105 protein-coding genes, 1 other RNA gene, 8 pseudogenes and 2 riboswitches (2 of these 116 running past the window's edge) are annotated in these 111552 nt (G+C 70.4%); of the genes and pseudogenes, 63 read left to right on the forward strand and 51 right to left on the reverse strand.

The window, feature by feature from the left end; all coding sequences use genetic code 11:
- Nucleotides 1-526 (forward strand): annotated as a pseudogene (locus ACFV7R_RS12505) (NB-ARC domain-containing protein); its annotated part reaches 65 nt to the left of the window's first position; the annotation flags it as partial.
- Nucleotides 527-600: 74 nt separating this feature from the next.
- Here the strand turns inward: ACFV7R_RS12505 and ACFV7R_RS12510 are convergent.
- Nucleotides 601-1317, reverse strand: a complete 717-nt coding sequence (locus ACFV7R_RS12510; RefSeq protein ID WP_385262953.1) for an acetate uptake transporter family protein — start codon at nt 1315-1317, stop codon at nt 601-603.
- A 211-nt stretch (nt 1318-1528) separates the two neighbouring features.
- The gene (locus ACFV7R_RS12515) at nt 1529-2104 is read right to left on the reverse strand and encodes a Dps family protein (RefSeq protein WP_385262955.1); all 576 of its coding nucleotides are present in this window, start codon (nt 2102-2104) and stop codon (nt 1529-1531) included.
- 231 nt (nt 2105-2335) lie between these two features.
- On the opposite strand from ACFV7R_RS12515, the gene ACFV7R_RS12520 reads away from it, so the two are divergent.
- Nucleotides 2336-2830, forward strand: a complete 495-nt coding sequence (locus ACFV7R_RS12520) for an FAD-dependent oxidoreductase (RefSeq protein WP_385262958.1) — start codon at nt 2336-2338, stop codon at nt 2828-2830.
- On the opposite strand, the pseudogene ACFV7R_RS12525 reads toward ACFV7R_RS12520, so the two are convergent.
- Both ACFV7R_RS12525 and ACFV7R_RS12530 read right to left on the reverse strand, forming a co-directional pair.
- Nucleotides 2769-2900 (reverse strand): annotated as a pseudogene (locus ACFV7R_RS12525) (alpha/beta hydrolase); the annotation flags it as partial. The gene ACFV7R_RS12520 and the pseudogene ACFV7R_RS12525 sit on opposite strands and share 62 nt — an antisense overlap.
- 20 nt (nt 2901-2920) lie before the next feature.
- Nucleotides 2921-3892 carry an alpha/beta hydrolase gene (locus ACFV7R_RS12530; protein ID WP_385262960.1) on the reverse strand — a complete coding sequence of 324 codons (972 nt, stop codon included), beginning with the start codon at nt 3890-3892 and terminating at the stop codon, nt 2921-2923.
- Between the two features lie 449 nt (nt 3893-4341).
- Here ACFV7R_RS12530 and ACFV7R_RS12535 point away from each other — a divergent pair, with 449 nt between their 5' ends.
- From ACFV7R_RS12535 to ACFV7R_RS12575, 9 genes and pseudogenes are all read left to right on the forward strand, one after another.
- Nucleotides 4342-6231 (forward strand): amidohydrolase, encoded by a 1890-nt coding sequence (locus tag ACFV7R_RS12535; protein WP_385262962.1) that lies wholly within the window; start codon nt 4342-4344, stop codon nt 6229-6231.
- A 131-nt stretch (nt 6232-6362) separates the two neighbouring features.
- Entirely contained in the window at nt 6363-7025 is a 663-nt protein-coding gene (locus tag ACFV7R_RS12540) for a hydrolase (RefSeq protein ID WP_385262965.1), read from the forward strand.
- A 43-nt stretch (nt 7026-7068) separates the two neighbouring features.
- Nucleotides 7069-7593: a DoxX family protein gene (locus ACFV7R_RS12545; RefSeq protein ID WP_385262967.1), complete on the forward strand. Its 525-nt coding sequence runs from the start codon at nt 7069-7071 to the stop codon at nt 7591-7593.
- Entirely contained in the window at nt 7574-8311 is a 738-nt protein-coding gene (locus ACFV7R_RS12550) for a YoaK family protein (protein ID WP_385262968.1), read from the forward strand. The genes ACFV7R_RS12545 and ACFV7R_RS12550 overlap by 20 nt, the downstream gene beginning before the upstream one ends.
- Before the next feature lie 167 nt (nt 8312-8478).
- Nucleotides 8479-9291 (forward strand): MFS transporter, encoded by an 813-nt coding sequence (locus tag ACFV7R_RS12555; RefSeq protein WP_385262970.1) that lies wholly within the window; start codon nt 8479-8481, stop codon nt 9289-9291.
- Nucleotides 9236-9470, forward strand: a pseudogene (locus tag ACFV7R_RS12560) (pirin family protein); the annotation flags it as partial. The gene ACFV7R_RS12555 and the pseudogene ACFV7R_RS12560, both read left to right, overlap by 56 nt.
- Nucleotides 9471-9494: 24 nt before the next feature.
- Nucleotides 9495-9831 (forward strand): annotated as a pseudogene (locus ACFV7R_RS12565) (GNAT family N-acetyltransferase).
- A gap of 672 nt (nt 9832-10503) precedes the next feature.
- A complete protein-coding gene (locus ACFV7R_RS12570) occupies nt 10504-11541 on the forward strand; it encodes a helix-turn-helix domain-containing protein (RefSeq protein WP_385263359.1) in 1038 nt (345 codons plus the stop codon).
- A gap of 219 nt (nt 11542-11760) precedes the next feature.
- On the forward strand, nt 11761-12693 hold the full coding sequence (locus ACFV7R_RS12575; protein WP_385262972.1) for an alpha/beta hydrolase: 933 nt from the start codon (nt 11761-11763) through the stop codon (nt 12691-12693).
- Between the two features lie 357 nt (nt 12694-13050).
- Here the strand turns inward: ACFV7R_RS12575 and ACFV7R_RS12580 are convergent, their stop codons facing one another.
- The 4 genes from ACFV7R_RS12580 to ACFV7R_RS12595 form a co-directional block, all read right to left on the reverse strand.
- Nucleotides 13051-15306 (reverse strand): helix-turn-helix domain-containing protein, encoded by a 2256-nt coding sequence (locus ACFV7R_RS12580; protein WP_385262974.1) that lies wholly within the window; start codon nt 15304-15306, stop codon nt 13051-13053.
- A gap of 823 nt (nt 15307-16129) precedes the next feature.
- The gene (locus ACFV7R_RS12585) at nt 16130-16744 is read right to left on the reverse strand and encodes an FMN reductase (protein WP_385262976.1); all 615 of its coding nucleotides are present in this window, start codon (nt 16742-16744) and stop codon (nt 16130-16132) included.
- On the reverse strand, nt 16741-17826 hold the full coding sequence (locus ACFV7R_RS12590; RefSeq protein ID WP_385262979.1) for an LLM class flavin-dependent oxidoreductase: 1086 nt from the start codon (nt 17824-17826) through the stop codon (nt 16741-16743). Before ACFV7R_RS12590 ends, ACFV7R_RS12585 begins: the two co-directional genes overlap by 4 nt.
- Nucleotides 17827-18489: 663 nt before the next feature.
- Nucleotides 18490-19326: an alpha/beta fold hydrolase gene (locus ACFV7R_RS12595; protein ID WP_385262980.1), complete on the reverse strand. Its 837-nt coding sequence runs from the start codon at nt 19324-19326 to the stop codon at nt 18490-18492.
- Nucleotides 19327-20610: 1284 nt separating this feature from the next.
- Here ACFV7R_RS12595 and ACFV7R_RS12600 point away from each other — a divergent pair.
- On the forward strand, nt 20611-21618 hold the full coding sequence (locus ACFV7R_RS12600; protein WP_385262983.1) for a helix-turn-helix domain-containing protein: 1008 nt from the start codon (nt 20611-20613) through the stop codon (nt 21616-21618).
- A gap of 315 nt (nt 21619-21933) precedes the next feature.
- On the opposite strand, the gene ACFV7R_RS12605 is transcribed toward ACFV7R_RS12600, so the two are convergent.
- From ACFV7R_RS12605 to ACFV7R_RS12625, 5 genes and pseudogenes are all read right to left on the reverse strand, one after another.
- On the reverse strand, nt 21934-22377 hold the full coding sequence (locus tag ACFV7R_RS12605; RefSeq protein WP_385262985.1) for a peptidoglycan-binding protein: 444 nt from the start codon (nt 22375-22377) through the stop codon (nt 21934-21936).
- A 646-nt stretch (nt 22378-23023) separates the two neighbouring features.
- Nucleotides 23024-23429: RNase P RNA component class A (gene rnpB, locus ACFV7R_RS12610), an RNA gene on the reverse strand.
- Between the two features lie 115 nt (nt 23430-23544).
- Nucleotides 23545-23868, reverse strand: a pseudogene (locus tag ACFV7R_RS12615) (EamA family transporter); the annotation flags it as partial.
- Nucleotides 23869-23971: 103 nt separating this feature from the next.
- Nucleotides 23972-24325: pseudogene (locus ACFV7R_RS12620) on the reverse strand (EamA family transporter); the annotation flags it as partial.
- A gap of 19 nt (nt 24326-24344) precedes the next feature.
- Nucleotides 24345-25172 (reverse strand): AraC family transcriptional regulator, encoded by an 828-nt coding sequence (locus tag ACFV7R_RS12625; RefSeq protein WP_385262987.1) that lies wholly within the window; start codon nt 25170-25172, stop codon nt 24345-24347.
- A gap of 251 nt (nt 25173-25423) precedes the next feature.
- Between ACFV7R_RS12625 and ACFV7R_RS12630 the strand changes: the two genes are divergently transcribed.
- The gene (locus ACFV7R_RS12630; protein WP_385262990.1) at nt 25424-26176 is read left to right on the forward strand and encodes a MerR family transcriptional regulator; all 753 of its coding nucleotides are present in this window, start codon (nt 25424-25426) and stop codon (nt 26174-26176) included.
- A complete protein-coding gene (locus ACFV7R_RS12635; RefSeq protein WP_385262993.1) occupies nt 26173-26775 on the forward strand; it encodes a hypothetical protein in 603 nt (200 codons plus the stop codon). The genes ACFV7R_RS12630 and ACFV7R_RS12635 overlap by 4 nt, the downstream gene beginning before the upstream one ends.
- On the opposite strand, the gene ACFV7R_RS12640 is transcribed toward ACFV7R_RS12635, so the two are convergent.
- A complete protein-coding gene (locus tag ACFV7R_RS12640; RefSeq protein ID WP_385262996.1) occupies nt 26726-28159 on the reverse strand; it encodes an RNB domain-containing ribonuclease in 1434 nt (477 codons plus the stop codon). The genes ACFV7R_RS12635 and ACFV7R_RS12640 overlap by 50 nt on opposite strands.
- A gap of 75 nt (nt 28160-28234) precedes the next feature.
- On the opposite strand from ACFV7R_RS12640, the gene yaaA reads away from it, so the two are divergent.
- Together yaaA and eda are read left to right on the forward strand one after the other, a co-directional pair.
- Nucleotides 28235-29017, forward strand: a complete 783-nt coding sequence (gene yaaA / locus ACFV7R_RS12645; protein ID WP_385262999.1) for a peroxide stress protein YaaA — start codon at nt 28235-28237, stop codon at nt 29015-29017.
- Between the two features lie 53 nt (nt 29018-29070).
- Nucleotides 29071-29715, forward strand: coding sequence for a bifunctional 4-hydroxy-2-oxoglutarate aldolase/2-dehydro-3-deoxy-phosphogluconate aldolase (eda, locus tag ACFV7R_RS12650; RefSeq protein ID WP_385263361.1), 645 nt, complete (start codon nt 29071-29073; stop codon nt 29713-29715).
- Here the strand turns inward: eda and ACFV7R_RS12655 are convergent.
- Genes ACFV7R_RS12655 through ACFV7R_RS12665 form a run of 3 tightly spaced genes read right to left on the reverse strand, consistent with a single transcriptional unit; the run spans nt 29690 to nt 32556 of the window.
- A complete protein-coding gene (locus ACFV7R_RS12655; RefSeq protein ID WP_385263002.1) occupies nt 29690-30952 on the reverse strand; it encodes a bifunctional RNase H/acid phosphatase in 1263 nt (420 codons plus the stop codon). The genes eda and ACFV7R_RS12655 overlap by 26 nt on opposite strands.
- A gap of 12 nt (nt 30953-30964) precedes the next feature.
- Nucleotides 30965-31708 carry a zinc ribbon domain-containing protein gene (locus ACFV7R_RS12660; protein ID WP_385263362.1) on the reverse strand — a complete coding sequence of 248 codons (744 nt, stop codon included), beginning with the start codon at nt 31706-31708 and terminating at the stop codon, nt 30965-30967.
- Nucleotides 31705-32556, reverse strand: coding sequence for a Nif3-like dinuclear metal center hexameric protein (locus ACFV7R_RS12665; protein ID WP_385263005.1), 852 nt, complete (start codon nt 32554-32556; stop codon nt 31705-31707). The genes ACFV7R_RS12660 and ACFV7R_RS12665 overlap by 4 nt, the downstream gene beginning before the upstream one ends.
- A gap of 184 nt (nt 32557-32740) precedes the next feature.
- On the opposite strand from ACFV7R_RS12665, the gene ACFV7R_RS12670 reads away from it, so the two are divergent.
- Both ACFV7R_RS12670 and ACFV7R_RS12675 read left to right on the forward strand, forming a co-directional pair.
- A complete protein-coding gene (locus ACFV7R_RS12670) occupies nt 32741-33940 on the forward strand; it encodes a hypothetical protein (RefSeq protein WP_385263007.1) in 1200 nt (399 codons plus the stop codon).
- 104 nt (nt 33941-34044) lie between these two features.
- Nucleotides 34045-34203 (forward strand): hypothetical protein, encoded by a 159-nt coding sequence (locus tag ACFV7R_RS12675; RefSeq protein WP_385263008.1) that lies wholly within the window; start codon nt 34045-34047, stop codon nt 34201-34203.
- A gap of 38 nt (nt 34204-34241) precedes the next feature.
- Here the strand turns inward: ACFV7R_RS12675 and ACFV7R_RS12680 are convergent, their stop codons facing one another.
- The 4 genes from ACFV7R_RS12680 to ACFV7R_RS12695 form a co-directional block, all read right to left on the reverse strand.
- On the reverse strand, nt 34242-35201 hold the full coding sequence (locus ACFV7R_RS12680) for a 3-oxoacyl-ACP reductase (protein WP_385263010.1): 960 nt from the start codon (nt 35199-35201) through the stop codon (nt 34242-34244).
- 25 nt (nt 35202-35226) lie between these two features.
- Complete coding sequence (locus ACFV7R_RS12685; RefSeq protein WP_385263012.1) at nt 35227-36303, reverse strand: Zn-dependent alcohol dehydrogenase; 1077 nt, start codon at nt 36301-36303, stop codon at nt 35227-35229.
- Between the two features lie 38 nt (nt 36304-36341).
- The gene (locus tag ACFV7R_RS12690) at nt 36342-37199 is read right to left on the reverse strand and encodes a MaoC/PaaZ C-terminal domain-containing protein (protein ID WP_385263014.1); all 858 of its coding nucleotides are present in this window, start codon (nt 37197-37199) and stop codon (nt 36342-36344) included.
- 148 nt (nt 37200-37347) lie between these two features.
- On the reverse strand, nt 37348-38790 hold the full coding sequence (locus ACFV7R_RS12695) for a DHA2 family efflux MFS transporter permease subunit (protein ID WP_385263015.1): 1443 nt from the start codon (nt 38788-38790) through the stop codon (nt 37348-37350).
- A 137-nt stretch (nt 38791-38927) separates the two neighbouring features.
- Between ACFV7R_RS12695 and ACFV7R_RS12700 the strand changes: the two genes are divergently transcribed.
- From ACFV7R_RS12700 to ACFV7R_RS12740, 9 genes are all read left to right on the forward strand, one after another.
- A complete protein-coding gene (locus ACFV7R_RS12700) occupies nt 38928-40673 on the forward strand; it encodes an MFS transporter (RefSeq protein ID WP_385263017.1) in 1746 nt (581 codons plus the stop codon).
- Between the two features lie 112 nt (nt 40674-40785).
- The gene (locus tag ACFV7R_RS12705) at nt 40786-41664 is read left to right on the forward strand and encodes a helix-turn-helix domain-containing protein (RefSeq protein ID WP_385263019.1); all 879 of its coding nucleotides are present in this window, start codon (nt 40786-40788) and stop codon (nt 41662-41664) included.
- A 119-nt stretch (nt 41665-41783) separates the two neighbouring features.
- Nucleotides 41784-42272: an RICIN domain-containing protein gene (locus ACFV7R_RS12710; protein WP_385263021.1), complete on the forward strand. Its 489-nt coding sequence runs from the start codon at nt 41784-41786 to the stop codon at nt 42270-42272.
- A 38-nt stretch (nt 42273-42310) separates the two neighbouring features.
- The gene (locus ACFV7R_RS12715; RefSeq protein WP_385263023.1) at nt 42311-42856 is read left to right on the forward strand and encodes an RICIN domain-containing protein; all 546 of its coding nucleotides are present in this window, start codon (nt 42311-42313) and stop codon (nt 42854-42856) included.
- Nucleotides 42844-43992 (forward strand): sialidase family protein, encoded by a 1149-nt coding sequence (locus ACFV7R_RS12720; protein WP_385263025.1) that lies wholly within the window; start codon nt 42844-42846, stop codon nt 43990-43992. Before ACFV7R_RS12715 ends, ACFV7R_RS12720 begins: the two co-directional genes overlap by 13 nt.
- 94 nt (nt 43993-44086) lie before the next feature.
- Nucleotides 44087-44737: a class I SAM-dependent methyltransferase gene (locus tag ACFV7R_RS12725; protein WP_385263026.1), complete on the forward strand. Its 651-nt coding sequence runs from the start codon at nt 44087-44089 to the stop codon at nt 44735-44737.
- 102 nt (nt 44738-44839) lie between these two features.
- Complete coding sequence (locus ACFV7R_RS12730; protein ID WP_385263028.1) at nt 44840-45784, forward strand: N-acetylmuramoyl-L-alanine amidase; 945 nt, start codon at nt 44840-44842, stop codon at nt 45782-45784.
- Nucleotides 45785-45942: 158 nt separating this feature from the next.
- The gene (locus ACFV7R_RS12735) at nt 45943-46761 is read left to right on the forward strand and encodes a hypothetical protein (protein WP_385263030.1); all 819 of its coding nucleotides are present in this window, start codon (nt 45943-45945) and stop codon (nt 46759-46761) included.
- 98 nt (nt 46762-46859) lie between these two features.
- Entirely contained in the window at nt 46860-47870 is a 1011-nt protein-coding gene (locus ACFV7R_RS12740) for an LLM class F420-dependent oxidoreductase (protein ID WP_385263031.1), read from the forward strand.
- 4 nt (nt 47871-47874) lie between these two features.
- Here ACFV7R_RS12740 and ACFV7R_RS12745 read toward each other — a convergent pair whose 3' ends face one another.
- From ACFV7R_RS12745 to ACFV7R_RS12755, 3 genes are read right to left on the reverse strand one after another with little or no spacing between them, the layout of a single operon-like run.
- Nucleotides 47875-48627, reverse strand: coding sequence for a hypothetical protein (locus ACFV7R_RS12745; RefSeq protein ID WP_385263033.1), 753 nt, complete (start codon nt 48625-48627; stop codon nt 47875-47877).
- Nucleotides 48614-50188: a substrate-binding domain-containing protein gene (locus ACFV7R_RS12750; protein WP_385263035.1), complete on the reverse strand. Its 1575-nt coding sequence runs from the start codon at nt 50186-50188 to the stop codon at nt 48614-48616. The genes ACFV7R_RS12745 and ACFV7R_RS12750 overlap by 14 nt, the downstream gene beginning before the upstream one ends.
- Nucleotides 50185-51465: a hypothetical protein gene (locus tag ACFV7R_RS12755; RefSeq protein WP_385263037.1), complete on the reverse strand. Its 1281-nt coding sequence runs from the start codon at nt 51463-51465 to the stop codon at nt 50185-50187. Before ACFV7R_RS12755 ends, ACFV7R_RS12750 begins: the two co-directional genes overlap by 4 nt.
- A gap of 158 nt (nt 51466-51623) precedes the next feature.
- Here ACFV7R_RS12755 and ACFV7R_RS12760 point away from each other — a divergent pair, with 158 nt between their 5' ends.
- On the forward strand, nt 51624-51920 hold the full coding sequence (locus tag ACFV7R_RS12760; protein WP_385263038.1) for a hypothetical protein: 297 nt from the start codon (nt 51624-51626) through the stop codon (nt 51918-51920).
- A gap of 4 nt (nt 51921-51924) precedes the next feature.
- Here the strand turns inward: ACFV7R_RS12760 and ACFV7R_RS12765 are convergent, their stop codons facing one another.
- Genes ACFV7R_RS12765 through ACFV7R_RS12775 form a run of 3 tightly spaced genes read right to left on the reverse strand, consistent with a single transcriptional unit; the run spans nt 51925 to nt 55147 of the window.
- Nucleotides 51925-52995, reverse strand: coding sequence for a prenyltransferase/squalene oxidase repeat-containing protein (locus ACFV7R_RS12765; RefSeq protein ID WP_385263040.1), 1071 nt, complete (start codon nt 52993-52995; stop codon nt 51925-51927).
- Nucleotides 52992-53726, reverse strand: a complete 735-nt coding sequence (locus ACFV7R_RS12770) for a class I SAM-dependent methyltransferase (RefSeq protein ID WP_129800810.1) — start codon at nt 53724-53726, stop codon at nt 52992-52994. The genes ACFV7R_RS12765 and ACFV7R_RS12770 overlap by 4 nt, the downstream gene beginning before the upstream one ends.
- A complete protein-coding gene (locus ACFV7R_RS12775) occupies nt 53720-55147 on the reverse strand; it encodes a glycosyltransferase family 4 protein (protein WP_385263042.1) in 1428 nt (475 codons plus the stop codon). The genes ACFV7R_RS12770 and ACFV7R_RS12775 overlap by 7 nt, the downstream gene beginning before the upstream one ends.
- Before the next feature lie 221 nt (nt 55148-55368).
- On the opposite strand from ACFV7R_RS12775, the gene ACFV7R_RS12780 reads away from it, so the two are divergent.
- Nucleotides 55369-56010, forward strand: coding sequence for a TetR family transcriptional regulator (locus ACFV7R_RS12780; RefSeq protein WP_129800812.1), 642 nt, complete (start codon nt 55369-55371; stop codon nt 56008-56010).
- 9 nt (nt 56011-56019) lie between these two features.
- A riboswitch (TPP riboswitch) is annotated at nt 56020-56195 on the reverse strand.
- 98 nt (nt 56196-56293) lie between these two features.
- Here the strand turns inward: ACFV7R_RS12780 and ACFV7R_RS12785 are convergent.
- Together ACFV7R_RS12785 and ACFV7R_RS12790 are read right to left on the reverse strand one after the other, a co-directional pair.
- Nucleotides 56294-56527 carry a ferredoxin gene (locus ACFV7R_RS12785; protein WP_129800813.1) on the reverse strand — a complete coding sequence of 78 codons (234 nt, stop codon included), beginning with the start codon at nt 56525-56527 and terminating at the stop codon, nt 56294-56296.
- 3 nt (nt 56528-56530) lie between these two features.
- Nucleotides 56531-57988 (reverse strand): aldehyde dehydrogenase, encoded by a 1458-nt coding sequence (locus ACFV7R_RS12790; RefSeq protein WP_385263044.1) that lies wholly within the window; start codon nt 57986-57988, stop codon nt 56531-56533.
- Nucleotides 57989-58177: 189 nt separating this feature from the next.
- Between ACFV7R_RS12790 and ACFV7R_RS12795 the strand changes: the two genes are divergently transcribed.
- From ACFV7R_RS12795 to ACFV7R_RS12835, 9 genes are all read left to right on the forward strand, one after another.
- The gene (locus ACFV7R_RS12795; protein ID WP_385263045.1) at nt 58178-59203 is read left to right on the forward strand and encodes an MBL fold metallo-hydrolase; all 1026 of its coding nucleotides are present in this window, start codon (nt 58178-58180) and stop codon (nt 59201-59203) included.
- Nucleotides 59204-59305: 102 nt separating this feature from the next.
- A riboswitch (cobalamin riboswitch) is annotated at nt 59306-59383 on the forward strand.
- Between the two features lie 132 nt (nt 59384-59515).
- Nucleotides 59516-60736, forward strand: coding sequence for a prenyltransferase/squalene oxidase repeat-containing protein (locus tag ACFV7R_RS12800; RefSeq protein WP_385263047.1), 1221 nt, complete (start codon nt 59516-59518; stop codon nt 60734-60736).
- 2 nt (nt 60737-60738) lie between these two features.
- A complete protein-coding gene (locus tag ACFV7R_RS12805) occupies nt 60739-61386 on the forward strand; it encodes an SCO2322 family protein (protein WP_385263049.1) in 648 nt (215 codons plus the stop codon).
- Entirely contained in the window at nt 61379-62593 is a 1215-nt protein-coding gene (locus ACFV7R_RS12810; protein ID WP_385263051.1) for an energy-coupling factor transporter transmembrane component T, read from the forward strand. Before ACFV7R_RS12805 ends, ACFV7R_RS12810 begins: the two co-directional genes overlap by 8 nt.
- Nucleotides 62590-64269: an ABC transporter ATP-binding protein gene (locus ACFV7R_RS12815; protein ID WP_385263053.1), complete on the forward strand. Its 1680-nt coding sequence runs from the start codon at nt 62590-62592 to the stop codon at nt 64267-64269. Before ACFV7R_RS12810 ends, ACFV7R_RS12815 begins: the two co-directional genes overlap by 4 nt.
- 72 nt (nt 64270-64341) lie before the next feature.
- Nucleotides 64342-65181: an ECF transporter S component gene (locus ACFV7R_RS12820; protein ID WP_385263055.1), complete on the forward strand. Its 840-nt coding sequence runs from the start codon at nt 64342-64344 to the stop codon at nt 65179-65181.
- 337 nt (nt 65182-65518) lie between these two features.
- Nucleotides 65519-65932, forward strand: coding sequence for a transglycosylase SLT domain-containing protein (locus tag ACFV7R_RS12825; protein ID WP_385263056.1), 414 nt, complete (start codon nt 65519-65521; stop codon nt 65930-65932).
- Nucleotides 65933-66155: 223 nt separating this feature from the next.
- A complete protein-coding gene (locus ACFV7R_RS12830) occupies nt 66156-66536 on the forward strand; it encodes a type II toxin-antitoxin system RelE/ParE family toxin (protein WP_385263058.1) in 381 nt (126 codons plus the stop codon).
- Between the two features lie 92 nt (nt 66537-66628).
- The gene (locus ACFV7R_RS12835; protein ID WP_385263060.1) at nt 66629-66856 is read left to right on the forward strand and encodes a helix-turn-helix domain-containing protein; all 228 of its coding nucleotides are present in this window, start codon (nt 66629-66631) and stop codon (nt 66854-66856) included.
- Between the two features lie 192 nt (nt 66857-67048).
- Here ACFV7R_RS12835 and ACFV7R_RS12840 read toward each other — a convergent pair whose 3' ends face one another.
- A complete protein-coding gene (locus ACFV7R_RS12840; RefSeq protein WP_385263061.1) occupies nt 67049-68284 on the reverse strand; it encodes a cytochrome P450 in 1236 nt (411 codons plus the stop codon).
- A gap of 247 nt (nt 68285-68531) precedes the next feature.
- On the opposite strand from ACFV7R_RS12840, the gene ACFV7R_RS12845 reads away from it, so the two are divergent.
- Nucleotides 68532-69701 carry a steroid 3-ketoacyl-CoA thiolase gene (locus ACFV7R_RS12845; protein WP_385263063.1) on the forward strand — a complete coding sequence of 390 codons (1170 nt, stop codon included), beginning with the start codon at nt 68532-68534 and terminating at the stop codon, nt 69699-69701.
- Here ACFV7R_RS12845 and ACFV7R_RS12850 read toward each other — a convergent pair.
- A complete protein-coding gene (locus ACFV7R_RS12850; RefSeq protein ID WP_385263064.1) occupies nt 69685-69966 on the reverse strand; it encodes a DUF397 domain-containing protein in 282 nt (93 codons plus the stop codon). The two genes, ACFV7R_RS12845 and ACFV7R_RS12850, sit on opposite strands and share 17 nt — an antisense overlap.
- Nucleotides 69926-70774, reverse strand: a complete 849-nt coding sequence (locus ACFV7R_RS12855; RefSeq protein WP_385263065.1) for a helix-turn-helix domain-containing protein — start codon at nt 70772-70774, stop codon at nt 69926-69928. The genes ACFV7R_RS12850 and ACFV7R_RS12855 overlap by 41 nt, the downstream gene beginning before the upstream one ends.
- A gap of 92 nt (nt 70775-70866) precedes the next feature.
- Between ACFV7R_RS12855 and ACFV7R_RS12860 the strand changes: the two genes are divergently transcribed.
- A complete protein-coding gene (locus tag ACFV7R_RS12860) occupies nt 70867-71322 on the forward strand; it encodes an ATP-binding protein (protein WP_385263067.1) in 456 nt (151 codons plus the stop codon).
- Nucleotides 71323-71396: 74 nt separating this feature from the next.
- Nucleotides 71397-73535 (forward strand): P-loop NTPase fold protein, encoded by a 2139-nt coding sequence (locus ACFV7R_RS12865; protein ID WP_385263068.1) that lies wholly within the window; start codon nt 71397-71399, stop codon nt 73533-73535.
- A gap of 38 nt (nt 73536-73573) precedes the next feature.
- Here ACFV7R_RS12865 and ACFV7R_RS12870 read toward each other — a convergent pair whose 3' ends face one another.
- The gene (locus ACFV7R_RS12870; protein WP_385263070.1) at nt 73574-75649 is read right to left on the reverse strand and encodes a bifunctional glycosyltransferase 87/phosphatase PAP2 family protein; all 2076 of its coding nucleotides are present in this window, start codon (nt 75647-75649) and stop codon (nt 73574-73576) included.
- A 385-nt stretch (nt 75650-76034) separates the two neighbouring features.
- Here ACFV7R_RS12870 and proP point away from each other — a divergent pair, with 385 nt between their 5' ends.
- Both proP and ACFV7R_RS12880 read left to right on the forward strand, forming a co-directional pair.
- Complete coding sequence (proP, locus tag ACFV7R_RS12875) at nt 76035-77420, forward strand: glycine betaine/L-proline transporter ProP (RefSeq protein ID WP_385263071.1); 1386 nt, start codon at nt 76035-76037, stop codon at nt 77418-77420.
- Nucleotides 77421-77751: 331 nt separating this feature from the next.
- A complete protein-coding gene (locus tag ACFV7R_RS12880; protein WP_385263073.1) occupies nt 77752-78423 on the forward strand; it encodes an O-methyltransferase in 672 nt (223 codons plus the stop codon).
- Between the two features lie 14 nt (nt 78424-78437).
- On the opposite strand, the gene ACFV7R_RS12885 is transcribed toward ACFV7R_RS12880, so the two are convergent.
- Entirely contained in the window at nt 78438-78830 is a 393-nt protein-coding gene (locus ACFV7R_RS12885) for a hypothetical protein (protein ID WP_385263075.1), read from the reverse strand.
- A gap of 119 nt (nt 78831-78949) precedes the next feature.
- Here ACFV7R_RS12885 and ACFV7R_RS12890 point away from each other — a divergent pair, with 119 nt between their 5' ends.
- Nucleotides 78950-79360 carry a DUF1992 domain-containing protein gene (locus ACFV7R_RS12890; RefSeq protein WP_129800834.1) on the forward strand — a complete coding sequence of 137 codons (411 nt, stop codon included), beginning with the start codon at nt 78950-78952 and terminating at the stop codon, nt 79358-79360.
- A 25-nt stretch (nt 79361-79385) separates the two neighbouring features.
- Here ACFV7R_RS12890 and ACFV7R_RS12895 read toward each other — a convergent pair whose 3' ends face one another.
- Nucleotides 79386-79874, reverse strand: coding sequence for a hypothetical protein (locus tag ACFV7R_RS12895; protein WP_385263077.1), 489 nt, complete (start codon nt 79872-79874; stop codon nt 79386-79388).
- A 3-nt stretch (nt 79875-79877) separates the two neighbouring features.
- Nucleotides 79878-80567: a hypothetical protein gene (locus ACFV7R_RS12900; RefSeq protein WP_385263078.1), complete on the reverse strand. Its 690-nt coding sequence runs from the start codon at nt 80565-80567 to the stop codon at nt 79878-79880.
- 163 nt (nt 80568-80730) lie between these two features.
- Here ACFV7R_RS12900 and ACFV7R_RS12905 point away from each other — a divergent pair, with 163 nt between their 5' ends.
- Nucleotides 80731-81234 carry a GNAT family N-acetyltransferase gene (locus ACFV7R_RS12905; RefSeq protein ID WP_385263080.1) on the forward strand — a complete coding sequence of 168 codons (504 nt, stop codon included), beginning with the start codon at nt 80731-80733 and terminating at the stop codon, nt 81232-81234.
- Here the strand turns inward: ACFV7R_RS12905 and ACFV7R_RS12910 are convergent.
- On the reverse strand, nt 81218-83269 hold the full coding sequence (locus ACFV7R_RS12910) for a DHA2 family efflux MFS transporter permease subunit (RefSeq protein WP_385263081.1): 2052 nt from the start codon (nt 83267-83269) through the stop codon (nt 81218-81220). The genes ACFV7R_RS12905 and ACFV7R_RS12910 overlap by 17 nt on opposite strands.
- A gap of 187 nt (nt 83270-83456) precedes the next feature.
- Between ACFV7R_RS12910 and ACFV7R_RS12915 the strand changes: the two genes are divergently transcribed.
- On the forward strand, nt 83457-84395 hold the full coding sequence (locus ACFV7R_RS12915; protein WP_385263083.1) for a peptidoglycan-binding protein: 939 nt from the start codon (nt 83457-83459) through the stop codon (nt 84393-84395).
- Between the two features lie 200 nt (nt 84396-84595).
- Here the strand turns inward: ACFV7R_RS12915 and ACFV7R_RS12920 are convergent, their stop codons facing one another.
- Nucleotides 84596-85255 carry an HAD-IA family hydrolase gene (locus ACFV7R_RS12920; protein ID WP_385263084.1) on the reverse strand — a complete coding sequence of 220 codons (660 nt, stop codon included), beginning with the start codon at nt 85253-85255 and terminating at the stop codon, nt 84596-84598.
- Nucleotides 85256-85458: 203 nt separating this feature from the next.
- Entirely contained in the window at nt 85459-86040 is a 582-nt protein-coding gene (locus ACFV7R_RS12925) for a TMEM165/GDT1 family protein (RefSeq protein ID WP_385263085.1), read from the reverse strand.
- Nucleotides 86041-86430: 390 nt separating this feature from the next.
- Here ACFV7R_RS12925 and ACFV7R_RS12930 point away from each other — a divergent pair, with 390 nt between their 5' ends.
- From ACFV7R_RS12930 to ACFV7R_RS12950, 5 genes are all read left to right on the forward strand, one after another.
- Nucleotides 86431-87075 carry an HNH endonuclease family protein gene (locus ACFV7R_RS12930; RefSeq protein WP_385263087.1) on the forward strand — a complete coding sequence of 215 codons (645 nt, stop codon included), beginning with the start codon at nt 86431-86433 and terminating at the stop codon, nt 87073-87075.
- A gap of 87 nt (nt 87076-87162) precedes the next feature.
- Nucleotides 87163-88803 carry an alkaline phosphatase D family protein gene (locus tag ACFV7R_RS12935; RefSeq protein ID WP_385263089.1) on the forward strand — a complete coding sequence of 547 codons (1641 nt, stop codon included), beginning with the start codon at nt 87163-87165 and terminating at the stop codon, nt 88801-88803.
- Between the two features lie 125 nt (nt 88804-88928).
- On the forward strand, nt 88929-90839 hold the full coding sequence (locus ACFV7R_RS12940) for an FAD/NAD(P)-binding protein (protein WP_385263090.1): 1911 nt from the start codon (nt 88929-88931) through the stop codon (nt 90837-90839).
- An 82-nt stretch (nt 90840-90921) separates the two neighbouring features.
- The gene (locus ACFV7R_RS12945; RefSeq protein ID WP_385263092.1) at nt 90922-91374 is read left to right on the forward strand and encodes a DoxX family protein; all 453 of its coding nucleotides are present in this window, start codon (nt 90922-90924) and stop codon (nt 91372-91374) included.
- A 152-nt stretch (nt 91375-91526) separates the two neighbouring features.
- A complete protein-coding gene (locus tag ACFV7R_RS12950) occupies nt 91527-92153 on the forward strand; it encodes a DedA family protein (RefSeq protein WP_385263093.1) in 627 nt (208 codons plus the stop codon).
- Nucleotides 92154-92169: 16 nt separating this feature from the next.
- Here ACFV7R_RS12950 and ACFV7R_RS12955 read toward each other — a convergent pair whose 3' ends face one another.
- Nucleotides 92170-92400 (reverse strand): DUF2277 domain-containing protein, encoded by a 231-nt coding sequence (locus ACFV7R_RS12955; RefSeq protein WP_385263095.1) that lies wholly within the window; start codon nt 92398-92400, stop codon nt 92170-92172.
- 228 nt (nt 92401-92628) lie between these two features.
- On the opposite strand from ACFV7R_RS12955, the gene ACFV7R_RS12960 reads away from it, so the two are divergent.
- Nucleotides 92629-93531, forward strand: coding sequence for a ketopantoate reductase family protein (locus ACFV7R_RS12960; protein WP_385263097.1), 903 nt, complete (start codon nt 92629-92631; stop codon nt 93529-93531).
- A gap of 54 nt (nt 93532-93585) precedes the next feature.
- Here the strand turns inward: ACFV7R_RS12960 and ACFV7R_RS12965 are convergent, their stop codons facing one another.
- Together ACFV7R_RS12965 and ACFV7R_RS12970 are read right to left on the reverse strand one after the other, a co-directional pair.
- Entirely contained in the window at nt 93586-94650 is a 1065-nt protein-coding gene (locus ACFV7R_RS12965) for a PP2C family protein-serine/threonine phosphatase (protein ID WP_385263099.1), read from the reverse strand.
- Between the two features lie 186 nt (nt 94651-94836).
- The gene (locus ACFV7R_RS12970) at nt 94837-95307 is read right to left on the reverse strand and encodes a DUF3592 domain-containing protein (RefSeq protein WP_385263100.1); all 471 of its coding nucleotides are present in this window, start codon (nt 95305-95307) and stop codon (nt 94837-94839) included.
- A gap of 253 nt (nt 95308-95560) precedes the next feature.
- On the opposite strand from ACFV7R_RS12970, the gene ACFV7R_RS12975 reads away from it, so the two are divergent.
- The 5 genes from ACFV7R_RS12975 (at nt 95561) to ACFV7R_RS12995 (ending at nt 99357) form a co-directional block, all read left to right on the forward strand.
- Nucleotides 95561-95914 carry a hypothetical protein gene (locus ACFV7R_RS12975; protein WP_385263102.1) on the forward strand — a complete coding sequence of 118 codons (354 nt, stop codon included), beginning with the start codon at nt 95561-95563 and terminating at the stop codon, nt 95912-95914.
- Nucleotides 95915-96104: 190 nt separating this feature from the next.
- On the forward strand, nt 96105-96515 hold the full coding sequence (locus ACFV7R_RS12980) for an Imm10 family immunity protein (protein ID WP_385263104.1): 411 nt from the start codon (nt 96105-96107) through the stop codon (nt 96513-96515).
- Between the two features lie 168 nt (nt 96516-96683).
- The gene (locus ACFV7R_RS12985) at nt 96684-97424 is read left to right on the forward strand and encodes a DUF6879 family protein (protein ID WP_385263106.1); all 741 of its coding nucleotides are present in this window, start codon (nt 96684-96686) and stop codon (nt 97422-97424) included.
- Nucleotides 97421-98269: a helix-turn-helix domain-containing protein gene (locus ACFV7R_RS12990; protein WP_385263107.1), complete on the forward strand. Its 849-nt coding sequence runs from the start codon at nt 97421-97423 to the stop codon at nt 98267-98269. Before ACFV7R_RS12985 ends, ACFV7R_RS12990 begins: the two co-directional genes overlap by 4 nt.
- A gap of 497 nt (nt 98270-98766) precedes the next feature.
- On the forward strand, nt 98767-99357 hold the full coding sequence (locus ACFV7R_RS12995) for a hypothetical protein (RefSeq protein ID WP_385263108.1): 591 nt from the start codon (nt 98767-98769) through the stop codon (nt 99355-99357).
- An 86-nt stretch (nt 99358-99443) separates the two neighbouring features.
- Here ACFV7R_RS12995 and ACFV7R_RS13000 read toward each other — a convergent pair whose 3' ends face one another.
- The 3 genes from ACFV7R_RS13000 to ACFV7R_RS13010 all read right to left on the reverse strand — a co-directional run bounded on the left by ACFV7R_RS13000 (nt 99444) and on the right by ACFV7R_RS13010 (nt 102843).
- The gene (locus tag ACFV7R_RS13000) at nt 99444-99674 is read right to left on the reverse strand and encodes a response regulator transcription factor (protein ID WP_385263110.1); all 231 of its coding nucleotides are present in this window, start codon (nt 99672-99674) and stop codon (nt 99444-99446) included.
- A 325-nt stretch (nt 99675-99999) separates the two neighbouring features.
- On the reverse strand, nt 100000-100299 hold the full coding sequence (locus tag ACFV7R_RS13005; RefSeq protein ID WP_385263112.1) for a hypothetical protein: 300 nt from the start codon (nt 100297-100299) through the stop codon (nt 100000-100002).
- A gap of 75 nt (nt 100300-100374) precedes the next feature.
- Entirely contained in the window at nt 100375-102843 is a 2469-nt protein-coding gene (locus ACFV7R_RS13010; protein WP_385263113.1) for a SpoIIE family protein phosphatase, read from the reverse strand.
- 375 nt (nt 102844-103218) lie between these two features.
- Between ACFV7R_RS13010 and ACFV7R_RS13015 the strand changes: the two genes are divergently transcribed.
- Nucleotides 103219-103623 carry a DUF6879 family protein gene (locus ACFV7R_RS13015; RefSeq protein ID WP_385263115.1) on the forward strand — a complete coding sequence of 135 codons (405 nt, stop codon included), beginning with the start codon at nt 103219-103221 and terminating at the stop codon, nt 103621-103623.
- Nucleotides 103620-103739 (forward strand): annotated as a pseudogene (locus ACFV7R_RS13020) (helix-turn-helix domain-containing protein); the annotation flags it as partial. The gene ACFV7R_RS13015 and the pseudogene ACFV7R_RS13020, both read left to right, overlap by 4 nt.
- Before the next feature lie 254 nt (nt 103740-103993).
- On the opposite strand, the gene ACFV7R_RS13025 reads toward ACFV7R_RS13020, so the two are convergent.
- The 5 genes and pseudogenes from ACFV7R_RS13025 to ACFV7R_RS13045 all read right to left on the reverse strand — a co-directional run bounded on the left by ACFV7R_RS13025 (nt 103994) and on the right by ACFV7R_RS13045 (nt 107948).
- Nucleotides 103994-104869 (reverse strand): hypothetical protein, encoded by an 876-nt coding sequence (locus ACFV7R_RS13025; RefSeq protein ID WP_385263116.1) that lies wholly within the window; start codon nt 104867-104869, stop codon nt 103994-103996.
- Nucleotides 104870-106037: 1168 nt separating this feature from the next.
- Nucleotides 106038-106499: an HIT family protein gene (locus ACFV7R_RS13030; protein ID WP_385263118.1), complete on the reverse strand. Its 462-nt coding sequence runs from the start codon at nt 106497-106499 to the stop codon at nt 106038-106040.
- A 182-nt stretch (nt 106500-106681) separates the two neighbouring features.
- Complete coding sequence (locus tag ACFV7R_RS13035; protein ID WP_385263119.1) at nt 106682-106996, reverse strand: hypothetical protein; 315 nt, start codon at nt 106994-106996, stop codon at nt 106682-106684.
- A 319-nt stretch (nt 106997-107315) separates the two neighbouring features.
- Entirely contained in the window at nt 107316-107636 is a 321-nt protein-coding gene (locus ACFV7R_RS13040; protein ID WP_385263121.1) for a GYD domain-containing protein, read from the reverse strand.
- 226 nt (nt 107637-107862) lie between these two features.
- Nucleotides 107863-107948 (reverse strand): annotated as a pseudogene (locus tag ACFV7R_RS13045).
- Between the two features lie 92 nt (nt 107949-108040).
- Between ACFV7R_RS13045 and ACFV7R_RS13050 the strand changes: the two are divergent.
- Complete coding sequence (locus ACFV7R_RS13050) at nt 108041-108970, forward strand: aminoglycoside phosphotransferase family protein (RefSeq protein WP_385263122.1); 930 nt, start codon at nt 108041-108043, stop codon at nt 108968-108970.
- A 17-nt stretch (nt 108971-108987) separates the two neighbouring features.
- Here ACFV7R_RS13050 and ACFV7R_RS13055 read toward each other — a convergent pair whose 3' ends face one another.
- On the reverse strand, nt 108988-110235 hold the full coding sequence (locus ACFV7R_RS13055) for a hypothetical protein (RefSeq protein ID WP_385263364.1): 1248 nt from the start codon (nt 110233-110235) through the stop codon (nt 108988-108990).
- A 413-nt stretch (nt 110236-110648) separates the two neighbouring features.
- Here ACFV7R_RS13055 and ACFV7R_RS13060 point away from each other — a divergent pair, with 413 nt between their 5' ends.
- The 3 genes in view from ACFV7R_RS13060 to ACFV7R_RS13070 are tightly spaced (at most 4 nt apart) and all read left to right on the forward strand, a layout consistent with a single transcriptional unit that may run on beyond the window.
- Nucleotides 110649-111200 carry a bifunctional DNA primase/polymerase gene (locus ACFV7R_RS13060; protein ID WP_385263366.1) on the forward strand — a complete coding sequence of 184 codons (552 nt, stop codon included), beginning with the start codon at nt 110649-110651 and terminating at the stop codon, nt 111198-111200.
- The gene (locus ACFV7R_RS13065; RefSeq protein WP_385263123.1) at nt 111190-111501 is read left to right on the forward strand and encodes a hypothetical protein; all 312 of its coding nucleotides are present in this window, start codon (nt 111190-111192) and stop codon (nt 111499-111501) included. Before ACFV7R_RS13060 ends, ACFV7R_RS13065 begins: the two co-directional genes overlap by 11 nt.
- A gap of 4 nt (nt 111502-111505) precedes the next feature.
- Nucleotides 111506-111552: the beginning of a hypothetical protein gene (locus ACFV7R_RS13070; RefSeq protein WP_385263124.1), read on the forward strand. 262 nt of this gene lie beyond the right edge of the window; only the first 47 of its 309 coding nucleotides appear in the window; its start codon is at nt 111506-111508; its stop codon lies off the right edge, out of view.

A 111552-nucleotide genomic window follows, 5' to 3' on the forward strand; every position in this document is an offset into this window, starting at 1 on the left:
GGCCCAGGAAGCACGACAGGCCGGCTGGTTCGACGGCGAGATACAGGTGACGGTCGGCAACCAGCCGACCGAGCGCTACGACTCTCTGCATGCTCTGAACCAGGTACTGCGCATGCTGGACCCGGAGGACCCGCCGTCTCCGCCATTCCGTGAGCCGGACGAAGCGCGGGCCCGCTACCTGGCCCGGCTCGGCCGTCGGAGGGTCCTGGTGGTCGTGGACGGCGCCACCCATGCCGACCAGATCGCCCGGCTCGTCCCGCCGTCCCCTGGCCGCCTCGTCGTCACCAGCTGCGTCAAGCTGACCGGCCTGGAGCCCGCGCCACGGCATCTCGGACTCGGCCCGCTGCCGCCGGAGGACGCCGTCGCCTTGCTGTCGGCGGTGCTCGGCACCTCCTCCGGGGCACGCGACGACCGGACAGCCAGTGACCGGGCGGTGGCGGCTGAGGTCGCCGAGCTGTGCGACAGGCTGCCGTTCGCACTGACGGTGGCCGCCCAGATGCTCGTCGCGCGGGACAGCATGACCGATTTGTGGGCCAAAACCTGCCCGGTTGAGGGTTGGCGGTCGACCATCGCGTCCCCGCAGTCCATCCGCTGGGCGGATCACAAGGTGCGCCGTACGCCCGCCTGGCGTTCGAGGTTGCGCAGTTGCACAGCCAGATCCCCTTCCACGGCGTCGTGCGCCGGGCCCCTGCGTCCGACGGGCAGGACCTCCTCGCCCCTCATGTCCTCCAGCATGAGCGCGAACGCGGCATACATCGCCACACCCGCGAGGAGCAGTCCCAGGGCCCCGGACACGTAGCCGAGCCAGGCGGCACCAGTGAGGTTGAAGAGCGACGCCACCGCGAAGCGTGGCACGGCCACGATCAGAACGAACCACATCGCGCGTTTGCGGTGCGCGACGGTGGCCATCAGCAGGGCGAAGAAGGCGAACACGAGGTTGAGCACGCCGAGCACCTCAGTGCCCGCCGGCGGATCGAGGGCCAGCACCAGGGAACTCGCCAGCCAGGTTCCGGAGAAACACGCCATGAGCGTCGCCGCGAGCACGTCTCGTGCCCCGAACGCCAGGATGCTGACAATGAGTTGCAGGATGAAGGCCGGGAGGATCGTAAGAGAGACCGCCCGATGGGCGTCGTCACCCAAGAAGCCCAGTTGCAGGCTTCCGACGATGACGGAGGCGATCGCCACCGCGAAGAAGCCGACCGGCATCGGGGAGGCGATGGGATGGAGATTTATACGGGTCATCGGCCGCAGGTCCGGTTCGAAATGCCTGCCTGCCGGCTCGGTCCGCTCCGCGGGCGATTCGGGACTACTTCTCATGGTGAACTCTCCTGTGAGTCGTCTTGCAGGGCGACGGGGTGTGATCATTGCGACGGGCGGCACCAGACGCTCGGCGAACTTCGTTCGGCGGCACCGCAACCTGGTGCGTGGTGCGGTCGAGGAGGGGCCGGTGCCCGGTTAGGGCTCAACGGCACGACGCGGTGTTGCTCGCGCCGAGCCGCCGCCGCGACCACCGGCGGCTCACACCCGTTCAGGCACGGACCAGGGGGGTGTCGACCAGATGCTCGGCCAGGAACCACGCCTGGAGTTCGCCGGTCCTGATCACCTGTGAGACCAGCAGGTCGTTGGTGCCGTCATCGCCCAACTCCGCGACGCGGGCCGCCGCGTCGTGGGCCTCGGTCAAGATGGTCTCGTGTGCCTCCAGCAACCGGGACAGCATGGCGGGCACCTCCTCCACACCGTCCGGAGGACGCGGGATCGAGGTGATCTCGGCGACGTGCCGGGGGTCCCCCACCGCGACACCGCCCAGGGTCTGGACCCGCTCGGCGAGGGCGTCGACGAGGTCGAGCTGTTCCCCCGCGTGCTTGTCCAGCACCAGGTGCAGCTGGTAGAAGGTCGCCCCGCGCATCAGCCAGTGGTGCTTCTTGTACAGGCCGTAGAGGATCTGCGTGTCGGCCAGGACCTTGTTGAGCCGCTGGCAGGAGTACATACGGGCTTCGTAGGACAGGCCGAGCGGGAACTGCTTGACGGTCCCGAACTCCTGGATGATCTCGCCCTTCTGATGCAGCCGTGGCTGGCTGCTCACGTGCTGCGAGCTGATGGTCATGATCCGCCTCCTGCGGTCTGCTCTGTGTTTGCACAGGTGACGCTAGGTGCCCGCGCGGCGGACTCGTTGCCCAGGAGCGCATGTGAAGGTGCTCGGCAGCGCACGGGTCGACGGCTCTGTGCCCCGTGTTCGTTCTCGAGCAAGTCTCCGTGCGCCGGCGGGCACCGCCCGGTGCCTCGCCGCCTCTAGCCTCTCGCGGACGGCGGGAGCCGACGAGCACCAAGGAGAGGCATGAGTGTGAGCGAGCAGGACGACGTGGTCGTCCTTGGCCTGGGACCTGGAGGCGAGTACGTCGCGGGGGCGCTGGCAGAAGCCGGGCTGGATGTGGTGGGGATCGAGGCGGAGCTGGTCGGGGGCGAATGCACGTACTGGGGATGCGTGCCCAGCAAGTTGATGATCCGGGCCGGGAACCTGCTCGCCGAGGCAGGCCGCGTGCCCTTCCTTGCCGGTGAAGTGAAGGTGACTCCCGACTGGAGCCGCGTTGCCGGACGTATCCGGGGCGAGGCCACCGACGACTGGGACGACCAGGTGGCCGCCGAACGTCTCGCGGCGAAGGGCGGGCGACTCGTACGCGGAAGGAGGCGGCTCACCGGGCCTCGCCAGGTGACGGTTGGCGAGCGTACGTTCCAGGCCCGACAGGGTGTGGTCCTGGCCACCGGCACCGGCCCCGGATCCCCGCGGTGCCGGGCCTCGCGGGGATGCCGTGGCTCTGGAGTTCGGCGATGACCCCGGACCAGCTGGCCGCGTCGGCGAACGCGCCGTGGATGAGGACGACGGTGGGAATGGAAATGGTCATGGAGGCGTGTCTCCTCGCTGTCAGGAGCCGTGAAGGGCGGTACGCAGGGTGTCGGCGGCCATCGTGATGGCGGCTTCGGCCGCGTGGGCCTCGCGCAGGGCGTTGAGCATCACGAAGTCGTGGATGATGCCCTGGAAGCGCACGGCGGTGACCGGGACGCCCGCCTCGCGCAGCTTGTTGGCGTACGCCTCGCCCTCGTCCCGCAGCACGTCCGCCTCGCCGGTGATGACCAGGGCCGGGGGCACGCCGGTGAGTTGCTCCGTGGTGGCGCGCAGCGGGGAGGCGGTGATCTGCGCGCGCTCGGCCTCATCGGTCGTGTACTGGTCCCAGAACCACTGCATGCCGTCGCGGCGCAGGAAGTAGCCTTCTGCGAACTGGTGGTACGAACCGGTGTCGAAGCTCGCGTCGGTGACCGGGTAGAACAGCACCTGCTGCACCAGCGGGACGTCACCGCGCTCCTTGGCCATCAGGGTCAGCGCGGCGGTCATGTTGCCGCCGACGGAGTCACCGGCGACGGCCAGCCGGGAGCCGTCGAGCCCCTTGCTCGCACCCTGCCGGACGACCCACTGGGCGACGGCGTAGTTCTGCTCGATGGCGACGGGGTAGCGGGCCTCGGGAGAGAGGTCGTACTCGGGGAAGACCACGGCGGCGCCGGCGCCGACGGCGAGTTCCCGGACCAGGCGGTCATGGGTGTGGGCGTTGCCGAACACCCAGCCCGCACCGTGGATGTAGAGGATCACCGGGAGGGTGTCCGCGGCGCCGGCGGGCTTGACGATGCGGGCCCGCACGCTGCCCGCCGGACCGCCCGGGACGGTGATCCACTCCTCGTCGGTCTCCGGCTTCTCGACCGGGCCGGACTGCACCTCGTCGACGGCCTCCCGCCCCTCCGCCGGAGGCAGGTCGAACAGGTACGGCGGGTTGGCTGTGGCCTCCGCGAAGGCGGCTGCCGCGGGTTCCAGCACCGGCTGGACCGGCTCTGCGGCACCGGACATATGAATCTCCCGGGGTGTTCATGGGACGCCGGTCCTTCCGGCATTTACGGCCCGCGAAGAGCGTCCGGAGTCACTTCCCGCCACGCTAAAGCCGCCGAGCGCGCGGCAATTGCCCACGGACGCACCACTGCTGTCCTTACGGTGCACGGCTACACAGGGCCTCCGCCAGACGATTCAGAGCAGAGATGAGTCAGTGCGCGGTGAGGCAAAGTCCTGTGCACTGGAGGGACATGGGGGCGCGTCCGTCGTGTCTATCGTGATGGCGAAGCAACCGCGGCCCCTCACGCACAGGGCCTGCCCTCGTACTCAGGGCACGACTAGTGTCGGTGGAATTCACTCGATTCGATTTGAGTAATTGGGTATCCGAGCGTGACTGAATCGCCAAGGTCCGCCCGCTACCGGCCCATGACTTGGATCGAATTCGTTTTCCCAGAGGGGGTTTTCCAGAGATGTCAACAATGCCCGTCGGCGGGCTGGTTCCGCACGCCATCGACGACGCCGCGGACCTCGTCGTCCGCAACGCGAAGATCCACACCGGGGATCCGGGCCGTCCGCATGCGGAAGCGCTCGCCATCCGTGATGGCGTGATCACGGTCGTCGGTGACGACAAGGACGTGGCTCCCCACGTCGGCGCAGGCACGAAGGTGGTCGACGCGCTCGGGCGACGGGTGATCCCCGGCCTCAACGACGCCCACCTGCACGTGATCCGCGGGGGCCTCAACTACGTACTCGAACTGCGCTGGGACGGCGTGCGCAGCCTGCGCCAGGGCCTGGCGATGCTGCGTGAGCAGGCCGCTCGTACCCCGAAGGGCCAGTGGGTGCGGGTGGTAGGGGGCTGGTCGGCCGAGCAGTTCGCCGAACGGCGGCTGCCGACCGTCGCCGAACTGAACGCCGCCGCCCCTGACACTCCGGTGTTCGTCCTGCACCTGTACCAGTCGGCCGTGCTGAACCGGGCGGCGCTCAAGGCCGCGGGTTTCACCAGGGACACACCCGACCCCAAGGGCGGCCAGATCGTGCGGGGCCGGGACGGGGAACCGACCGGCATGCTGCTGGCCGCTCCCAGCGCCCTCATTCTCTATTCGACCCTGGCCAAGGCGCCGGTCTTGGAGGGCGAGGACAAGAAGACCTCCACCCGCCATTTCCTGCGGGAGTTGAACAGGTTCGGCCTGACCTCGGCGATCGACGCCGCAGGCGGTTTCCAGAACTTCCCCGACAACTACGCCACCGTCATCGAACTGGCCAAGGCCGGACAGCTGTCGTTGCGTATCGCCTACCATCTTTTCCCGCAGACTCCCGGTCAGGAGATCGCCGATCTCGCCCGCTGGATCGAGATGGCCCGCCCCGAGGACGGGGACGAATGGCTGCGGCTGAACGGCGCGGGTGAGAATCTCACCTGGGCGGCGGCCGATTTCGAGAACTTCACCCAGCCGCGTCCGGAACTCGCCCCGGAATACGAGGCGGAGTTCGAGAAGGCGGTGCGCCTGCTCATGGAGAACGGGTGGGGATTCCGGCTGCACGCCACGTACGACGAGACCATCCGTCGTGATCTCGCGGTGTTCGAGAAGCTCGCCGCGGAAGGGCTTTTCCCGGCCGGAAACCGGTGGCTGTTCGACCACGCGGAGACCGTCTCGGCGGACAGCCTCGACCGTATCGCCGCGCTCGGCGGGGCGATGTCCGTGCAGAACCGGCTGTCCTTCCAGGGCGAGGCGTTCGTACGGCGCTATGGCCCCGGCGCCGCCGCGGACGCCCCGCCGATCCGGGCCATGCTGGACCGCGGGCTGACCGTGGGCGCCGGCACCGATGCCACCCGGGTCTCCACGTACAACCCCTGGGTCGCCTTGCACTGGCTCATCAGCGGTCGCTCGGTCGGCGATCTGGCGCTGCGCCCGCCGGCAAACCGCGTCGACCGGCAGACCGCGCTGGCGATGTTCACGCGCGCCGGCGCCGCACTGACCGGCGAGGAAGAGGTCAAGGGCGTGCTGCGGCCGGGGTGCTACGCGGACCTGGCGGTCCTGTCCGAGGACTACTTCGCCGTGCCCGAGCCGGACATCGCCCACATCGAGTCCCTGCTGACGGTGACCGGCGGCCGGATCGTCTACGCCGCCGCCGAGTACGAGGGCCTCGACGAGGAACTTCCCCCCGTCAGCCCGGCCTGGAGCCCGGTGGCGCACTTCGGCGGCTACCAGGCGTCCCGCCGGGCGGCTCTTGCCGGCGCCCGCCAGGCGGAGTTGCTCGGCCAGGCCGTCACCGAGTCGGAGCAGCACCGCCAGTGGCGCGTGGCGCGCGGCCTCGCCCCGGACGCCGCGAGCACCCCCTTCGATCCCTGCTTCGACCTCTGAACTCCCAGAAGCCGCCCGGCCCTTGGGCCTCACCTTCCGGGACACCCACCAGCTCCGTCCGACCCGGACGGTTCCTTGCACGGCACGGACAGCAGTCCGCGCCACCGCTTACCGAGAAAGGCTCCACTCTCATGGTCAACATCTCCGAGGTCACCGCCGCCCCCAGCCCCGACCTGCTCACCCCGGACAACTGCGCGGTGCTGTTCGTGGACCACCAGCCGCAGATGTTCTTCGGCACCGGCAGCGGCGACCGCACCGCCATCATCAACTCCACCGTGGGCCTGGCGAAGTCCGCGAAGGTGTTCGACGTGCCGGTCGTGCTGAGCACCGTGGCCGCCGAGTCGTTCTCCGGCCCGATCATGCCGCAGCTGGCCGAGGTCTTCCCTGAGCAGAAGATCATCGACCGCAGCACGATGAACGCGTGGGAGGACCTCGCCTTCGTCGAGGCGGTCAAGGCCACCGGCCGCAAGAAGCTCGTCCTCGCCGGCCTGTGGACCGAGGTCTGCGTCGTCCTGCCCGCACTGTCCGCGATCGCCCAGGGCTACGAGGTCTACGTGGTCACCGACGCGTCCGGCGGTGTCAGCCCGCAGGCCCACGAGCACGCGATCCAGCGCATGGTGCAGGGCGGGGCCGTCCCGGTGACCTGGGTGCAGGTGCTCCTGGAGCTCCAGCGCGACTGGGCCCGTACCGAGACGTACGCCGCCGTGGGCGACGTGGTCAAGGAGCACGGCGGTGCCTACGGCCTCGGGATGGTCTACGCGCAGGCCGTCATCGGCGCCCACGCCGCCGGCTGATCCCCGCGCCGGAACAAGAACGCCAGGAACAGGCAGGAACACGATGGACGCTGGACTGCTGGTCCTCCGGCTGGTGGTGGGGTTGCTCATCGCCGGGCACGGGGTGCAGAAGGTGAGTCACCTCCTCGGAGGCAACGGATTGGCGGGCGGGACCGAGGAGTTCCGCCGCGACGGCTTCCGCGGCGGCCGGCTGACCGCCCTCGTCGCGGGAGCCAGTCAGATCGGTTCCGGCCTCTTCCTGGCGGTCGGCCTGCTCACGCCCCTGGCGGCGATGGCCTCCATGGGCGTGATGACGGTCGCGGGCACCGTGAAGTGGCCCAAGGGGCTGTGGGTCCAGAACGACGGCTACGAATACCCCCTCGTCCTTGTCGTCGTCTCCGCCGGCCTGGCCCTCACCGGGCCCGGACGGTGGTCCGCGGACCAGGCGCTGAGCCTCGATCCCTGGCCGGTGTGGGTCACCGTCCCCGCGATCCTCCTGGGGCCGGCGAGCGGGCTGCTCACCCGCCTGGTGCTGCACCGGCCACCCACCGCAACGGAAGGGACGAGGTATGCGCAGGCTGCTGAGTGACGCGTTCCGCACCCTGGTACCGCGCGGAGAGGAACGTCACGGCCCGCTGCCTCCCCTGATGCTGGTCCTGACGGTGGTCACCGGGCTGGTCGACGCCGTGAGCTATCTGGCGCTCGGGCACGTGTTCGTCGCCAACATGACCGGCAACGTGGTCTTCCTCGGGTTCGCCCTGGCGGGCGACGAGAGCCTGTCCGCGCTCGCGTCCGTCGTCGCGATGGGCTCGTTCCTCCTCGGCGCGCTCGTAGGGGGCAGGCTCGGCACGCGGTTCGCCCTGCACCGCGGGCACCTGCTGCGCACGTCGACGGCCGTGCAGACGATCCTGGTCGCGGTCACCGTGGTGGTCGCCGCCGTATCGGACGGCCGGGTCACCCCCGGCGTCCAGTACACCCTGATCGTTTTCCTGGGACTCGCCATGGGCCTGCAGAATGCGGTCGCCCGGCGCCTGGGCGTTCCCGACCTCACCACGACCGTCCTGACCCTGACCCTGACGGGCCTGGCAGCGGACTCCACCCCGGCCGGCGGCGAAGCGCCACGCCCCGGCCGCCGGATCCTCTCCGTGCTCGCCATGTTCCTCGGCGCCCTCGTCGGAGCCCAGCTCGTCCTGCACGGCCATCTCGCCCTCACCCTGGGCCTGACGCTGGTGCTGCTCGCGGTCACCTCCGTGATCATCCATCGCCTCTCGACCGCTGATGCCGCCTGGCTCCAGCCTCCGCTCTGAACAACGCACCGGCCCACCGGTGGCACCGCGCCGAGGGAACACACCCTGTGCGCTGACGGTCGACAACGACCGGTGGGCCGGTCCTGGTTTCCACACGACAACAGCCGCTTGGCATACGCGACACCTGCCGGAGTCAACGCGTCCGCACCCCCCCCGTATGGACTGCCATGAGCACCGCACCATCCTCCACACCCACGCAGTCCCCGAAGCCGGATTCGGCATGGGCGCCGCTCGCAGCGCGCGTCTTCCGGGCGCTGTGGATCGCCCAGTTGGTCTCCAACATCGGCAGCTGGATGCAGATGGTGGGCGCCCAGTGGCTGCTGATCGGGCACGACGCGGCACTGGTGACGCTCGTCCAGACGGCTTCCAGCCTGCCCGTCGTACTCCTGGCTCTGCCCTCGGGCGTGGTCGCCGACCGCTACGACCGTCGCAGGGTGCTCCTGGCCGCGCAGTTGGCCATGCTCGTGGTCTCCGGCGCGCTGACCGCGCTGGCCCGCGCCCTCGGGCCCGCCGTGGGCGGAGTGGTCGTGGCAGCGGCAGGCGCGGGGTGGGTGTTCGCCTTCAACGCCGCCTCCTATCTCGGCATCGCCGCCGTCCTGCTGCTCTGGCGGCCTCCCCGGACGGTTGTGCCCGCCCCCAGCGGCGAGAAGCTGCTGACCGCCCTCGACGCAGGCCGTCGCTACGTGTGGTACGCACCCGGCATCCGCCGGGTCCTCCTGCGCATGATCCTGTTCATCCCTGGTGGCGCCGCCCTGTGGGCGCTGCTGCCGCTCGTCGCGAGCCGCTCCCTGCACCTGGGCTCGGGCGGCTACGGGCTGCTGCTGGGCGCGGTCGGCGTCGGAGCGGTCGCGGGCGCGTTCGTGCTGCCCCGCAGCAACCGGGTGCTCGGCGCCAACGGCACCCTGGGCAGCGGGTGCCCGAACCGGTGTCGACCCCGGCTTCGAGCACGGCCTTCTCGTCGACACCGGACCTGTCCGTAGGGCCGACACGCTGCTGCATCCGGCGGAGTTGGGATACGCCGACACCGGAAACGACACCTTGGCGCCAGAACGCGTCCGCACGATTCGGCACGGTCGAGGGCTACGGCGGCGACCGCCTCCCCGCACCGGCCCTGCCGAACGCCGTCATCGCACCGCGTGGAAACCCACCGCGCCGCTGACCCGCCCCAACCGAAAGAATCCCCATGCCCAAGCCGTCCGCCACTCCGACCATCGAACGGGTGGAAAGACAGCACCGTTACGAAATCCTCGTCGACGGAAAGCGCGTCGGTCTGACCACCTACTGTGACCGTGGTGAGCAGCGGGTCTTCTTCCACACGGAAGTAGACAACGCCTTCGCCGGCCAGGGCCTGGCCGCGCAGCTGGTCCATGAGGCGCTCACCGATGTGCGAGCTACAGGCAAGCGCATCGTGCCGGTCTGTCCTATGTGGCCAAGTACCTGACCAGGCATGAAGAGTTCAGCGATATCACCGACCCGGTGACCCCGGAGGTCTCCAGTGGCTGGACACGGAGCTGGGCTGACCGCCGGGTTGATCCGCTGGCATCCGCACAGGCGGTCCCGTGCCTGTCGTCTTTCGACCACACCGCTCTCCCCGTCGCAAGGGCGGAACGTTGACACCGCCCGGAGTGCCTCTTCTCGGGCGTGAACCTTCGGCGGGGCGATGTAGAGCGAGCGGCTCGAGTCCGTTGAACAGGACGGCAGACAGGTGGTTCTCCCGCCCCAGCGAGTACGCCATGTCCGACTCCTCCGAAATACGCGATCGTTCACAGAAGGCGATCACGTCTCCGCCGACGTTGGCCTCACTCCTGCGCACCGGTCGGGGCGCGGTTTCGGCGCCTGACGCCATGTCAACGGTACTTCGGTGGGTGGCTGGCTTCTTTCCTCACGGCGCCCTGTGCTGTGCCGGTACTGCACAGCACAGGACGTGCCCGTCCGCTCCCGCGATTTCTGCCTACTTTTCTGCCTGGAGATGGAAGAGGTCCGCTGCTTGGCTGTTCGGTGCGGGCGGGAAACCCGGGCCTCGCCGAAGCGGTCCGGTTGCGTTCCAGCGAGGTCGCTGCCCGTACGACGAGCCGTCCGGCCCTGCCGGGCACCGGTCGCAGCCTTCCGGGGAGGTGGTGCGGCCGTCCGTCCTGTTCCCGTTCGTTCCAGCCCCGGAGTCAGTTCCTGTGGGGGAGAGCACCTTGAGCTTGATGTTGACGACCGCCTCCGTGCCGGACCTGGACAAGGTCGCATACTGGAACAACGCGGTGAGCAGGACGCTGGTGCCGATGACGGTCGCACCGCGGGGCGACGGCCCGTTCGACGGCCGGATCGCCACCGACCGCCTCGGGTGCCTGCGGGTCTCCACCATGGAGGCCGACGCGGAGCGGGTCAGCCGCACTCCGGCACTGATCGCCCGATCGTCCGAGGCGCTGGTGGCGGTCGGTGTCCAGGTATCGGGCACGGCCACCTTCATCCAGGACGGCCGACGAGCCGAGGTGGGCGAGGGCGACCTCGTGGTGTACGACACGACCCGGCCGTACTCCTTCGACTACCCGGAGCGGTTCACCACGCACGTCTTCCAACTGCCCCGCCACATGCTGGGCGTGCCGGACAGCGACATCCTTGAGGTCTCCGGCACCGTCATCGGCCCCACGGACGGCTTCGGAGCGGTGCTGCAGCCCTTCCTGAGCACGCTGGCCACCTCGGCACACTCGTACTCCCCCGCCGTCGGAGGCAAGCTGGCCAACAGTGTCATCGACCTCTTGGCCACGCTGGTGGCGGAGCGGACCCGGCAGGTACCCGCGGATGCGGATACAGCCGGAAGCCACTTCGTGCTGCGCATCCGCAACCACATCGACCGAAAGCTGGGCGACCCGGCTCTGTCCCCGGAGGCCATAGCGAAGGCGCACCACATCTCCGTCCGTTACCTGCACCGGCTCTTCGAGGGTGAGGGGATCACCGTCGGCCGGCTCATCCAGCAGCGCCGCCTTGAGGAGTGCGCACGTGAACTGGCCCGCCGCGGCAGGACGGCCCCCACCGTGTCGGCGGTGGCTCAGCGATGGGGCTTCGTCAGCCCCGCTCACTTCAGCCGCGCCTTCCGCGCCGCCTACGGCGTCTCCCCCCGCGAATGGCGCACCCTGCGCACCGCCCAGGACGACGTCGGGCGGTCCCCGGGGGGCGCGCCGACGCCGTCGTGCACGGTGGCCGACCGACCGGGAGCTGGCCTCCCGCCGTCCAGCTCGTAAGGTGCCAGCTCGGAACCGTGCGCGCGGCCCTGTGCCTGCGGCGGCAGTGCCCCGGCCCGGCAGCCGCAGCATCGCGTTCCGCCTCTCGGCCAGACGCCCGGTGCACCGAACAATCCTTTCGCTTCAAGTTCCCTTAGCCCTCTCGGCAGGAGACCTGTGACCGACCTCTCCCCCTCGTTCGTCCGACACCCGCTCTTGGACCACCCCACCAGAGCGTTCGTGGACAGGCACACCTGCCCACCGTCGACGCACGAACCGGACCTGGAACAGGCCCGGCTGGACCTGGCCCGTCTCCAGGGGAAGGACGACCCCGACCCCCTCGACAAGGAGGACACCTCCACGGAGTGGTTCGCACTGCCGGGCGGGCCGACCGGTCACGTACGGGTGAAGGTGGTCAGGCCCGCCGACAGCGTCGGCGAGATCCCCGTCGTGCTGTTCCTGCACGGGCTGGGCTGGGTCCTGGGCGACGCCGGCACCCATGAGCGGCTGGTACGCGCGTTCGCCCTGGGCACGGACGCGGCCGTGGTCTTCGTCGACTACGAGCGTGCCCCCGAGGCGCAGTACCCGGTCGCCGTCGAGCAGTGCTACGCGGTCGCGAAGTGGATCCGCGAGCGAGGCGGCGAGATCGGTCTGGACGGAAGCCGGATGGCCGCGGTGGGCGACTCGGCGGGCGGCAACCTGGTGGCGGCGCTGACCCTGCTCGCCAAGGAGCGCGGAGGGGTGCGGCTGCTGCAGCAGGTGCTGCTCTGCCCGGTCACCGACGCGGACTTCGACACCCCCTCGTACCGGGAGTTCGCCAAAGGCTACTTCCTCGGCCGCGAGACCATGCGCTGGTTCTGGGACCAGTACCTCCCCGACGTACGGCAGCGCAGCGAGGCCACCGCGTCACCGCTGCAGGCTTCCCTCGAGCAGCTCACCGGACTCCCCCCGGCGCTGGTGATCACCAGCGAGGCCGACGTGGTACGCGACGAGGGCGAGGCCTACGCGGCGAAGCTCCGTGCGGCCGGCGTCGCGGTGGTCTCCATGCGCTACCACGGGACAATTCACAGCTTCATGGTGCTCGATCTGCTACGCGACACGGACGCCGCCCGCGCCGCCCTCATGCAGGCCCTCGACACCGTACACGTGGCCCTGCACCGGCATCGCGGCTGATTCCTTCCGCCTTCCGCTCCGGGCAGGTGCACGAAGGGGCGCCCAGGCCACATCCCCCGTGCGCGAGCAGGCAGGTACCGCCGCCCGTACCGGGGTGGCTTCGGGGTGCGGCCGCGCGACGGAGAACGGACCGGTACGAGCCGCAGAACACGCCCGAGAGACGAGGAAGACCACTGTGGAACCCTTCAAGATCGTGGCTGTTTCGGCCGCCTCAGCCAGCCCTCGTCGACACGCCTGCTGGCCGACCGGCTCGCCGAGGCGACCCGACAGTCGCCCGAGGACCGGTCGCCCCGCCCGCCCCGTTCGACGTCCAAGTCGTCGAGTTGCGCGAGCTGACCGCGCGGCGGCAGGCGTTGCTCACTCGGCGGGCAGCGAGTCCAGGAGCTGCTGTGCGGTCTCCAAGTCTTTGCTGTCGGCCGCGTCGCCGAGGGCGAGGGCCTGACGGAGGCAGGAGCGGGCTTCCTCGGTTTCTCCCAGTTCGATCAGGGCCTCTCCCAGATGCAGTAGCACGCTGCCCTTCATGTGGGGAATGCCGATGCGGTTGGTCTGGGCTACAGCATTGCGATAGTGGCCGGCGGCCTCGCGCCACCGCCGCAGGGCGGCGTAGTCACGACCGAGTGAGTGGGCCACCGTTGCACGGGTGATGTCGGCAACGTGCCCGCGCACCGGGGACTCGGGTGCATCAAGGAAGGCGATGATGCGCTCATGCTGGTACAGGGCTTCCTCGGCACGGCCGAGCATGCGCAGGGAGACTCCGTAGGTCAGCATGGCGTTCAGCCAGGTCCCGTGATCACCGACGCCGTCCAACAGGTCGATGGCGGCGAGAGACTTGTCGGCGGCCGCCTGGGCCTCGTCGAGGTGCCTGTGCGCGATTGCCGCATGCGCCAGTGCTGAGGCTTGCTGGGAAGCGTCGTGGGCGCGGCGCGCGTATTCCAGCGCTTCGTCGGCCCGTTCGATGGCCTCACGGGGCCGGGAATCGTAGGAGAGGGCCCAGGAGCACATGTTGAGGTGGAAGGCCTGCATGTACGGGTCGTCAAGTGCGGCAGCGGCCTCGCTGGCCAAGCGAAAGACCTCGGGCCAGTGTCCCCAGAAGACCCACAGGTCGCAGAACCATTCCATGGCATAGGCGGTCTCCACGACCCGGGTGTGCTCACCCCTGTGGGCGGCGCTGCGCAGCGCGGCGAGCCAGGCGGGGGCTTCGCCCTGGAGCCAGGTCCGGGCCTCCTCGGCGCTCTCCAGCGGGACCAGGCCCTGCCAGGAGGACGGCGGCGCCCCGTACTTGGGCTTGTACCAGCGGCCGGCGACCAGGGCGGTGTCCAACAGCCACGTTCGCAGCCGGTCCTCGGCCGCTTCCCGCTCGCCGGGATCCTCCTCGCGGGACAGCCGGGCACGGGCGAACAGCCGCAGCAAGTCGTGCAGCTGGTAGCGGCTGGTGAAGGCGGTCTGCAGCAGTCCGGCCTCGACCAGCTCCTCCATCACATCCTCGGCCTCGAAGACGCCGGTCGCGGTCAACGCGGCGCCGTAGGCGGCGGTCATGTCCGGCCCCGGAACCAGGCTCAGCAGGCGCAGCATCCGGGCGGCCTGGCCGGTCAGCTGCCGATAGGACAGCTCGAACGCCGCCTCCACCCGCACATCACCGGCAGCAAGCGCACCCAGGCGGCGCTCCTCGTCGGCCAGACGGCGAACCAGGTGGGCCACGCTCCATCCAGAGCGGACCGTCAGCCAGTTCGCAGCCACCCGCAAAGCCAACGGCAGACGCCCGCACAGCTCCGCCACCTGCGCCACAGCCTCGGCTTCCGCATTCGCCCGCTCCGCGCCGAGGATCCGGCGCAGCAGCTCGACCGCCTCCGCCTGTGCCATCTCCGACAGCGCCAGCCGTTCGACATCCTCCAACCCCGACAGGGGCCGCCGGCTGGTGACCAGCACCAGACTCCTCCCGCCCGCGGGCAGCAACGGACGGACCTGCCCCTCGTCGCGGGCGTTGTCCAACACCACCAGGCACCGGCGCTCACCCAGCAGCGCCCGCAGCAACCCCGCACGACCCTGCGCATCCTCCTGCGCCAGTCGGCGGTCCGACACCCCGAGGGCCTTCAGCAGCTTCAGCAGCGCCTCGCCCGGGTCCACAGGGCCTTCCACCCCGTGCAGGTCCACCACAAAGCACCCGTCAGGGAACTCCTCCGCCAGATCCGCTGCCGCCTTCAGCGCCAGCGTCGTCTTCCCGCACCCCGGAGGACCCGAGACGACCGACACCGACACCCCCACGCCGGCGCGGGCCCGTTCCGCCGCCTCCCGCAAAAGCGCCAACTCCGGGCCACGCCCCGTGAAGTCCCCCACCGATCGCGGCGGCACAGCCGTCCCCGCCACCCTCACCGCACGCGTCGGACGCCCCGCCCGAGCAGCGGCCAGCAGCGCCTCCCGATCCGCCTCCGCAAGCCCCAGCCCGTCCGCCAGCGCCACCACCGTACGCCGCTGCGGAACCCGGCTGCGCCCCCGCTCCATGTCGCCGATCGCCCGGACACTCACCCCCGACGCCTCAGCCAACTCCTCCATCGTCAAACGGCCCCGATGCCGCAGACCACGCAGAACAACCCCGAACGACTTCTCCCCGGACATGACCCCACCCCGTTCTCCCCGACGGAAGAATACGGCGTGCTTCTCCAGGCCCAGCCTCAGGGCGGCGGCAGCAGCCGCCCCCGCGACCCCGTCACCACTGAACCGCCGACGCCCCCCTCTCCTGGGGCCTGGTCGCCGCGTCCGGCCACTCATCAGTCCCGATGTGGAGCGCTACGGTTACCAGCCGGCCGGCACTGCCGCTGCGGCATACCCCTCCGCCGGGAACCGGGTCTTGCCACTGCCCGGAGCCCCCTCAACGCACACGACCCCGCCGTGGCCACGGGCAAGAGCGGTGAGTCGTGCCTCAGTGAATGCCAGTTCCTCGTCCCGGCCGCGGACCGGCGCCTGTATGGCATCCGTTCTGCCGGCAGGGGGACCGCTTCGTAATCCGGTCCACGTGCCATCCCGAAAAGCCGTGGCCGCACGGAATGCAGCTCTGGCAGGCGTGCGGCGCAGTGAATCTGCACGCAGCATGCCATATGGGAGCCGGAACGGCTGGAGTGTCTTTCGAGGCAGAGGTGCTCGTCTCCGGAGAGCCGGGGGCGGTGACCTGCTCGGGCCGGGGTGGCCGGACCTGTCGTCACTGTGCGGAGCGGCCGCCTACTCAGTGTTCCGAGGCCCAGTACAGGCGCGCCGGGAGGGGCACGACCGCGCCCAAGACAGTGACCACCCTCCAGCCGCCGGAGTGGTAGACCAGCGATCCGACCCGGGAACCCAGGGCGCCACCGCAGAACTGCCCCGGGGAGCCTGGACCGGAAAACACGACCGGATCACTGGACGGATGCCGCGAGAGGACGTGCTCTCTCAGTGACCCGCCGGGGCCTCAGTCGAAGCGCAGGTCGGAGAGCTGCCGTTCGAGCGCGGTGATGTCGTCCTCGGGCGTCTCCTCGGCCGGGCGGGCAGCCATCACGGCGGCAAGCTCTCCGGCCGCCCGCCGTATGCGTGCGGGCAGGCCCTCGGTGTACTCGTCGCCGCCGGATCCCCAGTCCTCGGAGGCCGCGTACACCGCGGTGGGTACGACGGTCGCGCGCAGGTAGGCGAAGAGCGGGCGCAGGGCGTGGTCCAGGACCAGGGAGTGGCGGGCCGTGCCTCCCGTCGCCGCGACGAGGACCGGCTTGCCGGTGAGGGCATCGGGGTCGATCAGGTCGAAGAAGGACTTGAACAGTCCGCTGTAGGAGGCGGTGAACACGGGGGTCACGGCGATCAGGCCATGGGCGCCCGTCACGGCGTCGATGGCGGCAGCCAGTTGCGGCGGAGGAAATCCGGTCACGAGGTTGTTGGCGACGGCGACGGCCAGTTCCCGCAGCTCGACGACATCGACCTGCACGTCGTGGCCCTGGTCGGCCAGATAAGCGCGGGCCGACTCGGCGAGACGGTCGGCGAGCAGACGGGTGGAGGACGGGGTGCTCAGCCCCGCGGACACGGCAACCAGCTTCATGCCGCGGCCACCTCCTGAACGGCCCGCAGGGACGTGTGGGTGGGAGCGTCCGGCACGTCGGCCGGGCGGCCGATGGCGAACTCCTTCCGCAGCACGGGCACCACTTCTTCGCCGAGGATGTCGATCTGTTCCAGCACGGTCTTCAGGGGCAGCCCCGCGTGGTCCATGAGGAAGAGTTGCCGCTGGTAGTCGCCGACGGTCTCGCGGAAGGACAGCGTCCGCTCGATGACCTGCTGGGGAGAGCCCACCGTCAGCGGAGTCTGCTCGGTGAACTCCTCCAGCGAGGGGCCGTGCCCGTAGACGGGCGCGTTGTCGAAGTAGGGGCGGAACTCGCGTACGGCGTTCTGGGAGTTCTTCCGCATGAAGACCTGCCCACCGAGGCCGACGATGGCCTCCTCGGGCCGGCCGTGACCGTGGTGGGCGTACCGCCGCCGGTACAGCTGGACCATCCGCCTGGTGTGCTCGGCGGGCCAGAAGATGTTGTTGTGGAAGAACCCGTCGCCGTAGTACGCGGCCTGCTCGGCGATCTCCGGCGAGCGGATCGAGCCGTGCCACACGAACGGCGGGACCCCGTCCAGCGGCCGGGGCGTGGACGTGAACCCCTGCAGCGGCGTGCGGAACTTGCCCTCCCAGTTCACGACGTCCTCGCGCCACAGGCGGCGCAGCAGCGCGTAGTTCTCCTTGGCGAGGTTGATGCCCTGGCGGATGTCCTGGCCGAACCACGGATACACCGGGCCGGTGTTGCCGCGCCCCATCATCAGGTCGACCCGGCCGTCGGCCAGGTGCTGGAGCATCGCGTAGTCCTCGGCGATCTTCACCGGGTCGTTGGTGGTGATCAGCGTCGTGGCGGTGGACAGCATCAACTTCTCGGTACGGGCGGCGATGTAGCCGAGCATCGTGGTCGGGGACGACGGTACGAACGGCGGGTTGTGGTGCTCACCGGTCGCGAAGACGTCCAGGCCGACCTCCTCCGCCTTCAACGCGATGGCGACCATCGCCTTGATGCGCTCGCGCTCCGACGGGGTACGGCCGTTGGTCGGGTCGGGGGTCACGTCCCCCACCGAGAAAATTCCGAACTGCATGTGTGGGCCTCTTCGTTCCTGCAACTGTGTGTGTTCCGGAAATGTAGGCATCCGTCAGGCGGCCGCCATGCTGTGAGTGCAGAGGAGCTTGCCCGTCAGCGCCCTCTCTGGGCCTGCGTGATGGGCCCTGCCTGTGCGAGCCGCAAGTGTGCGGCGTCGGAAAAGTGCACGGGCGCTCGGAGGCAACGTCGTACCTGGTCTGCGGCCTGGCGTGTCTGTGCCACAGGGTGCGATCGCGTCCCTCCCCCCTGACCGGCTCGGCCGCCGCAACGGACGCGGCAGGCGGCAGCTGCCCCGGCGAAGGCCTACCAGGGCAATGAGGCGTCCACCGATCCTGCCGCTCGACGAGCCGATGACCGCCTGGACCGCCCCACCGACGAGGCGCTCCAGGCCGCACTGCCCAAGGCACTACCCGAGACCGCATTGGTGATTGCCCTGCAGGAGCAGAACCTCAACCGGTTGGACAACGCGCCGACCGCCGTCGTACGACTCAGCCAGTCCCTCGACCTGCTGCAATCCGGCACGCAGACGGCGAGCCAGCGCTGGGGAGACCACGGTCACAGGCGCAGCGCAGGGGGAACGCGAACTGCCCCACCGGCTCTCCGGACGGGCAGTTGGCGAACGTAGGCCCTGCGCACTACGGGACGACGGTCCGGCGCCGGGTCACTTCCGCAGGAAGGTGAGGAGTGCCGCGTTGACCTCCTCCGCGTGGGTCCACAGCAGGCCGTGCGGAGCGCCCTCGATCTCCACGTAATCGGCGGACGGGAGCGCCTTGTGGAACGGCTGCGCGGTGCCCTCGGCGGGCAGGATGCGGTCGGCCGTGCCATGCAGGATCAGGGCCGGCACGTCGATGGCGGGGATGTCGGCCCGAAAGTCGGTGTACCAGGTCGACGGCGCGGCGGCGGCGGCGAAGAAGCCACCGCCCGCGGCGACGTTCCAGCTGTTGCGGACGGCCTCCTCACTGATCCTGGTGCCGAGGTTCTCGTCGAGGTTGTAGAAGTCCTTGTAGAAGTTGGTGTAGTAGGCGTAGCGGTCCGCCTTGACGGCCGCGACGACCCCGTCGAAGAACTCCTTCGGGGCCACCCCGTCCGGGTTGTCGTCGCTCTTGAGCAGGCACGGCTCCAGCGAGGCCAGGAAAGCGACCTTGGCGACCCGTGCGGAGCCATAGGTGGACACGTACCGGGCGACCTCACCGGTGCCCATCGAGAACCCGACGAGGACCGCGTCCCGCAGGTCGAGGGTCTCCATCACGGTGTTCAGGTCGGCCGCGAAGGTGTTGTAGTCGTAGCCGGTCGTCGGCTGGCTGGACTGTCCGAAACCGCGACGGTCGTAGGTGATCACGCGGTAACCGGCGTCGAGCAGAACGGCACTCTGCCGCTCCCAGGAGTGGCCGTCGAGCGGGAAGCCGTGGATGAGGACGACCGGCTGCCCGGTTCCGTGGTCCTCGTAGTAGAGGTCGATGGTGGTGGAGTTCTCTTGGCCCACGGTGATGAACGGCATGCGTTGCTACCTCGTTTCCAAATGTCTGACAGGGAACTCGGTCACGCTAGGCCGGACGCCGCGCCGCCAGTTGTCACGTAGCGCACCACTCCTTGCCCGCAGACGCAGAGATCACGGACGTGGACAGGCCAAGGACCGGGCGTTGACAGGCGATGCGCCCTCTGCCTTCCTTCCTGCTGTTCCGTTCGTGCCCGGGTCGTCGCTTGCCGGATTTCCTAACCTGACCGCAGCATCCGGCTGCCAGTCCATGCGGGGCAGGCGGAAGATCCTTTGTGCGGCGATGGCCAGCGGAGCGTCGGCGACCGACGACAACGCCGCAGATGGGCGTGCCAGCCCCCGCGTCTCCGGCATGATCCGCCGGACAGGCCCTAGGCCATGCACCGAGGACCGCCCTGCGCGCGTCCGGCTGCAGAGGGGCGTGGGTCGTGGTGCCATGGCGTGGCCCTACCGACCCCAGACCAACGGCAGGTCGAGCGCTTCAAAACCACACCCTGCTGAACGAGTGGGCGTGCGCGAAGCCATACCCGCTCAGAGCAGTGCGACGTAAGGCCTCCCGAAGTGGCTGCATTCCTCCAATCGCCACTGCGGACTCACCACGCTCGCAGGCCCGCGTCCCCGTCCTTCAGGGCAACGCACCCAGCTCGGAGCAACGAACCAAGATCATCCCGTGGGACTTTTCAGGGATTTTCAGCTCCGTCCGAGGGACTTTTAGCCGCGTAACACGGCAAGGGCCTGACAGACCCGAAAGAGCCTCCGCCGCAGGTCAGAGGCCATTTCCGAGGTAAAGCCGCAGGTAGCGGCAGACGAGTCGGGCTGTACGCCGGGGACAGTCCCACATTCTGCGGGCCTATGGCTTGACCTGCACACTTGTCCTCTTGCCGGGGTCCAATGCACAACTGGTACACAACGTGACAGGCCAGTGCCGGGCAGTGGAGCCGCATGTGCTGCCCATCCGGGTGTCGTGGGGCCGCCTGTGCGGGGCCCGGTGGCGCAGCAGATCGCCGGTGCCGGCGAACAGCCACTGGAACAGGTCCGTCTGGTCGGCGGATTCGGGCGGAACCCGCCCGTCGGCAGTGCTCAACGTGCAGCGGTACGACGAGACGCGGGCTGGCTGACACGGACATGGCATACTGTCGACGCTTGGCTGCGGGGGCCGGGATGCCTTCGCCGTGCGCGGTGGAACAGCCCTGTAGGCCAGGTTCTCTGGAACCACCCGTGTCATGGAGTGAGGTGGGGGGAACGGATCGTCGTGCGATCAGGCCTGTGCGGACGAGGGCCCGTCTCATGAACTCGGTCCTGGACACGTCCCTCATACCGCAGCAGGACCGGGAGGAGACCATCCGCTCGGCGCTGTGGGAATCCTTCGTACGGGTCGATGTCGACCACCACCGTCCGGCCAGGGACATCTCCGTGCGGATGGGGCTCGACGCTGTCGGGCCGATCCGGATCTGCTCGGCGGAGTCGACGGCGGTCACCGTGCGCCGGACGAGTCGGCTGGCGCGGGAGGACGAGGAGCCAGCGGTCTTCGTCGGACTGCAGATGTCGGGGACCAGCCTGGTGGAACAGCACGGCCGCCAGTCCCTGCTGCGGCCGGAAAACCTCACGGTGTACGAGTCGATCGCGCCCTACACCTTGCATTTCGGCCGGGCCCTCGACCACCACTTCCTGCGCATCCCCCGGGCGGTGCTCGCGCTCCCCGACCTGGCGCTGCGCGACATCGCCGCGATCCCGCTCGGCTCCGACAACCCCGTCGCGCGCCTGGCCTTCCGGTACTTCGCCGAACTGGCCGTCAGCGAGGACACGCGCGGCGGGGTGTACGCCGAGGCGATCGTCCAGCCGAGCATCGAGCTACTGCGGGCCGCCGTGACGTCCCAGCTCGGCACGTCCCGGGTCAATCGTGCGGCGCTGGAGGCGTCTCTCGGGCTGCGGATCATCCAGTACGTCCGGATGAACCTCGCCGACCCGACGCTGTCGGCCGCGCGGATCGCCGCCGCGCACGGCATCTCGGTGCGGCATCTCTACACGGTGCTCGCCCAGTCGGGGATCAGTCTCGGCGACTGGATCCGCTCCCACCGGCTGGCGGAGTGCAGACGGGAGCTGGCCGGACCGGGCGGGCGTCTGCGGACCATCGCGGGAATAGCCCGGAGCTGGGGTTTCCCGGACCCGACCCACTTCAGCAAGGCGTTCAAACGGGCGTACGGCATCTCGCCGCGGGACTGGCGGGAGCACCACCATCCCGGGCCGTCGAGGCGCGGGTCCGGCCGGGGCGCCCGGACGGCGGACGTGTCCTGACGCCGGCGCTCACCCGCCGAGCCGTATCCGGCCCCCGGCCCCCGCGTACGCGGGCGGGCCGGACACGGCCGTGATCACACCGCGAAGTTGGCGCAAGACGTCGGTGCCCGCCGGTGCGAACCTGGCGTCGTTGACGCTTGGGCCTCGGTAACACAAACGGAACCGACGGTATCGATGAGCTTGATCTCGAACAGAGGGAGGACCCCGGCGGCATCACCGGAGTCCTCCGTCGTGGTGGGGTGGTCACAGGGCGGCCTTCCGGTGTGAAGTACGCGAGGAGGTGTCCGGAACTGCCGCTTGAGCTGCCTCGATGCGTCAGCTGCTGAGCTTGGCACAGTAGGCGTGTGCTCCGCTGCTGGTCCGGTGCGACCAGTTCATCGCGCTGCGGGTTTCCGGTCCGTATTCGCCGTCCACGCCGACGCCGAGACGCTGCTGAACGGAAACTACCGCAGCCCTGGTTGCGGGACCGTACGCACCGTCTACGGCCAGTCCCGCCCCGTAGCACTTGTTCAGCGAGAACTGAAGTGCACTCACTCCGCTGTTCTGACTCCCGTACTTGAGGTAGCACCAGTAGGGATCGGCAGGAGCGTAGTTCTGGTGCGGCAACAGGATGTGATAGCTCCCCTTGGCGAACTGCTTGGAGGTGTTGCATTCGTAGTTCGCAACAGCTGCGGCAGACGATGCGGTAGCAATCGCGCCGCCCAACAGGCCGGCAAGCAAGGCACCGACCGACAGGATGCTCGCGGAACGCTTCTTCATGCGTTTCTCTCTTCGATGCGGGGGTGAGCGCACAGGCGCAGGTCACGTGTGCCGTGAAGCGCGCCGCCTGTTCGGCGGTGGCGGTGCGCCGCACGGCAGGAGACTAGACGCCGGTACCGGCGCGGACTTGGTCGTGCGTGCACAGAACTTGGCCAGTCGTGCGGAGGGCCGTCGCCACCGCGGTCCTCGCCGAACTCCACGACGAATGGATGGACGCCCTCCATCCCGATGCCCCGATCGTTCTCGCAGCAGCGTCAGACGACTGATCACTTGCACCACGCGCAGGACACCACCCGCGCCCGGTGACCGGGGAGTGGGTTGGCGTCGCCTGCCAGACCTGCGCGTCAGCGTCCGCTCGGTGCAAGCGATGGAGAAAGGCGTGGGACAAGGGCGGTCCACGCGCTCTGCGGTCACAGGGGCCTGCCGCGCACGGCTGGGAGGGGAGGTGGGGCTGCCGCGGCTACACCCGTATGGGCCCCTCAGCCCCGGCGGCGTGCCCATCACGCTCCAGGGGAGTGCCGCCCCAGTGCACAATCAGTGCACACTCCCGTGGGAACACCCGGGAAATCCGCGGGTCGAAGCGGGAAGTCCGTCCCGACGCGGAACGGCCCCGATCGGGGAGTTTCCCAGGTCGGGGCAGTGAAGACAGACGAGTCAGGCTGTACGCCGGGTTCTGTTCCCCCGGGCCCTCGCGGGCCCGGAGGCGACGGCCATCCATCTAGGGCCGGCGTTGCCGTCGGCCTCGTGCGGTCTACCCGCGGACTCGGGCGGGCAGCCCTCGAACGTCCGCGCAGAGCGCGTTTTACGACGCTCCTTTTGACCTTGCTCCGGGTGGGGTTTACCTAGCTGCCCAGGTCACCCTGGGCACTGGTGGTCTCTTACACCACCGTTTCACCCTTACCGAGGGCCGAAGCCCCCGGCGGTTTGCTTTCTGTGGCACTGTCCCGCGGGTCACCCCGGGTGGCCGTTAGCCACCACCCTGCCCTGTGGAGCCCGGACGTTCCTCGGGAAGCCCCGCTAAGGGGACTCCACGCGGCCGTCCGCCCGGCTCGTCTGCCGTGTCGACCATGGTACCGGGCGTGTGCGCTTCGTCGGACCGGCAGCCGTGGCCAGGACCGAGCCCGTCAGGATCAGCGCGAAGGCGACCGCGATCGAGGCCGTCAGGGGCTCGTTCAGGAGGACGGCGCCCGCCGTCACCGCCACCGCCGGGTTCACGTACGTGATCACCGTGGCCCTCGTCGGGCCCGCCTCCTTGATCAGTTCCAGGAACGCGACGAAGGCTATCGCCGTGCAGATCACGCCCAGGGCCACCAGGGCGGCCAGGGCCTGCGTGGACGGCATCTCCGCGGGCCAGGTGGCCGCCGCCGCGGGGGCGTAGACCAGCGCCGACAGGGTCAGACAGGGCGCTATGAGGTGGAGCGACGGGACGTCCTTCAGGTGGCGGGCGGCTATCAGGGGAGCCGTCGCGTAGCCCAGCACCGTCAGCAGCACCTCCGCCAGGGAGCGCGCGTCGCCGCCCGTCAGATGGGGGGGCGGTCAGGACCGCCACTCCTGCCAGGCCCAGGGACAAGCCCGTGATGCGGCGGGCGCCCAGCCGTTCCGCCGCGCCGAAGAAGCGGGCCAGGACCACGCCGACGATCGGCACGCCTGCGATCAGCAGGCCCGCCGTGGAGCTGGACAGATGGCGCTCGGCGTCGGTCAGGGTCCACCAGGGGCCGATGATCTCGATGCACGCGAAGGCCAGCATGGGCTTCCAGTGCGCCCGTACCGTGCGGGTCAGGCCTCCCTGACGGAGGGCGAACGGGAGCAGAAGCGCCGCGCCCAAGGCGCACCGCGTGAAAACCACCATCGACGGGGACATCTCGTCCACCGCCACCTTGATCAAGAGGTAGGGGATGCCCCAGACCACTCCCATGAGGGAGAACAGGAACCAGCCGCGTGCAGTCATGCGGGGAGTGTCGGTCCGGTCAGTCCCTGTTGTCTTGAACGCTGTTGCGGTACGCCGCCGGCGTCACCGCCAGCACCCGCCGGAACCACCTGGTCAGGTGCGCTTGGTCCGCGAAGCCGACCAGGCCCGCGACCTCCGCCGGGCGCAGCCCGGACTCCAGCAGGCGGCGGGCCCGGTGCACCCGGTACTGGGCCAGCCAGGCGTACGGCGGTATCCCCATCGTCGTGCGGAAGGCCCGTAGGAGCTGGTAGCGGGACAGGCCCAGTTCGGCGGCGAGGTCGGCCAGGGAGGGGGGTGCGAGGAGTTCGTCGGCGAGGCGGTCGCGTACGGCGTGGGCGATGCGGTCGGCGCCGGGGACGGTGTCGTCGGTCGCGCGGGCCGTGGAGTGGCGGCGGGCCAGGGCCGTGAGCAGCCAGGGCAGGCGGGACTCGGCCTCCAGCGGGTCGGGGCAGCGGGCGATGTCCGTGTGCGCGGCGCGCAGGGCACGGGCGAGTTCCGGATCGTCGAGGACGGGCTCGCGGAAGTGCGGGAGCCCGCCGAAGGTGCCGTCGCCCAGCAGGGACGGGTCCGTGTACAGGGCGCGGTAGGCGTAGCCGTCGGGGGCGGCGGGGCCGCCCGTGTGCATCTCGCCGGGTTCGAGGACGACGATGGAACCCGGGCCGGAGTGGATACGGCCGCCTCGGTAGGCAATCACCTCGAGCCCGCCGACGGTGACACCGACGGTGAGCTCCTCATGGGCGTGCGGGGCGTAGACGTGCCGGGCGAAGCGGGCGGTGAGCAGGTCGAGGGGCGGGCCTGAGCGGCCCAGTCGTGCCCTGGTCCAGCTGGCCTGTTCCTGTGCGCTCATCTCACACCCCCGAGGGGTGCAACGCCGTGGGGCTCAGAGAAAGTCCGACGTGTCCAGGCCGAAGGTGAACGGCTCCGGGAGGGCGAGCGGTTTGCCGAAGGGGCGGGTCCAGTGCCACGGCCGTGATGCCCTCTCTCCATCGGTCGCTCGCAGGCCGGCACATCTGCGGATCACCCCGCCTTGGTTCGCGAGCCGTTCCCTCGACGGTGGCCGCTTGACCCTGCCGCAACGTCAACGTCTCTACTGAAGGCATGCGGATCGGAGAACTCGCCGCGGCCGTCGGCGTCACCACGCGGACCGTCCGGCACTACCACCACCAAGGCCTGCTGCCCGAGCCGGAGCGGCTGTCCAACGGGTACCGGGACTACACGTTGCGGCACGCCGTCGTGCTCGCCCGGATCCGGCGGCTCACGGAGCTGGGGCTCGGGCTCGCCGAGGTGCGGGATGTGCTCGCGGACGACGCGGGGCGGGACCTGAGTGAGGTGCTGGAGGAGCTCGACGCGGATCTGGCGCGGCAGGAGGCGGCGATCCGGGAGCGGCGGGCGCGGCTGCGGGCGCTGCTCGACGCGGAGCGGCTGCCGGACGAGGGGCCCGTGTCGCCGGAGCTGGCCGAGCTGTTCTCCGGGATGGGTCAGGCCTCCTCCCACTCCCCCATGGCCGCCAAGGACCGGGAGATCTTCGCGCTGCTGGACACCGCCGCATCTCCGGAGGACCGGGAACGGCTGATGGGCGCGTTGCGCGGGGCACTGGACAGCCCGGCGGCGGTGGCGCGGGCGCATGAGGCGTACGCACTGCTCGACGCGCTCGCCGAGGCCGCCCCGAACGACCCGCGCGTCGACGAAGCGGCGCAGGCCCTCGCCGACCTGCTGCCGCCCGAGATACTCCCTGCCGAACCCGTCGATCACGGCCACAGCTTCCTGCGCGCCTTCTACGCGGACCTGGCCCCGGCCCAGGCGGAGGCCATCCGCCGGGCGCTGCGCATCGTGTCGGAGGAGCGGCGATGAGGACGGCGTACCGGCTGTTCCGGCATGAGCTGCGGTTGTTCGTGAGCCTGGTGTTGTGGGTGGCCCGGCGGACCGACGGCACCGGCCGTGGACGCGCCTTCGGGTATGCGCGCGGGCAGCGCGCCGTCCTGTTCGGGTTCGCGTACGTGTGTGTGGTGGAGACGGTCGTGATGTCCGTGCTGCTGCACCGCTGGCCGGCCGTGCACCGGGTGGTGCTGTTCCTGGACGTGTACACCGTACTGATCGTCATCGGCCTGCACGCGGCGTCCGTGGTCCGTCCGCACGTGCTGGAGCCCGGAGCACTGCGGATCCGCAAGGCCGCCCATCTCGACCTGCGGATACCGCTGGACCGGATCGCGGCCGTACGGCGGGAGCTGCGCACGACCCACGGGAAGGCCGACGGCGAACTCGACGTCGAGGTCGGCGGGCAGACGACGGTCACGCTGGAGCTGGCCGAACCCGTCACGCACACCACCTTCCTGGGCCGGCGGCGCGAGGTGCGCGTCGTGCGCGTGTACGCCGACGACGCCGCCACCCTCGTAGCGGAGATCACGCAGGCGCGAAGCGCACCTTTGCCGCTGCCGGATCTGCCTGGGTGAGGCGGACCTGCAGGCGTTCGCCCAGCGGGAGGTGTTCGCCCTCGATCCGGCCGATGACGGCCGGGGACTCCAACTGCACGGTCCCGACGGTCGGGTGGCGTTCCTCCAGGTCCACCACGACGCCCGTGAAGACGTCCCCGACCCGGTCCTTGAGCAGCGCGGCCTCGACGATGTCCACGCACTGCCGCTCCACCGTGCCCGCCCGCCGTGCGCCCTCGGCCATCTCCGCGGGCAGCGCGTCGAGCGCGGCGAGCACCCAGTCCGGCGGGTCCTGGTCGGTGGCGGCGGCTAGGCAGATCTCGGCGGCGTACCGGTCGGTGAGGCGGCGCAGGGGGGCCGTGCAGTGGGTGTAGGGCGCGGCGACGGCGGAGTGCGTGGTGATCGGCGGGAGCGCGCCGTTGCGGAAGACCGTGTAGCCGGCGCCGCGCAGCAGGGTCGTGCACTCGTGCAGGAAGGCCGCGTGGCGGGGGTCGTGCGGGTCGAGGGAGCGGACCAGTTCGGCGTACGAGACGTGGTGCGGCCAGTCGATGTGCAGGGCGTGCGCGGTGCGGCGCAGGCGGCCGACTGCGCCGTCGGGGGCGGTGGGCAGGGTGCGCAGGACGCCGGTGCCGTAGGAGAGCATCAGGTCGGCCGCGGCCATGCCGGTGAGCAGGGAGATCTGTGCGTTCCAGCCGTCGGCGGGGAGCGGGGCGCGGTAGGCCGGTTCGTAGGTGTGGTCCCGCTCGACGATCTCCTGCTCGGGCACGCCCAGCGAGATGCCGCCGCGCTCGGTCTCCAGCCGCTCGCGCAGCAGCCCGACGGTCTTCAGGAGGGCGAGCGGCTCCTCGGCGGTCCCCGCGTCGATCTCCCGCTGCACGCCCGCGTAGTCGAGTCTGACCCGGCTGCGGACGAGGGCGCGGCGGACGTCGACGGCGAGCGTACGGCCGTCCGCGTCGAGGTCGATCGTCCACAGCACGGCGGGGTGGGGCTGTCCCGGCAGCAGGCTCGCGGCGCCCTCGCCGAGGACCGCCGGGTGCAGCGGACTCCTCTCGTCCGGGAAGTACAGGGTCATCACCCGCCGGTGGGTCTCGGCGTCGAGCGGGCCGCCGGGTACGACGAAGGCGGCGACGTCCGCGATGGCGTACCGGAGGCGGTAGCCGGTGCCCTGCCGGGACAGGTGGAGCGCCTGGTCGAGGTCGGTGGCGGCGGGAGGGTCGATGGTGAAGAGGGGGATGTCGGTGGCGTCGTAGGACGGCAGTGCGGGGGCCTTGGCCGCCCGTTCGGCCTCGGCGAGGACCTCGGCCGGGAAGCCGTCGGACACACCGAGCTCGGCACGCAGCGCGGCGAGGGCGGCCCTGAGGGGGGTGTCGGGGGCGCCGGTCACTCGGATGGGGCGGCGGGGCATACAGCGAGCGTAGGGCGGGGGCACCCCGGTGGCACGCCGTAACCTCTGTCGCAGAGTTCTAGGTGAGGAGTACGCGTGCTTGTCCTGCTGCCGCCCTCGGAAGGCAAGGCCCCTTCCGGCCGTGGCGCCCCGCTGAAGCTGGAGTCGCTTTCACTGCCGGGGCTCAACGACGCCCGTTCGGCGGTGCTCGACGAACTCGTCGAACTCTGCGCCGGCGACGAGGTCAAGGCGCGCGAGGTGCTCGGGCTGAGCGAGGGACTGCGCGGGGAGGCCGCCAAGAACGCGGAGCTGCGCACCGCCGGGGCGCGGCCCGCCGGGGAGATCTACACGGGTGTGCTGTACGACGCCCTGGACCTGGCCTCCCTCGACCCGGCCGCCAAGCGGCGTGCCGCACGCTCCCTGCTGGTCTTCTCCGGGCTGTGGGGTGCCGTCCGGGTGACGGACCGCGTCCCCTCCTACCGCTGCTCGATGGGCGTGAAGCTGCCGGGGCTCGGCGCGCTGGGCGCGCACTGGCGTGCACCGATGGCCGCCGCGCTGCCCGAGGCTGCCGGGAGCGGGCTGGTGCTGGACCTGCGGTCCTCGGCGTATGCGGCGGCGTGGCGGCCGAAGGGCGAGCTCGCCGGGCGGACGGCGACCGTGCGGGTGCTGCACGCGCCGACGCGGAAGGTGGTCAGCCACTTCAACAAGGCGACCAAGGGGCGGATCGTCCGCAGCCTGCTGTCGGCCGGGGCGATGCCGAAGGGTCCTGCCGAGCTGGTGGAGGCGCTGCGGGACCTCGGGTACGAGGTGGAGGCGCAGCCTCCGGTGAAGGCGGGCACGGCGTGGGGGCTGGATGTGCTGGTGGACGAGATCCACTGAGTTCGTTGCATCATGCGCAACGCTCTTTGCAGATGATGCACACCACGGGCACGATGACGTCCATGACCGTCTCTGTTCTTGACCTTGCTCCCGTCGTCCCCGTGGTCGTCGTCCGGGACGCCGCCGACGCCGTGCCGCTGGCGCGTGCGCTGGTCGCCGGGGGACTGCCCGCGATCGAGGTGACGCTGCGGACGCCGGCCGCGCCGGACGCGATCCGGGCGATCGCCGGCGCGGTGCCGGACGCGGTGGTCGGGGCGGGCACGGTGATCACGCCCGCTCAGGTGACGGATTCGGTGGCGGCGGGGGCGCGCTTTCTGGTGAGCCCGGGCTGGACGGACGTACTGCTGGAGGCGATGACGGCGTCCGGGGTGCCGTTTCTGCCGGGGGTGTCGACCACGTCGGAGGTCGTGGCGCTGCTTGAGCGCGGGGTGCGGGAGATGAAGTTCTTCCCGGCACAGGCGGCGGGCGGTACGGCGTATCTGAAGTCGCTCGCCGGGCCGCTGCCGCAGGCACGGTTCTGCCCGACGGGTGGGATCGGGCTCGCGTCCGCTCCGGAGTATCTGGCACTGCCCAACGTCGGCTGTGTGGGCGGGAGCTGGATGGTTCCCGAGGACGCGGTGGCGGCGCGGGACTGGGGGCGGATCGAGGAGCTGGCCCGTCAGGCGGCCGGGCTCAGCGCAGGTGGGACGTGTCGTTGAGGAGGCGGACGCTGGCGTTGCCGTCGGCGTAGTACGCAACCACCGACAGGGAGGCGGCCGACAGTTCCATACGGAACAGGGACTCGGGCGGGGCGCCCAGGGCGAGCCGTACGAACGTCTTGATCGGGGTGACGTGCGTGACCAGCAGGACCGTGCGGCCCGCGTACGCCGCGACCAGCTTGTCGCGGGTGGCGGCGATCCGGGTGGCGGTCGCCGCGAAGCTCTCGCCGCCGCCGGTCGGTTCGGCGTCCGGGGAGGCGAGCCAGGCGCTCAGGTCGTCCGGATGACGCTCGTGGACCTCGGCGAAGGTGAGCCCCTCCCACGCGCCGAAGTCGGTCTCGCGCAGGCCGTCGTCGATGCTGACGTCGAGGCCGAGGCGGGCGGCGACGACACCGGCGGTCTCGCGGGTACGGGCGAGGGGGGAGGCGACGATCTCCTGGATCGTCCCGCGCCTCGCCAGTGCCGCGGCCACCCGCTCGGCCTGCTCCCGGCCGACGTCGGAGAGGGAGGGGTCGGTTCCGCCGCTGCCCGAGAAGCGCTTGTGCGGCGTGAGCGGCGTCTCGCCGTGCCGCAGGAGCACGAAGGTGGCGGGGGCGCCGAGATCGGGGGCACCCCAGCCGGCGGTCGGCGTGGCCACGGTACGCGCGGCACGCACGTCGGCGTCGGCCTTCGCGGAACCGCTGCCCGGCACACCCTCGGCGGGAGAAGCCGCGGAACGCTCCGCCAGCGCCGCGCGCACTCTCGCCGCGCCCGCCACCGCGTCGCCCGGCGGGCCCGACGGCTCGGGAACCGTGGGCTGCGCGATCGCCGACGACGTCCACTGTTCGCCGCGTGCGCCCGCGTCCATCGCCTCGTTCGCCAACCGGTCCGCCTGCTTGTTCTGCTCCCGCGGAATCCACTCGTACGTCACCCGGCCGGGCGGAAACACCCGCCCCGCCTCCATGGCCAGCGGCTTCATGTCGGGGTGCTTGATCTTCCAGCGGCCCGACATCTGCTCGACGACGAGCTTGGAGTCCATCCGGACGTGCACCCCGGCCGTCGGGTCGAGGGCGTGGGCGGCGCGCAGGCCGGCCAGCAGACCGCGGTACTCGGCGACGTTGTTCGTCGTGGTGCCCAGGTACTCCGCGGCCTCCGCCAGCGTCCGGCCGGTCGCCGCGTCGATCACCACGGCGCCGTAGCCCGCGGGCCCCGGGTTGCCCCGGGAACCGCCGTCGGCCTCGACGATGAACTCCTGCACCCCGTACGCCCCTTACAGCCCCGACTCGGAGGTGCGCACCAGGATGCGGCGGCAGTTCTCGCAGCGGACCACCGTGTCGGGCGCGGCCGAGCGGATCTCGTTCAGCTCGGTGATGGCCAGCTCCTGGCGGCAGCCCTGGCAGGTGCGCTGGTAGAGCTTGGCCGCACCGATGCCGCCCTGCTGCCCGCGCAGCTTGTCGTAGAGCTTCAGCAGGTCGGCGGGGATGGAGCCCGCGATGACCTCGCGCTCCTTGGTGACCGAGGCCGCCTCGCCGTCCAGCGACTCGAACGCGGCGTCCCGGCGTGCGGTGGCGTCGTCGATCTTCGACTGGACGGAGGAGACCCGCTCGGTCAGCTCGCCCACCCGCTCCTGCGCGGACTCGCGGCGCTCCATGACCTCCAGGACGACGTCCTCCAGGTCGCCCTGCCGCTTGGCGAGGGAGGTGATCTCGCGCTGGAGGTTCTCCAGGTCCTTCGGCGAGGTGACGGCGCCGGAGTCGAGACGCTGCTGGTCGCGGGCGGCGCGCTGGCGCACCTGGTCGACGTCCTGCTCGGCCTTGGTCTGCTCGCGGGCGCAGTCGCTCTCCTCGGTCTGCGCGGCCACGAGGAGGTCGCGCAGCTGGGTGAGGTCCTTGGTCAGCGACTCGATCTCGGCGTGCTCGGGGAGCGACCTCCGCTTGTGCGCCAGCTGCTGGAGGCGGACGTCGAGGTCCTGGACGTCGAGGAGTCGGATCTGGTCGGCGGGCGCGGCGTTCAGTTGGGGGCTCCTGCTGTCGAATCGGGTGAGGCCGCGTGGGCGGTCCAGGGGTCGGTGACCGTCTTGGAGACATGGACGCGCAGGTCCCAGCCGTGGCGGTCGGAGATCTCGTCGAGCTGGGCGGCGGCCAGCTCGCACCAGGGCCATTCGGTGGCCCAGTGCGCCGCGTCGAGCAGCGCGAGGGGGCTGTGGGCGCGGGCCTCGGAGGCCGGGTGGTGGCGCAGGTCCGCGGTGAGGAAGGCGTCGACGCCGGCCGCTCGTACGTCGTCGAAGAGGCTGTCGCCGGATCCGCCGCTCACGGCGACCGTACGGACGGTCGCCTCGGGGTCGCCGGCGACGCGGATGCCCTGCGCGGTGGCGGGCAGGCGCTGGGCGGCGCGGGCGGCGAGCTCGCGGACGGTCAGCGGATGGTCCAGTTCGCAGACCCGGCCCAGGCCCCGGCGGCCGTCGGGGTCGCTCGGGTCCGGTACCAGGGGTCGTACGACACGCAGGTCCAGCGCGCCGGCCAGCGCGTCGCTGACGCCCGGGTCCGCCGTGTCGGCGTTGGTGTGGGCGACGTGCAGCGCGATGTCGTTCTTGATGAGGGTGTGCACGACACGGCCCTTGAAGTGGCTCGCCGCGACCGTCGTCGTACCACGCAGATAGAGCGGATGGTGGGTGACCAGCAGGTCGGCGCCCAGCTTCACCGCCTCGTCGACGATCTCCTGCACCGGGTCGACGGCGAACAGGACGCGGGAGACCTCCTGGTCCGGATCACCCACCACGGTGCCGACCGCGTCCCAGGACTCGGCCCGCTCGGCGGGCCACAGCGTCTCCAGCGCGGCGATGACTTCAGACAGACGGGGCACGGGACACAGGCTACCTGGCTGTTCTGCACGGCTGAACCGATGCCGCCACCATCCCGCCCAGCACACCCGCCCCCGTCACCTCAGGTAAACCGGCATGTGGCCACCCTTATGTGTGAAGCAGCCGTCGGGCGGTCCCCCGTCTGTGCGTACGAAAACTAGCGTCGTCGCCGGAGGTGACCGAACGATGACGGTCTGTGCGACGGAGCCTGCCACCGACCAGCACGACGACTGGTCCCGGCCGGCGGGCTGCGTGATCACGGTGGACGGCTCGTACGCCGCGCGCCTCGCCCGTAGCGGCGACTCCTTGTTCCCGGAGCGCTGGACGCTGGACGGACCCGAGCCGTACGCCGTGCCGCTGCCCGGCAACCAGCCCGAGGAGCCCGGCACGGAGGTGCAGCCGATGGGCGACGGACGGGTGCTGATCCGCCGCCTCACCGACGGGCGGCACACCTTCTCCCTGCTGTACCCGACCGGCCCCGGCACCGGCGAACTCCCGCTCGGCGCGGTCGAGTGCCCCGACGACGGCACCCGGCTGCGGCTGCTGCCGCCCGCGCCGGGCGGCGACCGAGCCTACGCCCTCGCCGTCGGCCGGCTCTCCAGTGCCGTGTGGCTGGTGGCCGGCGGCGCCTTCGGGCCGGAGCACCTCGCCGAGATCCCCGGGCGCTGCTCCGGCGGGGTGTGGCTGGACCGGACGGGGCGGATGCTGGCCCTGGACCGGGAGTCCGACGGCCGGACCAAGGCGGTCGTGGTGGATCTGGGGCGGGACGGCGAGGTGTCGCCGCTGCTGCAGATCGCCGTCGACAGCGACGACCGGCTGCTGCTCGCCGACCCCGACAGCGGGCTGCTGCTCATCCGCTCCGACGCGCCCTGTCCGGGCGACGGCGGCAGGCTGGGCTGGGGGGTGCTGGGCAGCACGCTGCCGGTGCGGTTCCCGGAGTGCCTGCGGGTGGCGGCCGACTGTGCGGTGACGCCGTTCGCGATCGAGCCGGGGCAGGTGCTGACCCCGGAGAGCTGCGGGGTGGGGCTGCGCATCGACGGCCCGGCGGGCAGTTGGGTCGGGGTGTGGCGGCCCGCCGACCGGCACGTACGGCAGCTGGCCGCGCCCGAGGGGTGGTTGGCGGGCGCCGGGCTGTGGACGAGGGACGGAGTGCTGCGGCTTCCGTACGCCACGGAGACGGTGCCCTGCGGTGTGGCGGCGTGGGCGGCGCCCAGGGAGGCGCCGGCGCCCGCGGAAACGGGGGACACGAGCCCGGAGGATCCGGTCCCGGACGGCGCGGCTCACGCCTTCGCGGAGCCGTCGGAACCGGATCCTCCGGAACCTGTTGCCGCACGTCCGGTGCCGTTGCAGGAGGCGCCGCTGGCGGGGCGTATGGCGAGTAGGTAACGAAGTAGTGGCGGTCGGCGTGTGCGCCTGGATTCGGCCCGAGGTGTCCCGGTTACACTCACCCGGCTGTTTGAAAGATCATGTTGACGGGGTGAATTCTTCCGATGAGCGACGCCAGCACGTCCCAGCCGCTGCCCGCCGACCGCCAGGAGCCCTCCGGCCACGGCCGGCACCGGGGTCCGGTCTCGACGCACGACGCCGAGTCGGCCCCTCGTGGACGGCACCGCAAGCCGGTGCAGCAGCAGACCGAGACGGCGGCCTGACGGCACGTCAATCGGCTTGGGAAGCAGCCCCGTTCGCCTCAAGGTGAGCGGGGCCTTTCCATGTCCTGCTCCCGTTTCAGCCCCAGCACCTCCACCGCCGCGAACGTCTCCCCCGGCGGGCGGTCCGCATAGTGCGGAGTGAGCAGCGCGTCGAGTTCCTCGTACGTGAAGGTGTCCTGCTTGCTGTCGAACTGCGCCTGCACCCGCGGCCGTTCGACAACGGCCACCATGCCGCCGTGCACGACGAGCAGCTGCCCGTTGATCCGCGCGGCGGCCGGCGAGGCCAGGTAGCCGACGAGGGGGGCGACATGCTCGGGGGCGAGCGGGTCGAGGCCGTCGGCGCCCGCCGGCTGGAACACGTCCTCGGTCATCCGGGTGCGGGCGCGCGGGCAGATGGCGTTGGCCGTCACGCCGTACTTGGCGAGCGCGAGGGCCGTGGAGGTGGTCAGGCCGACGATCCCGCCCTTGGCCGCCGCGTAGTTGGGCTGTCCCGCGGAACCGGCCAGGAACGCCTCCGAGGAGGTGTTCACGATCCGCCCGAACACCGGCCCGCCCGCCGCCTTGGATCGCTCGCGCCAGTGCGCGGCGGCGAAACGGATGGTGTTGAAGTGGCCCTTGAGGTGGACCCGGATCACCGAGTCCCACTCGTCCTCCGCCATGGAGAAGACCATGCGGTCGCGCAGGATGCCCGCGTTGTTTACCAGGACGTCCAGCTTTCCGAACGCGCCGATCGCCAACTCGACCAGTTGATTCGCCTGTTGGAAGTCGGCGACATCCCCGGTGTGGGCGACGGCCGTGCCGCCCGCGGCGCGGATCTCGGCGACGGTGTCCTCGGCGGGCCCGGCGGACGCCTCGCCGGTGCCGTCCCGGCCGGGCTGCCCGTGGTCGTTGACGACGACGGCGGCGCCGAGCCGGGCGAGTTCCAGCGCCTCGGCCCGGCCGAGCCCGCGTCCGGCGCCGGTGACGATCGCGGACAGTCCCTCGAGTGGCAGTGACATGAGGTCCCTTCGGCTCGGCTTCGGCTCAGATCTCGATGCAGGTACGCAGTGCGGTGCCGGTGCGCATCTGGTCGAGGGCCTCGTTGATCTCGGTGAGCGGCACCCGGTGGGTGATCAGTCCGGCCAGGTCGATGCGGCCGGCGCGCCACAGGGCGATGGTCCGCTCGTAGGAGCGCAGGACGTCTCCGCCGCCGTACATCGAGGGCAGGATCCGCTTCTCGTCGAAGAACAGCTCGAACATGTTGAGCTGGAGGAAGTCGTCCATGGCTCCGGCACCGACGACGACGAGGGTGCCGCCGCGCCGGGTGTTCTCGTACGCCGTGCGGGCGGTGGCGGACCTGCCGACGACCTCGAAGACGTAGTCGAAGCCCTCGCCGCCGGTGACCTGCTGCTTGGCGTCGGGCAGCTCGTCCGGCGAGACCGCCCTGCCGGCCCCGAACTTCAGCGCGGCCTCGCGGCGGGCCGGGACCGGGTCCACGGCGACGATCTCGGCGGCGCCCCGCAGCCGCGCGCCCTGGATCGCGGAGATGCCGACGCCGCCGCAGCCGATGACGGCGACCGACGAACCCGCCTCCACGTCGGCCGTGTTGAGGGCGGCGCCCAGCCCTGTGGTCACCCCGCAGCCGATGAGGGCGGCGATGTCGAAGGGCACGTCGTCGGGGATGGGCACCGCGCAGCCGGCGTCGACCACGACCTCCTCGGCGAAGGTGCCGGTGCCCGCGAAGCCGAAGAGGTCCCCGCCGGGACGTTTGTAGTTGGGGGTGCCCGCGTTCATGAACCCGGCCAGGCACAGTTCGGTCTGTCCGCGGCGGCAGGCGGGACAGGCGCCGCAGGCGGGCAGCCAGCAGACGACGACCCGGTCGCCGACGCTCAGACCGCGCACGCCTTCGCCGACCTCGAGGATCTCCCCCGCCCCTTCGTGCCCCGGCACGAACGGCGCCGGCTGCGGCAGTACGCCGTTCATCGCCGACAGGTCCGAGTGGCACAGCCCGGTCGCCCGCACCCGGATGCGCACCTTGCCGGGGCCGAACCCCACCGCCTCGACGTCGTCGAGGACCTCCAGCTTGTCCTGACCTATCTCGTGCAGTACGGCTGCGCGCATGGTGCGGCTCCCCTCAGGAGTGCTTCACGAAGAGTGCTTCACGAGTGCTCGACGACGGTGTCGGCGAGAACGGGCACGTCACCCCGTTCCACCGCGCTCACGGCCACCCGGACGGCCGCCTTCTGCCGCCACATACGGATGCGCAGGGTCTCGCCGGGATACACGACCCCGGCGAACCGCGTGGTGTAGGAGCGCACCCGGGTCACATCACCGCCGAGCAGCGTGTCGACGACCGCCTTGAGCGTCATGCCGTAGGTGCACAGCCCGTGCAGGATGGGCCGCTCGAACCCGGCGACCTTGGCGAACTCGGGGTCGGCGTGCAGGGGGTTGTAGTCGCCGGAGAGGCGGTAGAGCAGGGCCTGGTCCTCGCGGATGTGCCGCTCGACGGTACGGTCGGGCGCACCGCCCGGGGGGTCGAGGCGCGCGGACGGCCCGCGGTCGCCACCCCAGCCGCCCTCTCCCCGTACGAAGATCTGCGCGTCGTTGGTCCACAACGGCCCGTCGGCGTCGGCGACTTCGGTGCGCATGACGAGGACGGCGGCCTTGCCCTTGTCGTACACGGCGGCGATACGGCCGGTGGCGGTGGCGGTGCCCTCCGCAGGGATGGGGCGGTGGACCTCCAGGGACTGGCCGCCGTGCAGGACGCGCGCCAGGTCGACCTCGATGCCGGGCATGGACAGGCTGCTGATCACCCCGGGCGAGCCGGCTCCCGCGACGGTGGCGAAGCTGGGCAGCACATGCAGCCGGGACTCCAGGGTGTAGCGCAGCTCGTCGGGGTCGGTGGCGGGGACGCCGGCGCCGATGCCGAGGTGGTAGAGCTGGACGTCCTTCCGGTCCCAGGTGATCTCGCCGGTCCGGGGTTCGGCGGCGAGCGCCTTGGCTGCGTCGATGGGCATGGGGCTCCTGTCGTCTCCAAGACCCCGGTACGGCCGTCCGCACCGTCGGCCGCACCGAGGTCGTCACGGGCCGTTCTAGAACGCGTTCCAGTCCGGCGCCCCCTGTATAGCCGAGCCCACCACACTTGTGAAGGCTCCTGACACCGCGTCAGCTCTGTGCGCCGACGGAGCCACCCCGGCGCGGCAACCACACCGCCATCATCACCGCCCCCACCCCCAGCACCCCCGCACTCACCCGGAACGCCAACGCATACCCCTCCGTCAGCGCCGCAGGCCCCCCGCCGCCCTCCGTCCGTGCCGCCGCGATCGTCGACATCACCGCGAGACCCAGCGAACCGCCCATCGTGCGGGAGGTGTTGATCAGCCCGGAGACCAGTCCGGCCTCCCCCGCGGGCGCTCCCGACGTGGCCAGCGCGGCCAGCGGGGTGGCCGCGAGCCCGGCGCCGAGCATCATCAGGATTCCCGGGATCATGATCGCCGTCAGGTACGCCCCCTCCGCACTGATCGTCGACTGCCACCCGAACCCGGCCGCGGCCACCACCGTCCCCAGCACGGCCACGTTCCGCTCCCCCGCTCTCCGCATCAGACGCGGCGCGAGTTTGGAGCCGGCGACCACGGCCAGCGAGCTCGGCACCAGGGCCAGCCCGGCTTCGAGCGGCGTGTAGCCGAGCACGTTCTGTGCGTACAGGGTCATGAAGTACCACATACAGAACATGGCCGCGCCGCTGAGGAACATGGCCACGTTCGCCGACGACACCGCCCGCCGGCCGAGCAGTCCGAGCGGCATGAGCGGCGCGGCCGTACGCGCCTCGACCAGCAGGAACAGCCCGACCAGAGCGAGTCCCGCAACCAGCGGCACCAGGGTCGCCGCCGACGTCCACCCCGAGGCCTCGGTCTGCGAGATCCCGTACGCCAGCGTGCCGAGCCCCGCCGTCACCAGCAGTGCGCCCGGCAGGTCCAGCCGACGCCCGTCCCCGGCGCGGCTCTCCGGGAGCCACCGGAGGGCACCGAGCAGGACGACCGCGCCGATCGGCACGTTGATCAGCAGCACCCACCGCCACGACAGTCCGTCGACCAGCAGCCCGCCGACGAGACCGCCCGCGGCTCCGCCGCCCGCGCCGACCGCCGTCCAGGTCGCGATGGCCCGCGCCCGGGCGGCGCCCTCCGGGACGGCGGCCGTGAGGATCGTCAGCGTCGAGGGCGCCAGCACCGCGGCACCGAGTCCCTGTACGGCCCGGGCGGCCAGCAGTTCCCAGCCCTCCCGGGCCAGTCCGCCGGCCAGCGAGGCCAGCGTGAACAGGGCGAGCCCGACCAGGAACATCCGCTTGCGCCCGTACAGGTCCCCGGCCCGCCCGCCGAGCAGCATGAGCCCGGCGAAGGCGATCGCGTACGCGTTCACCACCCACTGCAGTCCGGAGCCGCTCAGCCCCAGATCGGCCCGCATCGACGGCAGCGCCACGTTCACGACGGACACGTCGAGCACGACCAGGAACTGTCCGGCGCACGCCAGCGCCACCACCAGCCAGGTGGGCGGCGCGGCGCGGCGGGATGTGCGGGTGGGAACCTCGGCAGCTCCAAGCATGGATGTCATGCTCTCAACCGCCGCACGCTCCTGGCATCGGGATTTCGCCCTAGGACCTGTCCGGCCCTCCCAAGAGAAGGTCAAGAATTCGTTAGCGAGCCAAAGCATCGGAATAGTTGCTCAGGCGCACCGAGTTCAAGCTACACATGACACGTACGACGAACGAGCAGCTCACCGGAAGAACGGCCAAGGGGGCCGTGGTCCCCGTACTCGCCTTCGCGGGCATCGTGGTCGCGGTGATGCAGACCCTGCTCGTCCCGGTCATCAAGGATCTGCCGCAGCTGCTGGACACCGAGCCCAGCAACGCCACCTGGGTCCTGACCTCGACGCTTCTCTCCGGAGCGGTGGCCACGCCGATCATGGGCCGGCTCGGGGACCTGTTCGGCAAGCGGCGGATGCTGATCCTGAGCCTCGCCGTCATGGTGGTCGGCGCGCTGGTCAGTGCCGTCACCAGCGCACTGCTCCCCATGATCGTCGGCCGTACGCTCCAGGGTTTCGCGATGGGCGCGATCCCGCTCGGCATCGGCCTGATGCGCGACATGCTGCCCCGCGAGAGGCTCGGCTCGGCGATGGCCCTGATGAGTTCCTCGATCGGCGTCGGCGGCGGACTCGCACTGCCCGCGGCGGCCCTGGTCGCCCAGCACGCCGACTGGCACGCCCTCTTCTACGGCGCCGCGGGCCTCGGTGTCCTCTCGATCGTCCTGGCCCTCCTCCTCGTACCGGAGTCCCCGATGCGTGCCGAGGGCTCCTTCGATCTGCCGGGCGCGCTCGGCCTCTCCCTCGGTCTGGTCCTCTTCCTGCTCCCCATCACCAAGGGCAGCGACTGGGGCTGGGCGTCCGGCACCACGCTGGGCCTGTTCGCCGCGTCCGCCGCCGTACTGCTCCTGTGGGGCGTCTACGAGCTGCGCACCACGGCCCCCCTCGTGGACCTGCGCACCACCGTCCGCCCCGCGGTGCTGTTCACCAACCTCGCCTCGATCATGGTCGGCGTCTCCTTCTACGTCGTCTCCCTCGTCCTGCCCCAGCTCCTCCAGCTCCCCACCAGCACCGGCTACGGCCTCGGCCAGTCGATGGTCGTCGCGGGTCTGCTGGTCGCCCCGCTGGGCCTGACGATGATGTTCACGGCCCCCGTCTACGCCCGCCTGTCGGCGAAGTACGGCACCAAGGTCACGCTGATCATCGGCCTGCTGATCATCGCGATCGGCTACGGTGCCGGGCTCGGCCTGATGAGCGCCGCCTGGCAGGCTCTGGTCATCGCGGTCGTGCTGGGCGCCGGCATCGGCCTCGCCTACTCCTCCCTGCCCGCGCTGATCGTCGGCGCGGTCCCGGCCTCGGAGACGGGCGCGGCCAACGGCCTCAACACGCTGATGCGCTCCATCGGTACGTCGACGTCGAGCGCCGTGATCGGCATGGTGCTCGCCAACACCGCGAACAACGTGAACGGCGTCGCCGTCCCGACCATGCAGGGCTTCCGCGTCTCCTTCCTGATCGCGACCGGCGCCGTGGCCGTCGGCCTGCTGTTCGCCCTCTTCCTGCCGAAGCAGCGCCGGGCCGCGGGACCGCAGTTGCGCGCGAGCAGCGAGGAGGACGCCAACCTGGCCCGCGCGGAAGAGGTCCTGCGCGCCTTCCACGGCCGCGTCCTCGACGCCGAGGGCGCTCCGGTCGCCCGCGCGAAGGTGACGCTGATCGACCGGCGGGGCCGGCAGGCAGGCGCCACCCTCTCGGCGGAGGACGGCAGTTACGCCCTCACGGTCCCGGCCGAGGGCGCGTACGTCCTGGCGGCGAAGGCCACCGGCCACGGCCCGCTCGCCTCGTCCGCGACCCACGCGGGCGACGACCGCGTGGTCGATGTGGACCTTTCACTGCCGGGTGAGGCCGTCTCCACACATTGAGCAGTGCGAGGGGATCTCTTCCCCTCGAATCCACCCGGTGTTCACGACCGGAAGGGTTTTCCGGCGCACCATCCGTCTGACGGGGATTCAGTGACGGGTGGGGCGGGGCGGGATGATCGGGACGCTGTTCCGGAGCGAGGACGTGCCTGTGGAGGACAGGTTCGACCTCTGGCGAAAGCGCGTCGGCCGAACCGTCGCACCCGCCGACCTCACCAGTGACCACGCCGCCGACCACTGGGCGGAGCAGCGGCTGTTGCAGCTGGGACCGGTGACCGTGTGGCCGACGTCGTTCCTGCCGTCGCGGTTCCGCCGGAACGCGAAAATGGTGCGGCAGTCCGACCCCGAGCTGTACCACCTGAGGCTGGTGCTCGACGGAGGGCTGGCTGTCGACCACGACGGACGATACGACACGTACGGCCCGGGCGACCTGTACCTGGCCGACAGCTCACGGCCGGGTGACGTGCAGTCGTACAGCGACGGCGAACGCCGCGCCTGCAGGGGGGTCGGCGTAGAGGTTCCCAAGGCACTGATGCATGTGCCACCACACCGGGAGCTGTCGGGCAGACGGCTGTCCGGGCGGGAGGGAATCGGCGCTCTGCTGACGGGCTTCCTCACCGGCCTGGACCGGCAGGCCGACACCCTGCGGCCGTCCGACGCACCGCGCCTGGGGACAGTCCTCCTCGACCTGCTGCACGACCCGAATCTGACACCGCCCGTCATCGCCTCCGCACACCACATCTCGCTCAGCTACCTGCACCGCCTCTTCCAGGAGGCGGCACGGGGGGAGACAGTCGCGGCCTGCATCCGCCGACGACGACTGGAGGGCGCCCGCCGCGACTTGGCGGACCCAGCCCTGCGCACCGCGCCGATCCACACCATCGCCACCCGCTGGGGCCTGCCCCGCGCCTCCGACTTCACCCGCACCTTCCGCGCCGCGTACGGGGTGTCACCCAAGGAGTACCGGCTTCAGGCACTCGCTGTGCGGGAGTAGACGCACCGCCAAGTCTCAGTGGACTCACGGCTAACGACAGTCTCGACGATCAACTCGCATCCTGATCAGGCAGTTGCTGAGGGATGCGTGGAAACGAATACAGAAGGGCCCTGACTTCCATGTCCATAAAGATGATCACCCGGGTCTCCGCGGCCGCCGCCACGATCGTGTGCGCCCTGGCCTTCTCCACGCCGGCCGACGCGGCGGCCGTCTACGCGCGATTCGACAACGTCGGGACCACAAAGTGCCTGGCCGTCCCCAACGCGAGCAAGACGGCCGGCACCGGCCTGATCCAGTGGACCTGCGGTTCCGGCAGCGAGCAGATGTGGAAGATCGAGGCGTTGCCGTCCGGCTCGGTGAAGATCACGAACGAGAACAGCCAGATGTGCCTGGCCATGCCCAACGGCAGTCTGACCAACGGCACTCAGGTCATCCAGTGGCCCTGTAACGACAACTTGGACCAGCGCTGGATCCACGACAGTGCCAACCGCCTGCGGAACGTGAACAGCGACAGATGCCTGGCCGTCGCCAACAGCGACAAGACCAATGGCGCCGAGGTCATCCAGTGGACCTGCAACACGAACACCGACCAGCAGTGGGCCTGGTGACACCCGGCCGTTGAAGTAGCGAAGGAATCTCTCCTGTCATGAACCTGCACAGAAAGGCGGCCGTCACTCTGGCGGCCACCGCCCTCATAGGCGCGTCCGTGCTGACGGGCTCGTCACTGACCGGCTCGGCGCCGGCAGCCGAGGCCGCCGAGGCCGCCGAGGCCGCCGAGGCCGCGGTCAACGCCCGCCTCTACAACCAGGGCACCGGCTTCTGTCTGGCCAACCCGGGCTCCAGCACGACCAACGGCACCGTGATGGTCCAGTGGACCTGCAGCTACAGCGACAGCAACTACTGGTCGCTCCAGCCGATGACCGGCGGCGGCTACCACGTCGTCAACAAGGCGAGTGGCAAGTGCCTGGCCATCCCCAGCGGGAGCACGACCCCCGGCGTCAAGGCCATCCAGTGGGGCTGCGGCACCGAGCAGGGCGACGAACAGGTCTGGCTCCACGACGGCACCGAGCGGCTGAGGAACGCGAAGACCGGCCTGTGCCTCGCCATTCCCAACACCAGCACGACCGTCGGCACGGAGGCCATCCAGTGGGGCTGCAGCGACACGAACAAGGACCAGCAATGGCTGTGGTGACCCGCAAGCGGGCCCTGCCCGTACTCCTGACCGCACTGGTCCTCGCCGTCCTGACCGGCCTTCTCCTGCCGGGCCCGGCTTCCGCCGAGGGCACGTCGGGCGAATCGAGCGCCCACATCAACACAGCCACCGAGGGCGACGGCCCCCGCACCCCCGACATCATCGCCACCAGCGCGAACAACGCGGTCGTGGCCTGGCGGGAGGGCATCGTCCCGGGCCAGGTCGACCACGGCTACATCCGGTACGCGTACACCACCAACGGCGGCACGAAGTGGAGTCACCCCCAGGTCCTCGCCCAGGACACCAGCGAGTACTCCTGGCACTTCGTCGTCCTCTACCAGACGGGCAACGAACTCTTCGCCTACCTCGGCCGGACCAAGTCGTCGGACACCAACAACTCCGGCCTCCCGATCGACGCCATCGTGGTCAAGCGCAGCACCGACGAGGGTCACACCTGGCAGAACTACCCCGTCACCATGCCGCTCGACCTCCCGGACACGACCGCCGACGAGGGACTCGCGAACCTCATCTTCGCCGGCCGCCCGGTCCAGCTGGCCAACGGCAAGCACGTCATCCCGTTCTGGGCCTCGGGCCGCGAGAACGGCGTGCTGATCTCCTCGGACCTGAAGACCTGGACGGCCGGCGGCATCGTGCCGGACCCGAACAACCTCGACGCCGCCGAACCCCAGATCGCCGTCTCGCAGGACGACCCGAACAAGCTGGTCATGGTCGCCCGCAGCATCGGCACCCAGACCCGCGCGGCGACGGCCACGAGTTCCGACGGCGGTCTGACCTGGACGCCCTTCACGCTCGACACCAACCTGCCGAGCCTCAACTCCAAGGTCCAGTTCGTCAAGGACAGCAACGGCCAGTACCTGTCCATCTACAACACCGCCACGAACCGGGACGTCCTCAACTACAAGACCAAGCGCCCCGGCGCCGCATGGAGCGCCGGCAAGTTCTTCGCCAACGGCGCGACGGCCGACAAGGACCCCGATCAGCAGGGCACCACGGGCGCCGGCTGGGACACCTACCCGATGGCCGACGAGTACGCCCCCGGCAAGTTCTATGTCGCCTGGGAGTTCGACACCTCCCGCATCAAGGTGAACAAGCTCGACATCTCCGACGCACCCTGATCCATCACCGCTGCCGTACCCCCTGTCGCGCGTCGCCAGGGGGTACGGCAGCATGAGGCGCCCAGACATACGTACGACCGGAAGGCCCCTGCCCATGACCGCGGCACCCAAGCCCGAGATCCTCGCCGCGTTCGAGGCCGCGAAGGGGTTCATGCCCCTCGGGGAGGGGCTGGCGCTGTACGCGGCGGCGGTGGAGGCCGGGCGGCTCGGGCTGCCACTCCTCGAGGTCGGGACATACTGCGGCCGCTCCACCATCCTGCTCGCCGACGCCGCGCGTGCGGCAGGTGTGACGACGCTCACCGTCGACCACCACCGCGGCAGCGAGGAGCAGCAGCCCGGCTGGGACTACCACGACCCGGAGACGGTCGACCCCGAGCTCGGCCTGATGGACACGCTGCCCACGTTCCGCCGCACGCTGCACAAGGCGGGCCTGGAGGAGCACGTCGTCGCCCTCGTCGGCCGCTCGCCGCAGGTCGCGAAGGTCTGGGGCACCGCCCTCGGCCTGGTCTTCATCGACGGCGGCCACACCGACGAACACGCGACCGCCGACTACGAGGGCTGGGCGCCGCATGTCGCCGAGGGCGGTCTGCTGGTCATCCACGACGTGTTCCCGGACCCGGCGGACGAGTTCACCGGCCAGGCCCCGTACCGCATCTACCTCCGCGCCCTCGCCTCCGGCGCCTTCACGGAGGTCTCGGCGACCGATTCACTGCGGGTGCTGCGGCGCACGGGGGCGGGGATCTGAGCGGTCCCGCGAAGGGGTTCGCCAGCCGAACGGCGCAGGCCACCACCCATTGGGCCGCACACGGGCCGTGGGGTGGCGTGACCGGCAGCTAGGGTGGCAAACGTGTCGTACCGAGGCCCCGAATTCGATGACCTCCAGCCCCGCCGCCCCCGCCGCGGGGCACTGACCGTCGCCGTCGCGGCGCTGGTACCGGGCGCGCTGCTCGGGTGGCTGGTGTACGAGGCGGTGGGTGACTCCGGAGGCTCCGGCGGTACGCCGGGACAGGCGTCCGGGGCCTCGGCGAGCGCACATCCCTCCGCGCCCGCCTCCCCGACCGATGCGCCGGCCTCCGACGCCAAGGAGCCGAGCGCCCCCCCGACGCCCTCGGCCGCCGCTCCCCTCAAGGGCAAGGTCGTCGTCATCGACCCCGGTCACAACCCGGGCAACTTCCAGCACACGGCCGATATCAACCGCAAGGTGCACATTGGTACGAACTGGAAGGAGTGCGACACTACGGGCACCTCCACCAACTCCGGGTACACGGAGGCAAAATTCACCCTGGACGTCGCCCACCGCCTGCGCACACTGCTGCAACAGCAGGGCGCCACAGTGAAGCTGACCCAGGACGGCGATCGGCCGTACGGCCCCTGCATCAACGAGCGGGCAAAGATCGGGAACGCCGCGAAAGCCGACGCCGTCGTATCCATCCACGCGGACGGGTCCGGCGCCGGGAACCGCGGGTTCCACGTCATCCTCCCGGCGTCCGTCCACAAGGGCGCCGCCGACACCCGGCCGATCGTCGGGCCGTCCCGCGACCTCGGCGAGCGCATCGCGGGAAGCTTCGTACGCGTCACCGGCAGCGCGCCGTCCAACTACGTCGGCAACGGCACCGGTCTCGTCACGCGTCAGGACCTGGGCGGTCTCAATCTGTCAACGGTTCCCAAGGTGTTCCTCGAGTGCGGCAACATGCGCGATAGCAAGGACGCAGCACTGCTGACCAGCGGCGCATGGAGGCAGAAGGCGGCGCAAGGGATCTCTGACGGAATCGTGAGTTTCCTGCGCGGGTAGTCATCAGCGGGCTGATCCCGGCGGACAGCGCGATCGTACGGACGATAGTGTCATCCGTACGATGAGGGGCCACCCCCGCGCTTCACACCGCGGCCTGACGGCGACATGGTGACAGCGACGCCTCCACCGATGACGAGACGACCTACGAAGGACCTGAAGTGAATATCCGCTCCCTCACTCGAGGCGACGGCGTGGTGATCGGAGCAGCGGTGTTGCTGTTCGTCGCGTCGTTCCTCAGCTTCTACTCGTCCGACGGCGCTCCGGACGGCTTGGACATGCCCAGCCTGTGGGGCAGCGGCCCGGTGCTGATGAGCGTCGTACTGGCGGGTCTCATCGGCGCCGCGCTCGTCGTCGTCGGCCGCGGGCTGCCGCAGGCCCCGAAGGTCGCAGGGCTCGACCTCGGCCAGTTCGGCGTCGCCTTCACGGTGTTCGCCGCATGGAGCGCGCTCGGCAACGTCTTCGATCCGGCGAGCGCCGCCAACAACTTCGGCGGTGACTCCTCCGACGGCCCCGACGCCGGCACGGGTCTGATCCTCGCCCTCGTCGCCACCCTGCTCATGGCCGCCGCCGCCGTCGCCACTCCCCTGGTCCCCGCTCTCAAGGGCACCCTCCTCCCGGCTCCGCGCCCCGCCGCCCCGCAGCCCTACGGCGGTCAGCCGCAGGGTGGTTACGGTTACCCGGGCGCCCAGCAGCCCGCCGGATTCGGCGGTCAGCCGCAGCCGGGTCAGCCCTACGGCGGCCAGCCGCAGCAGCCGCAGCAGCCGCAGCCGCCGGCCGGGGACTTCTCCCCGTTCTGGTTCGCGGTGCCGGTGCCGCGGCCGCTGTTCCCGGAGGACGGCTCGCCGACGCCGATCGCCGAACTGGCGCCGGGCACCTGGTACCTGGCCGTCGAGCAGCGCGGTCCGGCGCTGGTCGCGCAGACGCAGGACGGCCGCCGGGGTGTGCTGCAGGACACGACCGGTATCCAGCGCGGCTGACGTCGAGCCCGTAGCCGCACGGCCCCTCGCCCTTCCGGGCGGGGGGCCGTTGTCGTACAGTCGCCCCTCGGGAAACTGACACCTCGTCAGGAGGCGGTATGCGGCTCGGTCTCGCCCTCGGCTACTGGGGCCGCGGCCCCTCCCCCGACCATCTGGCGCTGGCGCGGGAGGCGGAGCGGCTCGGGTACGACTCGGTGTGGACGGCGGAGTCCTGGGGCTCGGACGCGTTCACGCCGCTCACCTGGATCGCCGCCCACACCTCAACCATCAAGCTGGGCACGGCGGTTGCCCAGATGGCGGCCCGGTCGCCGACGACCACCGCCATGCACGCCCTCACCCTCGATCATCTCTCCGGTGGCCGGATGCTGCTGGGCCTCGGGCTGTCCGGGCCGCAGGTGGTGGAGGGCTGGTACGGGCGGCCGTTCCCGTCCTCGCCGCTGACCGCGACCCGGGAGTACGTCGACGTCGTACGGCAGGTCCTCGAGCGGCAGGCCCCGGTGGAACTCGACGGGCGGTTCCACTCCCACCCGTACCGAGGCGCGGACGGCACCGGCCTCGGCAAGGCGCTGAAGCCGATCACCCACCCCCTCCGACCCGATCTGCCGGTCCTGCTGGGCGCGGAGGGGCCGAAGAACATCGCGCAGACCGCCCGGATCGCCGACGGCTGGCTGCCGTTGTACTGGTCCCCGCTGCGGACCGAGGTGTACGAGGCCTCCCTCGCCGGTGCTCCCGAGGGCTTCCTCGTCGCCCCCATGGCCCAGGCGAGGGTCTGCCGGGACGTCGCCGAAGGGCTGCTGCCGGTCAAGACCATGCTCGGTTTCTACATCGGCGGGATGGGCGCCGCGAAGCGCAACTTCCACGCCGATCTGATGGCCCGCATGGGGTACGAGGAAGAGGCCCGGCGGATCCAGGAACTGTTCCTCGCCGGGCGCCGGGAGGAGGCCGTACGGGCCGTCCCCGACGCGTTCGCGGACGAGATCTCCCTCGTCGGCCCGCGCGAACGCATCGCACAGCGGCTGGAGTTGTGGCGCAAGGGCCCGGTGACCGACCTCCTGGTGCTGGCACCCGACCCGCACACGCTTCGGGTGCTCGCCGAGCTCAACTCCTGACGGTTCACCGGAAGATGGCGACCGGGTCGAGGGTCAGCTTCCCCTTCGTCTCGTCCCAGGCCAGTACCTTGCCCAGGCAGCGGGCCGTGAACTTCCCCGTGTAGTAGTGCTCCTCGCGGAAGTCGCCACGGCCCTGGGACTCGAAGCACATGATCTCCACGTGTGCGCCGGTGCCGTACGAGGCTCTCAGCAGTACGCCGTTCTCCTCACGTTTCGCGGTGAATCCGCCGGTGACCGAGACGTATGCCAGTCCCAGGGCGCTCAGGGGAATCCGGCCGTCGGGGTGTCTGCGGCTCAGCCGCTCGGAGCTCTCCCGGTTGAGGACGAGGTCGCCCTCGATGAGGTCGGCGTCCACCACGCGGTCCTCCTTGCGCATGGCGTCCATGACCACGCCGATCACGTTCATGGGGTTGGCCTCCCGGAGGTAGGTGGTGACCTGCTCCCTGGTGACGCCCCGTTGTGCCTTGCCCGTCCAGAAGAAGAGCTTGCCCCACAGCCCGAAGTCGTTCTGAACCTGGAGCCGGTGGGCGACCTCCTGGCTCAGGGACTGGGCGAAGCCGCCGACCTCGTAGATGTCCATGACTCGCTGCTTGTGCAGGTAGAAGCACATGTCGAGGTGCGTCCCGCCGCGCCTGCGCCGCCGGCGCAGGCGCTGCCACCCGTACCCGAGCACGATGGCCAGGCAGACCGCCGTGCCGGCCCAGACGAGCAGCCACGGCCACCACAGGCCCCACCACTGACTGTCAATGACACCCACGGATCTCCTTGAACGCGTCGGAGAGGGAGGAGAGGTTCGCGTCGACCATGCGGCCGCCGGTCGCGGTGGCGGCCTGCTTCAGGGCTGCCGCGTCGGCCTCTCCGAAATGGACGGGGAAGGTGGGCACCGCCTGAGCGTCGCTGCCGAGGGAGCCGTGGCGGCGCAGGAACTCCTGGTACGTGATGCCCGCGTTGTTCTCGCCGTCGGTCATCAGCACGATCGCGACGGGACGTGCGGGCTCGTCGCGTACGGCGGCGGTGGCGATGCGGTAGCCGCGGTCGAGGGCGGTCCAGACGGCGGTGGCGTCGTCGTAACCGCCGTCGGCGACCGTCTGGTCGAGGCTTCGCAGATCGGCGTCGTCGCGTACCGTCACGGTGCGTTCCTCCAGTACCCGGCCGCCGAACCGGACGACCGTGAGGCGTTCGCCGCGGTAGAAGCGGGCGAACTTGCCGGTGGAGGTCTCGTCGGCGCCGCTGAGTCCGGCGAAGGCGGCGCGCAGCTCGGCCATCCGCTCGCCGCGCATCGAGGTCGAGAAGTCGAGCAGGAAGACCACCTGGTCGGCGACACGGCCCTGGGGATCGCCGTAGTCGGTGATCAGTTGCTCCACGATGGACGACCGGTCGGGGAAGGACAGGGCGTTGCCGACGGAGGCCCGCAGCGGCTCGGAGGGTTCGACGTCCTCGTTGACCGGGCGGCGGAAGGTGCGCTCCATGAGCCTGTGCTGAACATCGGCGCCGAGCAGCCAGTCCACCACCCTGCCGTACGCCGACCGCTGTTTCTCGTCGAGCAGCAGCAGCGGGAAGTCGGAGAGCACCATGCCGTCGTCGGGGTGCACGATCTGCAGGGGTTCGCCCACCCTGTCGTCGTCGTTCAGGGACAACAGCTCCGACTCGTGCGCGATCAGCGCGTTGGTGTCGCCCGGCTTGCTCAGATAGGCGGCGATCAGGTCCCGGGAGCTGGGTGCCGTGAGGGTCTGGCCGGAGCGGAAGCCACGCAGGCGGTCGCAGGAGACGTCCTCCTCCCGCAGGGCGCGGCCGGTGCCGGCGGCGGCGGTGGCGACCCCGACGAGCGCGGCTCGTCCCGTGTCGCTGCGCCGCGGGTCGGCCATCCCGAACCGTACGGTGCCCTCGGCGGCGGCGTCCGCCACGTCCGCCCATGAGATCCGGTTCTCGGTGGCGGTCTCGCGCAGCTTCCCGGCGATGCCGGGTTCGAGGCCGACGGCGACCGGGGACCGCATGATCGGGGTGGACTCGGGCCGGGTCAGGCGGCCCTCGGAGTCCTGGACGCGGAGCTGGAACGAGCGGTCCGAGGCGAGCCACGCCAGGTCGTACGCCGGGCCGCCCGGGTACTGTCCTTCGAGGTCGGCGTTGGCCTCGTACTCCATCTCCAGCTCGACCCCCGTGTCCTCCTCCAGTTCGTCCAGCAGGGGCGCGACATCGGCGAGTTCGGGGCTGGCGAGGACCCGGAGGGTGACCGGGTCCTCGTCCTGGGTGCAGGAGGTGGGACCGGCGAGGAGGACCAGGCCGAGCGACGCCGTCAGCGCGCGGACGAGCCTGGTCATGACGCGTCGTCCGGGTTGGGCGGCGGGCAGTCGCCGACGTAGGTGATGATGTCGTCGAGGGTCTGCAGGCCGGGTTCGAGCGCCTTGGTCTGGTCGGCGTTGGGGACCGGGACCTGGATGCCGTGGTCGCTCAGGTACTGGTCCAGTTGTTCGCTGGCGCCGTCCTCGCCGGAGAAACGGATGCGGAAGCCCAGCTCCAGTGCCCGCCGGCGCAGTTCCGCGTCCTCCTCGATCAGCTTGACCAGCCTGTCGCCCTGCGGGCTCAGGGAGATGAGCTGCGGCTCGGTGAGCGCGTACGGCTTGGGGTAGAGCAGGACGCGGCTGGTGTCCTGCTTGCCCTCCTTGCCGTGGTGGGCGATCTGGTGGGCCAGGAACTGGTGCTCGTAGATCAGGGCGATGGGGGCCAGGGACTCACCGAGGGCGGAGAAGTAGCTGTCGGCCTGCTCGTCGGCCCACATGCCCTGCAGGGTGACGAGGGGTTTGATCTCCGCGGCGATCCGGTCCACTTCCTCCTTGGCGCGCGCGGGGTTGTTGGGATGGTTGGAGCCCGGGGTCTTCTCGCCGTTGGCGACGAAGGCGAGCATGCTCAGATAGGTGCCGGCGGAGTTGGACTCGCAGACGTTGGACGTGCGCACCAGGACGCTGCCGCTGTTGCTGCGGTTGTCGCGGGCGACGTCGTCGTAGCCGATGCCGTTCCAGGTGTCCGCCGTCCTGCCCTTTCCGTCCCTGGGGTGCGGGTCGTCCACGCCGTCGAGCAGGGTCATGAACTTTTCCATGTCGAGGTCGTAGTAGAGCGTCCCTTTTCCGCCCTGCCGTTTCGCCACGCCCGCCTTCACCAGGGTCTCCGCGTAGTCGCGGAAGCTGCCGAGGGCCAGTGGGGAGACGAAGGGGCGCACTGTCCGGCCGGTGTCGTCCGGCCGGTCCAGGATCAGCTTCGCCGCGGGCTGGCCGGACGGGAAGACCACGTCCAGGCCCTTCAGGGACCGGGTGGCGATGCCCCGGGAACCGAGGCGGCGGATGTCCACGCGGATGCCGTGCTCGAGTAACAGCCGTTCCACTTCGGGGTCTTTGAAGTAGTCGGACTTGGAGGCCATCCGCGACTCGATGACGGTGATGCGTTCGAACGGCCGGAGCGCGTTGCCCGAGATCGTCAGGGACAGCAGTCCGGCGAGGGCGAGCGGCAGCGCGGCGACGACGAGACGCGGGACGCGGCGGTGTGTGGTTCGGCGGGTGGTGAGTCTCGGTTCCTCGGTCGTGGATGTTCTGTCGTCGGACAACGGCCCTCCTGCCGCTCAAGGGGGCAGGATCATCAGAGACCCCGGAGAACACCATCCCCCGGAGCGGCCAACTCCACTCGAAGGGCGGACGAATGACAGCCGACCGCGGTGCGGCGGCGGCCGGGTTTCAGCCAGGCGGGAGTGGCAACCCGGAGGGTATGTCCCCTCGATATCGCAACGGTGCCAACCAGGCCGGCACGGTCATCGCGATCGTCGCCGACGTCATGGCCCTCATCCTGGGCCTGTGGATCCTCATGTACCTGCTGGACGCCAACCCCGCCAACGACTTCGTGCAGTTCGTGCACGACGCGGCGCGCTGGCTGGCCGGCTGGTCGCACGACCTGTTCACGTTCGACGAGGCGTGGGCGCGCGTCGTCGCGGGCTATGGGCTGGCGGCGGTCGTGTACCTGTTCGTGGGGCACGCGATCGCGGGCCGCATCCACCGGCAGCACTGAGCTGTCAGTCGCAGCAGTCCGCGTCGAGGCCGCTCGGCAGGTGATCGCCACCGAAGACCGCGCACGTCGCCTCGTGGCCGCCGAGTGCAGCCACGGCGAGCAGCAGCGAACCCGCCGTCCAGGTGGTGAGCTCGCGCGGCCAGATCGCGTCGTCGTCGAAGACGTAGCCCGTCCAGTACAGGCCGGTCTGCGGATCGCGCAGGTGCTGGATGGACTGCAGGATGTTCAGCGCGCGGTCGGACTCGCCCATCGCCCACAGGGCCAGGGCGAGTTCGGCCGATTCCCCACCGGTCACCCACGGGTTGGGGACGACACAGCGCACCCCGAGGCCGGGGACGACGAAGCGGTCCCAGCCCTCCTCCATACGGGACTTGGCCTCCGCGCCGGTCAGGGCGCCGCCCAGCACCGGGTAGTACCAGTCCATCGAGTAGCGGTCCTTGTCCAGGAACCGCTCCGGGTGCCGGCGTATCGCGTGCCGCAGCATGCCCACCGCCAACTCCCAGTCGGGCTGCGGCTCTTCACGCTGCTCGGCGATGGCGAGTGCGCAGCGCAGCGCGTGGTGGATCGAGGAGCTGCCGGTGAGCAGCGCGTCCGCGGTGGACGTGCCGTCGTCCTCGCGCTTCCAGCCGATCTGCCCGCCCGCCTGCTGGAGGGCCAGCACGAACTCGACCGCCGAGTACACCACCGGCCACATGCGGTCCAGGAAGGTGTCGTCGCCGGTCGACAGGTAGTGGTGCCAGACGCCTACGGCGACGTAGGCGACGAAGTTGGTCTCGCGGCCCCGGTCGGTGACGTCGTGCGGGTCGCCGTCGGCGTATGCCGCGTACCAGGAGCCGTCCTCGTTCTGGTGCGTCGCCAGCCACAGGTACGCCCGCTCGGCGGCCTCGTGCTCGCCCGCCGCGTCCAGCGCCATCGCGGCCTCGACGTGGTCCCACGGGTCGAGGTGGTGCCCGCGGAACCACGGGATCGCCCCGTCCTCGCGCTGCACGGCGAGGATGCCGGCGACGGTCGCGGCGGCCTGCTCGGAGGTGAGGACCCCGGGCAGGACGAGGTGTTCTGTCCGGGGAGTGGTCACTTGGCGTCCACCCGGGGCAGGTGCGGCTTGGTCGCGTACGCCACGAAGCTCTTGCCGATCAGCGGGTTGAGCGCCTGCTCGGCGACCCTGGTCGCGAGCGGCTTCTTCATGATGTCCCAGACCAGCAGCTTGTGGTACGCCCGCACCGGCAGCGCCTTGTCGTTGTCGACACCGAACGCGCACTTCAGCCACCAGTAGGGACTGTGCAGGGCGTGCGCGTGGTGCGTGCCGTACGGCTTGAGGCCGGCCTCGCGGATCTTCGCGAGCAGCTCGTCCGCCTTGTAGATGCGGATGTGGCCGCCCTCGACCTCGTGGTAGGCGTCGGACAGGGTCCAGCAGACCTTCTCGGGGCCGTAGCGGGGGACGGTGATCGCGATCCGCCCGCCGGGCTTGAGTACGCGGACCATCTCGGCGAGGACGCCCTTGTCGTCGGGGATGTGCTCCATCACCTCGGAGATGATCACGACGTCGAAGGACTCGTCCGGGAAGGGCAGCGCGAGGGCGTCGCCCTCCATCGCGGTCGCGGTGGCGCCCTCCGGGGCCTCCCCCGCCTCCTTCATCGCCGCGAACCACTTGGCGACCTCGCGGATCTCCTCACCGTTCTGGTCGAGCGCCACGACCTGCGCGCCGCGCCGGTAGCACTCGAACGCGTGCCGTCCGGCACCACAGCCGAGGTCCAGAACGCGGTCGCCCGGGGCGAGCGGGAACCGGGAGAAGTCGACGGTCAGCACGTGGCCCTGCTTTCGCGGTCGGATACAACGTCAACAACTTCTGCGGCCGCGGAGCGGCCGGGAACCGGGGTCGCGGAGCGGCTCGGTGCCAGGGCCGCGGAGCGGCCGGGCTCCTGGCCGGCGGAGCCGGCGATGGCCTCCCGGTAGCGGGCCACCGTGCCTTCCGCGGCCCGCGCCCAGGTGAAGTGCCGCAGCACCCGCTCACGCCCCGCCGCGCCGAGGCGTGCCCGCAGGTCCGCCTCGCCCAGCAGCCGGCTCAGTCCGGCGGCCAGCGCCCCCGCGTCGCCGGGCGGCACCGCCAGGCAGGTCTCCCCGTCCCGTCCGGCGACCTCGGGAATCGCCCCGCCGGTCGTGGCGAGCAGCGGCGTCCCGGTGGCCATCGCCTCGGCGGCCGGCAGGGAGAAGCCCTCGTACAGCGACGGCACGCACGCCACCTGCGCCGAGCGGACCAGGCCGACGAGTTCGGCGTCGGAGATGCCCTTGACGAACTCGACGGCACCCTCGAGGCCGTACCGCTGGACGGCCTGCGCGACCGGCCCCTCCTCGGGCCGCTTGCCGACGACGACGAGATGGGCGTCGGGATGCTCGGTGCGGACCTTCGCCAGCGCCTCGACGAGGAAGACCAGGCCCTTCAGCGGGACATCGGCGCTGGACGTGGTGACGATCCGGCCCGGGATCTGCCGTACCGACGGATCCGGCGAGAACAGGTCCGTGTCCGCGCCGATGTGGACCACGTGGACACGGTCCTGCCGTACGCCGAGGTGGTCGACGATCTCCTGGCGGGACGTACCGGAGACGGTGAGGACCGACGGCAGACGGCGCGCCACGCGCTTCTGCATGCGGGTGAAGGCGTACCAGCGGCGTACGGACAGCCGCCGCTGCCAGCCCTGAGCCGCGTCGAGCTCCAACTGGCGGTCCACGGTGATGGGGTGATGGATCGTCGTGACGAGCGGGGCGCCCACATCACCCAGCAGCCCGTATCCGAGCGTCTGGTTGTCGTGCACGACGTCGAACTCACCCCGCCGGGCGCGCAGATGACGGCGGGCGCGCAGCGAGAACGTCAGCGGCTCGGGGAACCCGCCGGTCCACATGGTCGCCACTTCCAGCGCGTCGATCCAGTCCCGGTACTCGTCGCGCTTCGGCGTGCGGAAGGGGTCGGGCTGGCGGTAGAGATCGAGGCTGGGCAGCTCGGTGAGGCGCAGTCCGTCGTACCCCTCGTCGAGGACGGGGTAGGGCTGGGCGCCGACGACCTCGACGCGGTGGCCGAGGCGGGCGAGTTCGCGGGAGAGGTGCCGGACGTAGACGCCCTGGCCGCCGCAGAACGGGTTTCCCTTGTAGGTGAGGAGTGCGATACGGAGCGGTCGCTCGCCGTCGGCGGCCAGGCCCCCGGGGGACCCCGCCTGACTGGCCTCAGCGGTCACTCTGGGCCCCCTTCTCACTGCACTGTCCCGCGAGATTACGCCGGGACGCTAATCTAGAACAAGTTTCAGACTTGATCGTTCAAGAGGCTCTGAATCTACCGGCAGGTAGGGCCGCTGTGAGCGGTGGATCAGGTGATTCACGCCACGACGGGCACGACCCGGCCGGGCCTGCCATGCTGACTGATTGCACGCCCTCACGGACTGTCACGGAAACGGGATCCATGCCTGCGGAAGCCAAGGTGGAAGCCAGGAGCGCGCGGTCCGCCGCGCCCGCGACCCCGCCCCTCACCGAGCGGCAGGAGGCGCGCCGGCGCCGCATCCTGCGGGCGAGCGCACAGCTGGCCAGCCGGGGCGGTTTCGACGCGGTGCAGATGCGCGAGGTCGCGGAGTCCTCGCAGGTGGCGCTGGGCACGCTGTACCGCTACTTCCCGTCCAAGGTGCATCTGCTGGTCGCCACGATGCAGGACCAGCTGGAGCACATGCACGGCACGCTGCGCAAGAAGCCGCCGTCGGGCGAGACGGCGGCCGAGCGGGTCGCGGAGACGCTGATGCGGGCCTTCCGCGCCCTGCAGCGCGAGCCGCATCTGGCCGATGCGATGGTCCGTGCGCTGACCTTCGCGGACCGCAGCGTGAGCCCCGAGGTGGACCAGGTCTCCCGCCAGACGACGGCGATCATCCTGGACGCCATGGGCCTGGCCGATCCGACCCCCGCGCAGCTCTCCGCCGTCCGCGTCATCGAGCACACCTGGCACTCGGCGCTGATCACCTGGCTCTCGGGCCGCGCCTCCATCGCCCAGGTGAAGATCGACATCGAGACGGTGTGCCGCCTGATCGACCTGACGGACCCGGACACCGGGGCGTAGACACACGAAAAACCTACGAGACGGGTTCCCTTCGCCGGTATTACCCGGATCAGGTAATGGGGGTCGCCGTCCGGCCCGACTACTGCCTTCCGGCCTCTCAGCCCGACCGTCGACGTCGGCCACGGCGGATGCCGAAGCATCTCGCCACAGTCGGCTACTCCGGTCGAACTCCCTCACTCGTCCCGTAGGCCACTATCAGGATATAACGCCCAACTCCAGACGGAACCCCCCGAAGGGGACTTTTTTCATCTCTCGGGCGGAATCCCGGCCTCCCCCTGGAAACTCAGCCCTCCGGCGGAAACACCGGCTCCCCGCTCCCCAGCAGCGTGATCATGATCGCTTCGACCGGGCAGCCTTCCGCCGCCGCCAGGACCTTCTCGTTGGCGTCGGTCTCCGGTTCGACGGGGTGGGACTGGCGGCCCGCGTCGAGGCGGAAGGAGCCGGGGGCGTGGTGGAGGCACTGGGCGGAGCCGATGCACAGGGCGCGGTCCACCTCGACCTGCCAGCGGTCGCCCATGGCCTACGCCTCCCAGCCGGCCGGCAGATGGATCATCTTGTGCTCCAGGTACTCGCCGTATCCCTCCGGACCGAACTCCCGGCCCAGGCCCGAGTTCTTGTAGCCGCCGAACGGGCCGAGCATGTCGAGGCTGAAGGTGTTGACCGAATAGGTGCCGGTACGGACCCGGCGCGCGATGTCGATGCCGTGCTCGACGTCGGCCGTCCAGACGCTGCCGGACAGTCCGTAGTCGGAGTCGTTCGCGATCTTCACGGCGTCGGCCTCGTCGTCGTACGGGAGCAGGCAGATCACCGGGCCGAAGATCTCCTCGCGGGCGATCCGCATCGAGTTGTCGACGTCGCCGAAGAGGGTGGGTTCCACGTACCAGCCGCGCTCCAGGCCCGCCGGCCGGCCGCCGCCGGTGAGGATCTTCGCGCCCTCCTCCTGACCGATGCGGATGTAGTCGAGATTGCGTCGCTGCTGACGCCGGGCGACCAGCGGGCCCACCTGGGTGGCCGGGTCCAGCGGGTCGCCGACGACCAGTGCGCTCGCGGCGCTCGCGAAGGCGTCCGCGAACTCGTCGTAGCGGGAGCGGGGCAGCAGGATGCGCGTCTGGGCCACGCAGGCCTGCCCGTTGTTCATCCAGGCCGCCGGGACGACACCGGCGACCGTCGTCCGGACGTCCGCGTCCGGGAGGACCACGGCGGCCGACTTGCCGCCCAGCTCCAGCGTGACGCGGGTCAGGTTCCGCGACGCCACCTCCATGACGCGCTTGCCCGCCGCGACCGAGCCGGTGAAGGAGACCTTGTCGACGCCCGGGTGCCCGACGAGGTACTCACTGACCTCGCGGTCCGCAGGCAGGATCGACAGCACACCCTCGGGCAGCCCGGCCTCCTTCGCGATCTCGCCGAGGAGGTAGGCGTCGAGGGGTGACTCGGGGGACGGCTTCAGCACCACCGTGCAGCCGGTGAGCAGCGCGGGCGCGAGCTTGGCGGCGGCGACGAACTGCGGGACGTTCCAGGGGACGACGGCCGCGACGACCCCGACGGGCTCGCGCCGCACGAGGATGCGCCCGAGGACGCCGTCGCGCGTCTCCTCGTACGTGTGGTCCCGGGCGACCGTGATCGCCGCATCCCAGACCATCATCGCGCCGAGCGCCTGCGCGAGGACGCTCCAGGAGTACGGCGACCCGTTCTCGGAGGAGATCACGCGGGCGAGCTCCTCGTGGCGGGCGGCGATCCCGTCCTTGATGCGCGAAACGACCTCGATCCGCTCGTCGAGGCTCATCCGTGGCCAGGGCCCTTCGTCGAAGGCGGTGCGCGCGGCGGCGACGGCCCGGTCCACGTCCGCCGGCGACGCGTGCGGCACCCGCCCGATGACCTCTTCCGTGTGCGGCGAGATCACCTCGATGACGTCCTTGCCCAGGGGGTCGGTCAACTCCCCGCCGATGAACAGCTGTCCGTGTTCCACGAGCTCGGTCATGGCCGACTGCCTCCCCGGAGCGTGACTCTGACGATCCATCAGATATCGGAACTGATACCAGTTCCACTCGGAGGAGTCCACAGGTCGGTCAGGCCCGCAGGCCGGAAGGGTCCGCACAGGAAGGTGACTTGGGCTCCCATCGAAACTCGTTCTAGTTATAGTGGCGAGAACGCGGCGACAGGGGAGCCCATGACACAGGTCAGCGACCACGGTGGAGGCGTCCGGTCCATCCGGGTTCCCATCCCGGACAATCCCCTGGGCCACACGCTCGTGTACGTCGTCGACACCGACCGCGGTCCCGTGCTGATCGACACGGGCTGGGACGACCCGGCGTCCTGGGACACCCTCGCCGAGGGGCTGACCCTGTGCGGTACCTCGCCGGACGAGATCCACGGGGTGGTCATCACCCACCACCACCCCGACCACCACGGCCTGTCGGGCCGGGTACGGGAGACGTCCGGCGCCTGGATCGCGATGCACGCGGCGGACACCGCGATCGTCCGCCGCACCCGCGAGACCCTGCCAGGTCACTGGTTCGCCTACATGACAGCCAAACTCACCGCGGCCGGAGCACCCGAGGAGCACGTGGCCCCCCTGCGCAGTGCCCGCCCGCGCACCCTGCCCGGCCTCTCCCCCGCCCTCCCCGACCGCGAGATCGTCCCCGGCGAACTCCTCGACCTCCCCGGCCGCCGCCTGCGCGCGATCTGGACGCCCGGCCACACACCGGGCCACGTCTGCCTGCACCTGGAGGAGCAGCACCCCGCCCGCCTTCCGGGCCACGGCCGCCTGTTCTCCGGCGACCACCTGCTGCCTGGGATCACCCCGCACATCGGCCTGTACGAGGACCCGGACGACGCCACCGTGACCGACCCCCTCGGCGACTACCTCGACTCGCTGGAACGCATCGGTCGCCTCGCCCCCGCCGAGGTCCTCCCGGCCCACCAGCACGCGTTCGCCGACGCATCGGCCCGCGTACGGGAGTTGCTCGCCCACCACGAGGAGCGGCTCACCGGCCTGCTGAACCTCCTGACCGCCCCGCTCACTCCCTGGCAGCTCGCCGAGCGCATGGAGTGGAACCGCCCATGGGCCCAGATCCCGTACGGATCGAGGAACATCGCGGTCTCGGAGGCGGAGGCCCATCTGCGGCGGCTGGTGAAGCTGGGACGCGCGGAGGCGGTGCCGGGGAGCGAGCCGGTGGCGTACGTCGCGGTGTGAACCCGGCCCGGGTTCCGGGGCCGTACGGAGCATCCACAGGCACCCCTCAGCCCCTTCCGTACGGCCCGGTAGAGTGGCCAGGTCGTCATCGCACCCGTACGGGGGGAAGCCGGTGCAAATCCGGCGCTGACCCGCAACCGTGAGCCGGGCCCGGCAGGGCTTCGGTGAGCCGGACTGCCCCGCACGGAACGTGACCGGCTCACGCGCACCGGCAACCGGCCGGTGTGCGGCACCGTCGAGGCATACGGAGCCGAGCCGCCCGGGGTGTCCCGTGCTGCCCGGCTCCCAGCAGGGAAAGGCACCCCGCCGATCATGAACGTCCGCCGCAGTGCAGCGGTCCTGGCCGCCACCGCCGTGATCGGCGTCGCCGCGATCCCGGTCGCCCAGGCCGCCGACCCGTCCCCGTCGCCGTCGGTGGCCTTGCCCTCCGGCCTGTACGGCACGTCCGACCCGACCTACGACGGCGTCTGGCGGCAGTCGCTCGCCCTGCTCGCCCAGGAGACCGTGGGCGTCAAGCCCGCCTGGGAGGCCACGGACTGGCTGGCCCGGCAGCAGTGCGACAACGGCGGCTTCGCCGCCTTCCGGGCCGAGCCCGCCAAGGACTGCGACGCCAAGACCATGGTCGACACCAACAGCACGGCCGCCGCCGTCCAGGCCTTCGCCGCGGTCGGCGACTACGACGCCGCCACCGGCAAGGCGGTCGACTGGCTGAAGTCCGTGCAGAACGAGGACGGCGGCTGGGGCTACACCCCCGGCGGCCCCAGCGACGCCAACTCCACCGCCGTCGTCATCGGTGCCCTCACCGCGGCAGGCGAGAAGCCGGACGCCGTCGTCAAGGACGGCAAGTCTCCCTACGACGCCCTGCTGAAGCTGGCCATCCCGTGCGACGCGAAGGACGGCGGCGCCTTCGCCTACCAGCCCGACAAGAAGGGCAAGTTGGCGGCCAACGCGGACGCGACCGCGGCGGCCGTCCTGGGCGCGCTGGGCAAGGGCCTCGCGGCCGAGGCGGGCAGGAAGGCGGAGCCCACCTGCGCCGACGCCAAGACCCCCGAGCAGGCCGCCGCCAACGGCGCCGCCCACCTCACCAGGACCCTCGCCAAGGACGGCCACCTCACTTCCGCCCTCCCCGGCTCCGAGGACCAGCCCGACTACGGCAACACCGCCGACGCCGTGGTCGCGCTGGCCGCGCAGGGCGGCGCCGCCCAGGCCGCCAAGCCGCTGACCTGGCTGGAGCGGAACTCCGCCGACTGGGCCAAGCAGAGCGGCCCCGCCGCCTACGCCCAGCTGATCCTCGCCACCCACGCGGCCGGCGCCGACCCGAAGGACTTCGGCGGCACCGACCTGGTGGCCCAGCTCAACGCGACCGGCCCGACCCCGCAGCCCCAGGTCGAGGACCGGGCCGTGGCGAAGGCCGAGGAGAAGGACGACGAGGACGAGGGCCTCACCTTCGGCGTGTGGTGGTACGTCGGTGTCTTCCTCGTCGTCGGCATCGGCATCGGCTTCCTGCTCAGCGGCCGCAACAAGAGGCGGTAGCCGTGAGGTTCCGCCGTATCGCCGCCCTGCTCCTGGCCGCGCTGTTCCTCCTGCTGAACACCGGCCAGGCGCAGGCCACCGGCTACCGCTACTGGTCCTTCTGGGACCGCGCCGGCGACCGGTGGACGTACGCCACCCAGGGCCCGTCCACCGCCCGCCCCGCCGACGGCGACGTCCAGGGCTTCCGCTTCTCCGTCAGCGAGGACTCCCAGGACTCCGCCCGGCCCCGCAACACGGCCGGCTTCGCGACCATCTGCGCGAAGACGCCCGCGCAGGAGGGCCGGAAGCGGGTGGCTCTCGTCATCGACTTCGGTACGCCCACGGACGCCCCGTCCGGCGAAACCCCACCGCCCGCCCGCACGGCCTGCGCCACCGTCGCCCCCGACGCGACGACGGCCGAGGCCCTGGCCACGGTCGCCGAACCCCTGCGCTACGACACCAACGCCCTGCTGTGCGCGATCGCGGGCTATCCGGAACGGGGGTGCGGGGAGCAGGTGAAGACGGAGGAGAAGCCGACGGCATCAGAGAAGAAGGCCAAGGACACGGACGAGTCGGGAGGCCCGTCGCTCGGCGTATGGGCAGCAATCGCCGCGATAGCAACACTGGGCGCAGCAACGGGGTGGCAGGCACGCCGACGTCGAAATGGCTGACCGCCACCGCAGCTGCGGGCAGTCGTGCCGCTGGGGCGGCACGGGTGGGCGCAGCGGCACCCCGTCAGCGCCGGGCCGCGCAACGCCCCCCGCCCGGCCCCCACGCCGGGCAACGCAACAAGCAACGGTGCACCCAGGAGCCTGGTGGCTCTGGTCCCTCTCCCTCGGCACCGCAGCCACCCGCACCACCAACCCCCTCCTCCTCACCCTCCTCATCACGGTCTCCGCCTACGTCGTGATCACCCGCCGCCCGAACACCCCCTGGTCCCGCTCCTACGGCGCGTTCCTCAAACTGGCCCTGGCCGTCCTCCTCATCCGCCTCCTCTTCGCCGTAGCCCTCGGCTCCCCCATCCCCGGCACGCACACCCTCCTCACCCTTCCCGAAGTCCCCCTCCCCGACTGGGCGCAGGGCATCCGCCTGGGCGGCAGGGTGACCGCCGAGACCCTGGTCTTCGCGCTGTACGACGGCCTGAAGCTGGCCACACTCCTCATCTGTGTCGGCGCGGCGAACGCCCTCGCGAGCCCCTCCCGCCTGCTCAAGTCCCTCCCCGGCGCCCTGTACGAGACCGGCGTCGCGGTGGTCGTCGCCCTGACCTTCGCACCGAACCTCATCGCCGACGCCCAGCGCCTGCGCGCCGCCCGCCGGCTGCGCGGCCGCCCGGACCGAGGCGTACGCGGCCTGCTTCAGGTGGGACTGCCCGTCCTGGAGGGCGCCCTCGAACGCTCCGTCGCTCTCGCCGCCGCGATGGACGCCCGCGGCTACGGCCGTACCGCCCAGGTCCCGGTCGCCGTCCGCCGTACGACGGCCGCGCTCACCCTGACCGGTCTGGTCGGCGTGTGCGCGGGAACGTACGGACTGCTGACGGCGGAGGGCGGCACGTACGGCCTGCCGGTGCTGCTCGCCGGACTCGCCGCCGCGCTGGCCGGGTTGTGGCTCGGCGGCCGTCGTTCCCTGCGCACCCGCTACCGCCCCGACCGGTGGGACCTGCGCGCCGGTCTGGTCGCCGCGTCCGGCGCCGCCGTCGCCGCACTGCTCGCGCTCGCCGCCGCCTCGGACCCGGCGGCGATGCACCCGGGCGTGGTCCCCCTGGTCGCCCCGACACTGCCCCTGTGGCCGGCGGCGGCCGTACTCCTCGGTCTGCTCCCGGCGTTCATCACGCCTCCTCCCGCCGACCCCGCCGGTCCCGCCCCCAAGGAGCCCTCATGATCCGCTTCGAGGACGTCTCCGTGACATACGACGGGGCGGCCGAACCCACCGTCCGGGGCGTCGACTTCGAGGTCCCGGAGGGCGAACTCGTCCTGCTCGTCGGCCCGTCGGGGGTCGGCAAGTCCACCGTTCTCGGCGCGGTGAGCGGGCTCGTCCCGCACTTCACCGGCGGCACCCTGCGGGGCAGGGTCACCGTGGCCGGCCGGGACACGCGTACGCACAAGCCGCGCGAACTCGCCGACGTCGTCGGCGCCGTCGGCCAGGATCCGCTGTCCCACTTCGTGACGGACACCGTCGAGGACGAACTCGCCTACGGCATGGAGTCGTTGGGCCTCGCCTCGGACGTCATGCGCCGCCGCGTCGAGGAGACCCTGGACCTGCTGGGCCTCGCCGACCTGCGGGACCGCCCGATCTCCACCCTCTCCGGCGGCCAGCAGCAGCGTGTCGCGATCGGCTCGGTCCTCACCCCGCATCCGAGTGTGCTGGTCCTGGACGAGCCGACCTCCGCGCTCGACCCGGCCGCCGCCGAAGAGGTCCTCGCCGTGCTCCAGCGGCTCGTTCACGACCTGGGGACGACGGTCCTGATGGCCGAGCACCGCCTGGAACGGGTCGTCCAGTACGCCGACCAGGTCGTCCTGCTGCCCGCCCCGGGCGCCGCCCCGCTGCTGGGCACCCCGGCCGAGGTGATGGCCGTGTCGCCGGTGTACCCGCCGGTCGTCGACCTGGGCCGGCTCGCGGGCTGGTCCCCGCTGCCGCTGACCGTCCGCGACGCCCGCCGCCGGGCGGCCGGCCTGCGCGCACGCCTCGACGGCCGGGAACCCGACGGCACGCCCACCCCGACCCCGCCGTCGAGCGCGACGCGCAGACCCCCCGCCCCCCGCCGGCTGTTCCGCAGGCGCAGCACACCCGACACCCCGCCCACCCCTCACCTCGCCGACGTGCGCTCCCTCGCCGTCCGCCGGGGCCGCGTCCCCGCCCTGCGCCACGTCGACCTCACGGTCTCCCCCGGCGAGACCATCGCCCTGATGGGCCGCAACGGCGCCGGGAAGTCCACCCTCCTCTCCGCCCTGGTCGGCCTCGTCGAACCGGCGGCCGGCACGGTCCGCGTCGGCGGCGCGACCCCGCACCGCACGGCGCCCCCCGATCTCGTACGCCGCGTCGGCCTCGTACCGCAGGAACCGCGGGACCTGCTCTACGCCGACACGGTCGCTGCCGAGTGCACTGCGGCCGACGCCGACGCGGGCGCCGCGCCCGGCACCTGCCGGGCCCTGGTCTCGGACCTCCTCCCCGGCATCACGGACGACACCCACCCCCGCGACCTCTCCGAGGGCCAGCGCCTGACCCTCGCCCTGGCCGTCGTACTGACCGCCCGCCCTCCGCTGCTCCTCCTGGACGAGCCGACCCGTGGCCTGGACTACGCGGCGAAGGCCCGTCTGGTCGCCGTGCTGCGCGAGCTGGCCGCCGACGGGCACGCGATCGTGCTGGCCACGCACGACGTCGAACTGGCCGCCGAGCTCGCCCACCGGGTGGTCCTGCTGGCCGAGGGCGAGGTGATCGCCGACGGCCCGACGGCCGACGTGGTCGTCTCCTCCCCCTCCTTCGCACCACAGGTCACCAAGATCCTGGCGCCGCAGAAATGGCTCACGGTCACCCAGGTCCGCGAGGCACTGACATGACGGCCCCGTCCTCCATCGCCCAGGCCCGAGCGGTCCACCTCGGCTCCCACCCCTGGTCCGCGAGGCACTGACATGACCACACCCTCCGCCCCCCACATCCGCCAGGCCCGGGCCGTCCGTCTCGGCCCCCGCTCCCTCGCCGCCCTCGCCCTGGTCAGCGCGGTGGGCGGGGCCGCCTTCTTCTGGCCCTTCCTCGCCCCGCCCACCTCGCAGATCGCGGCGCACGCGCAGGACGCCCCCTGGCTCTTCGCGGCTCTGTTGGTGCTGCTGGTCGCGGTGGTGGCGGCGACGATCTCCGAGTCGGGGCTCGGCCCGAAGGCCGTGGCCATGCTCGGGGTGCTGGCCGCGACGGGCGCGGCGCTGCGGCCGATCGGTGCGGGGACGGCGGGCATCGAGCCGATGTTCTTCCTGATGGTGCTGAGCGGCCGGGTCCTGGGCCCGGGCTTCGGTTTCGTGCTGGGCGCGGTGACGATGTTCGCGTCCGCGCTGCTCACGGGCGGGGTGGGCCCGTGGATGCCGTTCCAGATGCTGGCGATGGGCTGGTTCACGATGGGCGCGGGCCTGCTGCCGGGGCCGGACCGCCTGCGCGGCCGAGCGGAACTGCTCCTGCTGGCCGCCTACGGCTTTCTCGCCGCCTTCGCCTACGGCACGATCATGAACCTCGCGGGCTGGCCCTTCATGAGTGCCCTCGCCTCGAACGTGGCCTTCGACCCGGACGCGGCGGTCCCCGTCAACCTGGCCCGCTTCCTGGCCTACTGCCTGGCCACCTCGCTCGGCTGGGACCTGGGCCGAGCAGTCGTCACCGTCGTCCTGACCGTGTTCCTCGGTCCGGCGGTCCTCAAGGCACTGCGCCGGGCCACGCGCCGGGCCGCGTTCGAGACGCCGGTCACATTCGACGCACCCGCTGAGTGAACGGCGACGAACCCACCGTCACTCAGCGGGTGAAGCACCCCACATGACCCAGATCACCTACGATCCCCCTTAGTCGGACAAATCGGATGCCATGCCCACGTCATAACCCCCTCCGACCTGCACATTGAGAGCCGCGTCACACAAAAGACCTTCCCCCCAGATGCGACCACAACTAGTAAAAGGGGTCATTGCGGACCCCTTCCCGGCCTGCTTCTCTGGATGGCGTCGCACGGCGCCGACGAGCCCACAGGGCCGCGGCGCCACCGCATGCCCCCGCCGCGCACCGCGTGGTTCCGGCATGCCGCGACCACCCCGTCCCCGACGAAAAAGGTTCAACGTGTCCGTCTCCTTCCTCCGCCGCATCGCCGCCCCCAAGAAGGCCCTCACCGGCGTCGCCGTCGCCGCCGCCACCGCTGGAATGGCTCTGTCCGCCACCCCGGCCCAGGCTGCGACCACTGCTTCTCCCACCCAGGCCAAGGCGATCGCCAAGCAGATGGTCCCTGCCGAACACTTCAACGCGTTCAGCAAGATCGTCGAGCACGAGAGCGGCTGGGACGTCGACGCCACGAACCCGTCCTCCGGCGCCTACGGCCTGGTCCAGGCCCTGCCGGGCTCGAAGATGGCCGCCGCCGGCGCGGACTGGAAGACCAACGCCAAGACCCAGATCAAGTGGGGTCTGGACTACATGAACTCCCGCTACGGCAGCCCGACCGGCGCCTGGAGCTTCTGGCAGGCCAACGGCTGGTACTGATCAGCCCCAGCAGCACCCAAGAACGAGGCGGCGGCCCCCGATCCCCGGGGCCGCCGCCTCCGTCGTGTGCAGCAACGGCTCACCTCAAGGAACTGGCCCGGTCCTCCCAACCCGTATGAGTGAGAGTCCCGGAATCAGGCTTGTGAGTGAGAGTCCCGGAATCAGGCTTGCTCGACTCCCCCATCGGGGTTTAGTGAATGCTAAACTCCCGAAAGGATTGAAGGTGGAAGAGCAGTGGGACGTCTACCTGACCGACGAGGTGGATCAGTGGCTGCACGACCTGGAGAAGGCCGACCCGGCGTCGTACGTGCTGGTGAACCAGGCGATCTGGATCCTCGCCTGCCACGGCCCCGCCGAGGGGCGTCCGCTGGTCGACCGGATCAAGGGCTCGGCCCTGCACAATCTCAAAGAGCTGCGCCCCGGATCTTCCGGCCGGAGCGAGGTGCGCATCCTTTTCATGTTCGATCCGTGGCGCTCCGCGATCCTGCTCGTTGCCGGAGACAAGGCGGGCAACTGGAACGCCTGGTACGACGAGGCGATCCCGTTGGCCGAGCATCGGTACGCCGAGTACATGGCTGATCGGAAGAGGGAGTCGGGGCAGTGAACGGACACGTCAGGTGGTCAGCCAGCGGGCATCGGGAGCGGGCAGAGGAACTGTCCGGCGGCCGAGATGCATTCGTCGAAGGCACTCAGCGCATGCTCGACCAAGCCCGGGCCTGGCGACTGGTCGACATGCGCCAGGAGCGCGGTTTCACCCAGGCTCAGGTGGCGGAACGCATGGGCGTGACCAAGGGCCGGGTCTCCCAGATCGAGTGCGGACAGGTCTCCGGGACGGATGTCGTGGCGCGGTATGTCGAGGCGCTGGGTGGCAGCCTCGTCATGGTGGCGGTCTTCGACGACGGGGAACTGCGCAAGGTCGGCTGAGCGCACCCGCACGGCGCAGCGTCCCGCAGCCCTGAATGCTTCCAGCACCGCTCGGCGCTCACTTCCCCAGCCCCAGGTGGCTCCAGTGTCAGGTGCCCGGGACAGAACTGATTCCGGCCTCAGGTACGGAAGTCGGGGGAGGCAGAGGCGGGGCGTGGAGGGATGGGGATGCTTCTGCCTCCCTCGAGTACATCAGCCGGCGGTGACCCGGAGCTCCTTCACCCCGTTGATCCACGCCGAGCGCAGTCGGCGTGGGTCGCCCGCGAGGCGCAGGTCGGGCATCGCGTCGGCGATCGCGTTGAAGATGAGTTCGATCTCCAGGACGGCCAGCGACTTGCCCAGGCAGTAGTGGGGGCCGCCCCCGCCGAAGCCGAGGTGGGGATTCGGGTCGCGGGTGATGTCGAAGGTGTCGGGGGCGGTGAAGACGTCGGGGTCGTGGTTGGCGGAGGAGTAGAAGATGCCGACCCGGTCGCCCTTGCGGATCAGCTTGCCGCCGAGTTCGGTGTCCTGGGTGGCCGTCCGCTGGAAGGAGACGACGGGTGTCGCCCAGCGCACGATCTCCTCGGCCGCCGTCTGTGGCCGCTCCCTCTTGTACAGCTCCCACTGGTCGGGATGGGTGAGGAAGGCGTGCATGCCGTGCGTGATGGCGTTGCGGGTCGTCTCGTTGCCCGCCACGGCCAGCATCAGCACGAAGAAGCCGAACTCGTCCGAGCCCAGGTTGCCCTCGTCCTCCGCCGCGACCAGCGTGGTGACGATGTCCTTCGCCGGGCACTGCTTGCGGTCGGCGGCCATGTTCATGGCGTACGCGATGAGTTCCGTGGCCGACTCGGCGCCGACCTCCTCGGTGATGGCGTACTCCGGGTCGTCGTACGCGATCATCTTGTTCGACCACTCGAAGATCTTCGACCGGTCGTCCTGCGGGATGCCGATCAGCTCGGCTATCGCCTGCAGCGGCAGTTCGCAGGCCACCTCGGTGACGAAGTCGAAGGGGCCCGAGTGCCCCCGGGCGTTCTCGACGATGGAGTGCGCCCGCGCCCGCAGCCGCTCCTCCAGCGCCCGGATGGCCCGCGGCGTGAACCCGCGCTGCACGATCTGACGGACCCGGGTGTGTTCGGGCGGGTCCATGTTCAGCAGGATCAGCCGCTGGGCGTCGATCGCGTCGCGCTCGATGTGCTCGTTGAAGCGGATGATCGCGGTGTTGAGGTACGAGGAGAAGAGCTCGGGGTGGGTGGAGACGTACTTGACGTCGGCGTGCCGGGTGACGGCCCAGTAGCCCTCGTCCTGGAAGCCGGCCAGCCCCGCGGGCTGAGCGATCCAGCGGACCGGTTCGACGCGGCGCAGTTCGGCGAACTCCGGGAGGGGCACACGGTGGTGCAGCAGATCGGGGTCGGTGAAGTCGAACCCTTCGGGAAGCGCTGGACAGGGCATCGGCGGCTCCAGCCATCTGACGATGCGAGCTGATCTGACGGTGCATCAGAACACGGAATCGCCGTGAAGGTAGTAACGGGTTCTACAACTCGCAAGGGGTACGGCACCCCGAATTGGAGCCCAATCGCGTGCAAGACCCTTGCGGTGATGTACATCACGTCAGCAGACTGCACTCAGAACTAGAACACGTACTAGTTACTGGTTCTGGATCGGTTCTGCCTGGTTCTGGACGAGAGGACCCGCCCCCATGGCCGCCGAACCCGTGATCGTCGAAGCCGTACGCACCCCCATCGGCAAGCGCGGCGGCGCGCTCGCCAACCTCCACCCCGCCTACCTCCTGGGCGAGACCTACCGCGAACTCCTCGGCCGCACCGGTATCCCCGCCGACTGCGTCGAACAGATCGTCGGCGGCACGGTGACTCACGCCGGCGAGCAGTCCATGAACCCCGCGCGCACGGCCTGGCTCACTGTGGGGCTGCCGTACGAGACGGCGGCGACGACGGTCGACTGCCAGTGCGGGTCCTCGCAGCAGGCGTCGCACATGGTGGCCAACATGGTCGCAGCGGGCGTCATCGACGTGGGGATCAGCTGTGGCGTCGAGGCGATGTCACGGGTGCCGCTGGGCTCGGGGTCCAAGCACGGGCCCGGGAAGCCGTTCCCGGACGAGTGGAACGTCGACCTCCCCAACCAGTTCGAGGCGGCGGAGCGCATCGCCCGCCACCGGGGGCTGACCAGGGAGAACGTTGACTCGCTGGGGCTGATCTCTCAGGAACGGGCCGCCGCCGCCTGGGCCGAGGAGCGGTTCAAGAGGGAGACCTTCGCCGTCCAGGTCCCGACGACCGAGGAGGAACAGCACGCCGGGCAGGGGATGTGGCGGCTCGTCGACAAGGACGAGGGGCTGCGCGACACGTCCATGGAGGCGCTGGCGGGCCTCAAGCCCATCATGCCGACGGCCGTCCATACGGCGGGCAACTCGTCGCAGATCAGCGATGGTGCGGCGGCGATCATGTGGGCGTCGAAGCGGATGGCGCGTGCGCTGAAGCTGAAGCCGAGGGCGCGGATCGTGGCACAGGCGCTGGTGGGCGCCGACCCGCACTTCCACCTCGACGGACCGATCGACGCAACGAAGGCCGTGCTGGGCAAGGCCGGAATGTCCCTGAAGGACATCGACGTGGTCGAGATCAACGAGGCCTTCGCATCCGTGGTGTTGAGCTGGGCCCAGGTCTTCGAACAGGACCTGGAGAAGGTCAACGTCAACGGCGGTGCGATCGCCCTCGGGCACCCGGTGGGGGCCACCGGGGCCCGGCTCATCACGACCGCACTTCATGAACTGGAGCGGGCGGACAAGGAGTTCGCGCTGGTGACGATGTGCGCGGGGGGCGGACTGGCCACCGGCACGATCATTCAGCGGCTGTAGTCGCCGTCCAGTCGACGAAGGTGGTGAACGCGGCGGGGTCGAGGGTGAGGATCGGCCCCGCCGGGTTCTTGGAGTCGCGGATGGCGAGGGTGGTGTGGGGGGTTTCGGCGATCTCGATGCAGTCGCCGCCTTGGTCGCCGCTGTGCGAAGACTTACGCCAGGCCAGGGACCCGAGCGGCGCGCACTCGACGCAGCTGCCGCCCTGGTCGCCGCTGTAGCTGGACTTACGCCACTGGATCCCCGCCGGAATCGCGTTGCTCGCCATAGCGTTCCTCCATTACGCGCCGGATCAACTCCGCCGAGTCCTTGAGGGAGAGCGCGGCGGCTTGGAGATGATCGTAACGGAGCGAGCAGTCCTTGACGGTGTCTGGGTTGGCGGTCGGATGCCCGCTGCCGTAGCCCTCGGTGTAGACGATGGTCGGGTCGCTCGGGAAGCGGAAGAGGTCGAACGAGCCTTGCAGGCCCGCGTGCGCCCCGACCGAGAACGGCAGTACCTGGACGTTGATCCGGGGATCGTCCTCGAACGACAACAACTTCGCAAGTTGCTCCCGCATGACCTCCGGGCCACCGATCTCCTGATACAGCACGGCTTCACTGATGATCGCCCAGAACACCGGCGGCTCGCTCTTCTCGAAGATGCGCTGGCGTGCCAGCCGTACCGACGTACGGTCGTCGAGGTCGCTCTGGTCCATCGCACCGAGCACGGCACGCGCGTAGGCCTTGGTCTGCAACAGACCATGCACCAGGTGCGTGTGAAACGTACCGATCTCGACCGCCCGCGCCTCCAACTCCGCCACCTGTTGAAACCAGGCCGGAAGTTGACTACGCATCACCAGCTCAAGCAACCGGGACAGTAACCCACCCGTCCCCAGCGCAATATCCGCCCGCTCGCTGAACTGCAACGTCGGCAGTTTCCGGGCCGTCTCGATCTGGCCGACCAGCGAACCGGTGCAGTAGACGATGCTCCCGAGCTGCTTCTGGGTCAGGCCGGCGGCCTCGCGGTACCGCCGTAGCTCGAAGCCGTAGTAGTCGAGTGGCGAGGCGCCCGGGTCGAGGGTGTTGATGTGGGTCACGCAGCGGCCCCTCTCACGCAACTCGGTCCACTTCGGGATCTGTTGTATCCGTTCCGTAGCCCAGCGTAGTGACGGCAGGTCAGTCTCGTCGTGTGAACGAATACATTCCCCCCGCCTACTTGGCTCCCCGTCCCGTCCAGTACCGCATGAGCCTCACGGTCAGCGAGCACTCGGCGCGCCACATCCGCCGTATCGTCCGCTCGCTCCTGGCGGAGTGGGACATGCCGGAGCTGGCCGACGCCGTGGAGCTCGCCGTGACGGAGCTGGTCGCCAACGTCGTACGCCATGTCCGGAACCGTCGCTGCACGCTGCTGGTTCTGCGGCAGACGGAGGGGGTGAGGGTGGAGGTGACGGACAGCTCACCACAAGTCCCGCTGCTTCCTGGTGAGTTGTCACCGGACGCCGAGTGCGGTCGGGGTCTCGTCCTGCTGGACGCGATGGTCGACAAATGGGGTGTGGATCCCGTGACAGGGGGTGGCAAAGCGGTGTGGTTCGAGTGCTGGTGCGGAAAGACCTCTGAGGCAGGTCAGGATGCGGGCGGTTTGTGAGCAGGGGGCCCGCGGGCACGGGGGGAGCGTCGGTGCTGAGACAAGAGGCACTGTTCACGGAACTGCTGAAGGGTGTGCTGGCCGAGCAAGAACTGCGCGACAGCCTGGCCCGAAGCGGCAGCGTGAACGAGCAGCATCTGGAATCTGCCGCGGAAGCGGAGCGTCGCCGCATTCTGGGACAAGCCCAGGATGCGCAGAAGGCGTATGAGCAGGCTTTCGCCAGAGCTCGCACGGAGGGCCGGATCCTCAGGCTGTTTGTGGCGGTTGGCACGCTGGTGCTGCTGATGCTGCTCACGTCAGCGGTGGGATCCGGCTGGAGTGCCGCACTCAAGGAAGCTCTGACCAATGACCGTTCCGTTTCGGTCAAGTCCGCTGCGGGCGACGCGTTCGGACTCCTCGTGTTCATGATCTTGATCGCAGGCGGGTTGGCCTTCGTGGCCTGGTGTGTCTACTGGCTTCTGTCACGCAATGTGCGGGCAGGCGTACCTGCGGCAAAGGGTCGTCAGCTGCTCGTCAGTGCGGGGCTCGCGTATTGCTCCTTGGCGGTGGTGTGCGCGATCTCGGTGGGTGCCTACCCGGCGGAGGTCGCCTGGCAGCTCCGGCACGATCGACCTTTGGAAGAGGTCGGCGGATACGGCTGGGGCGTCTGGATCGCGCTGGGCACACTGGTGTTGTTCGTGCTTCCGGTGCTGTGGCTGCGCAGACTCGCACGGTCGGACCAGTCCGGGCAGTCCCTTCCCCTCGCCCACCGGATCGCCGTATTCGACCCACGGGAACGAAACCAGGCGGAACAACAGGCCATGACCGAGTGGCGGGAGGCCGTACGGCAGGGCTTGAGAAGCTTCATGCGGGAAAAGATCAGCGAACGCACCGAGCGTGTTTTCTCCACCGAGCTCTCCATCGATGACGCCCCGGGTCTGAAGCAGCTTCGCGCCGGCCATGAACATGTGGAGACGCCGGCCGACAAGCAACTGGCCATGATCAGCGCGGGGATGGAGAACGGAAGCATCGCCCTGTCGGGCCCACGCGGGGCGGGCAAGACGCAACTGCTACGAGTCTTCTGCAAGGTCGACGAGGCGGATACGGCGGGGCAGTTGAGCCTCGTCGAGTCGGTGCCGGTCCTGTTCGACCGTCGGGAGTTCATGCTCCATCTGTTCTACAAAGTGTGCGACCGCGTGATCAAGGAAGGTCTCGGCACGGCACAGGAAGCCGAGCGGCACAAGCGCTCGATCCGCTATCTGCAGACCCACTCGGACGAGGCCGCCCTCAGCGCCGGCTGGCGGAGCTGGAACCTGTCGGCGAGGAAAGCGACATCGCTCGCCCAGCAGCCGCAGATGTACCCGGAGATCCTGGACGGCCTGAAGAGGTTCCTCAGCCGGACCGCGCTGGAACTGGACGAAAAGAACCGGCGGGTGGTGATCGGTATCGACGAACTCGACCGGATCGAGCCGGCTGCCACCGCACGCACCTTTCTCAACGAACTCAAGGCCGTGTTCGACGTGCCGAAGTGCCTGTTCGTGCTGTCGGTCTCCGACGAGGCCCTGCGGGAGGCGGAGTTGGCGCCGGTCGGCCGACGGGATGCCTTCGACAGTGCGATCGACGAGATCATCCGGGTCGAACCCCTCGACCAGCGAACCGCCGAGAAGCTGCTGGGCCGTCGGGTCGTAGGGCTGCCCGTCCCGTTCACCGCTCTCTTCTACTGCCTGTCGGGCGGAATGCCGCGAGACCTCCTGCGGACGGCCCGCGCGGCCATCTCGTACGTGGAGCCGGAACAACGCATCACGCTGGCCGACCTGGCCCGCAAGCTGGTGAACCGTGAACTGGACCGCATTGCCAACACGGCCGGCGGCTCCGAGGAGTCGGCCGAACTCGCGCAGTTCTTCCGCGCGGACCTGGTCGCCGAGCACGGCGGACTCGGCACACTGGGAGGCGTGATCCACCAGCAGGCCGGGGAGACCGGCGACCGTGCCCGCATGGGCGCGACGCTGGCCAACCGCGCCTACCATCTGGACACGGTGCTGAGGATCTTCACCAGAGACCTCACCGAAGACCGTTTCACCAGGGCCTCCGATCCCGGGGTCTCCGGCTCCTTCGCGGCCCTCGCCAGAGCCCAGCGCGAGATCGGCACGGCCGACACGCTTGCCCGGTCCACACTGCAACGCGTCAGAACGGCTTGGTCGTTGCCGACGCTGCCTCCCATGCCTTCCGCCTGAAGTGAGCCATTTCCGCAACGCGGCCGACACGCGGCGCCTCAAGTACGAGGTGGGAGCCCTGATCCGGGGCGGCTGACGACGGCGGAGGGCGCCGGCTCCCGCTCCGCACCGACCGCCCCAGCCGTGACCGTGCGCGCCCGCGGCCCCTGCAGCACATACGCCAGCCCGAACCCCGCGCCGACCACCATCGCCCCGCCCACCGCGTCCAGGACCCAGTGGTTGCCGGTCGCGACGATCGCCGAGAGGGTGAAGAAGGGGTGCAGCAGGCCCAGGGCCTTCATCCACCCCTTCGGCGCGACGATCGCGATCACGACCCCGCACCACAGCGACCATCCGAAGTGCAGTGACGGCATCGCGGCGTACTGGTTGGTGAGCGCTGTCAGCGTGCCGTAGTCCGGCTGGGAGAAGTCCTGGACGCCGTGGACCGTGTCGACGATGCCGAGGTCCGGCATCAGACGGGGCGGGGCGAGCGGGTACGCCCAGAAGCCGACGAGCGCGAGGAGGGTGGTCAGGCCCAGGGTCGAGCGGCCCCAGCGGTAGTCGACCGGGCGGCGCCAGTAGAGGACGCCGAGGACGGTCAGCGGGACGACGAAGTGGAAGGACGTGTAGTAGAAGTCGAAGAACTGCCGCAGCCAGTCGATCTTGACCACCGCGTGGTTGGCCCAGCGCTCGATGTCGAGGTGCAGGATCCGCTCCAGCGAGAGGATCTGCTCGCCGTGGTGCTCGGCACGCTCCCTGCCCCCGGAGATCGTGCCGCCCGTCGCCGCCAGCCGGACCTGGGAGTACGCGGCGTAGGTGACGCGTATGAGGAGCAGTTCCAGCAGGAGGTTCGGGCGGCCGAGCACCCGGCGCAGGAACGGCAGCAGCGGGATGCGCTGCCAGCGGGCCGGGACCGGCGGCGCGTACTGGGTGGGGATCGGGGAGCGGTAGTGCGGCGACGTACGCGACAGGAACGGTACGACCGTGGCGGCGGCGATCGCCGCGAGCAGGACGACGTTGTCGCGCAGCGGGTGGAGGGCGGCCATGTTCGGCAGGATCATCTTCGCCGGGAGCGTCATGACCACGACCACGGCCACCGGCCACACCAGCCGGTCGGAGGCCCGTTTGCCGACCCGGCCGACGACCGCGAGGAGGACCCAGAGGAGCTGGTGCTGCCAGGCGGTGGGAGAGACCACTATCGCCGCGCAGCCCGTGATCGCGACGGCGAGCAGGAGCTGCCCGTCGTGGGCGTGGCGGACGGCGCGGCGCAGGCCGAGGGCGGCGATCCCGGCGCCCAGCACCAGGAAGACGGCGATCTCCAGCGGGCCGGACAGGCCCAGGCGGAGCAGGGCGCCGTGCAGGGACTGGTTGGCGAGATCGTCGGCCCGGCCGCCGAGACCGACGCCGGCCATGTGGTGCACCCAGTAGGTGTACGAGTCCTGCGGCATCGCCGCCCAGGCGAGCGCGGTGCAGGCGGCGAAGGTCGCACCGAGCCAGGCGGCGGCGTTGCGGCGGCCGGTGAACCACAGCAGCGGGGCGAACAGCAGCACGGTCGGCTGGAAGGCGGCGGCGACACCGATCAGGGCGCCGCCGGCCCGCTCGCCGCGTACGGCGAAGCAGCCGAGCAGGACGAGCAGGACGGGGATGATGCTGGTCTGGCCGAGCCAGAAGGCGTTGCGCACCGGCAGCGACAGCATCAGCAGGCAGATCGCGACGGGCGCGGCGAACAGCGAGCTGCGCCGGCTCACCGGCTTCGGCAGGGCGCGCGCGGCGAGCAGGCCGAGCGCGACGACGAGCAGCAGCGTGCCGAAGGTCCAGCCCCAGCCGAGCGCCTGTTCTGCGGAACGGGTGAGGGGTTTGAGGACGAGGCCGCCGAAGGGGGTGCCGGTGAAGCGCGTGGAGTCGTACAGCGAGCCCTCCACATGCAGCACGCCGTCCGGGCCGACCCAGGTCTCCAGGTCCGTCAGCCGCTCTCCCCTGGGCGTGCTGAGGACGACGGCCAGCTGCCGTACGGCGAGGATCGCGGCGACCAGCCACAGTCCCAGCCGCGCCGCGCGCTGCCGTGCCCCGGCCGTGCCGACGGCCGCCGCCCCGAAGGCTCCCCCCGGTCTCCCGGTGTGCTCCGCATTCGCCACGCCTCGCGGCCCTCCCGCCCCGCTCGTCCCACGTGTCCCGCGCATGGGTCCCTTTGCGATCCTCATGAGGCTCGCACCACCCCCGGAGGGAGACGCAGGCAACCCCCGCTTCACCTGACGTCCGCTCTCCTTTTGTCCGGAAGACGATAGTCGGAGGGGGGTCGGGTTGCCTCCACCGGGCGCGAGATGGATCACAGTCGGCGCCGGAATGACGGGTTCCGGGGCGGGCCGACGCTCCTGGACATACGGCGTTTATCTGCCCCATGCAACGAAGCAGCCACGGTACGTAATCAGGACAAGTGCCCCTATGGTCCTTTTTGGCCTGCCGCCGCCGACGCCGGACGGGCCCGCCCCTGTCCCCGTCGAAAGGTAGGCGAGCGAAGTTTTGACGACTGCCACAGTCGCCGCCCCGCATCCGTCCCCGACCACCACTTCCGCCCCGGACGTCACCGTCACCGACCCGGCCCTCGTGAAGCGCGCCGTGAAGGCGGCCGCGCTCGGCAACGCCATGGAGTGGTTCGACTTCGGCGTCTACAGCTACATCGCCGTGACCCTGGGCAAGGTCTTCTTCCCCACAGGCAACGCGACGGCTCAGCTGCTGTCCACGTTCGGCGCCTTCGCCGCGGCCTTCCTGGTCCGTCCGCTGGGCGGCATGGTCTTCGGCCCGCTGGGCGACCGTATCGGCCGCCAGAAGGTCCTCGCCCTCACCATGATCATGATGGCGATCGGCACGTTCGCCATCGGCCTGATCCCGTCGTACGCGGCGATCGGCGTCGGCGCGCCGATCCTGCTGCTGGCCGCCCGCCTCGTGCAGGGCTTCTCCACCGGCGGCGAGTACGCGGGCGCGTCCACCTTCATCGCCGAGTACGCACCCGACCGGCGGCGCGGCTTCCTCGGCAGCTGGCTGGAGTTCGGCACGCTCGCCGGCTACATCGGCGGTGCGGGCCTGGTCACCCTCATGACCGCCCTGCTGTCCTCCGAGGACCTGCTGTCCTGGGGCTGGCGGATCCCGTTCCTGATCGCGGGCCCGATGGGCCTCATCGGCCTGTACCTGCGGATGCGTCTGGAGGAGACCCCGGCCTTCGCGGCGGAGGTCGAGAAGGCGGAGTCGGCCCGGCCGAAGGTGCCGCTGCGCGAGATGATCTCCGGCCAGTGGAGGGCCCTGCTGCTCTGCATGGGCCTGGTGCTGGTCTTCAACGTCACCGACTACATGCTGCTGTCGTACATGCCGAGCTACCTCACGAGCGAGCTCCACTACGACGAGACGCACGGTCTGCTGGTCGTCCTGGGCGTGATGGCGCTGATGATGATCGCCCAGCCCTTCACCGGCGCCCTGACCGACCGCATCGGCCGCCGTCCGGTGATCGCGGCGGGTTGCGCGGGCTTCCTGGCCCTGTCCGTCCCCGCGCTGCTGCTGATCCGCCAGGGCAGCCTCGCCGCCGTCGCTCTGGGCATGGGCGCCCTGGGCCTGCTGCTGGTCTGCTTCACGGCGGCGATGCCCTCCGCCCTGCCCGCCCTGTTCCCGACCCGGGTCCGCTACGGCTCCCTCTCCATCGGCTTCAACATCTCGGTCTCCCTCTTCGGCGGTACGACGCCGCTGGTGGTCACGGCGCTGATCGGCGCGACCGGCGACATGATGATGCCCGCGTACTACATGATGGCGGCGGCTGTGATCGGCGGTGTCGCGGTGTGGTTCATGACGGAATCGGCGGGGCGCCCGCTGCCGGGTTCGCCGCCTGCTCTGGAGCCGGCGGAGGCCGTCAAGCGCTGACGCACGGCTGCGGTGCCCGCGGACGGTACCTGGTTGCGCAGCCCGCGCTACCGGGTACCGCCCGTGTGTACGGGCACGAGCCGCCGCTTTCCAGGCGCCCGGCGTGGGAGCTGGCCGAGGTGGGGCGCGCAGCCCGGCGCCGACGGGGTGCCGCCCGCGCCCACCCGTGCCGCCCTGGGGGTCCCCCCTCTGGGGGAGGCACGACTGCCCGCGGACCGACGGTCGTCGGCGTGCCGCTCTCGCCGTGGAACCTCGCGACGACTACCTTCGTTAGGGCAACTAGTTAGAGGCCCTAACTACGGAACCGCTTCGCACACGAGAGGCAGAGCGCATGAGCGAGTCGCAGACCTGGGACGCCGTGGACGACTACTTCCGTACCCATCTCTCCCCCGACGACGAGCCCCTCCAGGCCGCCCTGCGCGACAGCGAGGCCGCCGAACTGCCGCCCGTCAGCGTCACGGCCCCCCAGGGCAAGCTGCTCCACCTCCTCGCCCAGATCCAGGGCGCCCGGACGATCCTGGAGATCGGCACGCTCGGCGGCTACAGCACCATCTGGCTCGGCCGTGCCCTCCCCGCCGAAGGCCGCCTCATCTCGCTGGAGTACAGCGCCAAGCACGCCGAGGTCGCCACCCGCAACATCGCCCGGGCGGGCCTCGACAAGCTCGTCGAGGTGCGGGTCGGCCCGGCGCTGGAGTCCCTGCCCCAGCTCGCCGACGAGAACCCGCCGCCCTTCGACCTGGTCTTCATCGACGCCGACAAGGCCAACAACGCCCACTACGTGGAGTGGGCCCTCAAGCTCGGCCGGGCCGGCAGTCTGATCATCGTCGACAACGTCGTACGCGGCGGCCGCGTCACCGACGCGGCCAACACCGAGCCGGACGTCCGGGGCACCCGCGCCGCCATCGAGCTGATCGGCTCCCACCCCAGGCTGAGCGGCACGGCGATCCAGACGGTGGGCAGCAAGGGCTACGACGGCTTCGCGCTGGCCCGGGTCCTGGCGTAGGACTCCGGCGCCGCTCAGAGCTCGTGGTAGAAGCCGACGTTGACGCTGCGCGGCGCGGTGCGGTCCTGGATGACGATCTCTCCGTTGCCGCCCCGCGGCAGCGGCACGGTACCGCCGTAGGCGAGGGGCTGGGCGTGTCCGCCGGCCATCAGCCGGACCTCGGAGGACGGGTCCGGCTGCGAGCCGCGTAGCCAGGTCACCTGCCAGTTGCCGTCCGGGCCGCACAGGAACTCCAGATGGACCCGCGAGACGAACAGCCAGTCGTCGGGCGTGGCGAGCCGGCACACGGACTTGTCCCGGCCCACCCGCAGCACGGCGCCCGGCTCGCTGGGCGCGTCGGCCATGAGCATGCCGGCCGTAGCGCCCGCCTCCGCCCCGGAGACGGTGGCCATGGTGAGTTCGAGCACGTGCGCTCCTTTTGTCACGTCCCTGCGCGGGGCTCAACGTCCTTGCCCGGCGGACTGGTTGGCCCACCGCCGCCGAATGATAAATCGCCCGGCGCGACGGCGTCCGGCACAATGGCCTCATGACCGAGCGAAAGCCACCGGGCGTGAGCTTCGAGTCCTGGACCGACAAACAGATCCGCGACGCGGAGGCGCGCGGCGACTTCGCGCATCTGCCGGGCGCGGGCAAGCCACTGCCGAGAGACGTCGAGGCGACGTACGACGAACAGTGGTGGATCAAGCGCAAGTTGGCCCGCGAGGGCGTGTCGGTCCTGCCGCCGACGCTCGCCCTGCGCAAGGAGGCGGAGGACGCCCTTGTGGCCGCCGCGAAGGCACCGTCCGAGCGGGCCGTGCGCAAGATCGTCGAGGACATCAACGTCAAGATCCGCGACATGATGTTCAAGCCGCCGCCCGGCCCCCCGCTGGGTCTGAAGCCGTACGACGTCGAAGATGTCGTACGCCAGTGGCGGGAGCGCCGGACGGCGGCCTCTTAGCAGGTCACGGCGGCCTCTTGGAAGGTCAGGGGCGCAGCAGCCGTTCCGCCAGCTCACGGTAGTCCTGCAGGGCCAGACGGAGTTGCTCGGTGTCGGTGGTCGCGGGCGTGCCCTCGTCCGTCGACTGCCAGGACCTGCGCAGGGTACGGCGCCGCTGGGTCACCGCGTCCGTGAAGCGGGCGGCGATCTCCTCCAGCACGTGGTCCGCCTCTTCGACGGCGGCCCGCGGGCCGTCCACGAACCCGGAGACCGCCTGCTGCATCCGCAGTCCCAGTTTGTCGGTCTCGTCGTGCGGGAGCAGCGGGGCCGTACGGGCCGTGGGGGCGGCCGGGTCCGCGGGTCCCGAGGGACCGGGGCTCGGGACGGTCGCCGCACCGCGCGCGGTGCCGCCGGTGCCGCCGGCCTCGCGGGCCGTCGCGGGGGCCGCCTCGTGGCCGGTGAGGTCCTCGCGGCGCCCGGTGCGGTCGGGCTCGCCTTCCGCGCCGCCGCCCGTGGGTCGTGTCACGTCGGTCATGCCTCAACTCCCCTTCGCGTGCCGTCCGAAGCCCCACAGCAGGTGCTGGCGGCCACCGGCGTGGGCCGGCCGCCCGGTCTTCTGCTCGGCGACGGGGCGCCCGTCGTCCTTGTGGGCCGGGCGTACCAGGTCGTCGAACAGGGCGCGGGCCTCGACCATGGCCTCACGCATCTCCTCGGTGGCGGCGGGCCCGTCCTGCGCGGCGTCCGTCCGCCCTTCCTGGGCGCCGCCGACCTGTGCGCGTGCGATGCGGTGGACGCGCCGGTAGCCCTGCACGTGGTCCGCGTGGTGCACGGACAGCGCCGCGAGCTGTTCCTCGTACTGCCCGCCGTCCGGGAAGCCGCGCGCCCCGGCCAGCTCCGCGAGCAGCCGGTCCGCCTCACTCACCGCGTCCTGCGGCGAGTCGACGAACCGCTCCTGGGCGGCCGTCCAGCGAGCCTCGAACTGCTCGCGCTGCACGGGCTCGAGGGGCTGTTCCCGCAGGTTGCCGTGGCGCTCGAGGCGTTCGGTGAGTTCGCGCTCGGCGGCCTTGGTGTCGCCGTCGTGCCGGGCCACGGCCCGGTCGTACTCGGGCCCGAAGCGTCGCCGCAGGTCCCGGCCGCCGGTCGCACCACGGCCGCGCAGGGCCAGGGCGGCCGCGATGAGGACGACCACCGCCGCAATCACGATCAGAGCAATGATCCAGCCAGACATGAATGCCTTCCGGGTTCTCGACCCGACCGGCCCTTCACCGGGCCGGTCCGCTGACCGGGTTGCCCACCCACCGCCGCCCAAACGGCCCCCGTCCGCGGCCGGAGCCCGAGGTGACGCATATTCGGTTGCGGACCCCGCGCACCGTCTCCCGACAATGAGCGGCATGACCTGGACCGTCGCTCCCGAACCCGTCGACTCCGCGGACGCCGCCGCGCTCTGGCGGGCGTACTACACGGAGGTCAGCGACCGCTGGTACCTGCTGCACCAGGGCCGCCGGACCGACCCGGCCGAACTGGAGCGGGAGATCGCGGCGAACGCGGGCGACCGTCTCACCCCGCCCGCCGGGCTCCTGCTCGTGGCGCGGTACGACGGCACGGCCGCCGGCACCGCGGGCGTACGGCTGACGGAGGATCCGTCGATCGCCGAGCTCCAGCGCGTGTTCCTGCTGCCGCAGTGGCGTGGAAAGGGCGGGGCGGCGCTGCTCGTCGCCGCCGCCGAGGACGCCGCGCGGGAGCTGGGCGCCGGGCGGATGATCCTCGACACGCGGAGCGACCTGGTGGAGGCGCGGGCGCTGTACGCGCGGCTCGGTTACGAGGAGACCGCGGCACACAACTCCGACCCGTACGCCGAGCACTGGTTCGGCAAGCGGCTCATCTCGAGCGGGTGACCGGGCGCTCTGCGTGCGGCTCCTCCCGGTCCGAGCCGCACAGCTCCTCGTTCAGCTCTCTGACCAGCTGCACCAGGTCGGTGGGCCGGTCCGGGCCCCACCAGTCGCCGAGCAGCCCGGCCAGGGACTCCTCACGGGCGTGCGCGAGCCGTTCGGCGACCACACGGCCCTGCTCGGTGAGGACGAGGTCGAGGCCCTCCCGGACGGCCAGCCGCCGTTCCTCGATCTGCCGGGCGGCCTCCAGGACGGCACCCAGCGGGACGGTGGCACGCTCGGCGAGCACGCCCGGCTCCACGGAGCCGTACCGCTTGATCCGCAGCAGCAGCCAGCTCGCCGCCGGCAGCAGGTCGTAGCCCGCGCGTGCGGTGATCTTCCGGTAGACCTCGCGCCGGCCCTCGCGGGTGCCGAGCACCGACAGGGCGCGGCACACCTCGTCGTACGACGACCGGTGCACGGGGTTGCTGGCCAGTGTCTCGGTGACGTCGGGGGCCGTGACCGAGCCGCGCAGCCGGTCCTCCTTCAGGAACCACGCCAGCACGAAGCCGAGGAGAGCGACGGGAGCGGCGTACAGGAAGACGTCCGTGATGGACGAGGAGTACGCGTGCAGGGCCGGCGGGCGCAGCCCCGGCGGCAGGTCGGCGATGCCGCGCGGGTCGGCTTCCAGGGAGTCGATCGACACGTCGGGCGGGAGCTGCACGCCGCGGAAGGCGGACGCCAGAGCGTCGTCGAGGCGGCCGGCGAAGACCGTGCCGAAGATGGCGACTCCGAAGGCGGCCCCGATGGAGCGGAAGAACGTCGCGCCGGAGGTGGCGACGCCCAGGTCCTGGTACGAGACGGCGTTCTGCACGATGAGCACCAGCACCTGCATGACCAGGCCGAGTCCCAGGCCGAAGACGAAGAGGCAGCCGCTGATCACGGCGTCGGAGCTGTGCTCGTCGAGTTCCTTGAGCAGGAGCAGACCGAGGGTCGTGACGCCGGTGCCCATGATGGGGAAGACCTTCCAGCGGCCGGTGCGGCTGACGATCTGGCCGGAGGCGGTGGAGGCCAGCAGCAGGCCCAGCACCATCGGCAGCATGTGCACGCCCGACCAGGTCGGCGTGATGCCGTGGACGATCTGCAGGAAGGTCGGCAGATAGGTCAACGCGCCGAACATGGCGAAACCGATGATGAAGCTGATGGCGGCCGTGAGGGTGAAGGTGCGGACACGGAACAGCTTCAGCGGCAGGACGGGTTCCGCCGCCCTCCGCTCGACCAGCACGAACGCCACGGCGAGCAGGACGGCGAGCACCGCGAGCCCGACGATCTGCGGCGAGCCCCAGGCCCAGGTGGTGCCGCCGAGGGAGGCGACCAGCACCAGGCAGGTGGCGACGGCCGCGATGAGGAAGGTGCCCAGATAGTCGATGACGTGCCGGGTGGCCGTGCGCGGCAGGTGCAGCACGGTCGCGATCACGACGAGCGCGACGACGCCGATCGGCAGGTTGATGTAGAAGACCCAGCGCCAGCTCAGGTGCTCGGTGAACAGCCCGCCGAGCAGCGGCCCCAGGACGCTCGACGTGCCGAAGACCGAACCGAACAGCCCCTGGTAGCGGCCACGGTCGCGGGGCGGCACGAGGTCGCCGACCATCGCCATCGACAGCACCAGCAGCCCGCCGCCGCCCAGGCCCTGGAGTCCGCGGAAGGCGATGAGCTGCGGCATGTTCTGGGCCATGCCGCACAGGGCGGAGCCGACCAGGAAGATCACGATGGCGGTCTGGAACAGCCGCTTGCGCCCGTACTGGTCGCCGAGCTTGCCCCACAGCGGGGTCGCGGCGGTCGACGCCAGCAGATACGCGGTGACCACCCAGGACAGGTGCTCCAGACCGCCGAGGTCGCTGACGATGGTCGGCAGCGCGGTCGACACGATCGTCTGGTCGAGGGCGGCGAGCAGCATGCCGAGGAGCAGCGCGCCCAGCGACACGAGGACACCGCCGGGCACGCCTTCCTGGGCGCCGGAGCCCGGGACGTCCCTCGTCCTGCCGCGCGTGTCCCCCGCCATGAGACCTCCCGAGGGCTGCCGTGGTTACGCCATCCATCGTGGGCGGTCTGCCCGGTTATGGCCTGTCGAGTCCGCTTGGAAGGTGTGGTTCCGCTGTGACTCCGGGGGCTTCGGGAACAGGACCTCCACGAGATCTGCATAATCTCTGGGGTCGCGAGGAGTCGCGAAGGGAGGGGACGGACGCGTAATGGAGCCGAAGGGGCATCAGTGCCCGGAGTGCGGGGCGCCCAGGGGGGCGGACAACACCCCGTCCTGCGCCTGCGGCCGGCGTGCGTCCGACGCGCTGCGTGACGCCCGTACGGCGGAACAGGCGGCGGCGGAGGACTTCGATCCGCTGCGCATCCGGCCGTACGTGGACCTCGACGGGGAGGAGGCGTCCCAGGCCCACCCGGACGCCGAGGTCACGATGCCCCTGCGCGCCGTCGAACCCGACGCGCTCCCCACGCCCAGCGCCACCGACCTACGGCTGTTCGAGGCCCCGGATCCGGACGCGCCCACTCCGGACGCCGGCCCGAAGTGGCGGCCCCGCAACCATCGCCGTACGGCACTGCTCGGGGCGGCCGGCGCCGTCGTCGCCGTCGTGGCGGCGGCCGGGTTCGCGAGCGGGCTGTTCTCCTACGAGACGCCGTCGCGCGACGAGGCGCTGCCGCAGGACGTACGGGAGGCCGTACCCGACGCACGCACCAGCGAGGCGTCCCGAACGCCGTCCACGACCGCACCCTCGGCGACACCGACGCCCACGACGCCGTCACCGACGACCAGCACGTCCCCGTCCCCCACCCCGACCCGATCCGCGCCGACCACCTCCCCGGCCCCGTCCCAGTCGGCCACACCCACCCACACCGCGACAACGACCCGGGCCACCGCCCCCGAGGCCCCCGACGACGAACCCACCGAGAACGCCCCCGTCCTGGGCCCGGGCGACGACGGCCCCGAGGTCGTCGAACTCCAACTCCGCCTGCGCCAGCTGTACCTGTACAACGACGAACCCCACGGCCACTACAACCACCGCGTGGAGGAAGCCGTACGCAACTACCAGTGGGCACGCGGCGTACAGCCGGACGAACCGGGGGTCTACGACGAGAAGACCCGGGAGCGCCTGGAGTCGGAAACGTCGGAACCATAAGACAAGCCGAGCGTCGACCCGCGGGCACGCGCGTCAGCCCGCGGGCACGCGCGTCAATCCGCGGGCACGCGCGTCAATCCGCGGGCAGTCGTGCCGCCAGGGGCGGCACGGGTGGGCGCGGGCGGCACCCCGCCGGCGCCGGGCTGCGCGACCTACCCCGCGCCAGCCGCAACGCCCCGGCGTAAGTCACGGACGTCGCCCTACCCGACGTACACCCGCATCGCCCCATCAACCCCCGCCTCCACCCGCACGCCCCTCAGATCCGCCACCAGCACATCCGGCCGATGAACCCCCGCCCGCGGCCCAACCCCCACAACCCGCATCCCAGCCGCCCGCCCCGCCGCAATCCCGGCCCCCGAATCCTCGAAGACGAGACAGTCCGCAGGCGCCACCCCCAGTTCCGCGGCCCCCTTCAGGAACCCCTCCGGATCAGGCTTGCTCGCCCCCACCGACTCCGCGGTCACCCGGACATCAGGCATCCCCAGCCCCGCCGCAGCCATCCGCGCCGTGGACAACGCAACGTCCGCGGAGGTCACCAGCGCATGCGGAAGCCCCCGCAGGGACGCCAGAAACTCCGAAGCCCCCGGCACCGGCACGACGCCGTCCATGTCCGCCGTCTCCTCCGCGAGCATCCGCGCGTTGTCCGCATGGTTCTGCTCCATCGGCCGGTCCGGCAGCAGCACCGCCATCGACGCGTACCCCTGCCGCCCGTGGACGACCTTCATGACCTCGCCCCCGTCCAGCCCGTGCCGCTCGGCCCAGCGCCGCCAGATGCGCTCCACCACGGCGTCGGAGTCGACCAGGGTGCCGTCCATGTCGAGCAGGAGGGCGCGGGCGGTGAGCACGGTGGTGGCCGTCATCGGCAGCTCCAGGACGCGGGTGCGGGGCGGCGGCCCCGAAGGCACAAGGTGACCCTCGAAGGGACAAGGTGACCCCTGGAGGGACAAGGTGGCCCCGCCCGCCGGTCAGGGAAAACGGGCGGGGACCACTTTGTTTCTCTACGGTACAAAACAAGACCGGCGTTACGCCACCGCCTTCGACGACCGTTCATCGGGCGTTCAGCTCACCCGGTCGCGGCCTCCCACAGGCTCCACACCCCGAGCCCCAGCATCAGCGACGCCGCGATCTTCGTGATGAGCCCCAGCGGCACCCGCTTCATCAGCGCCTTTCCACCGAGAATGCCCAGCCCCGCCACCGCCCACAGCGCCAGCACCGCACCCAGCCCGACGGACAGCGGATCGTCGTAACGCGCCGCGAGGTTCGCCGTCATGATCTGCGTGAGATCCCCGAACTCGGCGACGAGGATGAGCATGAACCCGGCCCCGGCGACCTTCCAGAAGGACTGGTCCTCCGGCTTGCGGATCTCCTCCTTTTCCTCGCCCTTCTTCCACAGCAGCATCGCCGCGCCCCCCAGGAAGAGCACGCCGGTCACCGCGTGCACGACCTGCTGCGGCAGCAGCGTCAGCACACTGCCTGCCGCGACGGCGAGCGCGACATGCAGCGCGAACGCGGCGGCGACACCGGCGAAGACGTAGGAAGCGCGGTAGCGGGTGCCGAGGACGAGGCCGGCCAGTGCGGTCTTGTCCGGCAGTTCGGCGAGGAAGACGACGCCGAAGACGAGCGCCGTGACGGTGATGCTGATCAAGGTTCCTCAATCGGTCGGGGCTGCCCCACCGAGAGTGCTGCACTGCGTACGGGACACCTCGGCACGACAGCACACATGGCACCCGTGCCGTACGGCTCGGGTGTGCACTGCTTGCCGAAGGTCTCGCTGGCCGGCCTCACCTTCGAGGCCTGCCTCCGGGCGCCGGCTCAGACGAGCTGAGCAGTATGTCGACGGTCCGGCGAAGAGCTACTCCCCTTCTACGCCGTCCATAGTACGCAACAGCCCCGGAGTGAAAAGTTCTGCCTTGAACCTTGTCATGTCATGCCCGCGTCACTAACTTGCCATCGCGCGCACACGCGTACGCAACACGGCACCGCGAGCATTCCCTCGCTCGCACGCCAACACCCCCACATCCCCAAGGGAGTTCGCATGCCCAGGTTCTACGCGCGTCGACGGCTGAGCATAGTCGCGGCGTTCAGCGCCCTCATAGCCTCCGTCGCTCTCTTCAACGCCCCCACCGCCTCCGCCGCCCTCCCCACCCCGGTCAGCGGCGCCACCGCCCGCAGCTACCTCGCCCAGCTCACCGTGGCGACCGAGGACCGCACCGGCTACAACCGGGACCTCTTCCCGCACTGGATCACCATCAGCGGCACCTGCAACACCCGTGAGACCGTCCTCAAGCGCGACGGCTCGAACGTCGTCACCGACTCCTCCTGCTACGCCACCAGCGGCAGCTGGTACTCCCCGTACGACGGCGCCACCTGGTACGCCGCCTCCGACGTCGACATCGACCACCTCGTGCCGCTCGCCGAGGCCTGGGACTCCGGCGCCGACAACTGGACCACCTCCAAGCGTCAGTCCTTCGCCAACGACCTGACCCGCCCGCAGCTCCTCGCGGTCACCGACGACGTCAACCAGTCCAAGGGCGACCAGGACCCGGCCACCTGGATGCCGTCCCGCACCACCTACCGCTGCACCTACGTCCGCGCCTGGGTCCAGGTGAAGTACTACTACGGCCTCTCGGTGGACTCCGCCGAGAAGAGCGCGCTGACGAGCTACCTGGCCTCCTGCTGAGCCGCTTTCCCTGGCGTTCATGAACGGAACCTCGCCACCGACCTCCGTCGTTCCGTACCGTACGGGGCGACGGAGGAGGGTGATCACGTGGCGGGACTGCGCCTGGGTCCACTGCTGAGGTACGCCGACGGCTCGTCCGCGACCGTCTGGGTCGAGGCGAGCCGTCCGTGCACCGCCGAGGTGCGCTGCGCCGACGGCGCCCGCGGTACGGCCCGCACCTTCCAGGTCGCGGGCCATCACTACGCCCTCGTGCCGGTCAGCGGCCTCACTGCGGGCACGGCGACGGAGTACGAGGTGTTCCTCGACGGCACGCGCGTGTGGCCGCTGCCGGACTCCCCGTACCCGCCCTCGGTGATCCGCACGGGGGTGACCGGCGACGCCGTCCGCGTCGCCTTCGGCTCCTGCCGCTGGGCCGCGCCCCCGGCCGACGAGAAGGACCCGGTCGGCCCCGACGCCCTGGACACCCTGGCCGCCCGCATCGCGGCCGACCCCACGGCCGAACGACCCGACGTGCTCCTGCTGTTGGGCGACCAGGTCTACGCCGACGAGGTCTCCCGGGCGACCCAGCGCTGGCTCGCCGCCCGCCGCGACCTCAGCGAGCCGCCGGGCCGGGAGGTGGCCGACTACGAGGAGTACACCCGCCTCTACTACGAATCCTGGCTCGACCCGGAGGTGCGGTGGCTGCTGTCCACCGTCCCCAGTTGCATGATCTTCGACGACCACGACGTCATCGACGACTGGAACACCTCCGCCGCCTGGCTCGCCGACATGCGGGCCACCGACTGGTGGCGCGAACGCCTGCTGAGCGGCCTGATGTCGTACTGGGTCCACCAGCACCTGGGGAACCTGTCCCCGGCCGAGCTGGCCACCGACGCCCTGTACGCCGCCGTACGCGACACCCCGGACGCCACCGACCTCCTGCGCGCCTTCGCCGCCAAGGCCGACGCCGACGGGACGTCCGTGCGGTGGAGCTACCGACGCGACTTCGGCCGCGTACGGCTGCTGATGGTGGACACCCGCGCCGCGCGCGTCCTCGACGAACAGACGCGCTCGATGCTCGCGCCGGGCGAGGCTCAGTGGCTGCGCACCCAGGCGCTGGACGAGCCGGGCTCGTACGACCATCTCCTGATCGGCACCTCCCTGCCGTGGCTGCTGCCGCACCTGGTGCACGACGCGGAGGGGTGGAACGCGGCGCTGTGCCGGGGCGAGAAGGGCGAGCGCTGGGCGCGGTTCGGGGAGAAGGTGCGGCGGGCGGCGGACCTGGAGCACTGGGCTGCCTTCCCCGGCTCCTTCGACGCGCTGGCCGCGCTGATCGCCGAGGCGGGTTCGGGGGACGGGGCACCGGCGACGGTGTGCGTGCTGTCGGGGGACGTGCACCACGCCTACGTGGCCGAGCCCGTCTGGCCCTCGGCCGGCCCCGACGCCCGGGTCCTCCAGCTCACCTGCTCCCCCGTGCACAACTCCATCCCGCTGTCGATCCGGCTCGGCTTCCGCTTCGGCTGGAGCGGCTTCGCCCGCTTCCTCGGCCGCCGGATCGCCGGGCACGGCCGTGTCCCGCGCCCGCCGATCGACTGGCGGCGCACGGGCGGTCCGTGGTTCGGCAACCAGCTCATGACGCTGACGCTGCAGGGCCGTTCGGCGCGGCTGCAGCTGGATCAGGCCAAGGCGGACGGGCGGGGCGGAGCGCGGCTGACGACGGTGGAGGAGTCGGTCCTCACCACCGCATGAGGCACATCCGGGACCTGTGGGACGCGCGTTGGCTTCTGTGGCGCCCGAAGGCATGATGAGGCGGACCGTCCGCTTCCCGCGGGTGGTTCGCCGCTCTGCGCCCCACACGCCCGGGAGTCACCGCTTTGTCTGCACCGACCGCGGAGTCCGCATCGGAGTTCTCCATACCGGGGTCCCCATCGGCCCCGGTTTCCGTCGCCCTGGTCGGTGCCGGACCGCGCGGCACCAGCGTCCTGGAACGCCTCTGCGCCTCCGCCCGTGAACTCCTCCCGCCCGGCACCCGGCTGACGGTCCATGTGATCGACCCGGCGCCGCCCGGCCCCGGCCGTGTCTGGCGCACCGCGCAGTCGGCCGAGTTACTGATGAACACCGTGGCCTCGCAGGTGACCCTGTTCACCGACGACAGCGTGGACTGCTCGGGGCCGATCCGGCCGGGGCCCAGCCTGCACGAGTGGGCCGGCGGCGAGCTGGGGCCGGACGAGTATCCGACCCGGGCGCAGTACGGCCGTTACCTGGAGTGGGTGTTCGCCGAGGCGGTGCGGCAGGCCCCGCCCGAGGTGCGCGTCGAGACCCACGCCGCCCGTGCGACACGGCTCGACGACGGCGCCGACGGCCGTCAGGTGCTCGCCCTGGACAACGGCCGTACGCTGACCGGCCTCGCGGCCGTCGTCCTCACGCAGGGCCATCTGCCGGCCGCCCCCGACGCGGAGCAGCGGCGCCAGGCTGCCTACGCCGACCGCCACGGCCTGCGGCACATCCCGCCCGCCAACCCGGCGGACGTGGACCTGTCCGCCCTCTCCCCCGGCGAACCGGTGCTGCTGCGCGGCCTGGGCCTCAACTTCTTCGACCACATGGCCCTGTTGACCACCGGCCGCGGCGGCCGCTTCGTCCCCTCCGGCACAGGGCTGCGCTATGCCCCCTCCGGCCGCGAGCCACGCCTGTACGCCGGCTCCCGGCGCGGCATCCCGTACCAGGCGCGCGGCGACAACGCGAAGGGCCCGTACGGCCGTCACACCCCGCTCGCGCTGACTCCCGAGGTGATCGCGGGCTTCCGCAAACGTGCGGATTCAGGCGACGCACCCGACTTCCTGTCGGAGATATGGCCGTTGGTGGCGAAGGAGGTGGAGACGGTCTACTACACCACGCTGCTACGCCGCCCCGAGTTCGCCGAGCACTATCTCGCCGTCCCCCATCGCGACCCCCAAGAGGCCCGTCTGCTCGATGATTTCGGTGTCCCGGCGGCCGAACGCTGGTGCTGGGAACGGATCTCCCGCCCGTACGCGGGCCGCGCTTTCGACGGCCCCGGTCAGTGGCGGGACTGGCTCCTGTCGTATCTGCGCGAGGACGCCGCGCAGGCCGCCCTCGGCAATGTGCACGGCCCACTCAAGGCCGCCCTCGACGTGCTGCGCGACCTGCGCAACGAGATCCGGCTGATCGTCGACCACGGCGGACTGTCCGGCGCCTCCCGCCGGGACCATCTGGACCGCTGGTACACGCCGCTCAACGCCTTCCTGTCCATCGGCCCGCCCCGGCGCCGCATCGAGGAACTGGCCGCGCTGGTGGAGGCGGGTGTGGTGGAGGCGCTCGGGCCGCGCCTGGAGGTGCGGTGCGCGGACGGGGCGTGGGTGGCGCACTCGCCCGACATACCGGGCTCGGCGGTCCGCGTGACGACGCTCATCGAGGCCCGGCTGCCGGAGCCCGACCTGCGCCGGACCGCCGACGACCTGCTCGCCGGGCTGCTGAAGACCGGACAGTGCCGCCCGCACACGGTCGACGGTCACGAAACGGGAGGGCTGGACGTCACGCCCCGGCCCTATCGGCTGGTGGACCGTCGGGGTGAGCCACACGCCCGGCGGTTCGCCTTCGGGGTGCCCACGGAGGGCGTGCACTGGGTGACGGCGGCGGGGGCCCGGCCCGGGGTGGATTCGGTCACGTTGTCGGACGCGGACGGGGTGGCTCGGGCCGTGCTGCGTACGGCGGCGGAGCCGCGGGCGACAGCAGACCGACAGGTTGTTGAACTTGCAAGCATTGATTAGGGCTGCCTACGCTCGACTCTCGTTCGATTACGTCACCGGCAGGCCATCCGTGTGGCCTGCCTGACCGTAGGAGCCCCCCACAATGACCGCACGCCTCAACAGCGCGCAACCGTACGTCCTCGCCCTGTTCCGGATCGTGATCGGCCTGCTCTTCTTCTGCCACGGTGCCTCCAAGCTCTTCGGAGTCCTCGGTGGCGCCGACGGCCAGGGCGGGACGGTGTCCGCGGGCACCTGGCCCGGCTGGTACGCCGCCGTCATCGAGCTCGTCGGCGGCACCCTGGTCATGCTCGGCCTCGGCACCCGCGTCGCCGCGTTCATCGCGTCCGGCGCCATGGCGTACGCGTACTTCAAGGTGCACCAGCCGGGCGCCCTGTGGCCGATCCAGAACGGCGGCGAGGCCGCGGCCCTGTACTGCTGGGCCATGTTCCTGCTGATATTCACCGGCTCCGGCGCCCTCGGCCTGGACCGGCTGTTCGCCAGGCGCTCGACGACGGCGGAGAAGCCGGCGGGCGAGCGGTCCCCGGTGACGGCCTGATCCTGCCGGAACCTTGTACATACGGCGCCCTTTCTCACGCGGGTGAGGGAGGGCGCCGTCGTTTTGGCACCGAACGCACGAACCCCCTGTGACCCTTCTGTCACACCCCAGGCGTACGCTCTATGGCTCACGGGGGAGCAACGGGAGTCGCGGTGCTGGAGAGTGTGGGGTCACTGACAGGCAGTCCATGGATCTACGCCATGGTCGCGGTGTCGGTTCTCCTCGATGTGTTCGTTCCGGTACTGCCGAGCGGCGTGCTCGTCATCATGGCCGCGACGGCCGCGGCCGCGGGCTCCGGTGCGGCGACCGGCCAGGTCCCGGACAACGTCCCCGACATCCTGGCCCTGACGCTGTGCGCGACCACCGCATCCGTGCTGGGCGACCTGGTGGCATACCGCCTGGCCTGGAGCGGCGGCGCCCGACTGGACCGCGCGCTCGCCCGCTCACCCCGCCTGAGCACCGCGCAGGAACGTCTCGGCACGGCTCTGGCCCGGGGCGGTGGCGCCCTGGTCGTCCTCGCCCGCTTCGCGCCCGCCGGCCGCTCGGTCGTCTCCCTCACCGCCGGCGCCGCACACCGCCGCGCCCGCGACTTCGTCCCCTGGTCCGCCCTCGCCGGCCTCGCCTGGGCCACGTACAGCGTCGCCCTCGGCTACTTCGGCGCCCACTGGCTGGGCACGACCTGGCTCGCCACGGGCGTGTCCGTCCTGGCGCTGTTCGCGGCCGGCGCGGCGGCGACGTACCTGATGCGCCGGCGGCCGGAGCCCGGGGAGACGGCGTAACTCGCCTCGCCCTCTCCTAACCTGCCTGCCGAGCCGTCTGCCCCCGCACCTCCAACCCGGCCAACAACTCCGCCGTCGCCTCGGCGATCACATCGACGGCGCGGTCGAAGACCTCCTGGTTGTGCGCGGCCGGCGCCCGGAACCCGGAGACCTTCCGCACGTACTGCAGGGCGGCGGCCCGAATCTCGGCCTCGGTGGCCTCCTCGGGCAACGCCGGCGGACGAAGCGTCTTGATGCTGCGGCACATGGGTCCAGTGTCCAGGTCGGGAGGGTGTTCGGGAGGGGTCACGCGAAGAAACGGGTGGGCGCAGCGGCACCCCGGCCCCCCGCCGACCCCTCACCCTTTGGACCCGAACCCGAACGTCCCCCGTCTCGCAGTCCGAACCCGCCATACCCCTCCCCCACCCCCGCCTGCAATGATCCACTCCGAGGCGGCCACCTCCCCGGGGCCGACCACCGAGAGGAGCCGTACTCCATGGCGCACGACAAGCTCACCGTCGCGGTACTGGGCCCCGGAGGCGTGGGAGGCCTGCTGGCCGCCCTCCTCGCCCGCACCGGGCACCGTGTGATCTGCCTGGCCGGCGAGAGCACCACCGACACCCTGCGCACCACCGGCATCCGCGTCCGCAGCGCCCGGTTCGGCGACTTCACCGCCGACGTCGAAGCGGCCACCGAGCTGCGCGAACCGGTCGACGTCTGCCTGATCACCGTCAAGCACACGGCCCTCGACGCCGCGCTCGCCCGCGTCCCTGCCGGCGCCCTGGGCGACGGCCTGCTCGTCCCCTTCCTGAACGGCGTCGAACACCCCTCCCTCCTCCGCTCCCGCTACCGCCCCGACCAGGTCGCCCCCGCCGTCATCCGTGTGGAGTCGACCCGGGTCGCCTCCGGCGTGATCGAGCACACCAGCCCCTTCGCCGAGGTCGATCTGACCGGCGACCCCGTACCTCGGAAGCGTCTCGACACGCCGGCGGCGGCGTTCGCGGCCGCCGGCCTCACCACCCGCGTCCTGGACGACGAGGCGGCGGCCCTGTGGGCGAAGATGTCGTTCCTCGCGCCCTTCGCGCTGCTCACCACCCGTTACGCCCTCCCCCTGGGCGACGTACGCTCCCGGCACCGCGACGAGTTGACGGCCCTGGTGACGGAGACGGCCGCGGTGAGCCGTGCCTGCGGCGGCCCGGCCGACCCCGCCCAGGCCCTCGCCCGCTACGACGCCTTCCCGCCCGGCACCAAGTCCTCCATGCAACGCGACGCCGAAGCCGGCCGTCCACTGGAACTGGACGCCATCGGCGGCGCGTTGCTCCGCGCGGCCGAACGCCACGGCGTACCCACGCCCGTGACGGCAAGGCTGGTACGGGAGCTGAAGGACGCCGGCCACTGACAGGACCTCCGGCGGAGGTCGTCATCCACGCGCGGCGGCGGCAGCTCCACCGCCCTACGTGTCGGCTTCGTCGTCGAGCCGGTCGACGAGGATCATCGCCACATCGTCCGCCAGGCGGCCCCCGGTGTGGCGGATCAACGCCTTGTGCAGTTCGTGCAGGCACTCCGCCGGGGTGGTGCCTGCGCCTATGCGCTCCATGGCCTCCCGCAGGTCGAAGAAGTCGTCGTCGCGGTTGCGGGCCTCGATCACGCCGTCGGTGTACAGCAGCAGACGGTCGCCGGGAACGAACGGATAGCTCTCCGGCTTCTCGGGAGGGCCGGTGATGAGGTCCTCCAGGCCGAGAGGTGGCTGTGGCGAGGAGGGCATCAGAGCCTGGACCCTGCCCTGGTGCAGCAGCAGCGGGGGCGGATGACCGCGGTTGACCAGTTGCACCACGGTGTCGTCCGGCACCTGGGCCATGAGCGCGGTGATAAATCCTTCTATCAGGGCTTCCTCGTCGTACGCACCGGGCACGGCCGCCTCCCGCCGCAGCGCGTCCGCGCAGTGGTTCATGACCTCCATCAGCTCGTCCTCGCAGTGCGCGACCACCCGGAACGCGCCCAGCGCCCTCGCGACCGCGCGCATGGCGTTCAGTCCCTTGCCCCGGACGTCCCCCACGATCATCCGGACGCCGTAGCGCGTCTGCACGGCCTCGTACAGATCACCACCGACCTGTGCCCCGGTCCCGGCCGCGAGGCACAGACTGGCCGCCCGAACCGGGCCCAGGCGCTCGGGGACGGGCCGCAGTATGACCTCCTGTGCTGCCACGGCGATCCGGCGGACCTGGTCGAGCTCGCTCCGCCGGTACGCACGCACGGCGCTGCTCGTGATGAAGCTGGCCAGGGAGACCAGGGTAAGAGCCAGGAAGTTGGTGTAGACCTGCAGCGTGCCCCAGGCCTGGTTATAGGTAGCAGTGGTCACGCTGATCACCAGAGCCAGAGCCGCCGCCGAGACGGTGCCCTTGGGGCCGATCGTCACTGCGGCCAGCGCCGGCGTCGCGACGAGCAGAGGGCCGGTGTAGATGAAGTGGGCGGGGGTGAGCTCGATGACCAGCACGCCCAGCGCGATGACGAAAGGCACCCACCTCACGAGTGTGGGGAGGACCCGGCTGTGGCTGCCTGCTCCCGGCCGAGGAGCTGAGCGGAGTACCGACCGCATGGGTAAAGCCTGCCCCGCCGAAGTTGAACTCTCCACTTCAACGCCTTTACGCCAGGTCAGGCGCTCAGTCCCACCCGTCGTGACTGAGCGCTGCAGGGAACATACGGCCTAGGAACGTCCCCGCGTCGCCCACGCGACGGCTGTCCCGATCCCCCCGGTCAACAGCCCGATCCCACCGAAGATCAGTGGCAGCAGCCACAGCGAGGCGAACCCATTGATCCGCGCGTCCTCGGGGGAATCTGCGTGGTAGAGCACCTCGACCCGCTCGCCCTCCTCGTACGCCGGTGGATTGGCACCCGTGGAGTCCTGGAACGTCCTCTGCGCACCGTCCGCCGACGTGAACTCGACCACCGGGTACGCCGCGGGCCTGTCGTCCTCCCGCTTCTTGCGGGACACGCCGTCGTGGCCGTTCCGCCACTCCAGGGCAACCACCGTGCCCGGGGTACGCTCCGCAGTCGCCAGCAACGAGACCGACACCCCCGCAAGGATCAGCCCCACAGCCAAGAACAGCGCCCCGAACACGATCGCCCCGAACGTGATCCACCGGTGGGCACCCTGCCCACGCACCTGAACCTGCACGACGCCCCCCTCACTGGTCCGGAGTGAGAGGGACGCTATCCCAGAGATCCGGGTCGCCGTGCTCCCGCCTTGGGAGTTCAGCATCGGGCCGCCGTTCAGGAATCGTCCAACCCGCCCACGGACCGGCCAACTACCACGCTCTGTATGGCCAACCATCGCGCTCACTGCCAACTAGAGCGCTCAGGCACACCCGTTCGCATGAACCACGGGAAGAAACTCGCCACCCAAAATCGAACAGGCGTAGCATTGCGGCGTGGCTACGACCTATGACTTCCCTAGCGACCTCCGCGCCGGTCAGGAGGAGCTGCATCAGGTCCGGGCCGAGTTGTCGGCCCTGCTGAAGCGGCTCCCCTGGTCGGTCGAGCCCCTGGACGGCTTCAGCGACGCCGGCGGCTGGCGCAAGATCGAACGCCCCGCCTCCCCCGGCTGGACGGCCGACGAACAGGCCGAGGTCGAGAAGCTCCGCCAACGCGAGCACGAACTCGCGATCTTCGTCACCACCCACCGCTACTGGTCGGAACTCACCGGCCCGGACCGCGTCGACGCCCGCGCAAAACTCAAGCACGCGCACGAGACACCATCGGAACCCGAGCGGGAGGAAACCTGAAAACGATCAAGGCCCAGGTCTCCGGGTGCGTACCCGGAGACCTGGGCCTTGATCGTGTCCTGCAACTGGTGGGGGTGACCGCACGTTGTGGCACGACAGTGGCGCGCGCGCCACTATGCACTGGCTTCCGCCGTCGCTGGCGGTCAACCTGACCTACCGGCCGAGCCGAGCCTCCTGTTAGAACCCTGCCATGACATACAGGTTCACCGCTCGTGCGGTAGCGGCGGAGGTCGACTCCGACAATGACGTGATGCAGGCCGGCGTCGCCGAGGACGAGGTGGGTGAAGGATTCATCCTGTTGTTCATGAGCAACATCGGTGCCCCGTCTGCTCAGAACGTGTCCCTCGGGCTCGACACCCACTGCCTGGTGACGCAAGAGCAGGGCACGGTGTACGGGTGCGTTCGGGAGGTGACGTTGTCGGAAGGGCTGCTCACCGTGTCACTGGACCCCGACGCCCTGGACGATCTGGGCTTGGAAGACGCCGAGATCGAGGCGGAACTCGCTGCGCCGGACGAAGACGTTCAGCGGATGCGCGAGGTACTCGCCCAGATACTGGCGTTCGGGCGAGAAGACGCCCAACCCCTGCGCGTAAGCCTATAGGCGGATCCAGGTCCGCTTGCTCCTTGGGAAGCTGGGCGCGGCTCCGTCACGTCCGCTTGCGCGCAATCCACCCGTACTCCTCGGGATGCGCAATCTGCTGCAATCCTCGGGTGTGCCCGCGCACACGTGCGCATCCTGAATCTCCAACCGGATCGGATGGAGGGCGACATGCCGCTCAGGTTCATCGGCACGACCAGTGATGACGGCGACTGTCCCACCCTGTACGAGATCGAAGGGACGGACGAGATTCTCGTCCAGGGCGAGCGCGAGACTGATCCTGGGCACCTCGTGCAGCTGCGCGACGTGAAGGAGTCCGAGACGTTCGTGCGCATCCCGCGCAGCCTGCTCATCCGCTACGCACCCAGGACCGACGCCCCTGAGCTGCGGCCCTTCGGCGACATCGCTCACCTCTTCAAGGAGTTCCGGCACACCGCGTGGCGGTTGGAGGCCCGTCGCGGCTACGCCTCCGACCGCCACAGCACGAAGTGGCAGCGCTGGCTCGCCGGCGAGGACATCGCCGGCGAGCCCGTCAACCCTTGGCGCGAGAACGTCGCCGAGCCGACCGCCGCAGGGAAGCGGTTCGAGCGCGTCCGGATCGTGGACGAACCGCCCACCCAGGGCCAGGAGTTCCTCCTCGCGAGCGCTCCCGGCAACATTGCGGCGGGCGAGGACATCCGCAACCTCTCCCGCACCCGAGCGCAGGAGCTGCAGCTGCCGGACTACGACTTCTGGCTGTTCGACTCGAAGACCCTCGCCCGGTTCGAGTTCGATGACGATGACACGACCCTCGGCGTGTACGTCACTGAGAACCCGGCCGAGGTGCTCGCAGCCTGCCAGGCCCGGGACGCCGCCTGGCACCACGCCGTGCCTGCTGCGGAGTTCGCTGAGCGGGTACGTTCCACCGTGTGACGACCGACTTCCAGACCGCCCGCGAAGCCCCCGGCGCGCGCCTGCGCGAGCTGCGCGCTGAGGCCGGTCTGGAGGGCAAGGACCTTGCTGCCAAGCTCGGTTGGCAGACCTCGAAGGTGAGCCGACTCCAGAACGGCAAGCAGACCCCGACCCGCGCTGATCTCACCGCCTGGGCAAGCGCGATCGACCGCCCCGACGTCGAGCCCGAGCTGCACGGTCTGCTCGCGGGGCTCGACACGAAGCAGCGGCATCGCTCCTGGCGACGCCAGTTGGCCGGCGGGCACCAGGCCCGCCAGGAGATCGCCGTACGGCAGACCGAGAACACGACGATGATCCGCGGTCTTGAGGTCTCCCGGGTACCTGGCCTCTTCCAGACCCCGGAGTACGCCCGTGCCATCTTTGACGCCAATGCCGAGTTCCGCGGCATCCCGGCGACCACGGAAGCGGCCGTTGAGAAGCGGATGCGCAGACAGGAGGCGCTGTACGACCCGGACAAGTCGTTCCGGTTCCTCGTGTGCGAGGCAGCGCTGTACCACCGGGCATGCCCGGTGGACGTGATGGCCGAGCAATTGGACCGGCTGTACAACCTCGTCGGACAGCGGCGCATCGAGCTCGGCATTCTGCCGTTCGGCGCCCAGCTGCGCCGCACGGCACCGCACGCCTTCTGGATCTACGACCGGCGACTGGTCATCGTCGAGACGATCAGCGAGGAGCTGTGGCTCACCGGCGACGAGGACGTCCAGCTGTACGAACGGGCGTGGGACTGGCTCGCCGACTCCGCCGAGTACGGGTCGCCGGCGCGGCGCCTGATCGGCCGGGCAAGGGCCTCCCTGAATCTTTCGTAGACAAGCGGCCGCAATCGGCGGACCGGCTTGCGCAATCGTGCGCAATCGCCGCTCGGGCGCGCAATCGTCCTGCATAGCGTGCCGGTCATGGCCCTGTCGAAGCGCCTCACTGAGCTGCACGAGGCCGGGGACGCGTGGCTCGCCGACTGCTCCGCGCACCCGGACGTGGTACGTACGGCCTGGCGTGCCGAGAAACTCGCGCCCATCGCCTCTGGCGAGCACTACGGCCCCGAGGGAGATCCCCAGCTTGGCAGCGATCTGCCGGTAAGGGACCCCCTTGCGCGCGAAGCAGGAGGATCGCCTCGCGCTGCATGACGCGCAGCTTCGGGGCCCGCTCCTTGTAGTCCTTCAGCACCTCGCTGATCGCCACGGCGCGGCGCCACCGTTCGATCGGTGGGGCTGCACCGCCATCGAGAGAATTATTTCGACCTTGTACAACCACACGGTTTCTCCACGAGTCGTACACCTGCAATCCATGAACGATCCCTGGGGGACACGTGAACCAGCAGTACCCGCAGCAGCCGAACCAGCCGCAGCAGCAGTACCCGCAGCAGCCTGGATGGGGCGGCCCTCAGCAGCCGCCCGCCTACTACGGCGCGCCCACGCCCCAGCCGCCGAAGAAGCGCAGCGTCGGCAAGATCGCCGGGCTCGGCTGCCTCGGCGTCATCGCCCTCGTCGTCATCGCCGGCGTGGCCGCCGGCGGCGGGGACGGCGACTCCACCGACACCAGCAACAAGGACAAGGCCGTCAGCGCCAACGACAACCAGAAGGCCGACGAGGCGAAGGAAGAACCGGCGGAGGAGACCAAGACCCAGGCCGAGCAGTTCCAGGCCTGCGTCGCCAAGAGCGGAACGCCCACCGAGAAGGAAGCCGTCAAGCACGTCACGAAGGTCACCGGCGCCGACAAGCGGAACGACATCCTCGACGCGCCCGAGGTGTTCACGGACTTCACCGGTGGGCTGGTGGGCCCGCACGCGGGTGAGGGCAAGCTGATCGCGTCCGCGTTCACGTCCTGCTACGAGTCGGACAACGGTCTCGTGACCGTGTACGACAAGGACGGCGAGATCCTCGCCAACGCCAACTACTAGCCCCGACCGTCGTGGCCCTGCCCGCCCGTGACGGCAGGGCCACGACCCCCCAGTACGGCGAGGTCGACGAGTGATGTCCGTCGAGGTCACAACCCCAGCGAGATGGCCAGTCGGGTGAGTTCGGCCGTGCTGTTGATGTCGAGCTTGGCCCGGATGCGGCGGAGATAGGCGTCCACCGTGTGCCTGGAGAGCCCCATGTGGCGGGCCGTTTGCAGGTAGGTGCGCCCTGCGGCGATGTGGCGCAGCGTCTCCCGCTCACGCGGAGCCAGCGCAGGTGCGGGGGCTTCGACGTACGGCGTGGTGAGCGTGAGGCTCATGGGTTTTCCTCCGACAGATCGGCTCGGCCATCACTGCTCACGCCCTCGGAAGCAGAGGATGAATGTCCGAATAGTGCCTTTTGTTCTGTCCTGAAGAGCCTGCCCGAGCGACTTCACGACGGTGTCCGCCGACTGTCACAGACGTGTCACGAGGCGCGGCCGTCGGCGCGCCACAGCGCGATCGCAGAAGGGAGCCGTTTGCCTGAGGGGCCGGCCAGGCTTCGGACCTGCCCGCAGCAGCCCGATCCCGAGCCATGATCTTCGAGGCTCGCGCCAAGGCGGCTGGGGGCGGATCCTGGCAAGTGCCCTGCCGCCGACGGGTCACTCACGAACTGGCGACGCCGAGCGGACGGCGCTCGGGCCTCACGGCATCAACCGTGCGGGGCCACACGGAGCGGGCGAGGGCCGTCAGCGACACACAGGCCGCCACGTGGATCGCGCTGCTGAGCAGCGACTCGGGCCATGCGGCCTGCAGGACGAGCGCCGTCAGTCCGACGATGTATCCCACGGCAGCGAGCCTCGGCAGTACGCGTGAACGCAGCATGGACACCCCGAAGAGGATGGTCCCGGTGATGAAGATCATCCCGCTGGCGAGGAACGCCCATCGCGTCGGTCCCTCCAGCACCTCCTCAACGACGCCCGGCGCGACGAAGACGCCTCACGTGCTTGACGCCGGCGCTCCGACGGGCGCCGTGGACGATCAGCGGCCGGATGTGTGGGCCAGGTCTGCTTCGGCCCAGAGGACCTTGCCGTCCTGTGCCGGGCGGGTGCCCCATCTGCGGGACAGCTGGGCGACCAGGGCGAGGCCGCGGCCGTGTTCGTCGACGGTGCGCGCGTTACGCATACGCGGGGAGGAGAAGTCGGCATCGGACACTTCGACGGTCAGGACCCGGTGCCGGATCAGACGCAGGCGGATCGGGCCGTCGCTGTGACGGAGGGCGTTGGTGACCAGTTCGCTGACGATCAGCTTCATGTCGTCCACGAGACCTTCCAGGCCCCATTCGGCCAGCTGACCGGCGGCCAGGTTCCGGGCGTGGCGGACAGCGGTCTGGTCACGGGGCAGGGTCCAGGTGGCGACCTGGGCCGGGGCGAGTGCGCGGGTGCGGACCAGGAGCAGGCTGGCGTCGTCGCACGCCTCCTGATCCTCGACGGACGCCATCGCGCGGGTGCAGAGGTCCTCCAGGGAGCGGCCCGGTTGTGCGAGGGCGGCGCCCAGGCGGTGCATTCCCTCCTCGATGTCGTGGTCGCGGGTCTCGATCATGCCGTCGGTGTAGAGGGCGAGGAGGGTTCCCTCGGGCAGTTCCAGCTCCATGGACTCGAAGCGGGCCCCGAGCTCGAGGCCGAGCGGAACCCCGGTGGGAAGGTCGGGGAAGGTGACCCGGCCCTGCGGGTCGATGATCGCGGGCGGGGGGTGCCCGGCGGCTGCCATGGTGCACCGGCGGGTGGCCGGGTCGTAGACGGCATACAGACAGGTGGCACCCACCGCCGTGGTGCTCTCGTCCGGAGCGTCGGCGTCTGCTTCCGCCAGTTGCTGGACCGTGTCATCGAGGCGGGCCAGGAGTTCGTCGGGGGGCAGCTCCAGGCCGGCGAGCGTGTGGACCGCGGAGCGGAGCCTGCCCATGGTCGCGGCAGCGTTGATGCCGTGTCCGACCACATCGCCGACGACGAGGGCCACCCGGGCGCCGGACAGCGGGATCACATCGAACCAGTCGCCCCCGACGCCCCTGTCGATGTCGGCGGGCTGGTAGCGCGAGGCCGCCTCGACCGCCGAGCCTCCCCTGAGACGGTGCGGGAGCAGACTGCGTTGGAGCGTGAGTGCCGCGGTCTGCTCGCGGCAGTACTGGCGGGCCTTGTCCAACGACACCGCGGCGCGACTGACGAGCTCTTCGGCCAGCAGCAGATCGGCCTCCTGGAAGGGCATCGGATTCTCGGTGCGGACGAACACCGCCATACCCAGCAGGACGCGCCGCGCGCGGATGGGGACGACCATCAGGGAATGCACGCCGTGCTCACGGATCCGCTGCGCCAGTGCCGGCCACTGGTCGATCCACCCGCCCGGAGCGGTGTCCACCTTCGGCTCCAGGCGGGACCTGCCGGTGCGCAGGACGTCGGCGACGGGAGAGGCGGGCGGTACGAGTAGGGGCTCACCGCGCATCCACGGGCACTCCGGCGCTCCTTGGTGGGTCGAGGCCACGCCGGCACGCCTGAGAACGGGGAGGCGCTGGCCGATCGATCCGATGCGGACCTGGGGTCCCTCGCCGAAGGGAACCGACTGCTCCAGGTCCACGGCGACGTAGTCGGCGAACTGGGGCACGACAAGGTCGGCCAGTTCCTGACCGGTCTGCATCACATCCAGGGTGGTGCCCAGGCGCGTACCTGCCTCACCGAGAACGGCCAGGCGCTCGCGCTCCAGCCGGCTCTCGGTGAGATCGGTGCTGATGATGCACACCCCCAGCGATCGGCCGTCGGCGCCCTGAAGACAGGAGAACGAAACCGCGAACGGGCGCTCCTCACCCAGACTCGTCGGCAGCCACGTCCGGTATTCGTGGACCTTGGTGCTACCGCTCTGGAGCACCTGCCGCATCACCGCCTCGACCGTTTCGGCCTCGACACCGGACCACGCGTCGATGACTCGACATCCGAGCCGCCGGTCTCGGGAGATGCCATCGTGGCTCTCCGACGCGTCGCTCACCCAGGTGCAACGCAACTCCAGGTCACGGACGACGACGCCGATCGGCGCGCGGTCAAGAATCGACCCCTGCGCCGATCCGTTCACCACTTCTCCGGACGGCACGCCGATGTCGGTCGCGGACACAAGCCACCGCACTGCTCCGTCCTGCCCCCGCACCAACGAGATCCGCAGGCCGACGTCGAGCATGCGGCCGTCCCGGTGGCGCACCGCCGTCGCGCCCGACCAGCCGTTCTGGACACGGCACCGCTCGACGTACGCCGACATCGTCGGCGCTACCCCGAAGCATGGCAGGACGAGTACGGCGGGCCGGCCGACCACCTCCCCGGCGGAGTACCCGACAAGGTGCTCGGCGGCCTGCGTCCACGCGACCACCGTCCCCTGCTCGTCGAGCAGCGCGAACGCCGCGTCGGATATGTCAGACGCCTGTATCTGCCTACCGATTGTCACTCGGTCGGTGCTGATCGTGGTCTTGGTCATCGAGCTGTCGTACCTCGGACGGCTTAGGGATGAGCGACATGAGGCATAGGAGTAAATTTTCCCCTTACCGGGCAATTGACCGGATGGCGCCCTGCCCTGTGACAACGTCGCAGCCGTGGCTGATACCAGTTCGGCCATGAAAGCCCACTGACGGGCTGCGACGGCATACGTGCAGCAGCCCGGGAACGACGCCCAGGAAGCGAGCATTCTCTGCGGCCGTCCTCCGCGACGTTCACCAGCTGTCGCCACGGTCGGCTCTACGAGGCGCTTGACCTCGACCTCGGGAGACGCTGACCTGCGTGGAACTGAGCCGCTGGCGAGTGTCCGGGCTGTTCGCGCATGCCGGATCTCCAACCACCCCGGATGAAGGGCTACATGACGCTCAGGTTCATCGGCACCACATCGGAGCACGGGAACTGCCCGACGCTGTACGAGGTCGTTGAGACCGGAGACACCCGAGTGCGCATCATCGACGAACCGCCCACGGACGGGCAGCGATTCCTCATGGCGACTGCGACCGGGAACGTTGACACAGGTGAGGACATCCAGATCCTGCGCCGATCAGAGGCCGAACGGCTCGGCCTCCCGAACCGCGCCTTCTGGCTGTTCGACTCGCGCACACTGGTCCGCATGCACATCGACGACACCGACACCACCATCGGCGTCGAGCTGGTCGAAGACCCGGCCGAAGTGCTCGCCGCCTGCCAGGCCCGGGACGCCGCCTTGCGCGCGGCTGTCCCTACTGCCGAGGTCTGGGCACAGGTACGTTCGTCCGTGTGAGCACGGACTTTCAGAGCGCCAGGACCGCCCTCGGCGCGCGGCTGCGCGAGCTGCGCACCGAGGCCGGCCTCAACGGCAAGGACATGGCCGAACGACTCGGCTGGCAGCGCTCAAAACCTTGATCGCCCGGGGATGTGGACTCAATGTGGGCTTCGATCACAGAAGAGGCCTCCCGGGAGTCTCCCGAAAGGCCTCTGACCTGCTAACCATCCCTGTGGGCGCGGACGGTTTCGAACCGCCGACATCCGCCTTGTAAGTTCGGTCCATCCCCGGCACGGTGGGGCCTTCCTGCGTGCGCTGGGGCCACGAGCAACCGCCGACATCCGTGGCTGTTCGTAGCCGTTGATGTCAGCGTTGGATGTCATGCAGATCATCCGGAGAGCGCCAGGAGGATCAGTTGTAGGGGCATCATGACGAACGCGAGCGACAGCAGCAGTCCGCCGGCCAGCGTCACGCCCGCTGTGCGCCACAGCAGGGTCGAGGCTGCCAGTGAGCAGACGGCCCTGTCGGGCTGTTGACGGTCGTAGACGACTTCGATGCGTCTCGGGTCGCCGCCGATGCGTCTGGCCGCGTAGTCGGGCTCGATCTCGTGCGTCCCGCCCTCCAGGTCGGTGTACCGGAAGAACGTCCGCTTGCCCTCTCTCCGGGCGAATGCCGCGACGACCGTGACACCCCGCCTGCGCACGGTCCACCGCTTCCACGCCCACCGGAGCGAGGGCACCACGATCAGCAGACCGAAGAGGGCCGGCGCCACCCCGAGCAGCCACAACACCGCCTGCTGCGGTTCGCCGGCCCACGCCAGCAGGGCGAACCCGCCGACGTATACGAGAAGGAGAACGATTCCCGCGGCGCGTTCACGGCGTGTCAGCCCCAGGCCCTTCTTCCGGCCAGAGGTGCTCGCCGGCCGCTCCTCGACCAGGGCCGCCCCGCCCTGCGCCGGACCGCTCCTGGACCGTGCTCGGTTGGCCGCCTCGACGAGCCGGCCCGCTTGGGCGGCGTCGCGGCCTTTCAGGGTGAACACGGGCCCCGGAGCGCCGTCCACGCCCCACAGCGCGATCTCGACCGAGCGCTGCCCCCGGCCCACGGCCCGCGCCTCCTCCACGGCCTCGATCGGTATCCGCCGTCGCAACCCCTTCTGCTCCAGCACTACGGTCCGGCCCTCCAGCCACATGGTCTCGCCGTACCCACGCAGCGTGAGCGACGGCAGTGGCGACAACGGCGGTGACGGCTCGTAGCGACGGGACATCAGGACCTCTTTCGTTGGCGCTGGAGGGGGTGGCCCGAGCACGCAAAGCATCCTACGTATCCGTCCCCAGGGAGCGGCCATCACCGTGAACCGGCTGGCGGACGCCGTCTGCCTCGCCGCGATCCAGGTTTCTCTGCAGGAGCTGCCCCCTGCGGCCAGGCGCTTAGAAGGCGCTTCGCGCGTTTGCCTGCAATAGGGCTCTGACCTGGGCAGTCACTCGACCCGGCGACGGCTTGCCTGCCGACTTCGACCCACATTCGACTCGCCCTCGTGAGACTTGCAGGCGGCGCTCAGTAGCCGGTCTATTAATCAGCGGTTCCGCTGACCAGCGGGACAGAAGAAACCCACGGCTCTGACCTGGTCGGATGCCGTGGGCGTCTGTCGTTGTTGGTTGGCGTCGGGTGACCTAGGCCCGGAGACGGCCCGGGCCTAGGTGGTCGTGCAGGAAACCGCAGTGCGGCAGCACTCAGCCCTGATCTACGATTTCCCTGCCAGCGTCGGCCGCTACTGTAGTGCGTCCTTAGGCGGCCGTCTGCGGCAGTCGCGCTGATACGGCCTTCACGGCCGAGCCCGAGACGAGCACTCCTGACAGAGCGATCAGACTGGTCAGGATGTCCTGGATTTGTGCCGCCGGGACATAGACGATCACGATGACGATGAGCAGGGCCGCCCAGTCCCTCGGGCGAGCGATTGACAGTACAGAGCGAGTTGGAGCCACACTCATAGCGGTACCTCCTGATACTCAGTGCCCGCCCCACCGATCTTGCTGCCAAGCCCGTTCGGTGGTGCGGGCCTCCTGCTTGAGACCCATAGTGGCGTCTCTTTTGTCAGGACGTATCTTGGGCGCCCCGGACAAGGCCCACGGTCCCTCGGACGGGTGATTGTGTGAGCGTGTGCCTGTAGCTCGTGCGCCCCTCAGCCGTCCACGCGGTCGGCGTAGCGACTTTGGCCTGGAGTTTCAATGACCCAGTCAAGCGCCGCCGCGCTCGGGTCCTGGAGCACCAGTTTGGAAGATCGCGTAACCGGATCCGAGCTGACCTGCGGGTTGCTGGAACGCTCTCCGACGTTCCCCTTTGCTCCCCGCCGCTCGCCGTCCGATCGGGCACGAGCGGGGCACGACCTGTGGCACTGGCAAAGAAGACGTGCAGCGGCTTCCGTGATGTGGGCGTTATCCGGAGGCGTGGAGCTCGGCCCGTATGCGAACACACACCTCTTCGACTGCTGCCTTGCTTGGCAGCCGATTGGCTTCGGACATGGCCAGCTGCAGTACCGGCCCGTAGGCGTTGTGCCGGGTCATGTCATCTCGGCACGCAGGCTGCACCACGAAGTGAAGGTGCCCGGGAACCGCGTCGGCGTGGGACCAGAGGCAGACATAGACCTGTTCTGGGCTCATGGTGGCGGTCACCGCTGCGCTTGTTCGCTGCAGCAGGGGACCGAGCTCGGCGGATTCACTGCGGGACAGATCGGACACATGTACGACGTGTCGGATCGGCATGACCGCCAGCGTGCCCAGCCCCAGCGGGCCCTTCGAATGCTGCACGACCCACTTCGCTGTCCTGAGGAGTGTTCCGCCCGGAAGCGGCTCAATGCCCCCGACAAACCTGCATGCGGTGCACTCGGCGTCTGCCATCTGCCCGTCTCTCCCAGTGGCTGTTGGGGTCCGCACTGTACCCAGCGGTCGGTGGAGCGGCTTTTGGGCTGGAGTTTTGGCGCGAGTGATCATGGCCCCCGTCTAGGGGTCGTTGTTGGTCGTCATCGGCCACTGCCGAGCGACCTCGGACGGCCCAGGGACGGCCCAGACAGCTGGCCAGCTCAGACCTCACTGATGCGGTACGGCTCAGGCAACGGTGACAACGGCACGTCGAGCACGCGTCCCAACAGCGCTCGTGCAACGGCGTCGCGCTCCCAGTCTGGTTGGCCTGCCCTCATCGAGAGGATCACGCGATCTCGGGTGACCATGGCAGCACCCGTGAAGCTTGGGTCGGTGATCGAAGACTCATCCAGCGTGACGCTCAACTCCGCGAGAAGCTCGGGCAGAGGGGCGTCGAGAAGGTGTTCAGGACTCAGCACCAACTGGTCGTAGTCGGTTGGCAGCTTTGACGTCTGCACTTGGTCGAACCTCGTCACGGGCCTATCTCCTCAGCTGGCCTTTGGTGGGTCGCAAGAGTGCCGCTATAGGACCGGGCCAGGGGGACGCCACGCTGAACGATCCCCCCTCGCAGTGAAAGCAGAGACACCAGTGCGAGGACCACGCCGAGAACATCAGCTTGGGAAGCTGCGATCATTTGCGGTCGGCTCGCGCGCTGACCAGGGAAAATGGCATCACGGTGGTCGCGTCGGGCGCGGCTGCTTTCACCGTGATTCCCCGCTGTTCCCCGCTCGCTCTGGTGCGCTTGTGGTGCGGGGTGAGGATCGCGGGAGCAGACGTGTCCGCGTCTCCGAGGGCTCACGTGCCGGGGGCGCGAAAGGTGACCTGTCGGCGCGCGGCCTCATCGATCTCGTCGAGGGTGAGGAGAGGGGTGGCCCGGGTGTGGAGGGCTCCGCTGGCCTTGACGGTGAGGCTGACGGCGGCCATGGAGACCGAGTCGGGGAAGTCGACGATGAGCACGATGTCATCCTCCCCGAAGGCGAAGTACATGGCCTCGACCTGCCCGCCGAGGCCGGTGACGACCTGGTCGACGGCGGCGCGGCGGCCGCTCGCACCTTCCTTGAGTAGCCCCTTGGTGCCCTCGGGCGTGTAGGTGGCCTGAATGAGGAACTTCGGCACAGGCGTGCCTCCTGCCGATTGATCGTCCGGTGTGCAATGGCCTTCCCGCTGTCGCATCGACCGCTACTCGCGGACCGATTGGATTCACTCGTTGGAACCCGCGCCTCTTTCTGCTGATCGCTGTCGAGGAGCTGCAGTAGCGCTGAGCGGCATACGGCTGCACAAACGCGAAGACCCCGGCCTCAGCGTTTCCGCTGGTGACGGTGCCTTGGGCGCCTCATGCGAGGTGCCCCGGCAGGATCCGAACCTGCGCACACGGCTCCGGAGCCCATCAGAGGCCGTTGCCCTTTTGGGGCCCTGACCTGCGGGGCAGGCGTGGGATCGCCCTCTGCTGACCAAGATCATTACGCCCCTATTACGTGGGCGACCTGTCGGGCGGTCGGTCCGGCCCGTATGGTCGAAGCATGATCTCGGGCAGCAGCGGGGCATCTGACGGCGGCGGCGCGGAGTTCACGGCGGAGGGCCTGGAGCCCGTCCTCTGGGAGGCATGCGCGACGGTCGGACTCGACTCCCGCGGCGCCGAGTTGCTGCGGCTCGGGTCGAACGCGGTCTACCGCCTGACCTCGTTACCCGTCATCGTCCGCATCGCGCGTGCTCCGTCGGTGCTCGCTGAGATGGAACGGGCCGTGGGCGTGGCCCGGTGGCTTGAAACGCAGGATTTCCCGGCCATGCGCGTGCCGGCGTCGGTCGTCCAACCGCTCGTCGTCGGCGGCCTGGTGGTGACCTTCTGGGAGAGCGTCCAGGAGCACGAGGAGTACGCGACGGTCGGCGAGCTGGCCGATCTCCTACGGCGCTTGCACTGGCTTGAGGAACCTGAATCCCTGGGCCTGCCGTATTTCGACCCGCTCGCTAAGCTGGCGGCGTCCCTCGAAGGGCTGGACGGCATCTCGGGTGAGGACCGGACGTTCCTGGGAGAGCGAGCGGCGAGCGTCGCCAAGGACTACGACCGGCTGGACTTCGTCCTTCCTTTCGGCATGATCCACGGTGACGCCAGCATCGGGAACGTCCTCCGCCATCGGGACGGGCACGCTGTGCTCATCGACCTGGACGGCTTGGCCCTCGCCCCACGCGAGTGGGACCTGATCCAGACGGCGATCTTCTACGACAGGTACGGCTGGCGTACAAAGGCGGAGTACGCGGAGTTCGTTCACCGGTACGGCTTCGACCTGATGAACTGGGCTGGGTATGAAACGCTTGCGGACCTGCGTGAGTTGATGATGGTTGCGTGGCTCGGCCACCAGGTCACGACGAGCGAGCGGTCTGCTGCCGAATTCGCTCGGCGGGTGCGGTCCCTCCGTACCGGGGAGGGCCGAGAGGAGTGGGGTCCGTTCTGAACGCACGGTGACTGGTTTCAGGAATTGATGTGATCGCCGGAAGCGATCCACAGCCTGTGCTCTCTGGCCTGCTCGGTAAAGGACTGTACGTCCGTGGTGTTGCCGATCGCTGCGAGGTTCTGTCGGAACTCGGCAAGGTAGCTGACACATCGTGCCGACTTCAGTTGCTCTCCCAGGTCGAGCGCATCGAGTGCCACGCGGCAGGCCTCCTCGACGTCGCCGGTGCGCAAGTGGGCGTCGGCCAGAACCATGGTCGCGAAGAAGTCGCTCCGAACGTGGCTGCCACTCATGGCGTTCTCGGCGTGGGTGACGGCCTGGCGGGCACTGTTGACGTCGCGGAAGCAGTGGGCGGCCTCGGCGGCAAGTTCAGCTTCGTCGAAGTAGGTGATCCACTCCGGCTCGTCGTCGTGGTTCCGGCCTTCCAGCGCCTTCGTGGCCGCGCTCAAGGCGGCTTCGCAGGCCCGTACGTCGCCGGTTCGGGCAAGCGCGCGGGCCTCCATGGCGCGGAACTGGGCACGCAGCGTCGGCGTGGCCACGGGAGAGATGCCCATGAGAGCCGCGCGGGCAAGCGTCGCGGCCTGCGTGTAGTGACCGAGGAACGTCGCCTGATGGCTCATGGCGGACAGGATGCTTCCGGCGAGCCGACGGTCATTGGCATCCTGGGCCAACCGGAGAGCCTGGAGGAAGTACCGCTGTGCAAGGCCGTGGCGGCAGGCGTCGTAGGACATCCAACCGGCCAGAAGCGTTGCTTCCGCCACGGTGGAGAACAGGGTCCGGCCGACCTGCTCGGTGTACTGGCCGCGCAGGAGCGGTGTCACCTCGGTACTGAGGTACTGGATGGCCGCGTGCCGAGCATGGTCGCCACCGAAACGGTCGTCCAACTCGGCGAACATGTCCGCGGTGGTCTTGATGGCAGCCACGTCTCCGAGACCGACGCGCATCCCGTCCCGACGCTGCCGGGGAACGGCCGGCTCGGGCGCCACCAGCCACCGGAGTGAGGCTTCGTTCCACGCGGGTTCGGAAGGCTCGGCCTGGAGCAGGGGCTCGTACCGGTTGAGATCTGCGCGCCACAGCTGGCCAACTGCTTCGATGGCGCCCTCGGGGCTCGCTGGATAGCCGGCGTCCAAGAGCCCCGTGTCCCGCTCGCCTTCGTGGTTCAGCCCGAGCTCGGCGGCGCTGAGGTCGTACACCTCGCACAGCAATGGACCGTAGAAGTCGTCCGGTGTGCTGTGTCCGTTCTCCCAGCTGGCGATTCGGCGTTTCACGCTCGCGTCCGACGGGAGTTGGTGGCCACGGTGCATCGCAGCCTGACGCAGTTCGCGCACCAACCGTGGCTGACTCCAGCCTCGGCCCACACGGGCTTGCCGTAAGCGAACGCTGGTCGGCTCCATGGAAGACGTGACCGTTCCCTCCCCACCGGTGCACAGGTGCGACTTCTGGGACGCGCGACTCTTTGGCCTTACGACCGAATGTACGCGCTGTTCATCGCTGAGCGCTGCAAGTAACCGGAGATCGGGGGCGGTTGGCACGTGACGGGGGATGACGCGCGCACCCGTGACGCGTCATCCCCCGTCACCTCTCGTCATCTGCCTTGGCCAGGGTGGTGAGCCCGAGTCTGGACACAGGGCGGCATCGCAGCCGCAACTGAGTCTGACTGAGGTGAGATGACGTGCAGAGGATGACCAGGAGGGGCGTCGAATGGCTCTCTGCGGCGGCCGACGATCCGGCGGCGTGCCGGGCCACCTGGGCGGACGACCCCCGCGCGCCGTACATGCTGCCGACTGGCCGCCTCTTCGACGTGGTGACGGTCGACCAGCGCATCGGGATCGAGACCTTCGATCAACTGCTGCGCCGTGGGCTGCCCTTCGGACCAACGGTGCTCGACCACAAGGCCCGACGCGTGGGCTTCTTCCTGGGCTCGAAGAGCCAGGAGACCTTCGTCCACTACCTTGCGCAGGAGGAGGGAGCACCACCCGCGTACCGCTACCTGAGCCGCGATTCGGTGGTCGTCGTCCCGGGGCCCATGCCCATGTCCGGCGACCGTTACGAGTGGCTCCGCGCGCCGACCCGGCGCCCGATGGCGAACCCGCTCCGGCCGGTGGCCTTGGCGACCATGCTCGTAGCCTCTGCAGAGTTGCTCGCCCGTGTGGACCGGTACGGCAAGCGCTACCCCTCTGCGGCTGCCCTCGCTCTGTCCGCATTCGAGGGGACGGCGACCGATGCGGGATGACGCCACCGACCGGCACGACGCTGCTACCTGGTCGCCCTTGGACAGCGACGGCTGGTACGCCGCGCGCAACGCCACGACTGCCCTGCGGGATGCCCTGATCCGCGCAGGGATGGAGAAGGATTTCCCCTACCTGCGAGCCGACTTGAACGCCTTCGGACACGGCTTGGTCGAACTCGGGCGCGTGTCGCCGGCCACCGCCGAGCGAGTGGCGGAGCTGCTGCGGCTGGCGCTGGCTTCGGGGTTGCAGCGTCTTGAGGAGAGCGGCGAGGCCAGTACCGAACATCGTGCAGGAGAGGATTGAGGTCATGACCGACCGACGAGGAGTCGTCGCCAAGCGCGCCGAGAACCTGAT

The sequence above is a fragment of the Streptomyces sp. NPDC059866 genome, from assembly GCF_042731325.1.
GTDB classification, from domain to species: Bacteria; Actinomycetota; Actinomycetes; order Streptomycetales; family Streptomycetaceae; genus Streptomyces; species Streptomyces flavusporus.

What these genes read in the sequence shown, in the direction of transcription:
- ACFV7R_RS12550 (WP_385262968.1), top strand. Translation starts at nt 7,574, where the DNA reads ATGCGCAGGCTGCTGAGTGACGCGTTCCGCACCCTGGTACCGCGCGGA.
- ACFV7R_RS12520 (WP_385262958.1), top strand. Translation starts at nt 2,336, where the DNA reads ATGAGTGTGAGCGAGCAGGACGACGTGGTCGTCCTTGGCCTGGGACCT.
- ACFV7R_RS12915 (WP_385263083.1), top strand. Translation starts at nt 83,457, where the DNA reads ATGGAGCCGAAGGGGCATCAGTGCCCGGAGTGCGGGGCGCCCAGGGGG.
- ACFV7R_RS12980 (WP_385263104.1), top strand. Translation starts at nt 96,105, where the DNA reads ATGACATACAGGTTCACCGCTCGTGCGGTAGCGGCGGAGGTCGACTCC.
- ACFV7R_RS12580 (WP_385262974.1), bottom strand. Translation starts at nt 15,306, where the DNA reads ATGTCCGGGGAGAAGTCGTTCGGGGTTGTTCTGCGTGGTCTGCGGCAT.
- ACFV7R_RS12835 (WP_385263060.1), top strand. Translation starts at nt 66,629, where the DNA reads ATGCTCGACCAAGCCCGGGCCTGGCGACTGGTCGACATGCGCCAGGAG.
- ACFV7R_RS12640 (WP_385262996.1), bottom strand. Translation starts at nt 28,159, where the DNA reads ATGCCCCGCCGCCCCATCCGAGTGACCGGCGCCCCCGACACCCCCCTC.
- ACFV7R_RS12715 (WP_385263023.1), top strand. Translation starts at nt 42,311, where the DNA reads ATGAACCTGCACAGAAAGGCGGCCGTCACTCTGGCGGCCACCGCCCTC.
- ACFV7R_RS12530 (WP_385262960.1), bottom strand. Translation starts at nt 3,892, where the DNA reads ATGTCCGGTGCCGCAGAGCCGGTCCAGCCGGTGCTGGAACCCGCGGCA.
- ACFV7R_RS12670 (WP_385263007.1), top strand. Translation starts at nt 32,741, where the DNA reads ATGACGGTCTGTGCGACGGAGCCTGCCACCGACCAGCACGACGACTGG.
- ACFV7R_RS12675 (WP_385263008.1), top strand. Translation starts at nt 34,045, where the DNA reads ATGAGCGACGCCAGCACGTCCCAGCCGCTGCCCGCCGACCGCCAGGAG.
- ACFV7R_RS12795 (WP_385263045.1), top strand. Translation starts at nt 58,178, where the DNA reads ATGACACAGGTCAGCGACCACGGTGGAGGCGTCCGGTCCATCCGGGTT.
- ACFV7R_RS12710 (WP_385263021.1), top strand. Translation starts at nt 41,784, where the DNA reads ATGTCCATAAAGATGATCACCCGGGTCTCCGCGGCCGCCGCCACGATC.
- ACFV7R_RS12845 (WP_385263063.1), top strand. Translation starts at nt 68,532, where the DNA reads ATGGCCGCCGAACCCGTGATCGTCGAAGCCGTACGCACCCCCATCGGC.
- ACFV7R_RS12595 (WP_385262980.1), bottom strand. Translation starts at nt 19,326, where the DNA reads ATGCCGTTCATCACCGTGGGCCAAGAGAACTCCACCACCATCGACCTC.
- ACFV7R_RS12680 (WP_385263010.1), bottom strand. Translation starts at nt 35,201, where the DNA reads ATGTCACTGCCACTCGAGGGACTGTCCGCGATCGTCACCGGCGCCGGA.
- ACFV7R_RS13065 (WP_385263123.1), top strand. Translation starts at nt 111,190, where the DNA reads ATGCGGGATGACGCCACCGACCGGCACGACGCTGCTACCTGGTCGCCC.
- ACFV7R_RS12930 (WP_385263087.1), top strand. Translation starts at nt 86,431, where the DNA reads ATGCCCAGGTTCTACGCGCGTCGACGGCTGAGCATAGTCGCGGCGTTC.
- ACFV7R_RS12960 (WP_385263097.1), top strand. Translation starts at nt 92,629, where the DNA reads ATGGCGCACGACAAGCTCACCGTCGCGGTACTGGGCCCCGGAGGCGTG.
- ACFV7R_RS12760 (WP_385263038.1), top strand. Translation starts at nt 51,624, where the DNA reads ATGTCCCCTCGATATCGCAACGGTGCCAACCAGGCCGGCACGGTCATC.
- ACFV7R_RS13010 (WP_385263113.1), bottom strand. Translation starts at nt 102,843, where the DNA reads ATGACCAAGACCACGATCAGCACCGACCGAGTGACAATCGGTAGGCAG.
- ACFV7R_RS12515 (WP_385262955.1), bottom strand. Translation starts at nt 2,104, where the DNA reads ATGACCATCAGCTCGCAGCACGTGAGCAGCCAGCCACGGCTGCATCAG.
- ACFV7R_RS13050 (WP_385263122.1), top strand. Translation starts at nt 108,041, where the DNA reads ATGATCTCGGGCAGCAGCGGGGCATCTGACGGCGGCGGCGCGGAGTTC.
- ACFV7R_RS12635 (WP_385262993.1), top strand. Translation starts at nt 26,173, where the DNA reads ATGAGGACGGCGTACCGGCTGTTCCGGCATGAGCTGCGGTTGTTCGTG.
- ACFV7R_RS12780 (WP_129800812.1), top strand. Translation starts at nt 55,369, where the DNA reads ATGCCTGCGGAAGCCAAGGTGGAAGCCAGGAGCGCGCGGTCCGCCGCG.
- ACFV7R_RS12690 (WP_385263014.1), bottom strand. Translation starts at nt 37,199, where the DNA reads ATGCCCATCGACGCAGCCAAGGCGCTCGCCGCCGAACCCCGGACCGGC.
- ACFV7R_RS12600 (WP_385262983.1), top strand. Translation starts at nt 20,611, where the DNA reads ATGAACTCGGTCCTGGACACGTCCCTCATACCGCAGCAGGACCGGGAG.
- ACFV7R_RS12900 (WP_385263078.1), bottom strand. Translation starts at nt 80,567, where the DNA reads ATGTCTGGCTGGATCATTGCTCTGATCGTGATTGCGGCGGTGGTCGTC.
- ACFV7R_RS12815 (WP_385263053.1), top strand. Translation starts at nt 62,590, where the DNA reads ATGATCCGCTTCGAGGACGTCTCCGTGACATACGACGGGGCGGCCGAA.
- ACFV7R_RS12820 (WP_385263055.1), top strand. Translation starts at nt 64,342, where the DNA reads ATGACCACACCCTCCGCCCCCCACATCCGCCAGGCCCGGGCCGTCCGT.
- ACFV7R_RS12810 (WP_385263051.1), top strand. Translation starts at nt 61,379, where the DNA reads ATGGCTGACCGCCACCGCAGCTGCGGGCAGTCGTGCCGCTGGGGCGGC.
- ACFV7R_RS12750 (WP_385263035.1), bottom strand. Translation starts at nt 50,188, where the DNA reads ATGACCAGGCTCGTCCGCGCGCTGACGGCGTCGCTCGGCCTGGTCCTC.
- ACFV7R_RS12910 (WP_385263081.1), bottom strand. Translation starts at nt 83,269, where the DNA reads ATGGCGGGGGACACGCGCGGCAGGACGAGGGACGTCCCGGGCTCCGGC.
- eda (WP_385263361.1), top strand. Translation starts at nt 29,071, where the DNA reads ATGACGTCCATGACCGTCTCTGTTCTTGACCTTGCTCCCGTCGTCCCC.
- ACFV7R_RS12555 (WP_385262970.1), top strand. Translation starts at nt 8,479, where the DNA reads ATGAGCACCGCACCATCCTCCACACCCACGCAGTCCCCGAAGCCGGAT.
- ACFV7R_RS12790 (WP_385263044.1), bottom strand. Translation starts at nt 57,988, where the DNA reads ATGACCGAGCTCGTGGAACACGGACAGCTGTTCATCGGCGGGGAGTTG.
- ACFV7R_RS13030 (WP_385263118.1), bottom strand. Translation starts at nt 106,499, where the DNA reads ATGGCAGACGCCGAGTGCACCGCATGCAGGTTTGTCGGGGGCATTGAG.
- ACFV7R_RS12890 (WP_129800834.1), top strand. Translation starts at nt 78,950, where the DNA reads ATGACCGAGCGAAAGCCACCGGGCGTGAGCTTCGAGTCCTGGACCGAC.
- ACFV7R_RS12740 (WP_385263031.1), top strand. Translation starts at nt 46,860, where the DNA reads ATGCGGCTCGGTCTCGCCCTCGGCTACTGGGGCCGCGGCCCCTCCCCC.
- ACFV7R_RS12920 (WP_385263084.1), bottom strand. Translation starts at nt 85,255, where the DNA reads ATGACGGCCACCACCGTGCTCACCGCCCGCGCCCTCCTGCTCGACATG.
- ACFV7R_RS12725 (WP_385263026.1), top strand. Translation starts at nt 44,087, where the DNA reads ATGACCGCGGCACCCAAGCCCGAGATCCTCGCCGCGTTCGAGGCCGCG.
- ACFV7R_RS12945 (WP_385263092.1), top strand. Translation starts at nt 90,922, where the DNA reads ATGACCGCACGCCTCAACAGCGCGCAACCGTACGTCCTCGCCCTGTTC.
- ACFV7R_RS12510 (WP_385262953.1), bottom strand. Translation starts at nt 1,317, where the DNA reads ATGAGAAGTAGTCCCGAATCGCCCGCGGAGCGGACCGAGCCGGCAGGC.
- ACFV7R_RS12840 (WP_385263061.1), bottom strand. Translation starts at nt 68,284, where the DNA reads ATGCCCTGTCCAGCGCTTCCCGAAGGGTTCGACTTCACCGACCCCGAT.
- ACFV7R_RS12985 (WP_385263106.1), top strand. Translation starts at nt 96,684, where the DNA reads ATGCCGCTCAGGTTCATCGGCACGACCAGTGATGACGGCGACTGTCCC.
- ACFV7R_RS12850 (WP_385263064.1), bottom strand. Translation starts at nt 69,966, where the DNA reads ATGGCGAGCAACGCGATTCCGGCGGGGATCCAGTGGCGTAAGTCCAGC.
- ACFV7R_RS12590 (WP_385262979.1), bottom strand. Translation starts at nt 17,826, where the DNA reads ATGCAGTTCGGAATTTTCTCGGTGGGGGACGTGACCCCCGACCCGACC.
- ACFV7R_RS12695 (WP_385263015.1), bottom strand. Translation starts at nt 38,790, where the DNA reads ATGACATCCATGCTTGGAGCTGCCGAGGTTCCCACCCGCACATCCCGC.
- ACFV7R_RS13025 (WP_385263116.1), bottom strand. Translation starts at nt 104,869, where the DNA reads ATGTCCCGTCGCTACGAGCCGTCACCGCCGTTGTCGCCACTGCCGTCG.
- ACFV7R_RS12685 (WP_385263012.1), bottom strand. Translation starts at nt 36,303, where the DNA reads ATGCGCGCAGCCGTACTGCACGAGATAGGTCAGGACAAGCTGGAGGTC.
- ACFV7R_RS12905 (WP_385263080.1), top strand. Translation starts at nt 80,731, where the DNA reads ATGACCTGGACCGTCGCTCCCGAACCCGTCGACTCCGCGGACGCCGCC.
- ACFV7R_RS13015 (WP_385263115.1), top strand. Translation starts at nt 103,219, where the DNA reads ATGACGCTCAGGTTCATCGGCACCACATCGGAGCACGGGAACTGCCCG.
- ACFV7R_RS12720 (WP_385263025.1), top strand. Translation starts at nt 42,844, where the DNA reads ATGGCTGTGGTGACCCGCAAGCGGGCCCTGCCCGTACTCCTGACCGCA.
- ACFV7R_RS12630 (WP_385262990.1), top strand. Translation starts at nt 25,424, where the DNA reads ATGCGGATCGGAGAACTCGCCGCGGCCGTCGGCGTCACCACGCGGACC.
- ACFV7R_RS12955 (WP_385263095.1), bottom strand. Translation starts at nt 92,400, where the DNA reads ATGTGCCGCAGCATCAAGACGCTTCGTCCGCCGGCGTTGCCCGAGGAG.
- ACFV7R_RS12535 (WP_385262962.1), top strand. Translation starts at nt 4,342, where the DNA reads ATGTCAACAATGCCCGTCGGCGGGCTGGTTCCGCACGCCATCGACGAC.
- ACFV7R_RS12625 (WP_385262987.1), bottom strand. Translation starts at nt 25,172, where the DNA reads ATGAGCGCACAGGAACAGGCCAGCTGGACCAGGGCACGACTGGGCCGC.
- ACFV7R_RS13000 (WP_385263110.1), bottom strand. Translation starts at nt 99,674, where the DNA reads ATGAGCCTCACGCTCACCACGCCGTACGTCGAAGCCCCCGCACCTGCG.
- ACFV7R_RS12785 (WP_129800813.1), bottom strand. Translation starts at nt 56,527, where the DNA reads ATGGGCGACCGCTGGCAGGTCGAGGTGGACCGCGCCCTGTGCATCGGC.
- ACFV7R_RS12700 (WP_385263017.1), top strand. Translation starts at nt 38,928, where the DNA reads ATGACACGTACGACGAACGAGCAGCTCACCGGAAGAACGGCCAAGGGG.
- ACFV7R_RS12540 (WP_385262965.1), top strand. Translation starts at nt 6,363, where the DNA reads ATGGTCAACATCTCCGAGGTCACCGCCGCCCCCAGCCCCGACCTGCTC.
- ACFV7R_RS12585 (WP_385262976.1), bottom strand. Translation starts at nt 16,744, where the DNA reads ATGAAGCTGGTTGCCGTGTCCGCGGGGCTGAGCACCCCGTCCTCCACC.
- ACFV7R_RS12570 (WP_385263359.1), top strand. Translation starts at nt 10,504, where the DNA reads ATGTTGACGACCGCCTCCGTGCCGGACCTGGACAAGGTCGCATACTGG.
- ACFV7R_RS12705 (WP_385263019.1), top strand. Translation starts at nt 40,786, where the DNA reads ATGATCGGGACGCTGTTCCGGAGCGAGGACGTGCCTGTGGAGGACAGG.
- ACFV7R_RS12880 (WP_385263073.1), top strand. Translation starts at nt 77,752, where the DNA reads ATGAGCGAGTCGCAGACCTGGGACGCCGTGGACGACTACTTCCGTACC.
- ACFV7R_RS12605 (WP_385262985.1), bottom strand. Translation starts at nt 22,377, where the DNA reads ATGAAGAAGCGTTCCGCGAGCATCCTGTCGGTCGGTGCCTTGCTTGCC.
- ACFV7R_RS12545 (WP_385262967.1), top strand. Translation starts at nt 7,069, where the DNA reads ATGGACGCTGGACTGCTGGTCCTCCGGCTGGTGGTGGGGTTGCTCATC.
- ACFV7R_RS12895 (WP_385263077.1), bottom strand. Translation starts at nt 79,874, where the DNA reads ATGACCGACGTGACACGACCCACGGGCGGCGGCGCGGAAGGCGAGCCC.
- ACFV7R_RS12800 (WP_385263047.1), top strand. Translation starts at nt 59,516, where the DNA reads ATGAACGTCCGCCGCAGTGCAGCGGTCCTGGCCGCCACCGCCGTGATC.
- ACFV7R_RS13060 (WP_385263366.1), top strand. Translation starts at nt 110,649, where the DNA reads ATGACCAGGAGGGGCGTCGAATGGCTCTCTGCGGCGGCCGACGATCCG.